Origin of the sequence: Georgenia phoenicis (assembly GCF_047302425.1) — a bacterium.
Taxonomy (GTDB): domain Bacteria; phylum Actinomycetota; class Actinomycetes; order Actinomycetales; family Actinomycetaceae; genus Oceanitalea.
This window is the reverse complement of record NZ_CP154855.1, coordinates 3500908-3613238: the sequence shown is the minus strand read 5'-3', so window position 1 is coordinate 3613238 and position 112331 is coordinate 3500908. Positions and strand designations below refer to the sequence as shown.

Below are 112331 nucleotides of genomic sequence, written 5' to 3'. Positions count from 1 at the left end.
TATCGACAGACGTCAATCGGTGGGGGACACTGGTGTCATGACGGTGATCCCGCAGACCCCCGAGCTCGAGACGGCGTGCTGCGCGCCGCTCATCCGCGAGCCCCTCGCGGACGGCCAGGCACGCGACCTCGCGGCGATGTTCAAGGCCCTGGCCGACCCTGCCCGGCTGCGCCTGCTCTCGATCATCGCCTCCCACGAGGGGGGTGAGGCATGCGTCTGCGACCTCACCGAGCCCGTGGACCTGTCCCAGCCGACCGTCTCCCACCACCTCAAGATCCTCACCGACGCCGGCCTCCTCACCCGCGACAAGCGCGGCAAATGGGCCTACTACGCCGTCGCCCCACAGGCCCTCGACACCCTGGGCGGCGTCCTGCGCATCCAGCACACCGGCAGCAACCCCGCCAGCTGCTGCTGAGGCAACGCGACTACGGGTCTCGCGGATTCGCGGCTAGATTCTCGGTGGCTTTTGCGTTGCTTCCCGCGTAGTGTTTCGGCATGAGATCCGATGTAGTCGCCGCGCACGCCGACGCCACCAGGCTCGACATCCACGAGCTGGTGCGGATCCTCAACGAGAACGTGGGCACCACCGTCGTCCAGGCGATGACCGGCACCAAGGACCGAGGCCAGCCCGCCCGGTGGGCGCGCCCCGACGGGCCCGAGCCCCGCCTCAAGACCGTGAACCAGCTCCGGTTGGGTTACCGCGTCTGGCACCTCCTCGAGCAGGCAGAGGGTCCCGACGTCGCCCTCGCGTGGCTGGTGGGTGCCAACCCGCGCCTCGGTGAGACGACCCCCATCTCGGCGGTACGTGACCTCAAGAGCGCCGAGGTCATCGGCGCCGCCCTCGCGTTCATCGACGGATCCCCCGCGGCGTGAGCGCCGCTCCACGCTCCCGGGTCTGCCCCCGCACCGGGCTGCACCTCGTGCCGGCCCGCGGACAGAACGGCCGGCGCGTCGCCCAGGAGCGCTACACCCGCTCCGGTGGCATCCTCGCCGTGCGTGTCAACGAGCACGTGGGACCGCTGCCCGCGGAGCTGCCCGACCGGCGCGGGCGCTTCGACACCATCGGGCGCACCGTCTACTTTGCCGAGCGGGCCACCACCGCGTTCGCCGAGGTCCTCCAGGACTTCCGCGCCGCCCGAGTCACCCTGCAGGCCGACGCCGACGCCATCGGCATGAGTGTGGAGGAGTACATCACCGCGGTCCGCGACCAGGCCGCGGCCAACGGCCGCGAACGCCCGTGGGCGCAGTGTGAACTGGCAGATGAGCCGCTGCCTGCACCGCGTGGCCATGCCCGCCGAGGGCTGGTGGGTCCAGATCGACCACAAGGCCACACTCAACCGCCTGGGCCTGGACCTCGCCGAGCCGCTCCGGCAGGCCGGGGTCCCGCTGCTCACCCTCAGCGGCACCACCGGTGAGAACCGTGCCGTCACCACGCTCCTGGCCCAGTACGTCCGCGGGCAGAGCCTCTTCGACGGCTCCCTCCCGCTCGGCATCCAGTTCACTTCCAAGACCGGCTACGGCACCTGCTGGGCCTGGTGGGACCGGCGAGCCGACGACGTGCTCACGCCCGGAGAGAACGACCCCAAGACGCTTGAGGACCTCAACGTCGACGGCGACGCCTTCCGGGCCGTCAGCACCGACTGGCAGCTCGAGGTGCTCCCCGGGAAGCCTCACTACCTGCGCGCCGAGCCGCGCGCGAACTGCGTCCGTCGCCTCAGAGCATCGACAGGCTCGCCCCATGCCAAGACACTGGAGAGGCGCTACCCCAACTTTAGGAGGCGGGCGTGAATGGCTCCCGGACCGTGATCGACCTCTCCAGCGCCGCAGCGGTGGACCGATCCATCACCGGCAGCAAGGCCGGTGTCCTCGCCGAGCTCACCCAGGCCGGATTCCCGGTTCCCCAGGGATTCGTCGTGACGGTAGCTCCGGGATCCCGCGACGTGCAGGCGGCCGCCATTACCGATGCCGCCCAGAGGGCTGGGCCGGGGCCGTATGCGGTGCGGTCATCGGCAGCGGCGGAAGACCTTCCAGGAGCGTCCTACGCCGGGATGTACGAGTCGTATCTCGACGTGGAGCCAGACCGCCTGAGGGAGGCGATCCTCCGGTGTGCGGAATCGGCGACCACGCCACGGGTCAGCGCCTACCAGTCCCACCGGGCACCGGGTGACCGCGACGGCGATCCCGGCATGGCCGTACTGGTGCAGCAGATGGTCGCCGCCGCGGCCGCCGGAGTCGCGTTCACCGCCAACCCGGTCACTGGGAACCGCGAGGAGACGGTGGTCTCGGCGGTCCGTGGCCTCGGCGAACGGCTCGTGTCCGGAACCAGCATCGGGGAGGAGTGGATCGTTCGCGGCGGCGCGGCCATGGTCACCCACCCCAGCATCGACGGTGACGTCCTGGACCGCGCTCAAGCGGCGGCAGTGGCCGAGCTCGCCGGCCGGGCGGCGCGGCACCTCGGCGCTCCCCAGGACATCGAGTGGGCCATCGACCAGGACGGACACCTCTACCTGCTCCAGGCCAGGCCGATCACCGCGCTGCCCGCGCCGGTCACCTGGCAGGCGCCCGGCCCGGGGTACTGGATGCGGAACCTGCGGCTGGGGGAGTGGCTGCCCGAGGCGATGACCCCGCTGTTCGCCGACTGGCTCCTGGACCGCATCGAGGCCGGCTACCTGGACGGGCAACGAGCCACGCTCGGCGCAGTGGTCCCCTTCCCCTACGCCACCGTCAACGGCTGGTACTACAACGCGCTGCCGACCCCGACGCCGGGCCTGCTGGCCCGCCTCATCGTGGAAAGCCGGGGCCGGGCGCCGTGGCTGCTTTTCAACGCCCTCGGGCGGGTCTCGACCAACCCGGTAGGCGCCAGCCGCGCCCTCCTCGCCGACCTGGAGGAACGCTGGCGCAGCGACGTGCTCCCCGCCTACCGGCGGCTCGTCGACGCGGGCCAGCGACAGGTCGACACCGCGGATCCCACACGGCTGAGAAACATCGTGGACCACGTCAGCAGGATGGCGGGGGAGTACCTGTGGTCCCTCGCCATCGTCGGCGGGTCGGCCTGGAAGATGGAAAGTCGGCTGACCGTGATCAGCCGCACGCACGGCCTCATCCCCGGGACCATCGACAACACCCAAGTCCTGCTGACCGGCCTGCCCGGGACGCAAGCCACGGTCCCCGCTCACGCGGTGCAATCCCTGGACTGGTACCACTCCACCGCCGGCGAGCTCGGCACCTCCCACAGCCACACCAGCTATGACGCCAACCTCACCCGCGCCGCCACCCGAGTCGCAGCCGAGCAGGCCATCTCCACCTCGCTCCGCGACATGCCCCGACAACGGGTCACATTCGGCCGGCTGCTGCGGACCGTGCAGCGCTACACCACTGTCAGGGAGGAACAAGCCCGGGACCTCACCCTCGGCTGGCCCCTCCTTCGCCGCTGCGCTCACCGCCTTGGCGACCACCTCACCACCCGCGGCGTCATCGACCAGCGCACCCAGCTGTTCTTCCTCACCCTCGAGGAACTAACCTCCGCACTTGATGGCGACCCCACGCCACGCGCGGAAGCAGCGGACAGTCGCCGAGCCGCGTGGGAGAAGCAGCGCCGCTTGGTCGCTCCACTCACCCTGGGCCAGCCGCCCCGGTTCATCGGCGACCCGATCGCCCGCGCAGTCAACGCAGCCCGCACCCACACGCCCCCGGAGGCAGCCATCATCGGGCAACCCGCCAGCGCAGGACGAGCGACCGGCCCGGTCCGCATCATCACCGGTCCAGAGGACCTCGCCCACTTCACCACCGGGGACGTCCTCGTCGCCCGGAGCACCGCACCGGCCTGGACACCACTGTTCGCCAGAGCCGCCGCAGTGGTCACCGACGGCGGCACCCTCGCCGCTCACGCCTCGCTCGTCGCCCGCGAGTACGGCATCCCCGCCGTCGTCGGCACCGGCGACGCCACCGCCCGGCTGCACGACGGCCAACTCGTCACCGTCGACGGCGGAGCAGGCACCGTCGAATGGGCATGAACCACCACCACCGGACACAGACCCGCGCTACTGACCCCCACCCAACCCCGCAGTGAGCGGTCGCCGGCGCCCCTCCTTGCGGGGTGGGTCGCTCAGTGGCGAGAGAAGCGAAGAGCGACCCAGAGCCCGCACCTGCGGCAGATGTAGGCCGGCTCGCTGCCGAGTGCGTGGAGCGCCTTGCGTGGCCGCAGTCGGCCGCAGCACGAGCACCGCTGCAGGGTGTCATCGGCCATGTCGCGATGGTCCCACGGGCCGCGTGCTCTTCACAGGTAGCGGCAGACGTCCTCGGCGGAGCACGTCGCCGGATCGCCGCCGGCGGCGTCCGCGTGCAGCGCGGTGATCGTGATGCGGAGCTGCTCCAGCTCGGCCAGCTGCCGGTCGATCACCTCAAGCCGCGTGTCGAGTAGATCGGTGACGTGCCGGCAGGGGGCCTGCCCCCCATCGCGGATGGCCAGCACCTGGCCGATCTGGGCCAGGGTCAGCCCGGCGGCTCGCCCCCGGCTGATGAAATCCAGCCGGCCGAGCACCTCGGGGCCGTAGTCCCGGTACCCCGCCGGGGTCCGCTCCGGGTCGGGCAAGAGCCCGAACTCCTCGTAGTACCGCAGGGTCTTGGTCGACGTGCCCGACGCCTGAGCCACCTCACCGATCCGCATGCACTCATCCTGCCTTGACCTTCCAGTGCACTGGAAGGTCGATCCTGAGGGCGATGAAGGAGGAGCTCATGACGGCAACAGCTAAGCGCAGGCCGTATGACCTGGCAGTGATCGGGTCCGGAGGGGCGGCGTTCGCGGCCGCGATCCGCGCCACCACCCTGGGCAGACGGGTGGTGATGATCGAGCGCGGCACCATCGGCGGTACCTGCGTCAACACCGGGTGCGTGCCCTCCAAGGCGCTACTCGCGGCCGCCGAGGCCCGCCACGTCACGCTCGACGCCGCCCGGTTCCCCGGCCTGACGGCCCCCGACGCCCGGCCGGTGGACATGCCGGCCCTGGTCGCAGGTAAGGATCAGCTCGTCGGATCGCTGCGCGGCGAGAAGTACCTGGACCTGGCCGCCGCGTACGGTTGGGATCTCCTGCCCGGGGACGCCACGTTCGCCGGCACACCGACCGATCCGGCACTCCACGTCGCCGGCCATGACGGCACAGTGGAGGCCGTCCGCGCCGCGCACTACCTCATCGCCACCGGATCCACCCCCTGGGCACCGCCGGTCCCCGGCCTCCACGAGGTGGGTTACCTGACCTCGACCACCGCGATGGAGCTGGACCACGTCCCGGACTCGCTGCTGGTCATCGGGGGCGGGTACGTCGCCATGGAGCAGGCCCAGCTCTTCGCCCGGCTCGGCGCCCGGGTCACCATGCTCGTCCGCTCACGCCTGGCGTCCCACGAGGAACCCGAGGCCGCCACCGCCCTGGAGGAGATCTTCACCGAGGAGGGCATCGAGGTGGTCCGCGGTGCCGTGCCCACCGTCGCCCGCCGCGACCAGAGAACGGGCGAGGTCGTCGTCACCGCGACCACCGCCGCCGGCTCACAGGAGCTGCGGGCGGCCCAGCTGCTGGTCGCCACCGGGCGCCGCCCGGTCACCGTCACCCTCGGCCTGGACACCGTCGACGTGCGCACCGGCAAGCACGGCGACGTCATCGTCGACAACCACCTGCGCACTACAAACCCGCGCATCTGGGCCGCCGGAGACGTCACCGCCCACCCCCAGTTCGTGTACGTCGCCGCTGCCCACGGCACCCTCGCCACCGACAACGCCCTGACCGGCGCCGGCCGGGAGGTCGACTACCGCCACCTGCCCCGGGTCGTGTTCACCAGCCCCGCCCTGGCCGCCGTCGGGATGACCGACCGGCAGGCTAACGCCGCCGGGATCCGCTGCGACAGTCGCGTGCAGTCCCTCGCGCACGTCCCACGCGCGATCGTCAACCGCGACACCCGCGGACTCATCAAGATCGTCGCCGACGCCCACACCGGCCGCATCATCGGCATCACCGCCCTGGCCCAGGACGCCGGCGACCTCGCCGCAGCCGGCGTCTACATCCTGGAGGCCGGCATGACCATCGGCCAGGTCGCCAACCTCTGGAGCCCCTACCTGACCATGGCCGAAGGCCTCAAGCTCACCGCCCAAGCCTTCACCACCGACATCACCAAGCTCTCCTGCTGTGCAGCATGAACCAACCCGGCACGGCACCAACGGCATCTTCGCCATGATCCAGCTCGTGGACCTCGACTAGGCGCGCAGGCGCTCGGGCCCGTGTGGGAGTCGCTCGGCTTCCACCGGGTCGACGGCCACCTTTGCGTGCTCGACCCGACCAGGACCGCACTGGATGACGCGATGACGGCCTTGCGGCGCCGCCTCGGCCCTGCATGGAGTGCCACCGATCGGGCGGAGGCCCTGAGTACGAACGCCATAGGTCATTGAGTGCTGTATGGTCAGCGCATGCTGACTCTTGCTACGCGGTTGGACGTGATGAACCGGTTGGGCCGGGCGATGGCCGACCCGACCCGCTCCCGGATCCTCATGACGCTCCTCGAGGGCCCGAGCTACCCCGCGGTGCTCGCCCGCGACCTGGACCTGACCCGGTCGAACGTCTCGAACCACCTGACCTGCCTGCGGGACTGCGGCATCGTCGTGGCCAAGCCCGAAGGCCGTCAGACGCGGTATGAGATCGCCGACCCCCATCTGGCGGCGGCGATGACCGCGCTGGTCGAGGTCACCCTGGCCGTCGACGAGAACGCCCCGTGCGTGGACGCCGACTGCACGGTGCCCGGCTGCTGCCCCAGCGGGACCGGGGCATGAGCGCCACCACCCACGCACCCGTCGAAGAGCTCGAGAGTGACGAGGAGCACGAGGCCCCGTGGTGGGCTGACCGCGCCGTCATGATCCCCGCCGCCTCGGGCGCAGCGTTCGTCGCCGGGCTCGCCTGTGAGTGGTCCGGCGCCCCGACCGCAGCACTGGTCCTGTTCTGGGTCGGCCTGCTGCTCGGGGCCTCCACCTTCGTCCCCGGTGCGCTGCGCAAGCTCGCCACCGGCAAGCTCGGCATCGCGCTGCTGATGACGATGAGCGCCACCGGCGCCGTCATCCTGGGCCACGTGGAGGAGGCCGCGGCCCTGGCCTTCCTCTACTCCATCGCCGAGGCCCTCGAAGACCGGGCCATGGACCGCGCACGCGCCGGCCTGCGCGCACTGCTCAAGCTCGTGCCCCAGAACGCCACCGTCCTCACCGACGGCAAGACCCGCACCGTCCCGGTACGCGACCTGACCTCCGGGCAGGTCATGGTCATCCGGCCCGGTGAGCGCATCGCCACCGACGGCATCATCCGAACCGGACACAGCAGCCTGGACACCTCGGCCATCACCGGTGAGTCCATCCCCGTCGCGGCCGGCCCCGGTGACGAGGTGCCCGCCGGGGCGATCAACACCACCGGGGTCCTGCAGGTCGAGGCGACCGCGCCCGGCACCGACAACTCCCTGACCACGATCGTGAGCCTGGTCGAGCAGGCCCAGGCCGAAAAGGGGCAACGCGCCCGGCTCGCCGACCGCATCGCCCGCCCACTGGTGCCCGGCGTCCTGATCCTGGCCGTGCTGGTCGCCGTCATCGGCTCCCTCGCCGGTGACCCGCAGACCTGGATCTCCCGCGCCCTGGTCGTGCTCGTGGCCGCCTCCCCGTGTGCGCTGGCCATCGCGGTGCCCATCACCGTGGTCTCCGCGGTCGGCTCGGCGAGCAAGTTCGGCGTCATCATCAAGAGCGGGGCCATCTTCGAACGCTTCGGCGACATCGGGCACGTCGCCTTCGACAAGACCGGGACCCTGACCCTCAACCAGCCCACCGTCACCGCCGTCATCCCCACCACGGGCCTCACCGAGGAACAGGTCCTCGCGTGGGCCGCCGCGCTCGAGCAGCACAGCACCCACCCCCTCGCCGCCGCCATCACCCAAGCCGCCCCCACAACCTCCGTGGCCCGGGGCATCACCGAGGAAGCCGGTCACGGCATTCACGGCACCGTCGACGGCGTCGTGATCAGCGTCGGCAGCCCCCGCTGGGTCGACCCGGGCGACCTCGCCGACCGGGTCCGTCACCTGGAGGCCCAAGGGATGACCGTCGTCGTCGTACACCGCGACGGCGCGGTCGCCGGGGCGATCGGAGTGCGTGACGAGCTGCGTCCCGAGGTCCCCCAGGTCATCGCGACCCTGGCGGGCCAGGGCATCGGCGTCACGATGCTCACCGGGGACAATGAGCGCACCGCGCAGGCGCTGGCGGTGCAGGCGGGCATCCGCGACGTGCGCGCCCAGCTGCGCCCCGAAGGCAAGTCCGCCGTCGTGGACGAGCTCAGCGCCCACCGGCCCACCGCGATGATCGGCGACGGCATCAACGACGCCCCCGCCCTGGCCGCAGCCGACGTCGGGATCGCCATGGGAGCCACCGGCTCCGACGCCGCGATCGAGTCCGCCGACATTGCCCACACCGGCAAGGACCTGCGCCTGCTGCCCCAGGCCATCGCCCACGCTCGACGCGGGGGGCGCATCGTCAACCAGAACATCGTCCTGTCGCTGCTCATCATCGCCGCCCTGCCACCCCTGGCCATCACCGGCGTCCTGGGCCTGGCCGCCGTCGTCCTCATCCACGAGGTCGCCGAGGTGCTGGTCATCCTCAACGGCCTGCGCGCGGCACGCACCCACCGCACCACCGCCCCCGGACACTGATCCCCCCAAACCGCCGGCAAACCGCTCACTCGGCATCGGCGGCGGTCGGCCGCGCCCTGAAAGGCACCGATGGAACTGCTCACCCCGATCCTGCAGGCGATCGGCCTGTTCGTGGCCACGAACATCGACGACATCATCGTCCTGTCCCTCTTCTACGCCCGCGGCGCCGGCCAGCGGGGCACCACCCGCAAGATCCTCACCGGCCAGTACCTCGGCTTCGGCGGCATCCTGCTCGCCGCCGTGCTCGTCTCCCTGGGAGCCCGCACCTTCCTGCCCGAGGACGCCCTGCCCTACTTCGGGCTCATCCCCCTGGCCCTGGGCCTGTACGCGGCGTGGCAGGTGTGGCGCAACCGCGATGAGGACGATGACGACGACGAGGCCAAGGTCGGTGACCGCCAGGTCGGCACCCTGACCGTCGCGGCCGTGACCTTCGCCAACGGCGGGGACAACATCGGGGTCTACGTCCCCGTCTTCGCCACCGCCTCCACCACCGCGGTCATCGCCTACTGCGCCGTCTTCCTCGCCCTGGTGGGCCTCCTCGTGCTCACCGCACGGTACGTCGCCACCCGCCGGCCCATCGCCGAGGTGCTCGAACGCTGGGAGCACATCCTCTTCCCGCTCGTCCTCATCGGCCTCGGTGTCGTCATCCTCCTCGAGGGCGGTGCCTTCGGCCTATGAGAGCGCTGACGCTCGACGGATCGTTTGAAGGAGTGACCGTGAGCCCTCACGTGCAGGGAGTAGTAGCCGACGCGACCCACACAGGAACGGCGTCCCCATGACCACACGGAACCTCGCCTCAGCGAGGAGTGGAACCCGCGCTCGGGGCACCCTCCTCCTCACCCTCGTGCTGCTGGCGGCGGTAGACCTGGCGGTGAAGGCGTGGGCAGGTGGGGCACTGGCCGACGGTCACTCGGTGAACCTGGGGCCCATCGAGCTTCGGCTCGGTTTCAACGCCGGAATGGCCTTCAGTCTCGGCGCTCGTCTGCCAGCCGGTGTCGTGCTCGCCACCACTGGGCTCACAATCACCGCGGTGGCCGTTTTCGCCTGGCGTGCCACCCGCACCGCGACACGCTCAACGTGGCTCCCACTGGCCGTCATCCTGGCAGGGGCGGTGGCAAACCTGATCGACCGTGCCTCCGACGGCGTCGTGACCGACTACCTCCACACCGGCTGGTTCCCCACCTTCAACCTCGCTGACGTCTACATCACTGGTGGGGCCATAACCCTGATGGTGGCAGCCCTCACGAGCGGTGACAGGACCGAGAACCCGACGGCCGCAGAACTGTGACTCGAGCCGAGGAAACCCATGACCGCTGAGACCGCCGCCGCTGCGGCACTGACCCTGTTCCTGGCCGGCCTGGTGGCGGCGTTCGGTGCGCGCTCCTGGATCCACCGGCGCCGGACCGGCTCCACCGGCTTCCGCGGCCTCAGCGGCGCCCCCGGATCGGCCGAGTGGTGGGGCGGGATTTTCTTCGCCGCAGCCCTCGTGCTCGGCGCCGCGGGCCCCGCCCTGGCCCTTACCGGCGCCACTGCCCCCATCACCCTGCCCGCCGGCGTTCAGTGGGCGGGCCTGGCCGTGGCGATCGCCGGCTTCGTCGGCGTGCTGGCCGCCCAGGCGGGCATGGGCGCCTCGTGGCGCATCGGTGTGGACACCACCGAGCGCACCGGCCTGGTGACCTCCGGCATGTTCGCCGTGGTGCGCAACCCCATCTTCACCGCGATGCTCACCGCCCTGCTCGGACTGGCCCTCCTGGTCACCACGGCGGTGACCGTCGCGGCGCTGGTCTGCCTGCTCCTCGCCGTGGAGATTCAGGTCCGCCTCGTCGAAGAGCCTTACCTGCTGCGCACCCACGGCCCCGCCTACGCCCGCTACGCCCAGCGGGTCGGCCGGTTCCTGCCCGGTCTCGGCACCCTCGCCCCGCATCCCTCCCAAGCCGACGAATGACCCCGATCGCCTGAGAGCTGGTGACCCTTTATGGGTGGGGCAGCACCGATGACGACACCCCAGACCGGCGGCCCGCGCCTCACCACGCCGCGTAACGCGGTGGCCGTGGTGCCCGGGCAAGAAGGTACGGTACAGCCAACGCTGCACTATGAGACCTAGCGGCCGCACCACACCGGGCACCTTCGTGCCAGTGGAACGCATCGCGTGAAACACCACCCGCGAAGAACTCCGGATCGCGATCGTGACCTGGACCGAGCGCACCTACCACCACCGCAGACGGCAGGCCGCTCTCGGGCGGTTAACCCCCATCGAGTACGAGACCATCATGACCACGCCAGCCCCTCAGGCAGCGTGACCCAACCTGTCACCTTCCGTGCAGCAGTCCCGGGTTAGGTGAGCTGGAGGGTTGTGAGGCAGGTGGCGCCGTCGTCGGTGGTGGTGAAGTCGGTGGCACCGCTCCGTCCGTCGTGGCTGACCTCGATGGTGCCGTGGACGTCGCGGGGCAGCCAGAGGCCGACGAAGCCGTTGTCGAAGGTGGTCATCTCCTCCTCGAGGAGAACCTCACCGTCGTCGGTGGTGATGCGCACGTCGAGGTCCTGGTCGGTGAGCTCGCCCTGGCAGGTGGTGAGGCTGTGGTAGAAGCACTCGTGCGTCTGGTCGACGTAGGGGGCCACGGACAGGTAGAAGCGGTCCTGCGGCATGGCCAGGGCCAGCTCCTGCTGCCCGTCGGAGACGACGAGCTCGTCGGGGCGGATGGAGGCCATGAGGTCGGTGGGCCGGTCGGCACCGCCGAGCCGGTCGAGGTGGTCGATGATCTCGGTGACCTCCATCCCCGCCAGGCCGTGGGCGTCGAGGAACTCCGCCTGGGCGCCGGTGGCTGCGGGTGCGGTTTCCGTGGGGGGGTCGGTGTCCGCGGAGGAGCATCCAGCAAGGACGAGGGTGAGGGTCCCGATGAGTCCGGCGAGTCGTTTCACGTTCTGCTCCTGTGGTTGCCCGATGCCCGCGCGGGGCATCGGGACGGGATGAGGCGGGGGCTGGGCGGTCGCGGTGGGGCGGCTGGCTGGGTTAGAAGGCGTAGCCGTGGACGGTTTCGGTGAAGAGGTTGACCACGAAGTAGTTGATGAGTACGAGCACGAAGCCGGACAGGCCGAGGTAGGCGGCCTTGCGTCCGTCCCAGCCGCGGGTGGCGCGGGCGTGGAGGTAGGCGGCGTACACGACCCACACGACGAAGGTGCCGACCTCCTTGGGGTCCCAGTCCCAGGGGCGGCCCCAGGTTTGTTCGGCCCAGATCGCGCCGGCGATGAGGGTGAAGGTCCACAGCAGGAAGCCGACGGCGTTGAGCCGGTAGGCGTAGCGCTCGAGCTCACCGGAGCCCGGGAGCACGTCAGCCAGCCGGCCCCAGAACCCGCGGTCCACTGGCTCGGGGTCAGGGTCACCACCGGGGGGTGTGGGCCCGCTTGTCCCGGCGGGCGCCCCGGTGAGGGCGGCGGCGGGTTGCTTGTGGGTCGTCGGGGCGGTGCGCTCTCCGCGGTCCTTGACGAGCTGGACGAGTGACAGGGCGGCGGCCACGGCGAAGACGCCGATCGCCATGGTGGCCACCGAGACGTGGATGACGAGCCAGTAGTGGTCCAGCGCGGGGCGCACACCGTCGGCCTCCATGTAGAACACCGTCACCGCCAGCCCGAGGGCGAGGAGGGTCGGGGTGATGACCAGGGCACCGAGGTAGCGCAGGTCGCGCCAACGCTGGATGGCCAGGAAGGTGGTGACGGCGACGAGGGTGAACACGAGGGTGAACTCGTACATGTTCGCCCAGGGCACCCGGCCGGCGGCGATGCCGCGGGTGACGACGCCGAGGGCGTGCAGGGCCAGGCCGGCGGTTGTCGTGGTCATCGCGATGCGGGCGGCGCGGCGGGGTCGGCCGGCGGGGCCGCGGTCGCGCAGCGCGGACAGGTCGATGCCGAAGGCGATCATCGCGAGGGCATAGGCGGCCATCGCGCCGTAGATCACCAGCAGACTGAGCTGGCCCAGGTCGTTCACGTGTCCTCCTGTTGGGTGGGGGTGGTGGCCCGAACCGCGGTCATGACGCGCTCGAGCTCGCGCGGAAGGCCCGGGTCGTCGCCGCGGGCCAGGGCGGCGGCCTCGACGAGGGTGTGGCCGTCCTCGTCCTGGGTGGTCTTGACCCACAGCCGGCGGCGGGGGGCGAACAGTGAGGCGGACAGGCCGGCCATGGCCGCCAGGGCGGAGACCAGCAGGAGGGGGAGGGTGGGGTCGTAACGCAGGTCGATGGCCGCGAAGCGGGGCAGGGACTCGAAGGAGATGGTGCCCAGCCCGTCGGGGAGCTCGACCTCCTCACCGGGTGCGATGAGGATCTTGACCTCTTCGGCGCCGTCCATCACCTGGGTCATGTTGTCGGTGTCGAGCTGGTAGACGTTCTGCGGGATGCCCTGGTCCAGGCCGAGGTCACCGGTGTAGACCTCCAGGACGATGAGCGGTGCGTTGGGTTGGGGGTGCACCGAGCGCAGCCCGTCCTCTTCGGCGATGGCGGTGGGCAGCAGGTAGCCGGTGAAGCCGAGCTGGTCCAGGCCGGGGGAGACGTCGGGGACCTTGACCACACCGCGGGAGGTGTAGAAGTCGTCCTCGGGCAGGAAGGGCACGGGTTGGGAGAAGGCGACCTGACCCCGGGCGTCGCGGACGGTGAGGTGGGGGGCGAAGCCGTTGCCGGCGAGGTAGATGTTCGCACCGGCCGCGGTGATCGGGTAGTTCACCCGGATGGTGTCCTCATAGCGCCGCCCGTCCGGTTCGGTGACCACGACCCGGGCGGCGAAGTCACGGGCCTGCGCGTCGACGGTGAACCGGGAGGTCAGCTCGATCAGGCCGAAGGTGAAGGGGGCGAGGTCGTCGCCCGTGACCAGCGTCCCGGGGGTGAAGGTGTCGTAGTCGACGAGGGAGTTGGCGAAGGTGCGCCCTTCGACGACGACGGCCTGTCCGCGGTAGGCGATCATCTGCGCGGCGCCGAGCGCGACGAGCACCCCGACGAGGGACAGGTGGAAGACGATGTTGCCGCTCTCGCGCAGGTAGCCGCGTTCGGCGCTGATGCCCTCGGGGGTGACGGCGACCCGGAAGCGGCGACCCAGGGCACGGCGCACCGCGCGGGTGACGTCCTCGGGGGTGGCGGTGGTGGTGTGGCTGTCGCGCACGGGGAAGCGGGTCAGGCGGCGCGGGACACGGGAGGGTGCCGCGCGCAGCGCGGTGAGGTGTGCCTTGGTGCGCGGCAGGATGCAGCCGATGAGGGAGATGAACAGCAGCAGGTAGATCGCGGCGAACCACGGTGCGGCGTAAATGTCGAGCAGGCCCGCGCGCTCGAGCCAGGTGGCCAGCTCGGGCCGGTCGGCGCGCAGGGTGGCCACGCCGGCGGGGTCCTGGGGGATCTGCGGGATGAACGCGCCGGGCAGGGCGGCCAGCGCGAGCAGCATGAGCAGCAGCAGCGCCACCCGCATCGAGGTGAGCTGGCGCCACGCCCAGCGCAGCCAGCCGCGCACACCGATCCCGGCGGGGGCCGGTGGCTGGGGCGCCGTGCCCTGTGCCTCGTCCATGGTCCGCAGACCGGCGGGACGGCAGACCATCACACCGCCCTCACGGGACCATTGACTGGGGACATGCGCACACCCAGGGACGCTAACCCACAGCCCGGAAAGGCCGGGAATGCCGGTTAAGGTTCGGTTAAGACGCGCCGGTTGCTGCGTGGCGATGCGCGCCGGCTGGCCGCGGGGCGGGTCCTCAGCCGATGGCGGCGAGGAGCTCGTTGCAGGCCTGCTCGCAGGCCCGGCAGGCCTCGGCGCAGATCCGGCAGTGCTCGTGGTGGCCGGCATGGGCCGCGCACTCATCCCCGCAGGAGCGGCAGGCCTGGATGCAGGCCTGGAGCATGGCGCGGGTGAGGTTGGCGTCGTAGCCGGTGTGCCGGGACAGCACGCGTGCGGTGGTGTCGCAGATGTCGGCGCAGTCCAGGTTGGTGCGGATGCACTTGCGCAGCTCGTCGACCATGTCCTCGCTCAGACAGGCATCGGCGCAGGCGGTACAGGCCTGAGAGCAGGCCACCACGGTGTCCACCACCCTGGCGAGCAGGTCCCGGTCGAGGTTGATCTCGGCCGGGTAGGTGTTCATCATCTCGGCGGTTCTCATTGTCGTGCTCCTTCGTCAGTCGCTATCCCCGCGGACAGTCATGACGGGTGCGGGCTTACGACGCTAGGGGGGTCGCCGTGGGCCTGCAGCCGCAGGAACGGGTGATGACGATGAAGGTTTGATGAAGTCTTCCCGTCGAGCCGTTATCGAATCGTGATTCTGGGCCTGGGCGTGTGTAGCGTCGCTCTTGCTTCTCGTCCCCCTTCACGGGAAGCCCGCGTGCGGACGCCGAGCCCTGCCACCGCACCGTGGTCCTCGATCGTCCGTGGCAGGGACGGGGAACCCGATGTGGGCCTGCGTGCAGGTCCTTGGGGTGAAGCTCGATGCCTGAGCCGGGTGTGCTCCTACCCGAACCCGACAGCTGACCTCGTAGGCGCTTTGGAGAGGTTTACCCGTGACATCTAGCCCCACCCGTGGACGGCACCGCGCCGAGGGCCGTCCCGTCACCGTTTTCTCATCGCTGGGTCCGTGCCTGACGGGCCCGGCCGCGCGCCGCGCCGCGCTCGCCGCGGCCTCCTCCGGCCTGGTGCTGACCATGGCCACCACCACCGCCTCCGCGATGGAGCCGGTCCACCCCGACCCCCCAGTGGTCGACACCCAGGCAGCGGCGACCACCCAGGCCAGCGGCACCGAGGCGGCGGAGGTCACCCACACCGTCGCCGCCGGGGACACCGTGTGGAAGCTGGCGCAGCGCTACGACAGCACCATCTCGGCGATCATCGCGGCCAACGGCCTGAACGCGCAGGCGCTGATCCGGGTCGGTGAGGTGCTGACGATCCCGCAGGGGCAGGCGGCCGCATCGACCACGACGACGACCACGGCGGCGGCGGCGACCGGCATCGAGCGGGAGACCACCTCGGCGTCACGCTCGGCGACCCGCAGTGAGGCCCCGCCGGCCAACACGTCGGGCAACGCGGTGCTGGACATCGCCTACCGGTACATCGGCACCCCCTACGTGTGGGGCGGTGCGACCCCGGCGGGCTTCGACTGCTCGGGCTTCACCCAGTACGTCTACGCCCAGGCAGGCATCTCCATCCCGCGGTCCTCCGCGGCGCAGCGCAACGCGGGCACGCAGGTCTCCGCCTCGCAGGCCCAGCCCGGTGACCTGGTGTGGTGGCCCGGGCACGTGGGGATCTACGTGGGCGATGGACAGTACATCGCGGCCTTCAGCCCGGGTAACCCGCTGTCGGTACGCGACATCTACAAGCCCAACCCCACGTTCATCCGCGTGGGCTGAGCACGGCGCCACGAGTGGTGGTCCGCAGCCGGCACTGGCTGCGGACCACCACTCGTTTCTCCGCACCGGGCCCGACACATTCACCGTGCCGACAGTTCCCCGCCCCGAAGGCATCGTCTGGCTGACGGCTCTCGGCGCGGAAGCGGGAGAGGACGCTGACCTCCATCGGGAGCACCAGCGCCTGCGCACTACATCGATCCTTAATCGTCTCTCTACCGAAACCCTCCACCAGGTGGAGGACGCTTTGGGCCATGACGGCCGTCCCACACTCGACAGCAATCGACGCCACGTCGGCGCCACAACTTGACGTGGCAGGTGGGAAGCCCCGCAGGACGGTATGGACGGTCATCACCGGGACGGTCGGTGGCGTGGTCGGGCTGGCACCCCACCTCCTGCACCACGCGGGTCCTCTCGTGGGCACCGCCCTAGTGGCCGGTGCGGGCGGTACGGCCCTCTTCGGGGTCCTCGGGCTGGTCGCGTCGGTGCCGATGCTCGTCAAGCTCAAGCGTCGCTTCGCCAGCTGGTGGGCGCCTGCGATCGCGCTGGCGGTGTTCGGGGGCATGTTCGCACTGTCCTCGTTCGTCATCGGCCCCCAGATCAGTGCGTCGTTCGAGTCGGCGACGCCCGAGGTCACCGACTCCGTTGATCACGACGTTCACCACGAACCGTGAGGACGGGCAGCCCGGAGCCTGCCGTCGCTCCGGCTCGTGAGCTGTCCGACGACGCCGCACCAGGTGGCCCCTCTGCCTCAGCGCCGACCGGATCGGGCCCGGGGCGGAGGCCGTCCATCGGCATGCGCGCCATCGGTGTCGCCGGAGAGGTGATGCTGACGCTCGGGGTCCTGGCCGCCCTGTTCGTCGTGTGGCAGCTGTGGTGGACAGACGTCGTCGCCGGGCGGCAGCAGGAGGCGACGGTCGAGCAGTTTCGGACCAGCATCGGCGGCGCACCAGGGCGTGAGACACAATCCGACCTTTCCGTCGCGCCGGAGAACCCGACGCTGAGCGATCAGCCTCCACCGGCCGTGACGCCACCCGGTCCGACGGACGTCTTCGGCATCGTCTACGTGCCGAGGTGGGGCCAGGACTACGCGGTTCCCCTCGCCGAAGGGGTCGACGTGACCACCGTCTTGAACGACGGCAACATCGGGCACTACCCACAGACCGCGATGCCCGGCGGGGTCGGCAACTTCGCCACCGCTGCACACCGGCAGAGCTTCGGCGCTCCCTACCGCCACGTCGAGGAGCTCCGACCCGGGGACACCATCGTCGTGGAGACCGCAGAGGGTTGGTTCGTCTACCGCGTCACCGAGGACTACATCGTGACCCCGGACCGTGTCGATGTCCTCGCCCCCGTGCCGGGGCAGCCCGGGGTGGAACCGACCAGACGTCTCATCACGTTGACGACGTGCCACCCGCTCTACTCCGCCGCGCAGCGCTGGATCACCCACGGAGAGCTCACCGAGTGGTACCCCCGCGCGGGCGGGGCACCCACACGACTCATGGAGGCACCCTGATGTACCCCGCGATCTGGAGGACGCTGCCCGGGCCACACTGGCTCAAGGCGATCGAGGCGGTGCTTCTCGCCGTGGTTGCGGTGGCGGCGCTCTTCACCTGGATCTTCCCTTCCATCGTGGACGACATCGGGCTCTTCACCAACACGGTCGGGTGACCGCACCGGTGCCCGTGCCGCAGGACGCGTCGACAGCGAACCACTTAGCGGTCTTGCAGTCGTGATCGCCGACCACTCTCACAGGAGCGACGTGACCCCATCCCGCCTTGTCCCCCGCGGTGCTCCCGTGCTCGCCGCCACGGCCGTGATCGTTGGGCTGCCGAGCCCCGCGGCCGCCCACCAGGAGTGGTTCGTGAGCGATCCGGGCGCGTACCCGGTCGACCTCTCGGCGCTCTTGCGACCGGGAGTCCTGGTCGGCGTGACGGTCGCCGTGCTCGTGGCGGTCGTCTGGCGCGTGCTCGCCGCCCGGTTGCCGGTTCCCGAGCTGCGCGCTCTGTCGCCGACGCGCCACCTCGCACGGCTGGTCCCGTGGGTGCCGCGTCTCTTGGCCGCGCACCTGGGCGTCAGCCTCCTCGTGCTTGCCTTTGACCGCGCGATCCTCGACCCCGGCATTCACGTGCCGGATGGTGTTGGAGGCACTCTGCTGCTCGTGCCGCAAGCGGTCGTGGGTGTCCTCCTCGTGGCCGGCGTGCTCGTCCGTCCGGCGGCCGTCGCGATCGTGCTGGCCGGGCCACTTGTGGCCGTGCTCAACGGCCCGGAGGTCTTGGCAACGCTGGCCGTATTGGTCGGCATCGCGGTGTTCCTGTTCATCATTCCGCCGCGTCTGAGGGATGGCGGTCGGAGGGACATGGACGCTGCCGCGCTGCGCCGAGCGACCCTGGCACTCAAGCTCGGCGCTGGAGCGACGCTGATCTCCCTGGCAGTCGTGGAGAAGCTGGCCAACCCGGAGATGGCGAGAACGATGCTCGACCAGGTACCGGTTCTCAACCTCCTCGGTCCGTTCGGTGTAAGCCCGGACCTGTTCGCGTTGATCGCCGGAACGGTGGAGCTGCTGTTCGGACTCCTCGTCATCTCGGCTGCCTTGCCGCAGGTCGTCGCCGTCGTGGCCGCCATCCCGTTCACGGCGACCCTGGCCCTGTTCGGAGCGACCGAGCTTCTCGGCCACCTCCCGGTCTACGGCGTCCTGCTCGCCCTCCTCGTACTGGGGAGTCGCGAGGACACCTCGCGGACGCTCTCGGGTCTGCGCTCGAGCGGGGACTCAGAGATCCAGACGTCCCGGTCGTCAGACTGGCGGCACGGGCATTCCACCAGCAACCAGCACCTCGGAGAGGGGACACGGACGTGAGTAACAAGGAGCGGGCGCGGGAACGAGCGGCCCGGGTCGCTGCCATGCGCGCGGAGCAGAAGCGCAAGGACCGGCGGCGGAAGTACCTCATCGGCGGCGTGACCGCGGTGATCTGTCTCGGGCTCGTCGCCGCGGTAGCGATTCCGCTGGTGCGGGAGGCACGGCGGCCGGCGGAGGCTGCGATCCAGGGCGTGGAGGAGTTCGAGGACCTTTCCGCCGGTCACGTGACTGGCGCGGTGGAGTACGCGATGTCACCGCCGGCGGGTGGCGACCATGACGGTGTCTTGCAGAACTGCGGCGTGTACGACCAACCCGTGAGGAACGAGAACGCGGTGCATTCCCTCGAGCACGGCGCGGTATGGATCACCTACTCTCCGGACCTCGCGGGCGAGCAGGTCGCTGCCCTGGCGGACATGGTCCGGGAAGAGGAGTACGCCCTGCTCAGCCCGTACGAGGGCCTGGAGTCGCCGGTGCTGTTGAACGCGTGGGGTGTACAGCTCGCCGTGAGCGACGTCGAGGATCCCCGGGTGGAGGCGTTCATGCGCGAGTACATTCAGGGACCGCAGACGCCAGAGCCTGGTGCACCATGCGTCGGTGGCATCGGGACACCCGTCACCTGAGCGTGGCGCGGGGGGGCGGCTGCCCCACGTCGGCATGGGATTGACGTCCACGCGATGAACCGGCGCCCAGTCAGGGGGCCTCGCGACTCGTTCTGCGGTTGCAGCGGGTGGGGCAGGGGGCAGGCACGGTCGTGTCCCCGGGTGGTCGCCTGTTCTGGGATGGTGGCCGGCCAGCTCCCACCCTGCCGTTGGTCGACGCTCGTGCTGGCCGTCGTGGCTGGCCGGTGACGGATCTGGCGTTCGCGAACCGGTCCTGGTGGCTGATGCCTAAGGTCGGGATCGCTCTACTGATGCTCGCCCGGGGGTCAGACGAGGGTCTGGAAGTTGGCGACGAGGCCCTGCAGGTAGCCCGACACCCAGGTCCACAGCCCCGTGACCATCGCCAGTCCGAGCAAGACGAGCAGCCCGCCGCCGAGGCGTTGGAACGCGCGGCGGTGGCGGCGCAGGAAGCCCAGTGCCCGGGTCGAGCGGGACAGCAGCATCGCTCCGGCGATGAACGGGATGCCCAGCCCGAGACTGTAGGCGAGCACGAGGACCCCGCCGCGGGCGGGGTCGGCTTCGCTGAACGCGAGGCTGAGGACCGCGGCCAGGGTGGGGCCCATGCAGGGTGCCCAGCCCAGTCCGAAGACGACACCGAGCAGCGGCGCGCCCCACAGGCCCTGCCGGGGGGTCAGGTGCAGGCGCCGGTCACGTTGCATGAATGGGACGTAGCCCATGAACGCCAGGCCCATGAGCACGACGAGCGCGCCGAGGATGCGGGTGGTGAGGTCGAGCCAGGGGGCGAGCAGGATCCCGAGCCAGGCGAAGATGACCCCGAGCAGGACGAACACGGCGGTGAAGCCGGCAACGAACAGCAGTACCCCGGCCAGGAGCCGCCCGTCGCGGACCTTGGTCTGGGGCCCGCCGGCCAGGCGGCTGCCGGGGGTGGTGACTCCGGCCATGCCGGAGAGGTAGCCGACGTACCCGGGCAGCAGGGGCAGTACGCACGGGGAGGCGAAGGAGATGAAACCGGCGATCGCGGCCACGGGGAGCGCGGCGAGCATGGGGCCGGTGAGCACGGTGCTGGCGAAGAAGGAGCCGAGCTGATCCATCGCTCAGGCCTTCTCGGCGAGGGTGTCGTCGATGAGGCCGCGCAGCGTGGTGGGGTCGATCTGGCCCATGATGCGGGCCGCGACCCGTCCCTGGCGGTCCAGGACCACGGTGGTGGGCATCGCCTGGAGTGGCACGAGTCCTTGGAAGGCGGCGACGGCCGCGGCTCCCTGGTCGTGGATGGAGGGGTAGGGGACCTGGAAGGTGCGCTCGAAGGCCTGGGCGGTGGCGGCGTCGTCGCGTGGGTTGACCCCGAGCAGCTCCACCCCGTGGGGTGTGTAGTCCTCGTGGATGGCCCGCAGGTCCCCTGCTTCGGCGCGGCAGGGTGGGCAGGCGGCGTACCAGAAGTTGACCACCACGACCTCCCCGCGCCACTGGCCCAGGTCGACCTCCTCGCCGTCGTAGGTCTGGCCGACGAGGTCGATGGCGCCGTCGCGCTGCTGCGGCTCCCAGGTCGCCAGGGACCCGTCCCCGGCGACGTAGCCCGCGCCGGAGTCTTGTCCCGCGCCGGCCTGGCTGGTGGCGGCACAGCCGCTCAGGGCCACGACGGTGGCCAGGGCCGCCGCCGTGAGCACGCGCCTGAGGGGTGCCCGACGCCTGGGGGGTCTCACGTTTTGTCACCTTCTCCGGAGCCCACCCGGGCTCACTGATCGCTGCACTGGTCCGGCGACCATCGTCGCCGCCCTGGCCGCAACTTCCCCCTCCCCGGGAGGGCCGGGGCAGTTCTTAACCGAATCTTCACCGTCACCGGCGGCGGCCGCCGACGGATGCGGGCTGCCCGTCAAACCGCACGGATCCGCGCGTCACGTGGTGTTTCCCACTTGGTCAGCACCATAACCCGCTCGGTTGTCGATGCTACCCCTGGGGGGTATAAAGGGACGGTGCCGGCGTGGCACGCACCATCAACCAAGGGAGGCCATCATGGCTACCAGCACCTTTACCGTTACCGGCATGACCTGCGGCCACTGCGTCAGCTCCGTGGCCGAGGAGGTCGGCAAGATCACCGGCGTGCAGAACGTCGAGGTCGACCTGGTCGCCGGTGGGGAGTCGAGGGTCACGGTCATCAGCACGGGTGACGTGCCGGTGGATGAGGTCCGGGCGGCCGTGGACGAGGCCGGCTATGAGCTCACCGGGACGTCTGCGTGAGGAGCAGTGCACGGTTGACCGGGTTCGCCCTGGTCCTGGCGCTGGCGCTGGGCGCGGGCTACGGGCTGGGGTCGGTGCTCGGGCCGGATGAGCCCGACCGGGCCGCGGGCCCGGGTGTGGTGGAGCTGGAGGAGGTCGCCGACCACTGAGGTCGGCGGCCCAAGGGGATGGAGATGAGTCGATGAGTCAGCAGGTCATCGAGCTGGAGATCGGCGGGATGACGTGCTCCTCGTGCGCGGCCCGGGTGGAGAAGAAGCTCAACCGGATGCCCGGGGTCGAGGCGAGTGTGAACTTCGCGACTGAGCGGGCCAAGGTCGTCCTACCGCCGGGCTCCACCCTGGAGGAGGCGGTGGCCACGGTCGAGGCGACCGGGTACACCGCGCGGCTGCGCGAGCAGCCCGGCGCGGCCGCGGCCGAGGACAGTGCCCGGGACGCCGAGCCGGACGCCGTGGCCGAGCTGCGGCGGCGGGTGATCATCTGCGCGGTCCTGACGCTGCCGGTGCTGGCCTTCATGTTCCGGCCGCTGCAGTTCGACAACTGGCAGTGGCTCTCCTTGACCCTGGCGGCGCCGGTCGTGGTGTGGGGGGCGTGGCCCTTCCACCGTGCGGCGTGGGTCAACGCTCGGCACGGCGCCGCGACGATGGACACGCTGATCAGCGTCGGGGTGACCGCGGCCTTCGGCTGGTCCCTGTACGCCCTGTTCCTCGGCGGCGCCGGGCACCCGGACATGCGCATGGACTTCCACCTCATCCCCGAACGCGGTGGCGGCTCCAGCGAGATCTACCTCGAGGTCGCTGCGGCCGTGACGACGGCGATCTTGCTGGGCCGCTACTTCGAGGCCCGTGCCAAGCGCCAGTCCGGGGCCGCGCTGCGCGCGCTGCTGGAGATGGGCGCCAAGGACGTGGCCGTGGTCCGTGACGGCCGTGAGGTGCGGGTGGCGGTGGACCAGCTGGCGGTGGGCGAGGAGTTCATCGTGCGGCCGGGGGAGAAGATCGCCACCGACGGTGTCGTCGTCGAGGGCGCCTCCGCGGTCGATGCGTCCATGCTCACCGGTGAACCGGTCCCGGTCGAGGTCGGACCGGGTGACGGGGTGGTGGGGGCGACGGTCAACGCCGGGGGGCGGCTGCGGGTGCGCGCCACCCGGGTGGGCGCCGACACCCAGCTGGCGCAGATGGCGCGCCTGGTGGAGGAGGCGCAGACCGGCAAGGCCCCGGTCCAGCGGCTGGCCGACCGCATCTCCGCGGTCTTCGTCCCGATCGTCATCACCCTGGCGGTGGCGACGTTGGGCTTCTGGCTGGGCTACGGGGCGGGCGCCGAGCTGGCGTTCACCGCCGCGGTGGCCGTGCTCATCATCGCCTGCCCGTGCGCGCTGGGGCTGGCCACCCCGATGGGCCTGATGGTTGGCACCGGCCGCGGCGCCCAGCTCGGCATCCTCATCAAGGGCCCGGAGATCCTGGAGTCCACCCGCCGGGTGGACACCATCGTGCTGGACAAGACCGGCACCGTGACCACCGGGCAGATGCGCCTGGTGGACGTCGTCCCGGCCGCCGGCGGCGACGCGGACACGGTGCTGCGGCTGGCAGGGGCGCTGGAGGACGCCTCGGAGCACCCGATCGCCGCGGCGATCGCCGCCGGGGCGCGGGAGCGGCTCGGTGACCTGCCGGTCGTGGAGTCCTTCGCCAACACCCAGGGCCTGGGGGTGTCCGGGACCGTCGAGGGGCATGCCGTCATCGCCGGTCGGGTTCGGTGGCTGACCGAGCAGTCGGCCCAGCCGCTGCCCGCCGAGCTCGCCGCCGTCCTGGAGGAGGCCGAGGGCGCCGGGCGTACCGCGGTGGCCGTGGGCTGGGACGGGCGCATCGGAGGGATACTCATCGTGGCCGACACCCTCAAGCCCACCTCCGCCCAGGCCGTGGCCGAACTCAAGGGGCTGGGCCTGCGCCCGATCCTGCTCACCGGGGACAACACCCGCGCGGCCCGCCAGATCGCCGCCGAGGTGGGGATCGAGGAGGTGATCGCCGAGGTCATGCCCGAAGACAAGGTCCGCGTCGTACGAGAGCTGCAGGAATCCGGGCGGGTGGTGGCCATGGTCGGGGACGGCGTCAACGACGCCGCGGCCCTGGCCCAGTCCGACCTAGGCATCGCCATGGGGACTGGCACCGACGTGGCCATCGAGGCCTCGGACCTGACCCTGGTGCGGGGTGACTTGCGCGCCGCGGTGGACGCGGTACGCCTGTCGCGGCGCACCCTGTCGACCATCAAGGGCAACCTCTTCTGGGCCTTCGCCTACAACGTCGCCGCCATCCCGCTGGCGGTCGCCGCCCTGCTCAACCCCCTCATCGCCGGGGCCGCGATGGCGTTCTCCTCGGTGTTCGTGGTGACCAACAGTCTGCGGCTGCGCGGCTTCCGTGCCGTGTCCATCGACCCGGCCACCCCCGCGGGCCGCGGCGTGCAGGCCGCGGCCGACGAGCCGGTCACTGCCACGGCCTAGAGCCCTTCCGTGCCGCTGGCACCACCCACCTATCATACCCCTACGGGGTATGATAGGGATGTTGGGACATTCCAAGGTTGAGAAGTGGTGGCGGAGATGGTGAACGGGTATACCTCGCAGAAGGATGACCACCTGGTGCGGTTGCGTCGCATCGAGGGGCAGGTCCGCGGGATCGCCAAGATGGTGGAAGAGGAGAAGTACTGCATCGACATCCTCACCCAGGTCTCGGCCGCCTCCCGGGCGCTACAGTCCTTCGCGCTGGGGCTGCTCGATGAGCACATGGCCCACTGCCTGGTGGAGGCCGCCCGGGTGGGCGGTGAGGAGGAAGCGACGAAGCTGAAGGAGGCCTCCGACGCCATCGCCCGGCTGGTGCGTAGCTGACCCTACCGGGCCGCTTCGTGCCGCCCGCGGGCCAGTGCTCGTGGCTGCGGCTGGTCCGTCTTGGCGCGTGGTGAAGACTCGATGAAGATTCGCTGTGCGGTCCTCCCAGCGCTTGGTCCCGGCCGGGTACGCGTGGTTAGCCTCGCGTAGCCCCCACACCGTGGGCACGCCACACCGACCTGGGGCCAGTGGCTCCCGGTCGACCGACTCAGCAGATGGAGATCTTCTGTGACACTCAGGACCCGACTCGCGGCCGTAGCCGGTGGGATCGCGCTGACCCTCTCCCTTGCCGCGTGCGGTAACGGGGAGGAGACCACACCGGAGGAGCCGGCTGCGGGCACCGCCGCGGAGGAGACGACCGACAGCTCACAGACGCAGGCCGAGGACGTGCACAACGACGCGGACACGATGTTCGCCCAGATGATGATCGTCCACCACGAGGGCGCCATTGAGATGGCCGACCTGGCCGTGGAGAAGGCGGACAGCGAGGAGGTGCGTTCCCTGGCGGAGCGGATCTCTGCCGCGCAGGGCCCGGAGATCGAGAAGATGACGTCCTGGCTCGAGGCCTGGGGGGAGGAGACCTCCCCGATGGGTGGCATGGAGGGCATGGACCACGGCGACATGGACATGGAGGGCATGAGCCAGGAGGAGGCCATGGCCGAGCTGGAGTCCCTGTCTGACGCCGAGTTCGACCAGCGGTTCCTGGAGCTGATGATCGCTCACCACCGTGGCGCGGTGGACATGGCCCAGGAGGAGCTCGACGGCGGGGAGAACCCCGAGGCGCTGGACCTGGCGCAGAAGATCATTGATGACCAGCAGGCCGAGATCAGCGAGATGGAGGAGCTCCTCCAGGGCCTGTGACATGGATCGCCGGCGGGCGAGCCACCCACACTCCCCCCTAGGCTCGCCCGCCGGCTCATGTCGCGTCTCGAAAGGACCACACCTCTGTGCGCGCACGCCTGGCCCCACCAGTTCTGTCGGCGGTGACGCTGGGCGGGCTCTTCGCCGGGTGCACGGTCCCGGGCAGCGCCACCGGTCGATGACACCGCCACCGTGAACCTGCAGCCGCCGGTGGGCCATGGCGGGGAGAACCCCGAGGCGCTGGAGCTGGCGCAGAAGGTCATCGATGACCAGCAGGCCGAGATCAGCGAGATGGAGCAGCTGTTGGAGACGCTCTGAGGGACGCGTAGAAGGGGGCCGGAAGTGTAAGCCCGGCTAGGCGCGAACCTCCGGCGCCAGGAACCGACCCCGAGGAGATGGCATGGGTTGGCACGACATGGGTTCGTGGGGCATGGGCTGGGGCTGGCTGTTCTTCGTCTTGCTCCTGGTCGGTGTCGTCGTGCTGGTGGTGGTGCTGATCCGGCTCCTGGCGGGGGGTGAGCGCGGTGAGCAGCGTTCCCCGCGGCGACCTGGGGGGCGCAGCCGCGCGCTGGAGGTCCTCGATGAGCGGTACGCCCGGGGAGAGATCGACGCCACGGAGTACGACGAGCGGCGCCGGCGCCTCGAGGGCCTCGAGGGCTGAGCGGTGGAGCCGATCACCCGCCGCGAGGCACTCCGGCTCGGGGCGCTCGGGGCGCTGGGTGTGGTCGTCGGCGGGGTGGGCCTGTCCCGCACTGGCTTTCCCTGGGCCGACCGTCCGGCCACGCTGCGCGCACCGGCAGGCGAGCCGGTGGTGTTGACCGAGCCTGAGGTGGTGCGGAGCCAGGGCGGGCTCCTGCGCGTGGAGCTCGTCGCTGCCCCACGGGAGACGACCGTTGCCGGGCGCCCCGCCCGGGTGCTGGCCTACAACGGCACCGTCCCGGGGCAGACCTGGCGGGTGCGTGCCGGGGACCGCCTCGAGGTGCTGCTGCGCAACGAGCTCGATACGCCGACCAACCTGCACACCCACGGCCTCGTGGTCTCCCCGCGGGACAACGGGGACAACCCCTTCATCAGCGTCGACCCGGGGCAGAGCTGCGAGTACCGCTTCGAGCTGCCTGAGGATCACCCGACCGGGGTGTTCTGGTACCACCCTCACCGCCACGGCACGGTGGCCGACCAGATCTTCGGCGGCCTGTACGGCGCCCTGATCGTCGAGGGCGATGAGGTGCCGGCCGGCCGGGAGCGGGTCCTCATCGTCTCGGACATCACGCTGGATCGCGACGGCGAGCTCGCCCCGGTGTCGGCGCCGGAGGTGATGATGGGCCGAGAAGGGGACCTTGTCCTGGTCAACGGTCAGCTCCGGCCACAGCTCACCGCCCGCCCGGGAGAACGGGAACGCTGGCGAGTGGTCAACGCGTGTACCTCCCGCTACCTGCGCCTCGCCCTGGCCGGGCAGAGTCTGGCGCTGCTGGGCATCGACGGCGGCCACGAACCCGCCCCCCGGCAGGTCGAGCAGGTCCTGCTGGCTCCGGGCAACCGCGCGGACCTGCTGGTGACCACCCGCGCCGGTACCAGCGAGCTGCGCTCACTCGGGTACGACCGCGGCGGGATGGGCATGATGATGGGCGGCGAGGACCTGTCCGGGCCCACCACCCTGGCCACCCTGGTCGTCTCCGGGGACCAGGGTGGCGCCCCCGGACCGGTGCCCGAGCGACCTGCAGACCCGGACCTGCGCGACCGCCCGCTCAATGAGCGGCGGGAGATCGCCTTCACCATGACCATGGGCGGGGCGATGATGGGTCCCGGCCGGACGGGGACCATGATGGACCTGGGCTTCGACGGCCGCCCCTTCGACGCCGACCGGGTCGACCAGCAGGTCGCCGCCGGGTCGGTGGAGGAGTGGACCATCACCAACCCCACGCCGATGGATCACCCCTTCCACCTGCACGTGTGGCCCATGCAGCTCATCGAGGACAACGGCCAACCGGTTGCGCAGCCCACGTGGCGCGACGTCATCAACGTTCCCGCCAATGGCCGGGTCCGGACGCTGGTGGACTTCACCCACCACCGAGGGCGCAGCGTCTACCACTGCCATATCCTCGACCACGAAGACGCCGGGATGATGGCAGTCATCGACACCCGCTGACCCGCGCGGCGGCCATCGTCGCTTCGCCCGAGACCACCCCCTTCCTCGGGACAGAACGGGACATGCGGCTAGCTAGTAGACGATTGAGGACCACAGCCCTGAATGGACAGGAGAGTGTTTCCCGATGGCAGAGCACGAACACATGAACGAGAACGAGAACCACGACAGCCGTTCGCGCAACATGGATATGAAGATGTACCTGCGGTTCGCCGCGATGCTCCTGACGGCCATGGTCGTCATGTACTGGGTGATGTTCGTCGGTTCGTGGGAGTGGGGCCACGTGCGCTTCAGCCAGAGCCGCATCTTCATGGCGGTGACGATGGGCGGCGCGATGGGGTTGGTCATGCTCGCGTGGATGCTCAACATGTACAAGAACGCCAAGGCGAACGTCATCGTCGTCGTGGTCAGCCTCGGGCTGCTGGCGGGCGGGACCGCGCTGGACCGCAGCCAGGCCACGGTGGACGACTCCGCGTTCATGCGCGCGATGATTCCCCACCACTCCCTGGCCATCACGCGGTCGGAGCGAGCCGGGATCGAGGACGTCCGGGTGTGTGAGCTCGCCGTGGAGATCAGCGAGGCTCAGCGGCGCGAGATCTTTGAGATGGACTGGCTCATCGAGGACATCGCGGAGAACGGGGTGGCCGCGACGCCGGCGGAAGCCCAGGCGCGCCCGGTGCCGGCCTTCGAGGAGCCTGCAGAGCGTCAGTGCGCCACGGACTGAGGACATGTCCATGACCCATCCCTTGCCCACCTGACCCAGTGGCCGGGGACTCCGGGGTGCATGCCGGTCCCCAGCGTGTCGTAGGCCTGAGAGGCGGTGCCGTCGTCCAGCAGGTAGGGGGTGGCGCCGTAGCGCTGCATGTCGGGGCGGATCTGGTCGGCGGTGTTCATGACGATCGGCAGGACCGTGATGCCGGCCTCGGGGAAACCCGGCTCCTTCTCGATCTCGGCCATCTGCACGAGGCGCAGCCGGCGCCCTCGTTGAAGTAGCGGACGGCATCTATAGGGGCACGGCTGCCACAAGCTCGACCTCATCGGCAGTCACCGATGCTGGTGCTGACCACTGGCCAAGCGACATCCGCGTGCACTGCGTGCACCACAGGGGCACTGGCACCGACGGGCATCCCGGGTGCGGGGCCAGTTCGCGCGGGACCTTGGTGAAACCTTCATCGAACGGCGATCCACAGTCCACACCGGAAACCCAGAGTGGTCCTTGGCCTTTTCCACTGCCAAGTCCAGGAGAAATGACGTGCTTGATCGTTCACGTGTCCACCGCCGTGCTCTGCCCTTGACCGTGCTCGCCGTGACGGCCGCACTGACGCTGGCTGCCTGCGGGCAGAGCACCCCTGGCTCAGAAACCTCTGAGCCTTCCACCACCGCACCGTCGCCGCAGGATCCGGCGGAAACCGAGGATGCCACACAGACAGAGGGGGCGGGTGCGGTCACCGGTACCGTGTGGGTCGCCAACGAGGACGGCAACTCCCTGACCGCCATCGATGCAGCCACCGGTGAGGTGGTGAGCACCATCACCGGGATCGAGAGCCCGCACAACCTCCAGGTGAGTCCTGACGGGACCAACGTCTGGGCGGTCAGCGGCCACTCCAACGCGCTCGTCGCACTGGACACGGCCACCTACGAGCTGGCCGGGACCGCACCCACCGGACCCAGCCCCGCGCATGTCGTGCTCAGCCCGGACGGCCAGCGGGTGTACGTCACCAACGCCGGGCAGGACACCCTCAGCGTCTTCGCCGCCGACCCGCTCGAGCCCGACGCCACCATCGACCTCGGCGCCGGACCTCACGGACTGCGGCCCACCCCGGACGGTGCCGCGCTCGTCGTCGCCAACACCACCGCCGGGACCATCGACATCATCGACACGGCCACCGACGAGGTCACCGCGACGATCCCGGTCGGGGACTCCCCGGTGCAGGTCGCCGTCGACGAGCGTTACGCCTACGTCAGCCTCGCCGGCTCCAGCACCGTGGCCAAGGTCGACCTGGCCGAGCAGGAGGTCATCGGATCGGTGCCGGTCTCCGCGCCGCCGGTCCAGCTGTACCTCACCGCAGACGGCACCCGCCTGCTCTCCGCCGACCAGGGCACCGAGGACGCCCCGGGCGACACCCTCTCCGTCATCGACCCCGAGTCCATGACCATCGAAGCCACCATCCCCACCGGCGCCGGACCGCACGGCGTGGTCATCGAGCCGAGTGACCAGCGAGCCTGGGTCACCAACCTCTACGACGACACGGTCTCCGTGGTGGACCTGACCACCAATGAAACGATCGCCACGGTGCCCGTCGGCGACAAGCCCAACGGCATCAGCTACAGCACCCAGCCGCCCGCGGCCGGACCCGCCGCCAACGAGGTCACCGTTCCCGACTACGCCACCGAAACAGAGGGCGGCCACGAGGGGCACTGACCGGGTGCCCCGACCCTCCGCCTTCATCGCGGTCGGCGTACCCGTCCGCCTATCGGAGCCCGTCCAGGTGTCCCGATAGGCGGACGCCGACCAACGACGCCGGCCAGCACGCACCGGTCCGGTGTGGCCCTGTCGGGGTAGCCGAGCACTCATCGTCCCCGCGCCCTACTCGGCGCGGCGTCTACGGTGGGTCGTCGACGGCGCGGCCGTCGGTCGGTTCTGACAGGCGAAGTGCCCGGACCAGGGGAATCTTGGCTTTGGCGGTCCACGACAGGCTGTTGCCTGCGATGGGCATACGTCGGGGCAGGGCGCGAGCACCCGGACATTGCGGCCGATTACGCCCGTTACCTTCTACGTAGCCCACGACGTTGCGTGAGCTGCTCCAACAGCGTGAGCAGGCCGCCGGTCAGATCGTGGAGATGCTCGATGCCCACTCTTTCCGCGGTGCTGACCTCGATGCCCGGCATCGGCGTCAGGATCGGAGCCCGCATCGCCTGCGGCCGTGTTGAGCGGGTTCTCGGCAGCGTTGATGCGGGTGTATCTCTGGACGCCTGGGGTGACCCGGGCGACGGGATCCGTCCGGTGCCCGCCGGTATGGGCATCGCCCGGGACCTGGTTCGTGCTCGGTAGTGGGGCTCTCCCTGGTCGTTGAGGAGCTGGCCGCCAGGCGCGACGAGGCCGGTGCGTCGCCGGTGATGAGATCATGGCTGGGGTGAGTCAGGGTCCGGCGAGCATAGGCGCGGAGCGCGCGCGTACTGCCTCGCGCCTGCGTGTCCTGGAGGTGCTCCGCAACTCACCGGCGGGGTGCCATGTGCAGCAGGTCGCCGAGCGCACCGGTCTGCATCCCAACACGGTGCGTTTCCATCTGGAACGACTTGAGAGCGATGGGCTGGTCTCGCGCCATGTGCGGCGCAGCGGGGAACCTGGGCGCCCGCCGCTCGCCTATGTCGCCAACCCGGTTCCCAATGCCGAGCAGGGGCGGCGGGACTTCGGCCGGCTCGCTGAGGTGCTGGCCCAGCTCGTCACCCGAGCGAACCAGGATCCAGCCGCCGTGGCGGTGGAGGCCGGGCGGTCCTGGGGCTTGTCGCGCGCAGAGGCATCAGAAGCCGCGACGAACGGTGCTGGGATCGCCGAGCTGACCGCCACCCTGGACGAGCTCGGTTTCGCTCCCGAGGTCTGCGCCGACGATGACGATGGGCACCCCATCATTCTGCAGCGCCACTGTCCGTTCCTGGAGGTCGCTCAGACCCATCAAGACGTCGTCTGCTCGGTACACCTGGGCTTGATGCGCGGGATCCTGGAGAAGCTGAGCGTGCCTGTCAGCGCGGCGCGTCTCATCCCTTTCGCCCGTCCGGCTGGCTGCGAGGCCCATTTGACCGTCGGTGGTGCAGCGCACCCCACTGTGTGACCTGGTGCCTCGTGGTCGGCGGGCGCCGTGGTCAAGGTGCCGGTGCTGCCTGAGGGGGGTGGGAGGCGACCAGCTCAGTGTCCGCGCCGAGGGCGCCGAGCTTCGCGGCCCCTCCCGGGGAGCCGATCGGCTCGCTGTGGCCTGGTAGGGCCTGGTCGAAGAAGCGGATGTTGTCGGCCAGGAACGGTTCGAACTTCCCGGGCAGGTCGTCCTCGTAGTAGATCGCCTCGACCGGGCAGACCGGCTCACAGGCGCCGCAGTCCACGCACTCATCGGGCTGGATGTACAAGGACCGTTCGCCCTCGTAGATGCAGTCCACCGGACACTCCTCGACACAGGCCCGGTCCAGCACGTCGATACACGGGGCGGCGATCACGTAGGTCACGGATTCTCCTTGTCGGCCGGGGGAGGCGGCCTGCACATCCCTCCGAGTAGATACTAGTACGACTTGGAGAAACGCGGTTCGGCCGATGGTGCCAAGCTCGGCCCGGCGCGGCCGGAAGATGCGGAGCGGAAGTGGTCATTGGACTGGCGTCACCCGGCAGCCTGCCCACATGAGGATCCCGAGCTGTTCTTTTCCCGTTGGTGATGCCCGGCCCGCGCTGGCACGGGTCGAGGAGGCGAAGGTGGCGTGCCGGCAGTGCCCTGTCATCGACGCCTGCCTGAGCCGGGCGCTGGAGACGCGTCAGGACCGGCGGGCGGGGAGAGGGCGGTCCGAGAGGGAACGACGCAATGTCCGGCGACGCGTTGCACGCATGCGCCGGGGTCGCCGGCGACCCGGCCTTGGGCGGTTCGGGCAGGTCCGTGCGGGCGCACTGCCCTTGCATTCTTCACAGCGATGCTGGTGAATACTGGTATGAGTCAGCCGGAGCGGGACGCCAGCCATGATCGCGGCAGCGGTCCAGTACCGTCGGCGGCGCATCACCACCACGCGGACCTGTGGTCGGGGCTCGCCGCACGGGAGGCCGCCCTGGTCAACGCGGTCGCGGCCGGGCACGACCACGAGCAGCCGCGCCGCGCGCTGGTGGATTTCCTGCGCGGGGAGGTCTTTGCGCACCTGCAGACCGAGGAGCTGGTGCTGTACAACGTCGCGCGCGGCGTTGGCGCACATGCCCTGGTGGCCGCACTCGAGCTGGACCACAAGTCGCTGCTCAGCCTGGTCGAGCACATCGATCAGGCCGCTACGGGTCTGGATGCCGCCCTGTCGGCCCGGGCACTGGTGATGCTCTTCGTCTTGCGGATGGAGAAGGAAGAGACGGTGCTCCTGCCGGTGCTGGTCGAGGCCGGCGTCGACGTCGCTGGCCTGCTTGAGGGCCGGTCAGAGATGCTGGGCACCGACCAGGACCGATAGGTCCGGGCGGCGCAGACGCGCACGCCGTCGCACGGCAGCCCTCCCCAGCATCGGACTCTCTCGGCGGCGTAGGGATCAGGCGCCCACCGGCGCCGGTGGGGCTGACACGACGTCGGCCGGGGTGGGCCCGGCGGGCGGCTGTGGTGGCCGCGCGAGGGAGGGGGATGGGTGCCCGCGGGCCCGGAGAACGGCATCTCGGAGGTGGTCACCGCACGCGACGATCAGACGCACCTCGCCGCGTTCGCGGTCCGGGTCTACCGCAGCGGCGACGGCGGCCAGACCTGGCTTCCGGTGCCCGCCGAGTGACCGGGTAGACGCTCGAGCCGACCAGCGGGCCCGTCCACGGTGCGCCAGTCTGCTGTGCCTTCACCGTCTCGGCGCCCTCCGTGGCGCGGCCCTTCACGGAGAGCTCGGCGCGGGCGACGGTCCGTCCGACGGTGAGAGTGCCCGGACCAGGGGGGTCTTGCCCAAGGCGGTCCGGGGGAGGGCGTTGACCTGCTGGACGCGCAGCGTGAGGGCGGTGACGCCCATCCGCGCCAGTGACTCCCGGAGAACGGCCGTGATCCGGGCCGTGTCGACGTTCAGCGCACTGGTCACCAGCACGCGGAGTAGGCCCTCCGGTTCCTGGAGGACCTGCCAGCCGGTGACCGGCAGGGTGTCGAAGGCTTCGTGCAGGACGTTGGGGTGGACCCGGACCGCGGCCCGGGCTCCGGGGAGCATGAGAACCTCCTCTTGGCGGCCCTCGATGCCCGCCAGGGTCCGGAACGGCCGTGCGCACGGGCAGCTAGCGGGGTCGAGGACCACCCGGTCGCTGAGCTCGTACCGGATGAGGGGCAGGGTCCGGGAGAAGAGCACGGTGACCAGCAGTCTCGATCCGGTGGTGCCCGCGGGGACCGGTGCACCGGTGTCGTCGACGACCTCGCAGATCACCAGGTCCTCGTAGAGGTGGCGACGGTGGAACTGGCACGGGGAGGCAATCCCGGCGGTCTCTGTGGCGGCATAGACGTCGAAGGGCTCAGTCCCCCACGCGGCGGCCAAGGTGCGCGCCGTGGTCGCGGTGAGCACTTCGGAGGCGGACATGACGGCCTGCGGATGGATGTGCAGCCGGCCAGCGGCCTGCTCGGCCGCCAGCTCGCGCAGGGCGGAGGCGTACCCGACGAGCAGGCGGGGAGCGAAGGCGTTGAGCGCCGTGACGGTGTCGGCTATGGGTGCGCCCGCGTCGGCCCGCAGCGTGGGCACCAGCCGTGAGTGAAGAGAGGCGCCGACGACCGCGGACTGATGGGTCGGTGCCCGGGAGCTCACCACCGCCATCCGCAGCGGGTCACCGATCCCCAGGTGCACTCCGGCCCAGTCGTTCGCGCGGGCGTATGACGCCAGGACGGCGGACCACTCGGCGCGGTCCCACACGAACACGCCGCGCCGCCCGGTGGTGCCGGCCGTCGCCGCGGCCCACCAGCGTCCGCGCCACGGCCTTCCCGGATCACCGCCGTGGTCCGTCAGATCGCGCAGGTGATCCTCGATCTCGGCAATGTGCAGCCCGGGGACGGTGACCGCGTCATCGAAGGCCTCCATCAGGTCGGCCTTGGTGACCGGGGGCAGCTCGGCCAGCGGCGCGTTCAGGAAGCCCGCGTGGTGTCGCCGGTAGAACGGTGAGCGCCCATACGCGTGTCGTCTCAAGGACTTCAGCGCCTGTCGCTGGTGAGCGGCCAATCGCTCCGGGGTCCACCCGTCCCGCCCGCGCCACGCCCCGCGAGAGACCAGCGTCCTGGCCAACAGTGGGACGTCCATCCCGTCAGGCTGGCACCGCAAGCAATCGGCTCAGGTGAACACCTTGTCAATCTTCGATGAAGCTCCACGCGCGAGCGGCCCGGCACCCTAGGAAAGTACCGCCGCGGACGGGAAAGAACTTCGTGCCACCCGGCGGTCCCCCGGCGGTGGTCATCAGTCCAGGCGCGAGGTGGCCTCCTTGAGGAGCTCGGCAGGCTCGAGCCACATCGAGGGGTACTCGCCCTGCCAGACCTGGTTGCCCTCGGCGTCGATGAGGACGAACCCGTGTCCGGGGACCCCGGGGTGCATGCCGGTCCCCAGGGTGCCGTAGGCCTGCGAGACGGTGCCGTCGTCCAGCAGGTAGGGGGTGGTGGCGCCGTAGCGCTGCATGTCGGGGCGGATCTGTTCTGCGGTGTTCATGACGATGGGCAGGACGGTGATGCCGGCCTCGGCGAAGCCCGGCTCCTTCTCGATCTCGGCCATCTGCACGGTGCACGAGGCACAGCCGGCGCCCTCGTTGAAGTACAGGATGACCGGCTCCCCGCGGAGCTCGGACAGGGTCACGGTGGTCCCGGCCGTGGTGGGCAGGGTGAAGTCCGGGGCGCGGCGCGTCTCCTCCGAGCTCGCCGTTCCGGAGGTGGCCAGGGCGTAGACGGCGGCCGCGACCACCACCAGGAGCGCGCAGACCCCCAGGATCCGCCGGCGGCGGGCCTTGCTTGCGGCTGCTTGGGCCCGGGCCTTCTCCTCGGCGTGCTTCTGGCGGACCCGGTCCTTGGCGCTGGGGTGGAGGGTGGAGCTGGTCATCGGGGTAGTCCTTCGGTGTCGTGGCTCGCGTGGCAGGCGGGCGTCTCGGCGGGGGTCTCCGCATCGGGAGTGGCCGGGTGGGTCCGGGTGCGTCGGTCGCGCAGGGTGAAGAGCACGAACACGCCCGCCAGGGCGAGCAGGCCCGCGCCGAGGAGGGGCTCGGGCACGGGGCTGAGCCAGTCCTGCAGCCGGCTCAGCGTGGTGGCGAGCCAGTCACCGATCGTGCTTTGCACCGCCCCGCCGCCGGTCATCTCGGCGTTGCCGGCCAGGGTGATGACCCAGATGCCCATGACGGCGAAGGCGATCGCGACGGCGAGGTTGACGGTGTTGGTGACCAGGGTGCGTGCACCGAGGCGGATCTTGATGAGCCGTGCTTGGAAGAGGCGGCGGTCCCCGAGGCGGGCCTTGTCCCAGATCAGGGCCATGACGAAGAGGGGGAAGACCATCCCGAAGACGAACGCCAGGCCCAGGGCCACGCCCCCGGCGGCGGACCCGGAGAGCACCGACAGGGTCATGACGCCGGCCAGGACGGGGGCGCAGCAGCTGGAGGCGATCCCGGAGAAGACACCGAGGGCGAAGAAGCTGGCGCCGTCCCCGCGGCTGGTGTCCGGGGCACGCAGGAAGCGGGGCAGGGACCACATGGTGCCCGAGAGGGACAGCCCGGCCAGCGCGATCATCAGCAGGCCCCCGGCCCAGTAGAGCTGGGTGTGGTACTGGTTGATGGCCCCGGACAGCATGCTGACGCCCAGGGTGATGGGGACCAGCACCAGGGCCAGGCCGGCGGCGAAGACGAACGTCAGGGGCAGGATCCGCCACCGGCGGTTCTTCACCGCCCCGGCCAGGTAGCTGGGGGCGAGGAAGACGATGCAGCACGGTGCGAACAGGGCCACGCCGCCGGCGAAGAAGGCGGCCAGCACGCTGCCGGTGGTCAGGAGCTCACTTCCCACGGCCCGGGTCCCTTCTCACGCCGCGGCCGCGCGCAGCTGGAGCAGCTTCTCCAGCCGCCGCCGGGGGAGGCGTCCGCTGCTGAAGAACTCCCCCTCGACCAGGACGAGCGGCGCCATGGGCGGGCGGTGGCGGGCGATCAGGTCCCGCCCCTCGGCCGAGTCGCGGTCGACCATCCGCACGGTCAACGCGAACCTCGCGCTGAGCTCGGCAAGAGCCGCAGCGGCGTCCTCACAGTAGTGGCACGCAGGCGCCTGAACCACGGTCACCTTGGTCGGGCTCTCTTGTGCTGTCACGAAATCCTCTTTCTCAGCGGGTGTCGGATCACCACCGAAAGCATCGACCGTCTGACCATGCCAATCGATCGACCTCTCATGAAGAACCTATGAAGATCAGTCACCGAGTGGCCCGGATCGGGAATGAAAGGCCACCCCGCCCCCTTGCACCCAACAGAGATACCCTGTAGGGGTATGAATGTAGAGTGTCGACGAGGGGAAGCTATGAGTACGCCAGAGCACCATCACGGGCACGAGGGGACCAAGCCAGGTGGAGGCGGTCGCGCCGACCACCACACCGCCCACCACGATGGTCACGGGAGTCAGACCACCCACGGGCAGGCGATGCCGACGAAGACCGGGCAGGTCACCGACCCACTGACCGCCGCAGGTCACCACGGGCAAGATGCGTCCCACTCCGGTCACGACCACTCCCATGCCGGCCACGAGGGACATGACGCCCATGGCGGCCACGGGGGACATGGGGATCATGTGGCGATGTTCCGGCGCCTGTTCTGGATCATGCTGGCCCTGGCGGTTCCCACCGTGCTGCTCAACGGCATGTTCGCCGACTTCCTGGGCTACACCCTGCCCGACGTACCAGGTGTCGAGTGGGTCTCCCCGGTCCTCGGGACCGTGATCTACATCTGGGGTGGGCGCCCCTTCCTCACCGGCGCCGTCGAGGAGCTGCGCACCCGTAAGCCAGGGATGATGCTCCTGATCGCGATGGCGATCACCGCCGCGTTCATCGCCTCGCTCGGCGCCAGCTTGGGGATCTTCTCCCACGAGGTGGACTTCTGGTGGGAGATGGCCCTGCTGGTGGTCATCATGCTGCTGGGGCACTGGCTGGAGATGCGCTCCTTGGCCCAGACCACCTCCGCGCTGGACTCCCTGGCCGCGCTCCTGCCCGACGAGGCCGAGCGGGTGGAGGGCGATCAGGTCGTCACCGTCGCCCCGGCAGACCTTCGCCTCGGTGATGTCGTCATCGTCCGTCCGGGCGGCCGGGTGCCGGCCGACGGTGAGGTCGTCGACGGCGGCGCCGACGTGGATGAGTCGATGATCACCGGTGAGTCCAAGCCGGTGCTGCGCAGCGTCGGAGACCACGTCGTGGCCGGTACCGTGGCCACCGACAACGCGCTACGGGTGCGGGTGTCGGCGGTTGGCGAGGACACCGCGCTGGCCGGTATCCAGCGGCTGGTCGCCGAGGCTCAGGCCTCCACCAGCCGGGCCCAGCTCCTGGCGGACAAGGCCGCCGGCTGGCTGTTCTGGTACGCGGTGATCGCCGCGGTCATCACCACGGTCGTGTGGGTGTGGCTGGGGGTGCCCGAGAGTGCGCTCGTGCGGGCCATCACCGTCTTGGTCATCGCCTGCCCCCACGCCCTGGGCCTGGCCATCCCGCTGGTCGTGTCCATCTCCACCGAGCGCGCCGCCCGCGGCGGAGTGCTGATCAAGGACCGCGCCGCGATGGAGCGCATGCGCGTGGTGGACACCGTGCTCTTCGACAAGACCGGCACGCTGACCAAGGGTGAGCCCGCGCTCACCGACATCACCACCACCGATGGGTATGAGGCCGGCGACCTGCTGCGGCTGGCGGCGGCCGCCGAGGCCGAGAGCGAGCACCCGCTGGCGCGCGCCATCGTGGCGGCGGCCGAGGACCGGGGACTGCAGGTGCCGCCGGCCACCGACTTCCGTGCCGCGACCGCGGTGGGGGTGCGCGCCACCGTCGAGGGCCACGAGGTCCAGGTTGGTGGCCCGGCCCTGCTCACCCAGCACTCCGCTGAGCCGTTGCGGGCAAGCACACCGTGGTCGGAGGCCGGGGCTACCGTCCTGCACGTCCTGATCGACGGGAAGGTGGCCGGGGCCGTGGCACTGGCCGATGAGATCCGTGAGGAGTCCCGCCAGGCGGTCGAGGCACTGCACCAGCTGGGCATCCGGGTCGTGATGATCACCGGTGACGCCGAGCCGGTGGCCCGTACGGTGGCCGCCGACCTGGGCATCGACCAGGTCTTCGCCCAGGTCCGGCCGGAGGACAAGAGCGACAAGGTCCTTGAGCTGCAGCACCAGGGCCGCACCGTGGCCATGGTCGGGGACGGCGTCAACGACGCCCCGGCGTTGGCCCAGGCCGACGTGGGGATAGCCATCGGCGCCGGCACCGACGTGGCCATCGGCTCGGCCGGGGTCATCCTGGTATCGGACGACCCCCGCTCGGTGCTCTCGGTGATCCAGCTCTCGCGCGCGAGCTACCGGAAGATGAAGCAGAACCTGTGGTGGGCCGCGGGCTACAACATCGCCGCCGTCCCCCTGGCCGCCGGGGTGTTGGCACCGATCGGGTTCATCCTGCCGATGTCGGTGGGGGCCATCCTGATGTCCCTGTCCACCATCGTGGTGGCGCTCAACGCCCAGCTGCTGCGCCGCCTGGACCTCAGCCCCGAGGCCAGCACCGCCGCCGCGCACGGCGCCCCCAAGGTGCCCTCCGCCGGTGACGCAGAGGCCGCTGGGCGACGTGAGGACATGGCCCCAGCGCACCGCCACTGACTCAACCGCGCGGCCTCCACAATCATCGGGCCGTCCGGTGCCAGGCACCCGACCCGCAGATCCCGCGGTGTGACGCCGGCACCGACCTACCACAGGTCGGTGCCGGCGTCGCGCGCATGCGTCCAGCGCACCGTCACCGCGCCATGCACATTCCCGTTCACCACCTGACCTGGCCCCTGCCCCGGTTAGGTCGCCCCGATGGCGAGGTCACCGGACCGTGGGGGGCACGGTTTGCGGGCGGCGAAGCGTAGAACAAGACCGCGCAGCGTGTACTGCACGGTGACGGCCTGGAGGCCGGCCTGCGCCAGGACGGGCTCCAGTGTTCCGCGCTCGATGAGTCGGTGTGGGGAACGGTCGACCAGGTGCACCAGCGATGCCACGCGGGAGGCGACCAAGTCGTATCCCAGGAACATCCCCCCGGGCCGCAGGACGCGAGACGCCTCGCTGACCGCGCCTTCCCAGTCGATCACGTGGTGGAGCATGAGGAAGCTCGTCACCGCGTCGAAGGAACCATCCCCGTACGGCAGTCGTGTGGCATCGGCCTGGCGCGTCACGACGTGCGGAAGATCCTTCAAACGCTGCCGGGCGCCACGGACCATGAGGGGGTCCAGGTCGGTCACGGTGAGACGTATCTGCCGGTTGGTGCGACCGAGGTGCGCGGCGATGGCACCACTGCCGCCGCCGATCTCGAGTACGTCACCCGCCAGAGGGAACCCCTGCGTGCTCCACGGCAGGATCCGCCGTGACAAGCACCGCCACGGGCCGCTGCGGCAGAGCAAGGCTTCAAGAACGGACATCGTCGGCACGATGGCGACCTCTCCCGTGGGCTCGACGATCACGCGACACAACGGCGGGCGGATGGATCACAGCGGGCAGACACGGCAATCGGAGGCACCGAGACCAAAGTAGGAGGCGAGAAAGGGTCGATGTGGGCCATGGTGAGGTAGACCAGCGTGCCACTTGCCGGGGATCCACGACACAGGAGACGTGCTGAACCATGACTAGCGCAACTGCTTCCCCCACCACCTGGCGCCGCCGCAGCGAGCAGGGCCCGGACGACGCCACGATCGCGCGGATCGACGCCTGGTGGCGGGCCGCGAACTACCTGTCGGTGGGGCAGATCTACCTGCTGGACAACCCGCTGCTACACGAGCCCTTGCACCCGGACCACATCAAGCCGCGGCTGCTGGGCCACTGGGGCACCACCCCGGGCCTCAACTTCATCTCCGCCCACGCCAACCGGGTGATCCAGGAGCGTGAGCAGTCCGCGATCTACATCGCCGGCCCCGGTCACGGCGGTCCCGGTCCCGTGGCCAACGGCTACCTCGAGGGCACCTACTCCGAGATCTACTCCGACGTCACCCAGGACAGCGAGGGCATGCGCCGGCTGTTTCGCCAGTTCTCCTTCCCCGGCGGCATCCCCTCCCACGTCGCGCCCGAGGTGCCCGGCTCCATCCACGAGGGCGGGGAGCTGGGCTACGCGCTGTCCCACGCCTACGGCGCGGCCTTCGACAACCCCGACCTGCTCGTCCTCGCCGTCGTCGGCGACGGCGAGGCCGAGACCGGACCGCTGGCCGCGAGCTGGCACGCGAACAAGTTCGTCAACCCGAAGACCGACGGCGTCGTGCTGCCGATCCTGCACCTCAACGGCTACAAGATCGCCAACCCCACCGTGCTGGCCCGCATCGACGAGGACGAGCTCACCGACCTCATGCGCGGCTACGGGCATCGCCCGTACGTGTTCATCGCCGGTTTCGACGACGAGGATCCTCTCTCGATCCACGCCCGGTTCGCCGCCCTGCTGGACGAGGTGCTCGACGAGATCGCCGCCATCAAGGAGCAGGCCGCCGGGCTGGACGCCGAGGCGGTCGAGCGTCCCCGCTGGCCGATGCTCGTGCTGCGCACCCCCAAGGGCTGGACCGGCCCGAAGGAGGTCGACGGGCAGCGCACGGAGGGCTCCTGGCGCTCCCACCAGGTGCCGCTGGCCAGCGCCCGCGACACCCCCGAGCACCTGGCCACCCTCGAGCAGTGGCTGCGCAGCTACCGCCCCGAGGAGCTGTTCGATGACAGAGGCCGACTGGTCGAGGACGTCGCCGCGCTGGCCCCCGAGGGCCACCTGCGGCTCAGTGACAACCCCCACACCAACGGAGGCCTGCTGCTGCGCGACCTGCGCATGCCGGACGTGCGCGACTACGCCGTCGACGTCACCGTCCCCGGCGCCTCGATCACCGAGTCCACCCGCGAGCTGGGCAGGTGGCTCACCGAGGTCATGCGGCTCAACCCGGACAACTTCCGGCTCTTCGGGCCGGACGAGGTCGCCTCCAACCGGCTCCAGGCCGTCTACGACGTCACCGCCAAGCAGTGGAACGCCGACCTGCGGGACACCGACCGCGCAGAGAACCTCGCCCGCGCCGGCCAGGTGGTGGAGATCCTCTCCGAGCACCAGTGCCAGGGCTGGCTCGAGGGCTACCTCCTCACCGGCCGCCACGGGATGTTCACCTCCTACGAGGCCTTCATCCACATCGTCGACTCGATGGTCAACCAGCACCTCAAGTGGCTCAAGGTCACCGGCGAGCTGCCCTGGCGACGCCCCATCGCCTCGCTGAACTACCTGCTCAGCTCGCACGTGTGGCGCCAGGACCACAACGGCTTCTCCCACCAGGACCCCGGGTTCATCGACCACGTCGTCAACAAGGGCGCCGACCTCGTGCGCGTCTACCTGCCCCCGGACACCAACACCCTCCTGGCGACCTACGACCACGTGCTGCGCACCCGCCAGTACGTCAACGTCGTGGTCGCCGGCAAGCAGCCCGGGCCGGACTTCCTCACCATGGATCAGGCGCTGGACCACTGCCACCGCGGCCTGGGCATCTGGGACTGGGCCGGCACCGAGGAGGCCGGCAGCGAACCGGACGTCGTGCTCGTGTGCGCCGGGGACATCCCCACCCTGGAGGTGCTCGCCGCCGCCGACCTCCTGCGCCGCCACCTGCCGGAGCTGCGGGTGCGGGTGGTCAACGTCGTGGACCTCATGCGGCTGCAGGACCCCAAGGAACACCCGCACGGACTGCCCGACTCGGAGTTCGACGCGATCTTCACCACGAGCAAGAAGGTGATCTTCGCCTACCACGGCTACCCCTGGCTCATCCACCGGCTCACCTACCGCCGCACCAACCACGCCAACCTCCACGTGCGCGGCTACAAGGAGAAGGGCACGACGACCACGCCCTTCGACATGGTCATGCTCAACGACCTGGACCGCTACCACCTCGTCATGGACGTCATCGACCGGGTGCCGGGCCTCGGGGCCCGGTACGCCGGCCTGCGCCAACGGATGTCCGACGCCCGCCTGGCCGCCCGCCGCTACACCCGCGAGCACGGCGTGGACATCCCCGAGGTCGCCGAGTGGCAGTGGCCCGACGTCGGGGAGACCGGGACCCTCGCCGGCGGCCCCCAGTACGACACCGGCGGTGACAACGAGTAGGCGGCTGCGCCCCCGCGCCCACAGCCGTGCGAGGGTCGGCCCCATCCGACACGCGCGCCGCCACCTCCTCACCAGAGATCTCCACCATCTGGCAGACGTCGCCACGGTTCGCGTACTCCACGCCACCGGCATAAACACCCGGGAGACCGGCTGCGCCCTCAACGCACGGTGATGTGCCGCTGGGTCAGTGGCTTCACCAAAGCGCAATAGAACCCAGACCCGGCCTTGAGGTCAGCGTCAGAGAATGAGGGAAGGCCCCGGGACTGTGCGGCTTCCTCTACCGCACCGTGCGGCATTATTGAGAAGGAGTGACGGTGAACCACAGCGGCAGCGGTCATCTCAAGGGAATGGTCCTGCTCATGGGTGGACTGTTCCTCGCCCTGCGAGTCTTTGGTGTACCGGCAGGGGACGCGCTCCTATACGCGGCCGTGCTCGCCTGCCCGGTGATGATGGTCATGATGATGTTCGGTGGCCATGGCGGGCACGGAGATCGGCGCGGCTCACAGGAAGCGCCTCCCCTGGACGATGTACTCCCGCACGGCCACACTGACCGTGGACACAGGCACTGACTGGTGCAGTCCTCGCGCTGATGGGCAGCGTGCACGCCAGACGCGGCCGCCGAGGGCTGCGGGTGCCTGCTGAGGCTGCGGGTGGTGTGAGTGTGGCCGTGACGTCGTTCGCGCGGTCACCCGGAAACGCGCCAGCCCCGGCCATCTCGCGTATGGGTCTGCCGTGGGTGATGGCCGCTGCCGGCGGGGTGTTGACCAACCTGGCCTTTCCCGATCGTGGGTGGTGGCCGCTGGCCTACGTGGGCGTCGCGCTGCTGCTGCTCGCGTTGCGCCGCACGCGGATGGTGCAGGCCGGGGCAACCGGACTGGTGTGGGGTATGGCGTTCTTCCTCCCGCACGTGTACTGGGTCGTGCACGCGACCGGTTCAGTCCTGCCATGGATTGCGTTGAGCATGCTGCAGGCGCTGTACATCGCGGGCTTCGCCGCCGCGTGGGCGGTGGCCCGGCGGGCAGTGTGGGTGGAGTCTCGCCCGGTAGTTCAGGCGTGCCTGGCGACCGTCATCTGGGTCGCCGTCGAGCAGCTGCGCGCCTCGTGGCCGTTTGGTGGCTTCCCGTGGGGGATGCTGGCCTTCTCCCAGACCGACGCCCCGCTGGTGCGGCTGGCTCCCTACGGTGGGGAGGTCCTCGTCTCAGCCGGGGTGGTGTTCATCGGCGCGCTGCTGACGTGGGTGTGGGCGGGCCGGTCCCGAGCTGTCGTGGCGGTGGGTGCCGCCGGCGCGGGGCTGGTCCTGGCTCTGGTGCCGTGGCTGCTGCCGCTGGATGACCAGGCGGAGGTGGGGACTCTTCGGGTGGGCGCCGTCCAGGGCAATGTGCCCCAGCGGGGGGCCGAGTGGGCGGTGCAGGCCCGGGAGGTCACGGCGAACCACACCCGGGGCACGCGCAGGCTGGTCGAGGACGTGGGGGACGAGCTGGACCTGGTGCTGTGGCCGGAGAGTGCCGCGGACATCGACCCGCGCACCGACGCCGGGCAGGCGGCACTGGTCGACGCGGCCGCCAGAGCGGCGGGCGCCCCGGTGCTGCTCGGCACGCAGCGGTTTCCCGCCGGTCAGGACGTCCGTTACAACGAGTTGGTGCTGTGGCAGGAAGGGGGGGCGGTTGGCGGCGCCTACGCCAAGCAGCACCCGGTTCCCTTCGGGGAGTACATGCCCTACCGGGACCTTTTCCGGCGGATCACCCCGCTGGTGGACCGGGTTTCGACGGACATGGCCGCGGGGCAGGGCCCGGGGCTCATGCCCATCCCGATCGAGCGGCTCTCCCGTGAGGTCGATGCGGCGGTGGGGATCTGCTTCGAGGTCGCCTACGCCGGACTGATCCGTGAGGGCGTGGTGGGGGGTGGGGAGCTCATCATCATCCCGACGAACAACGCCTCCTTCGGGTACTCCCAGGAGTCGACCCAGCAGCTGGCGATGTCACGCTTTCGTGCGGTGGAGCACGGGCGGGCGACGGTCCAGGTCTCCACGGTCGGTGTCAGCGGCATCATCCTGCCCGATGGGAGCGTTGTTGAGCGCACGGGGCTGTTCACGGCGGAGGAGATAGCTGCGACGCTCCCGCTGCGCACGTCCCTGACCCCGGCTGCCCGGCTCGGCGCCGTGCCGGCCGGAGCCGTCTGGGTCCTGGCAACGGTGGGGGTGGCTGCCGGCGCGCTGAGCCGTCGTGGCCGGGGCCACCGCGCCGGGGGTCTTGGCAGTCGGCGCCCAGCGATCGTCACCGAGGCTCACGCGGGGGAGGGCCGGACGGCGCCCGTCAGCGTCGTCACCGGACAGTGAGGCGGGGTCGTTGCGGGCGGTGGCGACTGACGGCTGCCTGCGCGTGGTGCTGTCGTGCGGTTGTGGGGACTCGCCTGTGTGCGTGAGCGTGAGGCGCTACGGGAGCTCGCTGATGTCCACCACGCCCTGGTCCTGCTATAGCCAGACCAGGGGCGTGGTGGTCAGCTCGGCATCGGTGTGGATCTCCAGTGCAGCCTTGGGTGAGCTGTCACCGTGAAACTACGCGGCGACAGGGAGACCTGCCCAACACCTCGTCCATCTGGACCAAGGCCGCCGGCAAGTTCCAGCAGAAGCCGACCGCGACGGCTTCCCCGGGTCCCCCGGCACTGGAGCTCTGGCGATGCTACGGGCTCAACGCAGCCAGCCGTTACCGACCTTGCCGGCCCACCAGCGCCCCAGCCCCCAGGTATCACCGGCCAGGGTGAGTGCCGAGATGATCACCAGTGCGGCCTCAACCCAGTGAGACGTGGTGATCGGGTTGGTTCCGCCGACCAGTGGCGGAAACTGCGACAGCCACATGAGCCCCAGGAGCAGGGTGCCGGTGACGGCGGCGATCTTCAGGCCCACCCCGAGCATGAGGGCGAGACCAAGGCCGGCCAGCCCGATCATGAACAGCCAGTCCCCGAAGGGATTGAGGAACAGCGGCTGGAAGATGCCGGCGAGGGGGTCCTCGATCCCGCTGAGGTACCCCTGAGCGGGGGTGCCCCCACGGATCCACGCCCCCTCCGGTGGGGTGGAGAACCCCAATCCGAAGAGTTTGTCGATGAAAGCCCAGAGAAATATCCAGCCGATCAGCAACCGGCCGGCGGCGAGGGCCGCCCGGGCACCGGCACGGGTGACGATGTCCTCGGCGAACATCGGTTTGGTCCCCGGGGCTCGGCTGCGTGTGTGCGTCGACATTGTCCTCTTCCCTCCAGCCTGGAGCGCAGGAAATTGGCGTCCCCACGCTCGAATTACCTGTGTGTCCAGGGTTTCACCCAGTGCCAACACCGGACAAGGCTTACCGGTCATACTTGACCAAAACTTCAACGTCCCCGACGTTATGCGGGCGGCTTGTTTCCTTGGGCGCCTAAGTCGGGAGGCGGCCCTCACACAGGACAACAAAACCTTGGTTGTGAAGTTTCGATGAAAATAATTCTCTCTGGCGAATGTCCACGCACCCTGCCTGTACCCCCTGGGGGTAGAGTCGGGGTGTCGTTCACGGTGAGGGACCGCCCACGTGACGGGCGGAAGATCGCCGTTCCAGGTAGGGATGAGGGAGCAGGAGGAACGTGATGGAGCACGGTCGGGAGGATCATGGCGGCGGGTGTTGTGGCGGCGGGGGCCATGAGCACACGCACGATCACCACGGCGTCGTCGCCGGCCCGGGTGACGAGCTGGTGACCTGCGCGGTGACGGGCACCGCGCAGGTGAAGTCCCAGGCGGAGGCGAGCGGGCTCATCCGGGACTTCGAGGGCGAGCGCTACTACTTCTGCTGCGCGCACTGCGCCGAGCTGTTCGACGCCAACCCTCACGCGTACACCACCGCAGCCTGAGCGGTCCTCACCGGCATCTGCGACGGAGGTCCACCTTGGGGTCTGAACCGCCCCGGGTTTAGTGGCGGCTCGGTTCTCTGGTTTCGGCCGTCGTGGTGACGGGGTTCTGACGGTAGTGGTTGGCCTCGTGCTCGGCGGGTGGAATGTCACCGAGCTCGGAGTGCAGGCGGCTGTTGTTGAACCAGTCGACGTACTCCAGGGTGGCGATCTCGACGTCCTCGAGGTTGCGCCAGGGGCCGCGGCGGCGGATGAGCTCGGTCTTGAACAGGCCGATGGTGGACTCGGCCAGGGCGTTGTCGTAGGCGTCACCCACGGTCCCGATCGAGGGCTGGACACCGAGCTCGGCGAGCCGCTCGGTGAAGGCGATGGAGGTGTACTGCGAGCCGGCGTCGTTGTGGTGAATGAGCCCGGCAAGGTCGGTGACCCCGGCGCGCCCGCGGGACCAGGCCGCCATGTTCACCGTGTCGGTGACCAGGTCGGCGCGCATCGTGGTGGAGGCTTTCCAGCCCACGATCATCCGGGAGAACACGTCGATGGTGAACGCGACGTAGACGAACCCGGCCCAGGTCGCGACGTAGGTGAAGTCCGCGACCCACAGCTGGTTCGGTGCACTTGCGGTGAAGTCGCGGTTGACCAGGTCACCGGCCCGTATCCCGTCCTTCGCCGGGATCGTGGTGCGCCGCGTCCTGCCGCGGACCGCGCCCTGCAGGCCGGCGTTACGCATCAGGCGTTCGACCGTGCAGCGCGCCACCGGCCGGCCGATCCGGTTCAGGTGCTTCCACATCTTCCGCGCGCCGTAGACCCCGTAGTTGGCCGCGTGCTCGGCACTGATGACCTCACCGAGCTCGGCGTCGGCCACCGCCCGGGCCGAGGGTGAGCGCTTCTTCGCGGCGTAGTAGGTGCTCGGGGCGACCTGCAACTGGGTGCAGATCGGCTCGACCCCGAACTCCTCCTTGTGCTCGTCGATGTACTTCACGATCACCGATGTGGGCGGTCGAGCTCCGCCGCGAAGAAAGCCGAGGCGCTCTTGAGGATCGCGTTCGCCCGCCGCAGCTCGCGATTCTCCCGTTCCAGCTCGGCCAACCGCTGGGCATCACTGGTCGTGGTGCCCGGCCGGTCCCCGGCATCGACCTCAGCCTGGGCAACCCAGCCACGCAGCGTCTCGGGGTTGATCCCGAGCTGCTCTCCCACCCGCCGACACGCCCCCACACGTGACTCGGGATCCTTCTTCGCTTCGAGCACCAGCCGCACGGCCCGCTCACGCAGCTCGTCGGGGTACTTCCTCGGTGCGCTCATAGCTCTCATCCTCCGTGGACTGAGAGCCTCCATGGAACCCGGGGCGGTTCAGTCGTCATCATCGTCCGGGAGCACGACCCGAACCCCCCTGTCTGTGGTCGTGGTCCTGTTCGGTGCCACCGGTGACCTGGCCCACCGCATGGTGATGCCGGCCCTGGTGGAGCTGCACGAGCGCGGTTTGCTGCCGCAACGGTGGCGCTTGATCGGCTGTGCCACAGACCGGGGGGATGACGAGGCCTTCCGGGCCCGGCTGAGGGACTCCCTCCTGGGCAGCGAGCTGGGTATGCCCGAGGACTGGGAGGAGGTGTGCCGGCGGGTCCGTTACGCGGGTGGGGGGTTCACCGATGCCGATCCCGGTGCACTACCCGAGGTTCTCGCCCGGGCGCGGCGTGAGCTGGCGGCCGAGGGCGGCGGTGAGCCGTTGGTCGTGCACTTTCTGGCGGTGCCACCGGCGGCGTATCCGGTGATCACCCGGGGGTTGGGACGCCATGGCCTGGCGGCGGGTGCCCGGGTGGTGTTCGAGAAACCCTACGGCAGGTCGCTGGCGGACTTTGAGTCGCTGGACGCGCTGGTGAAGAGGGTGCTCACCGAGGAGCAGGTCTTCCGCATCGACCATTTCCTCGGCAAGCAGGCAGTGCAGGCGATCTACGCGTTGCGCTTCGCGAACCGGCTGTTCGGTTCGCAATGGGACGCCGACGGGATCGAGCAGGTGCAGATCGATGTGCCCGAGGACCTCGACGTCGCCCAGCGGGCCGTGTTCTACGACGCCACCGGCGCGGCCCTGGACATGTTGGTCACCCACCTGTTCCACGTGGCCAGCCAGGTGGCGATGGAGCCGCCGGTGGACGTGGAGGACCCGGAGTCGATCGTGGCCGCGCGGGATGCGGTCATCGGGGCGTTCCGGCCACTGGACCCGGTCAGGGACGTCGTGTTGGGGCAGTTCGAGGGCTATACCGATATCGCCGGGGTGGCGGCTGGTTCCCGGCAGGACACGTTTGTCGCTGCCCGGCTGTGGATCGACACCGAGCGGTGGCGGGGCGTCCCGTTCGTGCTGCGCACCGGCAAGCGTATGGCTCGTAAGGCCCAGCGAATCACCCTGATCATGCGCCCGCCGCAGGGTCCGTTGGGCGCGGCGGTCACTGGGCGCAACACGATCGAGATCGACTTCAGTGGTCCCGGGGCCTTTGCTGTCGGTGTCACCGTCAACACCCCGGGACCGGACCGGGGGTTGAGTTTCGCGCACACCGAGCTCGATTTGGCCGAGGTGCCCGGCGGGGAGCCGGTCTCTGCCTATGCCTCCTTGCTCCTCGATGTCCTGGTCGGGGACCGTTCGCTGTTCACCACCTCCCATTGCCTGCGGGCGGCCTTCACCGCCTTCGCGCCGGTGCAGGGCGCCCAGCGCCCATCCCCGTTGCCTTATCCGGTCGGCTCGTGGGGGCCGCAGGAGGCTGAGCGTCTCACGGCCCCGCACGGGTGGATGCTCGAGCGCCGGGCACGCTGACCGTTGAGGCGACACGCGCCATCGCGCAGCGGTGGCGCACGCGGCTCGGGCACCGGGGTGGTGTTGGTGGTGATCGAGCCCGTCCGCTGCCCGGCCACACAACGCCCCAGCTATTCACATGCTCCGGACAACCGGGGCACTACCACGCCCGGGACCCCGCAGAAGTGCCGGGTGGTGCCGGCCGGGAGGAGGGTTTCGTGCTCCCCGACTCGCAGACGGATGTGCGGGTTGGCCGCGCACGGCTCGGCGGCGACGGTGAGGTGGGTGTCATCGAGGACGATGCGGAGGCGTTGGCCGCGGTGCTGGACGCGGAAGCGTAGGGCGGGTAGTCCGGCCGGTAGTGCGGGGTCCAGGACAACGGTGGAGTCCTCGGTGCGCAGGCCGGCGAAGGAGCGGATGACGATGTCGATGGTGCCGGCCATGGCGCCCAGGTGGATGCCCTCTTGGGTGGTGCCACCCTGGGTGTCGTCCAGGTCAGCGGCCAGGGCCTCCCGGAAGGTGGCCCACCCGCGGGCGGGGTCCAGGCGGGCCAGCACCGAGGCGTGCACGACTCGGCTGAGGGTGGAGCCGTGCGCGGTGCGCGCGAGGTAGTAGTCCACGGTCCGTGTCAGCGTCTGGCGGGTGGTGGGGTAGCCGAGGCGCTCGAGCATGCTCAGCAGCCCGTCGGGTCCCAGCAGGTAGATGAGCATGAGGACGTCGGCCTGTTTGGCGAGCTTGTACCGGTTGGTCGCGTCGCCTTCGGCCTCCAGGATCAGGTCCAGGCGCCCGATGTTGCCGTAGGTGCGTCGGTAGTGGTCCCAGTCCAGCTCGGCGAGGTCGTCATAGCCGGCGAACTGGGCGATGAGGCCGTCGGGCAGGAACGGCACGGTCAGGCGGCGGCTGAGGTGCTCCCAGGTGGCGGGCTCCTCGGGAGCGACGCCGAGGCGGGCGTGCAGGTCGTCGCACTCATGACCTGCCACGGCGCGAAGGACGTCCCGTGCCCGCCGGCATACCCACGCGGCCAGGACGTTGGTGTAGGCGTTGTCGAGCAGGCCTTGGCCCGGGGCGTCGGGGTAGCCGTCGTGGTACTCATCGGGCCCCATCACACCGCTGATGTGGAAGCGGTCGGTATCGGGGTCGTGCGTGGCCAGGGCGGTGAAGAACCGGGCGACCTCGATGATCAGGTCCGCGCCGCGCCGGGCGAGCCAGCCGAGGTCGCCGGTGGCCTGGTAGTACTCCCAGGCGTTGTAGGCGATGGCGAGGCCGACGTGGCGCTGGCGGTGGGAGTTGTCCGGCATCCACCGTCCGGAGCGGGTGTTGAACAGCATCTCGGGGGTTTCCTCCCGCCCGTCGCTGCCGGACTGCCAGGGGAACATCGCCCCGGACAGGCCCGCCTGTGTGGCGGCGCGGCGGGCGGTGTCCAGGCGACGCCAGCGGTAGTCCAGCAGTCCGCGGCTGACCTGTGGCAGGTGGGTGGTGAGCACCGGCAGGACGAACAGCTCGTCCCAGAACACGTGCCCGCGGTAGCCCTCTCCGTGCAGGCCGCGGGCGGGCACGCCGGCGTCCAGCTCGGCGGTGTGGGGGGACAGGGTCTGCAGCAGGTGGAAGACGTGCAGGTTGAGCACGAGCCGGGTCTGGGTGTCGGCTGTCAGCTCTATTGCGAAGCGGTCCCACAGCCGTTCCCACGCCGCCACGTGCCCGGTGAGGAGGCCGTCGAAGCCTCGCGGGGCGTCGGCCAGCTCGCCCAGGGCCGCCAGCCGGGGCGAGGCGATCGCCGCGTCCCTGGACGTGTACATGGCGACAACCTTGTCGATGGTGACCGGCTCACCATCCGTGACCGGTACCTCGAGCACCAGGGAGTGGAGCTCCTTGTCGGACTCGACGTCAGCGTCCGGGGTGAGTCCGTTGACGGTGGTCCGGGTCGCCGTGGCGATGCGGACCTGGCTCTGGACGGTCTCCACCTCCACCACAAGGGTGCCCGGCCCGGGGTTCTCGGCGCCGGTGGTGCGCAGGTGACGGTCGGCCAGCGCGGCGTACTCGGCGACATTGGCGTTGACCACTCCCGCGTCGATGCCGGAACGCACCCGCACGATCCCGCTCCAGCCGTCGGGGACCACGGTCGTCTCCAGCGCCGCCAGGTGCGGGCGGGTCATGGAGACCAGGCGCCGCTGCCGCAGCCGCAGCCGCCGCCCGGCCGGGTCGGTGAGCACCGCGGTGCGGGTGAGCACACCGCGGCGCAGGTCCAGCTCACGCCGCTCCCCGGACACGCTGAGGCCGCCGGCGGACCACCACGGTTGCGGGTCCTCGGCGGCGAGGTCGAGGACCAGCCAGTTGGGGGCGTTGACCAGGTGCTCGTCCTCCACCTGTCGGCCATGGACCTGCGAGGCGAGCCGGTTGTAGACACCGGCCAGGTAGGTGCCGGGATAGTGCACCCCGTCGGCGGCCCGCTCCGGGGCCGCGCCCCGGGTGCCGAGGTAGCCGTTACCCAGGGTGGTCAGCGCCTCACGGTGACCCTCGTGGGCGGGGTCGAAGCCCTCGTAGGTGAGCGTCCACGGGTCGGCGCGCAGCGCACCCAGGTCCAGCTGGGCGACGTCCTGGACCACCAGGTGGGCACCGGCGGCCTCCAGCTCGGCCCGCTGCCCGGCCCGGGCCACGCCCGCGACCAGGCCGAACCCCCCGGCGCGGGCCGCCCGGACACCGGCGACGGCGTCCTCCACCACCGCGACCCGGGCCGGGTCCACGCCCAGCTCGGCGGCCGCGGTGAGGAACGTCGCCGGGTCGGGCTTGCCGGGCAGGCCCAGCTCGGCGGCACGCTCCCCGTCCACGACCACGTCGAACGCCCCCTCCAGGCCAACGGCCCCCAGCAACGCGCCGGTGTTGCGGCTGGCGGTGACCAGCGCGACCGGCACCCCACCGGCCCGCAGCCGGTCGACCAGGTCCACGGTGCCGGGAAAGGCCTTGGTGCCGTACGTGGTGAGCAGGTCCAGGTAGAGGTCGTTCTTCCGGGCGGCCAGCCCGTGCACCGTCCAGGACCCGGCCGGATCCTGCGGTGTTCCTGCCGGCAGGTCGATGCCGCGGGCGGTGAGGAAGTCGGCCACCCCGTCCTGGCGGGAACGCCCATCGACGTAGCGGCGGTAGTCGCCCACCTCGTCGAACGGGGCGTGAGCGCCGGGTCCGCCAGCACGTGGGTCGGTGAGCACCTCCTCGAAGAGGCGCCGCCACGCCTGGGCGTGCAGGGTGGCGGTGTCGGTCACCACCCCGTCCAGGTCGAAGATCACCGCCTCCTGCGGGGGGACCGCCCCGGTGGGGGCCAGCGCCGCCGGGGACGGGCTGGGGTGGGTCGTCGGGTGTGTCACGGTTCTCCTTCGGTCGGCGAGCCCGGTGCGGTGGCCAACTGGTGACTACCGGATGCGGCCGGGGTCAGGCCCGGGACGACGCCCCCTTCTGTCGGGGCCGGTGGTCTGCGCGGGGGCGGTGCGGCGTGGTGGTCGCAGGCTGATCCACATGGCGACCAGCACGGCAAGGAGCCCGGCGGCGGTCCACCCACCCGGGCGTTCACCGAGCAGGACAGCAGCCAAGGCGATACCCAGGACGGGGGTGAGGAAGGTCCAGGTGGTCAGGGTGTCCAGGCGGCTGCGGCGGGCCTCGGCGAACCACGCCACCGTCGTCGCCGCGGTGCCCACCAGCGCCAGGAACGCCAGTGACAGGACGAAGCGGGGGGTCCAGGTGATCACCGGTGCGCCCTCCACGGCCGCGGCAAGGACGGCCAGGGCCACCCCGCCGAGGAGCAGGTGCCAGCCGGTGGCCGTAACCAGGTCCAGCCCGCCCAGGCGGCGGGAGAGCAGGGTGCCGGCGGTCACGGCCACCGCCGAGACCAGCGACAGCGCGGCGCCGCTGCCCCCGCCGCCGGGCCCGGCGACCAGGACGAGGCCGGCGAAGCCGACCACCAGGGCCGCCACCGTCCGGGGGGAGAGCCGCTCACCGTAGAGCAACCAGGCGGGCAGCAGGATCAACAGGGGTTGGGCGTTGGCCAGCACCGCGGCGGTGCCGGTCGCACCGCCGGCGACCCCGGCGAACATGGTGGCGAAGGCGAGCGTGACGTTGACCAGACCCAGGACCGCGATCAGTGCCCAGGCACGTGCGCCGCGGGGGGCCGGGCGCTGCTGGGAGGCTCCCAGGGCGAGCAGGGCGGCGCCGGCCACGCCGGCACGCAGCGCGGCGTACCACAGCAGCGGGGCGTCACGCAGGCCCCACTGGATCACGACGAAGCACGCCCCCCAGGCCGCGGTGATCCACAGCATCCGCAACGGCCGCGGTCGCCGGACCACCGCTGCGGCCGGCGAAGCGGCCGCAGCGGTGGTGGCGACAGGGACGTCCACGCCGAGCCCGTCAGCGGGTCCCGGCTGGGGCCGGTGAGGTCGGCTCAGGAAGAGCGTGCTGGGGTGCGCCGGGGACCTGTTGGGCGGGCAGCTTGAGCCGCTTGAGCAGCAGGGCGTTGAGCGTGACGATGACCGTGGAACCGGACATCGTCAGCGCCGCGATCTCCGGGCGCAGCATCAGACCGAAGGCGGGGTAGAACACCCCCGCCGCGATGGGCAGCGCGATGGCGTTGTACCCGACCGCCCAGCCCAGGTTCTGCCGCTCCTTGCGTACCGTGCCCCGGCCGATGCGCAGCGCGACGGAGACGTCCAGCGGGTCGGAGCGCATCAGGACGATGTCCGCGGTCTCGATCGCCACGTCCGTCCCGGCCCCGATCGCGATGCCGATGTCGGCCTGGGCGAGGGCCGGGGCGTCGTTGACGCCGTCCCCGACCATCGCCACCGTCTTGCCGGCCTGCTGCAGCTCGGTGACTTTCTGGGCCTTGTCCCCGGGCAGGACCTCGGCGATGACCGTGTCGATACCGAGCTGCTCGGCGATGCGCCGGGCGGTGGCCTCGTTGTCGCCGGTGAGCATGGCGACCTCGATCCCGGACTCGTGCAGGGCCGCGACCGCCGCCGCGGCCGTGTCCCGGGCCGCGTCGGCGAGCGCGATGACACCCACCGCGCGCCCGTCCACGGCGACCAGCACCGCGGTGCGCCCGGAGGCGGCCAGCTCGTCGCGCCGCTCGGCCAGGTCACCGAGGTCGACGTTCTCCGCGGTCATGAGGCGCAGGTTGCCGACCAGGACCCGGCGGCCGTCCACCGTGGCGGTGGCGCCGTGCCCCGGAACGTTGAGGAACTCACTCACCCGCAGCACCGGCACGCCGCGCGCAGCGGCATGGCTGTCGATGGCCCGGGCCAGCGGGTGCTCAGACTCACGTTCGACGGCGGCGACCAGGGCCAGCATCTGCTGCTCGCTCATGCCGGCCGCGATGACGTCGGTGACCTCCGGTTCGCCCTTGGTCAGCGTGCCGGTCTTGTCCATCACCACCGTGTCGATCTTCGCCGTGCCCTCCAGGGCCGTGGCGTTCTTGAACAGCACGCCCCGCTGGGCACCCAACCCGGTGCCGACCATGATCGCCATCGGAGTGGCCAGACCCAGGGCGTCGGGGCAGGTGATGACCACCACGGTGATCGCGAACAACATCGCCATCGGCACCCCGGCACCGGCGAGCATCCACACGGTGAACGTCAGGGTGCCGCCGATGAGGGCGACGAACACCAGCCAGAACGCGGCCCGGTCGGCCAGGCGCTGACCGGGGGCCTTGGAGTTCTGTGCTTCTTGGACCATCTTCACGATCTGCGCCAGCGCGGTGTCCGCCCCGACCTTCGTCGCCCGGGCCCGCAAGGTGCCGGTGGTGTTGATCGACGCGCCGATCACCTGCGCGCCGGGTGCCTTCTCCACCGGCATGGACTCCCCGGTGACCATCGACTCATCGACCTCGGACTCCCCCTCCTCCACGACCGCGTCGGTGGGGATCTTCGACCCCGGCCGCACCAGCAGCAGGTCACCAACGACGACCTCGGCCGTGGGCACCTCCACCGGCTGGCCCTCCCGGATCACCACGGCCTGGGAGGGGGCCAGCTGCAGCAGCGTGCGCACCGCATCGTTCGCCCCGCCCCGGGCCCGCATCTCCAGCCAGTGCCCCAGGAGCACGAACGTGGTCAGCACGGTGACCGCCTCGTAGAAGACCTCACCACCGCCGGTGAGGGTGACAACCAGGCTGTAGAGCCACCCCGCGCCCACGGCGACCGCCACCAGGACCATCATGTCCAGCGTCTTGGCCCGCAGTGCCCGATAGGCGCCGTCGAAGAAGATCCACGCCGAGTAGAAGACCACCGGCAGCGACAGGATGAGGGTGAAGACGTCGTCGCGCAGCCCGAACGCCAGCGGCGGGTCCAGTCCCAGGACCTCACGCCCGAGCGGGGACCAGATCGTGATGGGGATCGACAGGACCAGCGCGACCAGGAACCTGTTGCGCATGTCGCGGGTCATGTCCTCCATCGACGCGCCGCCGTGGTGCCCGCCGTGGCCCATCACCGCCTGCGCGGAGCGGTCCCCCTCCTCACCGTCCCCGTGACCCGCGTGCGAGTCGTTCCCGGCGGGCGGCTGGTGCCCGACGTGGCTGCCGTGCTCACCATGTCCCTCATGGGCGTCGTGCCCAGCGTGCGCATCGTGGGTGTCGCTGGGGGCCGGTTCGGCCATCGGGTGGCACACATGATCTGGCACGGACTGCCCGGCGCAGTGGTAGCCGCAGTCGTTGACCCAGCCCACCAGCTGGGCCACCGACGTGGTGTCCGGGTCGTAGGTGACCGTCGCGCTCTGGGAGGCGGCGCTGGCCTCGACGGCGAGCACACCGGGGCGACCCAGCAGCGTCTTTTCGATGACGGGCTCGGAGGTGGCCCAGTGCAGGCCACCGACCTCCAAGACCGTGGTGCGCGTGGTGGTCATGATCGCCTCTTTCCCGGCCGCACGGCCGTCATGGGATGTTGGGGAGCCCGGCACCGGCTGGTGTCAGTCGGTGGTCACGGGGACAGGGTGGGGGAGGAACTCGCGGCGCATCCCGAGGACCTCGTCGGTCAGCGCCACCGACGTCGCACCGTCGGTGACGGTCTGTGTCAGGGCGCGGATCGCGTCGATGGTCTCGGGGATGACGATGGCCTCGTTGTTGACCTGGTAGGTCAGGTAGGCCTCCTCACCCTCCACGGTCAGGACGTCTTCCCACACGGCGACCTCCCACATGTCCGCGCGGGGCCGACCCAGGTCGCCCATCAGCTCGACGGTGGTGTTCAACGCGGTCAGGCCGTCGGACATGCGGATAAACGCGATCCGAGGTGCGGCCCGCAGGGCGTCCAGGACCTCTTCCCGGCTGGCCGGGCGGGTCAGCTGCAGCGTCCAGAAGTGGTTGTGGGTCTGGGTGTGGGCCGCCTTGGCGGCCATGGTGACCACGTCCAGCTCCGGGCGCACGGTGCGGGCGTCGGGGCCCTGGTGGGAGGGGATGGCGCCCTCGGGGACCACGGTGTTCATGATCCCGCGCTGATGGGACTGGGCCGGGTCGGTGGCCCGCCTGATCAGCACCCCACGCGCACGGGCGAGCAGGCCGGCATCGTGCAGGGCGCCGAGCACGCGCACGATGCTGGTGGTGTTGCACGAGACCACCCGGGTGGCCTCCCGGCCCAGTGCGGTGGCGTAGTTTGCCTGGGCGACGAAGGAGTGCCCGGTGGTGGCATGGGACTCCCCGCCCTGGAACACGGCCTTGACCCCGGCCGCGCGGTAGATCTCCAGGTTGGTGGCGGCGACCTTCTTGGGAGTGGTGTCCACCACCACGTCGGCCTGGGCCAGCAGCTCAGCCAGGCCGCCGGACACCGGCACCCCGGCCAGTGTCATCGCCTCACCGGCTTCATCGGTGGCGGCGAAGACCGCGATGCCCCGCTCGGTCGCGGTGCGCACGCGCCAGTCCGTGGCCACGTCCGCCACTCCCACCAGGTCCATGTCGGGCATGGCCCGCACCGCGTCGGCCACTCGTTTACCGATCACGCCGTACCCATTGATGGCTACCTTCACGTTCATCTCAGCTCTCCTTCGTGTCGTTGTTGTCATCAGCGCGTTCGATGGACCCCCGGTCAGGACGCGCACTCGCTGCACACCGGCTGGCCGGCGTCGTGGTAGGCCAGCTGGCTGTGGTGGTGGACGAGGAAGCACCGGGCGCAGAGGAACTCGTCCTGCTGTCGTGGCACGACCGTCACGGCCAGCTCCTCACCGGACAGGTCCGCGCCGGGCAGCTCGTACTGCTCGGCCAGCTCGGCCTCGTCGGCCTCCTCCTGGTGCGTCGGCGCCGCCGCGACCAGCGCGCTCAGCGGCGTCGTGTCGGGCACCTCCTCCTCGCGGGGCCGTGGGGCGTCGTAGTCGATGGCCACCGATCTCCTCCTTCAGCTGCGGACCAGGCGGGCGATGGCGTCGGAGGCTTCCTTGAGCTTGGTCTCCTGCTGCAGCTCGTCGGCCTGTGCGGCGTGGAGCAGGCAGTGGGCCATGTGCTCCTCGAGCAACGCCAGGGCCACGCTCTGCAGTGCCCGGGAGGCTGCCGAGACCTGGGTGAGGATGTCGATGCAGTACTTCTCGTCCTCGACCATGCGGGCGATACCGCGGACCTGGCCCTCGATCCGGCGCAGCCGGACGAGCAGGGCCTGGGTGTGCTGGTCGGTGGTCATGTTGATCGCCTCCAGGGATCCCGGTGGGCCACCGGCGCGGGGCCGGTGCCCACCGGGATGTGTGGGTTAGGGAGCCACCGAGGTGGCGTATCGGGCCGGGTCTGCGCGGAACGTCTGCGCGCAGTGGGTGGAGCAGAAGTGGTAGGTCTGGCCCTCGTGCTCGGCGCTGTCGGCGGCCGATGCCGGGTCGATGCTCATCCCGCACACGGGGTCGGTGACCCGTGCAGAGCTGTGGGACATGGTGTTCTCCGTTCCTTGTTCGTCGTCGTGCCCGACCTCCACCACCGGGTCGGTGGCGGGGGCGTGGGTGACCTCGGGGACGGGCCGAGGGGTGAAGGCGCGCAGCCGGTTGGCGTTGGCGACCACGGACAGGGAGGACAGTGCCATCGCGGCCGCGGCGATCATCGGGCTGAGCATCAGGCCGAGCGCGGGGTAGAGCACCCCGGCGGCGATCGGGATCCCGATCGCGTTGTACATCCACGCGAAGACCAGGTTCTGGCGGATGTTGCGCATCGTGGCCCGGGACAGGTCCACCGCGGTGACCAGCCCGGACAGTGCCCCGGAGATCAAGGTGATGTCGGAGGACTCGATCGCCACGTCGGTGCCGGTGCCGATCGCCGAGCCGACGTCGGCCTGGGCCAGGGCCGGGGCGTCGTTGATGCCGTCCCCGACCATGCCCACCACGCGGCCCTCGCCCTGCAGGCGCTTGACCTCGGCGGCCTTGTGCTCGGGCATGACCTCGGCCACCACCCGGGTGATGCCGACCTGGCGGGCGATGGCCGCGGCGGTGGCGCGGTTGTCCCCGGTCATCATCACCACGTCGATGCCGCGCTTCTGCAAGGCGGCGATGGCGGCCACCGACCCGTCCTTGAGCGTGTCGGCCACGCCGATCACCCCGGCGAAGCGCCCGTCCACGACGGCGAACATCGGGGTCTTGCCGTCCGCGGCCAGCCGGTCCGCGGCGTCGGTCTGCGGTTGCACCCCGACACTGCCCAGCAGGCGCCGGTTACCGACGAGGACCTCCCGGCCCTCCACCAGGGCACGCACGCCCTGCCCGGTGAGCGAGTCGAACGCGGCCACCTCCGGTAGCTGCAGGCCGCGGTCCTGGGCGCCGGCGACGATGGCGCTGGCCAGCGGGTGCTCGGAGGAGCGTTCCACCGCCGCGACGAGGGTGAGCAGCTCGACGTCGCTGAAGCCCTCGGCGGGCAGCACGTCGGTCAGGGCCGGGGCGCCCTTGGTGATCGTGCCGGTCTTGTCCAGCACCACGGTGTCGAGCTTGTGCGCGGTCTCCAGCGCCTCGGCCGACCGGATGAGGATGCCCGAAGTGGCACCCTTGCCGGTACCCACGGTGATGGACAGCGGCGTGGCCAGCCCCAGCGCGCAGGGGCAGGCGATGATGAGCACGGAGACCGCGGCGACCAGCGCGAAGATGAGCGCCGGCGGGGGACCCACGAGAGCCCAGACCACGAACGCCCAGATCGCGATGAGGATCACCGCGGGCACGAAGTAGCTGGAGACCTTGTCCACCAGGCGCTGGATCGGGGCCTTGGAGCCCTGCGCCTGGCGCACCAGGGTGATGATCTGGGCCAGCATCGTGTCCGCACCGACTTTGGTGGCGGTGTACCGGAAGGAACCGGTCTGGTTGATGGTGGCGCCGATGACCTCATCACCTGGGGACTTCGTCACCGGGATCGGTTCCCCGGTGACCATCGACTCATCCACCGTGGAGGTGCCCTCCACCACCTGCCCGTCCACCGGTAGCTTCTCCCCGGGGCGGACCACGACCACGTCGCCAGCGGCGACCTCGTCGATGGGGATCTCCAGCTCCTGCCCGGCGCGTACCACCCGGGCGGTGCGCGGCTGCAGACCGATCAAGGTCCGGATCGCTTCACCGGTGCCGGCCTTGGCCTTGGTCTCCAACAGCCGGCCCAGCAGGATGAGGGTGATGATGACACCGACGGCCTCGTAGTACACCTCCCGGGTCTCCACCGGGAGCAGCCCCGGGGCGAACGTCACCACCAGGCTGTAGCCGTAGGCGGCGATCGTGCCGAGGGTGATCAGGGAGTTCATGTCCGCGGTGCGGTGGGACAGGGCCAGCCACCCGGTCTTGTGGATGGGCCAGCCGGTGTAGAACATCACCGGGGTGATCAGTGCCAGCTGCACCCAGGGGTTCATCAGGAAGTCCGGGACCCACGCAGCGGAGAAGAACTCCACCGCCATGACCGCCAGCACCACCGGCAGGCTCAGGGCGGCCCCCAGCAGCACCCGCCGGCGCAGGTCGGTGATCTCTGCGGCCCTCTCCTGCTCCTCAGCGTCCTCCTCCGGCGCCACGGGCGGTGAGACCGCCACCGGTGGCGGGGAGTCCAGTCCGGTGGAACCGGTGCGCGAGACCGTGTCGGTGCTGGGTGGGTCGCCGACCTCGAGGGCGCCGTGCAGCATCCCCATCCCGCAGGTGAACTCGTACCGCCCTTCGGGGAGTGCCGGAACGTCCAGGACTGTGCTGCCGAAGGCCGGAACGGCCACGTCCACGTCGAGCGCCGGGATGGTGAATCGCTCAGAGCACGCCCCGTTCTCCTGACGGACCAGGACCAGCTGTGCCGGTACACCGGGGGCCAGTCGAAGGACCTGCGGGTGGTAGCCGCCACGGATCTTCACCTCGGCGACCTGCACACCGTCCACCAGCTCCCCGTGCCCGACCGCGCCGCTCGGCGTGCCGTTGTGGTGCTGGTCGCGAGTGGCCACCTCGCCGTGGTCACGGCCGGGCCTTTCGGCCACGGCGACCGCCGTGCCCCCGCCAGCGGACTCAGTCCCCGACTCGCCGACGACCCGCACCCTGCCCTGGAGCATGTTCATCCCGCAGGCGAAGCCGTACTCCCCGGCGGAGGTGGGGGTGAACTCCACCGCGGTGACGGTGTTGGCCGGCAGGCCCTGGTTGATCTTGAAGTCCGGGAACATCACCCGGGAGGAGCAGTCCCCGCTTTCTTGTCGGTCGAACAGCAACCGCACCGGCATCCCGGCTTGGACCTCGATGAGGTCGGGGCTGTAGCCGCCCCTGACGGTTACCGTCACTTCCTGCACGCCGTCGGCGACTTCGGCACGGCGGGACTTCTTCGGGCCGAAGAAGTACCACACCAGCAACGCGGTCAGTACGACGCCGCCGGCTATCACTGACCAGTCGAGCACACTCATGACTCACACCTCCGTAGATGCTGCTGACGCGACAGCCGGGGCGGACAGGGAGAACCCGGCGTCCTCGACCGCGGCACGAACGGCCTGCGGCGGGAGGACAGGGCTGGCGGTGAGCGCCAGACGCGACTCACCATCTCTGACCAGGTCTAGCGCGACGGTCCTCAGACCGGCCAGCTGACGCACCCGCTCCAGGAGCCGCGCCAGGCACACCTCGCAGGTCAGGCCCCACACCCGATACACCTTCGTCTTCACAGTCCCGCACCTCCTATACCCCTGCTGGGTATGGGTTCTAGGTAATCACCGGGATGTGTCTATTCCGCTGCAGGGATGATGAAGAATTCATGAAGACCGGGGAGCGATACACCGTCAGGGAGATCGCCACTGTTTGAGGTCTCCCAGCGCTGGGCGAGACTCCTGCGTTTCGTTCGGAAGCGTGCGCTCACTGTCTTCAGCAAATCTTCATCCAACGGCGCACGCCTTCTTCGTGAACGTTGGTCATTGTGGTGTGTTAATGGCGCCGCCGGCTGATCTGGCCGATGCGTCACGGAGGATTGGGGAGAGCGTGCGTCCGGTGTTGTTCACGATCCTCGGGATCGATGTCCAGAGCTACGGGGTGAGCAAGGCGGCCGCTGCCCTGGTGGCAGCGTGGCTGCTGGGTCGGGCCTTCGAGCGGCGGGGTCTGAAGAAGGATTCCGCCCACGCGCTGGTGCTGTGGGCCACGGTATGGGGGTTCGTCGGCGCGAAGGTGTACTACCTGCTCGAGCAGTACCCGGCCATCACCATGCACGACCTGGGCGGGATGGGGTTCACCTGGTACGGAGGCTTGGTGGGGGGCGTCATTGCGGCCATGGTCGTCATCCGACGCCACCAGCTACCGGTCGACGTTGTCGCTGGTTCGGTTGCCGTACCCTTGACGGTGGCCTACGGCATCGGCCGGCTGGGCTGCTTCGTCAGTGGTGATGGGACCTACGGGCGTCCCACCGATCTGCCGTGGGGGATGGCATTCCCCTCGGGTGTGGTCGCGACCGATGTGCCCGTCCACCCCACCCCGCTGTATGAAGCGCTCCTCGCGGCTGTGATCGCCGCCGTCCTGGTGGCCCTTGTCCGGCGGTGGGCGCCATTGGCCCTCTTCGGGGCATATCTGGGCCTGTCGGGCCTGTCGCGTTTCCTGGTGGAGTTCCTGCGGATCAACGATCCGGTCGTCCTTGGCCTGACCCAGCCCCAGCTGTGGGCGCTGCTCAGCATCGCCGTCGGCATCGTCCTGATCGTTCGCAACGGTACTCATCAGCGGTCTGCAGACCCCGTGGCCCTCGAGCCGGGCGTGCCTGAACCCGTCAGGTGATCGGACCGGGAAAGGGAGGACTCGTCATGGACATCGACGTTTGGATACTGCTTCTGACGATCTGCCTGGTCTTCATTGCCCTGGGCGTGTGGGCCATCAGGGCTCTCTTTCCCGGCGTCGAGGCACGGGACGAGACTCGATCGGCCCCAGAGCTGGTAGAGCAGACAGCTGCCAAGGGGACCACCCCGTCAGGTTGAGCGGGGCTGCGTCCGGGGCGTGGCGTCGACGGGCAGCTCGACGGTGAAGACAGCGCCGTGGCTGGGGCCGGCGCTGGCCACGGCCACGGTGCCGCCGTGGCCGTGCACGATGGAGTGGACGATGGCGAGCCCGATGCCCGAGCCGCCGTGGGCGCGGTCCCGGGCCGCGTCGGCGCGGTAGAAGCGCTCGAAGAGGTGCGGCAGGTGCTCGGAGGCGATTCCGGTGCCGGTGTCCCGCACGGACAGCTGCAGCGTGGAGCCTGCCCGCTTGACTCCGACTACCACCCGGCCGCCCCGCGGGGTGTGTCGCACCGCGTTGTCCAGCAGGTTGGTCAGGACCTGGCCGAGCCGGTCGGGGTCGGCCGTGAGGACCGTCTCGCGGGCCTCGTGCGCGGCCTCGACCGACAGGTCGACACCCTTGTCGGCGAACCTGGCGCCGGCCTGCGCGGCGGCGTCATCGACGAGCGCGCCCACCGGCACGGCTTGCCAGTGCATGCTCAGGCGTCCCTCCCCGGCCGCGGTGACCAGGGCGATGTCCTGGGCGAGGCGGGCGAGGCGCGCGACCTGCTCGCGGAGCATCCCCAGGGTTGGTTCGTCGGCCTTGACGACGTCGTCGAGGATGCCCTCGAGGTAGCCGTCGAGCGTGGCCACCGGGGTGCGCATCTCGTGGGCCAGGTCGCTCAGCATGCGGGTGCGGGTCTGCTCGATCTCTCCGAGGTCGGCGGCCATGGTGTTGAACGCGCCCGCGAGGTCGTCGAATTCAGCGCCCATGTGGACCGCCGGGACGCGGGCAGCGTAGTCGCCGCTGGCGACCTGGGCGGCCGCCTGGCGCACGCCCTCCAGGGACCTGGCGATGCGCCGGGTGAGGAAGACGCTGACGACCACTGAGGTCAGGAGGGCGGCCAGCAGCGCCAAGGACAGCGACAACCTCCACGCGCTGGTGAAGGCCTCCTCGGCGTGGGCGACGACCGACGAGTCGGAGGGCTGGGCCATGAGCATGTGGTCGTGGAAGATCTCCGGGCCGATGGCGGAGGCGACCGCCCACGCGGTGCCGGCTGCGACGAGGATGACTGCGACGATCGCGGCGAGGAGTCGGGCGCCGAGCCCCCACCGGCGGCGCGGTGCGGTGCTCACTCCCCGGTGCCCATCCGGTAGCCCACGCCGCGCACCGTCCTGATGAACTTGGGCGCGGAGGCGTCATCTCCAAGCTTGCGTCGCAGGTGGGCGATGTGGACGTCGACGAGGTGTTCATCGCCCACCCAGCCGGGTCCCCACACCGTCTCGATGAGCTGGCGGCGGGAGAAGGCCATGTTCGGGCGGTTCGCCAGGGCCGCGAGGACGTCGAACTCGGTGCGCGTCAGCGCCACGGGCTCCCCGTCGATGAACGCTTCCCGGCCCAGGAGATCGATGGTCAGTGGCCCGAACGACGCGCCGGCGCCGTGCGGGCCGGTGTCCTGGCGTGGGCGGCGCAGCATGGCGCGCACCCGGGCGACGAGCTCACGAGGGCTGAAGGGTTTGGTGAGGTAGTCATCGGCGCCGACCGAGAGCCCGATGAGTTTGTCGACTTCCTCCACGCGGGCGGTGAGCATGATGATGTAGCAGTCGGAGAACGTGCGCACGGTGCGGCAGACCTCGATGCCGTCGGCGCCGGGAAGGCCCAGGTCGAGGACGATCACGCCCGGGTGCCACTGGCGGGCCCGCTGGATCGCGTCGCTGCCGTCTCCGGTCATTTGGACCTCGAAGCCATTACCTTCGAGGTAGTTGGCGACGAGTCGCGCCAGCGGGGCTTCGTCGTCGACGACGAGCACGCGGGGCAGGTTCTGGTCAGTAGGTTCCGCAGTCATGTCCTTCATTCTTACGCGTCTGGGCGGTGGTGCCCGGGAGCGAGCTGTGTCGCGGGGCTGACCTGGACCGAGGCGCGCTCCAGGTGGGGGACCTGGGCTCGCAGCTGGTCCTTGACGGCGTGCGCGACGGCGTGACCGCCCCCGAGGGGGAGGTCGGGGTCCACCGAGATCTTGATTTCGGCTTCCAGGCGGTGACCGGTCCACCGGGCGCGCGCCGTGTCCACCGAGGTGACTCCCTGCACTCGTGCGGCGGTGGTCTCGATGAGGTCCAGGGTGTGCGGCTCGATGCCGTCCATGAGCCGGCGCACGACGGTGCGCATGGAGCCGATGAGCACCGCGACGATGATGGCGGCGATGACCAGGCCGATGACCGGGTCAACCCAGGGCAGACCGACCCAGGCCCCGATGACCCCGATGACGACGGCCAGTGAGGTCAGGGCGTCGGTGCGGGCGTGCTGCCCCTCGGCGATGAGGGCGGCCGACCCGATCCGGCGGCCGGCGCGGATGCGGTAGATCGCCACGACCTCGTTACCGGCCGCCCCGATGAGGGCGGCCGCCAGGACCCAGCCCAGGTGGGTCATGTCCCGTTGGTTGCTCAGGGCGCGGATGGACTCCCACACGATCAGCGCGGCGGACAGCGCGATGACGGCACCGATGAGCAGGCCCACCAGGTCCTCCGCCCGGCGGAAGCCGTAGCTGTAGCGCCGGGTCGCAGAGCGCCGGCCCAGCCGGAAGGCGATGATCAGGGGGATCGTCGTGGCCAGGTGCCCGAGGTTGTGCAGGGTGTCGGCGAGCAGCGCCACCGATCCACTGAGCCAGACGATGACGATCTGCAGCACGGCGGTGGCGCCCATGCCGGCCAGGCTGATCCACGCCGCCCGGATTCCGATCGCGCTGGTCTCCTCGGCGGTCTGGATCGCCTCGCTGTGGTCGTGGCTGTGCGGCACCAAGGCGTGCTTGACCCGCGCCCACACTCCCGTCCTCTCGTGGGAGTGATCGTGGTCGTGCCCGTCCTCGTGGGGGTGGAGGTGGTCGTGGCCGCCACCGTGGGGATGGGAGTGGTCGTGCCCGTGAGGGTGGGGGTGCATGTCCCCGTGACCGGAGTCGTCATGCCCATGCGGGTAGGCCTGTCCACCATGGGGGTGCATCTGTCGCGCCAAGTCCATACCCTCAAACTATCTGCTCATCTATGCAGATAGCAAGCCGGGTCGGTAGGGTAGGTGTGTGCACGATGAGCTGGTACGCCCCGTTCCCGACGACGAGCATGCGCAGATCGCCGCTGACACCTTCCGCATGCTCTCTGACCCGACGCGGGTGAAGATCTTGTGGGCGGTCTTCCAGAGCGAGGCAAACGTCAACTCCCTGGCGGAGACTGTGGGGGCCGCACCGGCCGCGGTGAGCCAGCACCTGGCCAAGCTGCGGCTAGCCGGCCTGGTCCGGACACGACGCGAGGGCACCTTCATCTACTACTCGGCCACCGACGCCCACGTCCACCGCCTGCTGGCCGAGTCCCTATCCCACGCCGAACATGTCACCGGCGCCGCCGCCGGGGCCGACTCCCACAGCTACCGAGCGCAGGCAGCGGCCAGCTCAGTGTCCGGATAGGCATGCCTTTCCACGACCGACGCGTCGGGCGAGCACGCCCGAATGCGCCGTCAGGTCAGGAGGGTTGGAACGCCCAGTGCCAGGGTTCGCGCGGGGTGTCCTCGACGAACCCAAACCGTGCGGCGTTTGTGCGCATCCAGGCTTGCGCCGAGGCGTCCAGGTCGAGATCCACCGCCATTCCCCAGCCGTGCTGGCTGGTGCCCGGCTTGGCGCCCAGGCCGCCCTGCGAGTACAGGCCCTTGCGCCGGACGACGTCGACTTGCACGTCGTAGGAGCGGTAGGAGTCGGTGACGCGGATGGTCACGCCGTCGGCCGCCGCTGCGGACAGGAGCTTCTCGAACGACTGGGCGGCTGGTGCCCACAGTCTGTGGCCGGTGTCGCCCACCGGTTCGAGAGCGTCACGCGGGATGCGGCCGTTGCCGTACGCGGCGAGATCGACCGGCACGCCGTCGGCGTTGACCCGGACCCCGGAGCGTCCGAGGGGCGAGGCTCCTGGGGCCACAGTCGGGGCGGTGTCAGCGACGGCGCTGGCGAGGACCTCGGAGAATGCGGTGGCAGAGCCTGCGGGTGGCTGCACGCGGGGGGCCGAGAGCGAGCCGAGGGTCGCCTCGATCTGCGCCATGCGATGAGAGATGGCCAGGATCCCGTCCACCGATACTCCTTTCGTCGTCCACTGCGTCCTATCGGCCTGTCTTCGCCTCTCGTTAGCGAGAACCGCCGCCCTCCACTCTCACCTCGTGGACATGTGATGTGCGCGCACCGGCGACGTCCCGCTTGAACTGACCTGGTGGATGCGGTTGTTGGAGCGCGCGGGAGCTGGCTCGGCTAGGTGCGGTGCCGTTGGAACAACACGCCTGAAGCCTCCAAATCCCAGCGGACCCCGAAGTGGCGGCGGCCATACACTGAGAACCGTCAGGGTTTCCGCGTTCGAGTCACGATGGCGGGGCCCTTCTCTGCGGCAATTGGCGCAGCGAGTCAGGAGCGCGGGGCGCCGGTGATCTCCGCGCGGCAGCGCGGGGAGGGAGTGTCCACCGCGCCACGGGGCTTCTTCACCTACGGTGCGGAGCCGTTCAACAGCTTCATCGACCTCTGGAACCAGCCGCGCCAGACTGTGGGCGGTTGTGCCAAGGACGCTGCCTACCGCTCGCCGAAAGCCAGCGGTAGGTAGCTATATGCATCTCCGCATGCAGTACTTGAGCGGTCATCATGACCGCTCACCTGCCCCCGCTGGCGGGGTGCGATGCCGCCCAAGGCTGCTCATCCTCACTGCGAGTGTAAGAAGTCTGTAAGCCCATGCGCTCACACAGGAGGTCCAGGGTGGGCACTGGTCGAACGAGCCCGGTGCCCAGGTGTTGAGGGGCGACAGACCGTGGTGATTCATGAAGGTTCAATGAAGAGACCAGGTGCTTGTCGCTTCGCGGACCAAACTGAACGTAGCGTGGTCCTCAGACCGAATGGTCCCTGAGATCTTGCCCGGCCTTCTGCGGCCGTGCTGTATCCGCAGAAGGAGCCTCCTTGAGCGTGCCTCACGTGCCACCGCAGGGATTGCGGCCTACTCGCCGTGAATTGCGCCAGGCGACCGGAGGAGCGGACGCCCTTGAGCGGGTGATCGCCGCAGGGGTGGTGAAGCATCCGCGCAGGCGGGACCTGCGCAGTGGTCCCCACGCGGTCCGGGCGCAACCCGTCAGCTCCCAACCGTCACAGCAGATCCGTAGGAAAGACCTGCGCACTAGTCCCCGATCTCGTGGGCGGCGACGTGCGCTCACACTTGTCTCGGCTTTCGGGGCCGTGGCGCTCCTGGCTGCTCCGGTGAGCGTGTCATCCCCCCAGGCCGAGGTCATGTCCGTCCCCGTTGTCGTGCCCGCGGAGACAAGTGCCTTGGAGGCCCTTCTCGGTGCAGCAGAGCGTTTCGAGTTGGAGTCGGCCAGCGCCACTTCGGCAATCCTTGACCGGCCCGCCGAAAGAGAGATGGCGTCAGCGATCCGAGCCTCTCGTGCCGCGGAACGGTCACAGCTTGCAGTGGACGGCAGCGCTAGCGCCAATGGCATGGCCGCGGCGCTAGTGCCTGCACGCCAAAAGGTCGTCATGCCCTTGGCCGAAGGCAGTTACCGGATCACCTCGAGGTACGGCACGCGGCAGAACCCGTTCGGCGGAGCCGCGCAGTTCCATTACGGCGTCGACCTGGCAGCCCCCCTGGACACCCCTATCCACGCCGTGGCCGACGGCGTCGTGACCTATGTCGGGGAGGGGCGCGCCGGGAGGTCGAGCATGCTCATCATCATCGAGCACGAGATCGAGGATCAGACGGTCTACACCTGGTACAACCACATGTACGCCTCTGGCCTGTACGTCGAGCCAGGGCAAGCCGTGGAAGCCGGCCAGGTGATCGCCGGGGTGGGAAGTAACGGGAACTCCACCGGCCCGCACCTGCATCTTGAGGTCCACACCGACGACCAGCTCACCACGGTGAACCCGCTCAACTGGCTTCAAGAACACGAAGCTGTAGACGTCGGCGAGCTCTAGCCCGCCCAGCCCGGATGGAACGAGCCTCAAGACCAGTCTGGCTCGAACTCCAACCGGACCCCGGAACCGGGCCTCCGGGCCGGTCCGCGTCGCCACGCCGGTGGTCCCATCAGTTCGCTGTAGCCGGCGTCGACGCCGCGCACGACGGTTCAGGTGATGTGGCGCAACCTCCACGTCGGTGACCCATGCGATGTCGGTGGCTGCTGGGACCCTCCGGACATGAACGACAGCGACGTCAGACACACCCTGCAGGTCCCATCACGGGACGGTGAGCTCTACTGGGCGGTCACCGACGGCCCAAACTGGACGGCGACCATTCGTGTGCCGGAAGGCGTTCAGGAACTGCAGCGGAATGTGCGCCGGGGTGACGTCACTCTCCACTGCACCACGCACGTCGGTGGCGGCGGCGGCCGTCTCCTCGTGGTCGCCGGGCGAGAGCGCGTGCACCACTTCCGCCACGGACGCGGCGCCGTCTACGCCCTGCGTGCCACCGTCGCGAGTGACAGGTACACCCGCCTGGACATCCAGAACCGTCTTCAAGCCTGGCTCACGTTGCAGGACTTGGAGTCTCGGCGTGAACTGAGCCTCGATAGCTACAGCCGTGTCGACGTGTGGGTGCAGGACACCCGGCAGGTGCTCGAGGTCCAGCTCAGCGACCTCACCGAGACCGCGTGGGAGGACAGGCATGTGCGCTACTCCCACCTCGCGGCAAGGTGTGGTGGCTCAACGGGACTGCGACCCGTGCAGTCCTCGTCCGGCAAGTTGAGGAGGACGGTTACGCGGTTCTCGTGCGTCGCCACGGCCAGGGTGTCGGGCTCGGCGTGGAGGACTGCACCGGCCAGCGGCACTGGGCGCCGCTGCGGAACTGGGTGATGTAGTCCGACGGCCCGCAACAAGCCGTGATCGATGAGGCGGTCGCCCGTCCGGAGGTGAAACGGGCCGAGGACGCCGAGGAGACCAGTCGGGCCGAGGAAGAACGGGCTAGGCGAGCCGAGGAGGAACGGGCTGCCCTGGCGCTCACAGCCGCGAAGCGAGCGAGGGCGGCCGACGCGGGCTGGCGGACCTGGGAGGCACCCCAGGCTGAGGACGTACCACTGCGCGGGGCCGATGAGTGATCGCGCCTCTACGGCGACTTCGAGGCCTACCTGGGCCGGCGATCGTCGGCCCGGCGTCGCGGGTCCTTGGTTTGTTGCTCTCGGTGGTCGGCTGAGCTAAGAGGTGGTGCCATCGTCTTGCCCGTTGTGCTGGCGCGGCGACGTGCGCGTGCGGCGCGCTTCAGTAGCGCCCCGAGCGAAGCTGCGACCTGTCCGCCGGAGCGAACGAGTGGTTCCACGCGAGATTCCACGCGAGGGCCGATTCCGCGAGTGTTCCACGGGCCTCTGACCCACCGTGGACGACGATTGCCAACTGGCGGCGACCGCCCGGGCTGAGCCCCGGACAAGGCCAGGATCGTTGATATGCTGCGGTTCGGCAGGTCAGCCACGCATGAACGGCTGACAGACCAGAGGATTCCGCGGAGCGCCAAATACTGCGAACCCCTCCGAGAAGGTCGGGGGTTCGAATCCCCCTAGCTCCACCCCGAGAAGGCCGCTGATCCGCACGAAAGTGCGGTCAGCGGCCTTCTGCGTGCTCGAGGCAGCAGCCGACGTTAGAAGGAACTCGCTCGCAGCCACAGGCGCGGCGGGACCTTCGTCCCGTAAGGTCGACGACGGCTCACGAGCCGCAACGACGCATCGATGACACGACACGCGAGGTGCTGCACAGCCACTTCTGACACGGCACGGTCGACCGCGTGTCCCCGTCATCCACCGTCAGGAGCACCTCTTGTCCTCCCGTGCCCAGGGCACCTCGCGCGCCGCGATCGGCATGATCGCCGTGGCCGCCGCGGCGGCCTTTCTCGCCACCTTCAACGAGACCTTCCTCAACGTCGCGCTCACGCCGATCATGCTCGACTCCGGCGTCGACGTGCCCGTCGTGCAGTGGCTCGCCACCGGCTACCTGCTCGTCGCCGCCGTCTTCGTGCCGGTCGCCAACGTGCTGTACCACCGCTTCCGCACCCGGCCGCTGTTCGTCGCCGCCGTCGCGCTCCTCGTCATCGGCTCCGTCGTCGGCGCCCTGGCCCCGAGCTTCGGCGTCCTGCTCGCCGGCCGCCTCCTTCAGGCGGCGGGCACCGGCCTCCTCACCCCGATCGGCATGAACATCACCCTGGCGGTGGCCCCGCGCGAGAAGCTCGGCCTCGCCATGGGCATCATGGCGGCGATGACGACGCTCGGCCCCTCGCTGGCGATCGTCGTCTCCGGTGCGCTGCTCGCCGTCGTCCCGTGGACCACCCTGCTGTGGGTCTTCGGCGCGATGTCGTTCGCCGTCCTCGTCGCGGGCGCGGTGCTCCTGCGCAACGTCGCCGAGCTCGGTCGCCCCGTGCTCGACGTTCTGTCCTTCCTCCTCGTCGCCGTCGGCCTCGTCGGCCTGCTCTACGGAATCTCGACCGCCTTCGAGGGATCGGCGCCCGTCGCCGCGGCCGCCGCGGTGGTCGGCGTCCTCGCGCTCGTGGCCTTCGTCGTGCGCCAGAACCGCATCGAGCACCCGCTGCTCAACCTGCGGCCCTTCCGCAGCACGCCCTTCGTCCTGGGCGTCTCCATGACGATGCTCGGCCTGTTCTTCGTCTTCGCGATGAACGTCGTCATCCCGATCTTCCTCCAGTCGGCCAAGGGCCAGGACCCGCTGGGCGCCTCGCTCACGCTGGCACCGGGCATCCTTCTCACCGTCGTCCTCGGCCCGATCGTCGGCCGGCTCTTCGACCGGCACGGCGGCCGTCTCATGATCCCGGCCGGCTTCGCGATCATGGCCGTCTTCGCCGCCCTCGTCGGCGTCGTCGCAGGCCACGACTCGGTGCTGCTCCTGGCCGCGCTCTACGTGCCCGCCGTCCTCGCGACGGCGCTCGTCATCGGCCCCTCGCAGACCTTCGCGCTGTCCAGCCTCGACCGGGAGAGCAGCCCGCACGGCGTCACCGTCGTCGCGACGAGCTTCCAGGTCGCCGGGTGCCTGGGCACCTCCCTCGCCATCGGCGTCTACAACGCCGTGACCACCCGCGGCCTCGACGGCGGTGCGGAGCTGCTCGGGGCCTCGACCTCCGGCTTCCGTGGGGCGGCCGCGCTTGTGGCGCTCGCCTCCGTCGTCGGCGTCGTCCTCGCCGTCGCCGCGGGCCGCGCCGCCCGGACGGCCCGTGCCGCCCGCGCCGCCGCGGAGGCCCGCGAGCCGGGTCACGCCGTCGTCGACCTCATGAAGACGGACGTGTACGCGCTGAGCAGGGGTCGCCGAGTGGCGACCCGCCCGCTTCGTCGTCGCCCCTGGTGGGGTCTGGTGCCCCCGCCGCGTGCGGTCCTACGCTCGAAGCCCCGAACGAGGAGGGCCGAGCGGTGGACGACGCACCGAGGCTGCTGTCAGGAGGGAACCCGCAGATCCCGAAGGGAGAGGGTGAGGAGCCCGTGAGGGCGTACCTCGCCGCCATGCCCGGTTGGAAGCGTGCGGTGGGTGAGCAGCTGGACCGGATCATCACCGAGACCGTGCCCGGCGTGAGCAAGGCCGTGAAGTGGAACCAGCCGCTCTACGGCACGGAGCCCGGCAGCTGGTTCCTCACCTTCCGCTGCTTCGACCGGTACGTGAAGGTGACGTTCTACCGGGGCACGTCCCTCGACCCGGTCCCGGCCGAGGAGTCCAAGCACCCCGAGCAGCGCCACCACCACATCCACGAGGGTGAGTCGCCGGAGGGCGACCGGACCTTCGCGGCGTGGGTGCGCCAGGCGAGCAAGCTGCCCGGCGAGAAGCTCTGACCTCACACCGACGCGCCCCGGAGGGCGACCGCAGCGTCAGCGTCGGACGCCACGAGGTGGGCGTTGATGTGCGCACCGGCCATCGCGCCAGCCGCGGCCGAGGCCCCCACCTGCGCCATCGGGTCGGTGACGTTCCCGGCCACCCACACCCCCGACACCTCGGCCGTGCCCGCCATGCCCGAGACGACGCGCCGCCCCGTCCCACCTGGCAGGTCCTCGACCGGCAGGGCGAGCGACTCCAGGCCGTCGAGGCGCGGCAGGAGGGTCGTCCCCACGGCCAGGACACGTCGGCCCACCATCTCCCCACCGGCAAGAACGACACCGGCGATAGTCCCATCGGTGTCCGCGATCACCTCGGTGACGGGCTCCTCGACGACGCGGACGGCCAGCGCCTCGAGCCGGGCGCGAGCCTCGCGGTCGAGCTCGGTCCCGCGGGTGAAGTAGACGAGGTCGTCGGTGAGCTGGCGGAAGAGCAGCGCCTGGTGCACCGACGCCGGCCCGATCGCGAGCACCCCGATCGGCTCGTCGCGCACCTCCCAGCCGTGGCAGTAGGGGCAGTGGACGACGCCGCGTCCCCAGTGCTCCGCCAGCCCGGGGATGTCCGGAAGGACGTCGCGCGTGCCGGTCGCGACGAGGAGGCGGCGCGCCGTCAGCTCCCGGCCGTCCGTGAGCGTGACGGCGAACCGCAGGTCGCCGTCGGGTGACGGCGCAGCAGGTGCCGCCGTCGCGACCGTGCCGGTGACGACGGAGCCGCCGTAGCGGCGCACCTCGTCCCGGCCACGACGGTAGAGCTCCGTCGGCGGCGTGCCGTCGTGGCCCAGCAGCCCGTGGACCGCCGCGGCGGGCGCGTTGCGGGGGCTCCCGGCATCAACGACGACGACGGAGCGGCGCGAGCGGGCGAGCATGAGCGCCCCGTTCAGCCCGGCGGCACCGCCGCCGATGACGACGGCGTCCACGGTGGTGCTCGGGAGGGTGTCGGCGGACATGGCGGTTCTCCTTCGGTGGGCCCCGGCTGGGCCCTCGGCACGACGGTAGGCACCCGTTGCGTCACGGGCATAGCATCATGCGTATGACGCAAGAGATCGGTGCCGTCGAGAGCCTCGTGCGCAAGCGCGTGCGCGCCCTGCGCCTCGCACACGGCTGGTCCCTCGACGAGCTGGCACGGAGAGCCACCCTCAGTGCGTCCACGCTGTCGCGCATCGAGAGCGGTCAGCGCCGTCTCGCCCTGGACCAGCTCGTCGCGCTGGCCCGCGCCCTCGACACGACCATCGACCAGCTCGTGGCCAGCGACGTCGAGGATGTCGTCGTCAGCCCGGTCGTCGACGCCCACGGCTGGCGGCGCTGGCCCGTGCGCGCCCAGCCGGGGCTCAGCGTCGTGCGGCAACGGCTCACCACACCGCCGGACCCCGCCCGGATGCGCGCCCACGCCGGCCAGGAGTGGCTCGTCGTCCTGTCCGGCACCGCCGTCCTCCTGCTCGGGGAGCGGCGCTACCGGCTCGAGCCGGACCAGGCGGCGGAGTTCCCGACGATGCTGCCTCACTCGATCGGCGCCGAGCGTGGCCCCGTCGAGCTCCTGGCGATCTTCGACCGCGACGCCCGCCGCGACCACCAGCGCGCCGCCGCCGACCGCGCCGCGACGCCCCACTGAGGCGCAGGTCACCTGCGGGGGCGGGCGGCTCCGCGCCGGTCTACTCTCCCGGGACATGACCGACGACGGGACCTCCACGCGGCGAGGCGCGACGCGCCGCCCCGCACAGACCACCGACCGCGGCGAGGGACCCGGCCAGCGGGTGCGCCGCGCGATCCGCAACGCCGCCTCCGAGCCGGCCTTCGGCATCCACCCCGGCCTCGTGCCCGGCATCAGCGTCGAGCAGACCGGGGTGCGTTTCCCCACGCGTCGCAGCGTCTTCGTCGTCGCCCTCCTCGTCACGCTCGCCGTGCTCACCTGGGCGATCGTCGCCCCCGACCACCTCAACGAGGTCGGCACGAGCATGCAGAGCTGGGTCGTGGCACGCTTCGGCTGGCTGTTCAACGCGACCGTCGTCGCCACCGTCGTCTTCATGCTCGTCGTCGGCTTCGGGCCCACCGGCCGCATCCGCCTCGGTGCGGACGACAGCACGCCCGAGTACTCGACGACGTCGTGGATCTCCATGCTCTTCGCCGCCGGCCTGGGCATCGGGCTCATCTTCTACGGGCCCCTCGAGCCGCTGAGCCACTTCCTCACCCCGCCGCCGTGGACCGACGCGCAGGCCGCCACCCAGGACGCCGTCCTCCCGGCGATGACCGACGCCTTCCTCCACCAGGCGAGCTTCGCGTGGTGCATCTACGCGCTCGTCGGCGGAGCGCTGGCCTACGCCGCCTACCGCCGCGGCCGCCTGCCGCTCATCTCCTCGCTCTTCGAGCCGGTCTTCCCCGACGGCAACAACCGCGTCCTCGGCAAGGTCATCGACATCTTCGCCGTCCTCGTCACGCTCTTCGGCACCGCGACCTCCCTCGGCATCGGCGCCCTGCAGATCCGCACCGGCACCTCGATCGTCACCGGGCAGGAGCTCGGCAACACCTTCGTCGTCGTCGTCATCAGCGTCCTCACGGTCGTCTTCACCTTCTCCGCCGTCGCCGGCATCAAGAAGGGGATCCGGCTGCTGTCCAACGCGAACATGACCCTCGTCGTCGCGCTCGCCCTCTTCGCGCTCGTCGCCGGGCCGACCGTCTTCCTCCTCGACCTCTTCCCGGCCGCGCTCATCTCCTTCGTCGGCAACCTGCCGGACATGCTCACCGTCTTCGCCAGCCAGGGGCAGACCGAGCAGGACTACCTCACCGCGTGGACGACGCTCTACTGGGCGTGGTGGATCTCGTGGTCGCCCTTCGTCGGGATGTTCATCGCCAAAATCTCCAAGGGCCGCTCGCTGCGCCAGTTCGTCACCGTCGTCGTCTTCGTCCCCTCGGCGATCTCCCTCGCGTGGTTCACGATCTTCGGCGGCAACGCGATGTGGATGGACCTCAACGGGCAGGACATGACCGTCGAGGGAGCAGGGGAGAACGTCATGTTCGACCTCCTCGCCAACCTCCCGCTCAGCCCGGTCGCGTGGATCGTCTGCCTCGTCGCGATCATCATCTTCTTCGTCACGGCGGCGGACTCGGCGAGCAACGTCATGGGCTCGATGTCCCAGTCGGGGCGGCCGGTGCCGTCCAAGGCGGTGACGATCGTGTGGGCCGCGGCGCTCGGTCTCATCGCCATGTTCCTGCTGCTCGCGGGCGGCCGCAACGCGCTGTCGGGCCTGCAGTCGATCATGGTGACCTGCGCGCTGCCCTTCGTCGTCATCCTCGTCGGGATCATGGTGTCCTGGGCGCTGGACCTGCGCCACGACCCGCTGATGATCCGCCGCCGCTACGCCTACGCCGCCATCCGCCAGGGCGTGCGGCGCGGCATCGACGAGCACGGCGACGACTTCGTCTTCGGCACTGACTTCGTCGAGGAGGAGGGCGCCGGCGCCGACTTCGAGAGCGACAACCCCGCCCTCACCCAGTGGTACACCGACACCGCCCTCCAGGAGGTCGAGGAGGAGCTTCCCGACGGCGTCACCGAGCGCCGCCGCGACGACGACGACGACGCAACCTAGCCGCCGTCGTCGCCGTCCCGCCGCGCGTGCCCGGACCGCCCGTGACAGCCTGGACGGACACGTCCGTACAGCTTGGGGGCAGGCGAGACCGGACCGCGCGGGAGCACCCGTGTGCCGCGGCTCGGACCCCGGAAGGGAACGACGATGACCGACGAGCGCGAGGAGCTCACCACCCGCCAGGGACACCCGGTGGCCAACAACCAGCAGGCGAGGACGGTGGGCTCCCGGGGCCCGGCGACGCTCGAGAACTACCAGTTCCTCGAGAAGATCTCCCACTTCGACCGGGAGCGGATCCCCGAGCGCGTGGTGCACGCCCGCGGCAAGGTGGCCTTCGGCTACTTCGAGGCCACCGGGCAGTGGGGCGACGAGCCGATCGCGAGGTACACGCGCGCCAAGCTCTTCCAGGAGGCCGGCAAGCGCACGCCGCTGGCCATCCGCTTCTCCACCGTCATCGGTGGCCGCGACTCCTCGGAGACCTCCCGCGACCCGCGCGGCTTCGCGATCAAGTTCTACACCGAGGACGGCAACTGGGACCTCGTCGGCAACAACCTCGGGATCTTCTTCATCCGTGACGCCATCAAGTTCCCCGACGTCATCCACTCCCTCAAGCCGGACCCGGTGACCTTCCGGCAGGACCCGGCCCGCATCTTCGACTTCATGTCCCAAACGCCCGAGTCGATGCACATGATCGTCAACCTCTTCTCCCCACGCGGGATCCCGGCGACCTACCGCCACCAGCAGGGTTTCGGCGTCAACACCTACCGCTGGGTCAACGCCCAGGGGGAGAGCTTCCTCGTCAAGTACCACTGGATGCCGCACCAGGGCGTGCGCTCCCTCACGGAGGAGGACGCCGCCGCGATCCAGGCCCACGACACCGGGCACGCGTCGCACGACCTGCACCAGGCCATCGACCGCGGCGACTACCCCAAGTGGGACCTGCTCGTGCAGCTCATGCCGGACGGTGAGCACCCCGAGCTGAATTTCGACCCGCTCGACGACACCAAGGTGTGGCCCGAGAACGAGTTCCCGCCGCGCAAGGTCGGCACGATGGTGCTCGACGAGAACATCACCGACCACCACACCCAGAACGAGCAGATCGCCTTCGGCACCGGCGTCCTCGTCGACGGCCTGGAGTTCTCCGACGACAAGATGCTCGTCGGGCGGACCTTCTCGTACTCCGACACCCAGCGCTACCGGGTGGGCTCGAACTACCTGCAGCTCCCGGTCAACGCGCCCCGGGTGCCGGTGCGCACCAACCAGCGCGACGGGCAGATGGCCTTCCACCAGGACCCCACGGGCAACCCACACGTCAACTACGAGCCCTCCCACGACGGCGGGCTGCGCGAGTCGACCATCCACGCGCGGGAGGAGGAGGTCGGCCCCGAGATCCACGGCCGCCTCACCCGTGCGCAGCTGGAGCGCACCAACGACTACGAGCAGCCGGGCCAGCGCTTCCAGCTCATGGAGGAGTGGGAGCAGGACGACCTCGTGAAGAACTTCGTCGACAACATCGGCCAGGCCTCCCGCGGGGTCCAGGAGCGCATGGTGTGGCACCTCTTCATGTGCGACGACGAGCTGGGCCGGCGCGTCGGCGAGGGGCTCGGCATCACCGCCGACGACGTCCGCCACCTCGAGCCGCTGCCGCACCAGCGGCTGACCGAGGAGGAGCTCGAGCGGGCCCGCAACCTCGGCAACAACGGCCCGCGTGACGTCACCGGGCTGCAGATGACGCACACGGTGCCGAACGAGCGGGGGCTGCCGACCGAGGCGGCGTAGCGGTCATCGGGCCCGGGGTGCGTCGTGCGCCCCGGGCCCGATGCGTGGCTCGCTCAGTCCCGGACGGGGGCGACGGCCGCCGGAGGCGTCTCGCAGGAGGGCGCCCCCAGCAGGGCCCCGACCGCGGCCGCGAAGGGGGCCCACTCGTCCTGCATCCGCGCCAGGCGCTCGCGTCCGGCGTGGGTGATCTCGAAGACCTTGCGGCCCGGCCCGCCCTGCCCCTCTCGCCACACCGAGGTGACCGCTCCCTCGGTCTCGAGGCGGTTGAGGACGGGGTAGAGGGTGCCGCCCTTGACGGGGCCGATGCCGGCCTGCTGCAGGTGCTGGGCCACGGCGTACCCGTGCGCGCTGCCCTGGGCCAGCGTTGCCAGCACGCAGGTCGACAGCAGGCCGCGCTGCCACTCCCGGAACAGCTCGGCCTCGCTCATGAGGCCGCCCCCGCCTCGTGGCGGTCGCGCAGGTGCCGGCGCCAGGCGAGCACGGCGACGACGACGAAGAAGATCACCGCGGCCGTCCGCCACAGCACGTGCCCGGTCTCTGCGCCGTCCCACAGGAGCACGGGGGTCAGCACGACCCACGTCGCGGCAACCAGCGTGGCGGCCCAGGCCGCGAAGCGTCGTCGGGCGCGGTGCGGCTGGGGTGAGCCGTCCATCAGCTGCAGGGCGTACACCTGCGGCGATCCGAGCACGTCCTGCGGGTGCGCCGTGGCGCTCTCCTGCCAGACGGTGCGCGCCTCGGTCACGTAGTCCGCGGCGGCAGCGCGGGTGAGGTAGTAGCGGCCGCGGAGCAGCTCGCCGAGCTGCGTGAACCACGCCTCCGCGGGGACGTCCTGAGTGGTCGGCCGAGGGGTGGGCGTGGGGATGGCCCACCCGATGACGAACAGGACCCCGTAGACGAGCGCGGGCACGAGGGTGGGCACCTGGCCCAGCGGCGGGCGGTCCTGGAGGACGACGGCGACGGCGGTTCCGGCACCGAGGACGGCGAGGGTTGTCGCCACGAGCGACCAGCTGCGCCGCAACCGGCCGGCGCTGCGCGCCAGCACCGCACCCACCGCGGCGCCGAGAGCGACGCTGCCGGCGACGAGCAGGACGACCTGCCAGGGTGAGGTCTCCACGTACCAGCCGTGGGTGAGCATGAGCACGACCGCCAGCACGCCGCCGGTGAAGCCCACCGCCAGGAGCATCCCCTGGAGCTGCTCCGCGGGCGCGATGCCGTCCATGTCGACGGTCGCGCGCTCCTCCTCCGAGATCCGCTCGGCGGCCACCTCGGCGGCGTAGGACTCGGCGTCACCGAAGAGCTCCTCCGCCGGGAGGCCGGACTCGGCGCAGGCCTGCTGCGCCTCGGCCAGTACCTGGTCGATGAGTGGCCGAGTGGCGGCGGGGTGGGAGACCGCCAGGCGCCAGCGCACTGCGTCCCCCCACCGCTGGTCGTCGGCCGTGGCCCAGTCGCTGTCGGTGCGTGTCATGGCTCCTTGTCCCTCCCGCGGCCGAGGCCGCGTCCGTGACGCCACGGGCGGCGTCGTGCACTGATCGTGCCATCGACTAGTCGAAAACGCAACTAGTTGGGACGGTGACCACGGGGACGGCGAGCCGCGCCCCGACGCCGCGTTCGCCGAGGCCGCGGGTGGTGACGGGCTGCGTGCCGTCGGGCACTGGCTCGCCGCCGCCATCGGCCCGCCTAGGCCCGGCGCCGCTGCGGCCGTGCGTCAGCGGGAGGCGTCGTGGTCGCCGGACGCGGCCTTCTCCTCCGCGACGGACGGCAGCAGCTGCTCGGGCAGCTCCGCGACGGGGACGAGGACCATGTCGTCGATCTTCCAGTCGAGCTCGACGACGGCGCGGCGGGCCTCGTCGAGCTCGTCAAGCGTCGGGGTGTGCCCCTCGACGGGCACGACGAAGGACTCGACGTGGAAGACGTGGCCCTGGTCGCGGACCCGGGAGCGTGCCGTGGCCACCCAGGGCACGGTCTTGAGGCGGTCGTCGATCTGCCCCACGAGCGGGTGCGGGTCGTGGCCGTCGTAGGTCTCGGCGCGCGCGTCCATGAGGGCGCTGATCGCGGCGCGCATGTTCGTCACGCCGTCGTACAGGATGCTGCCCGAGATGAAGAGGGCCGCGACGGCGTCGGCCCACCACAGGCCCAGGCCGATACCGATGATGCCGAGGATCGCGCCGACCGCCGTCATCCAGTCCGCCTTGTTCATGTCGGCGTCGGCGTACAGGACGCGGTCGTGCAGGCTCTTGGCGAGCGGCATCTTCGCCCGGCCCAGCAGCACGGGCGGGACGGCGGTGTAGGCGAGCACCGCGATCATCAGCCAGCCCGACCACACGACCTGCCCGCCGATCTCCATCAGCCCGACCGGTGGGTGCTCGGCCTTGACGAGGCTCGACCCGGAGTCGAAGACGAGGAAGGCGCCCATGGCGAGCAGCGCCGTCGCCGCCACGAGGTGCCCGATGCCCACGGCCCGGTGGTAGCCGTAGGGGTGCTCGGGCGTGGGCCGCTTGCGCGTGCGGCGCACCGCGACGAGGAAGGCGATCGGCGGGATGAAGGACAGCAGGTCCTCCGCCCACGCCGCCTTCATCGCCTGGGAGCTGCCCATCGCGAAGTAGACGGCGGTCACCGCGGTGACGAGGAAGGCGATCGTCACCCACGCCAGGCGGACCGCGCGGCGCAGGTGGGCCTCCTGCTCCTCCGGGAGCTCGGTCTGACCGAAGGTCGTCCTCACAGGTCCGCCTCCAGGAGGAAGCCCTCGAGCTCGACGAGGAAGGCGTTCTCCCCCATCGGGGTGGCCATGACGTGGAGCTCCTTGGCGCCGTCTGGACCGGTCGTCTCGGTGTACCGGTAGGTGAGGGCCGCCTTGTCCGCCCACGGGGACTGCGCGGTCAGCCCGCCGATGACGAGGTCGAGCTCGCCGCGCTCGAGCTGGCCGATGAGCTCCTCCTCGCCGCCCGCGGCCCACTGGACCTCGGCGTCGATCGTGGCGGCGAAGCCCCCGACGAGCTCCACCTCGGTGCCGGCGGGCTCGCCGTCCGGCCCGTCCGGCAGGTCGGTCCACGGTGGGCTGGGGGAGACGCCCACGCGCAGGATCCCGCCGCTCACCCGGTCGAGCGTGCCGTCCGGGTCGGTCGGGATCGTGGTCGAACAGGCGGTCACTGTCAGCAGGAGTGCTGCGCCGCCGGCGATCGTCTTTCTCACGTCGACAGTCAACCCCGTTCCGGTGGGTCCGCAACCGACGGCGGCGGGCGTCAGAGCGGCGGGTGCTCCTCCTGGGCGCGGTCCAGCCGCTCGTCCATCCCGATGCCCACGAGGTCGTAGTGGTCGGGCTCCTGGCCGGCGCGCTCGCGGATCCGCCAGCGCATGAGGCAGAGCATGGCGAAGTCCGTGTCGGAGAAGCCCGGCCCCTCCTCGTGGACGCCGATCCCGCGCGTCACCCACCCGAGCGCTCGGCGGTCGTCGCCGTGGTCGGCCCACACGTCGGCCATGTACTCGTAGGTGGCGGCGTCGCTCGGGCGGCTCCTGCGCAGCTCGGTGTCCAGCGCGAGCGCCTCCTCGCTGTCCCCGCGCTCGAGGAGCAGCGCCATGAGGTGGGAGCGCGGGTCGAGCTCGCTGAAGCCCTCCGCCCGGGCCGCCCGCCGGTAGACGGCCTCGGCGGCCTCCGGGTCCCCGGCCAGCTCGAGCTGCTCCCCGGCCGCGGTGAGGAGCTCGCGCGGGGAGAGCTCGTCGCGGGGGTGGGGCGCGTCGCCCCACTCGATGAGCTGCTCGGCGATGCTCCGGTGGTCGCGGGTGGCGAACTCGAGCTCGTCGACGGCGTCCTCGGTGATCGGTGAGCGCATGGCCCCGAGTCTAGGGAGCGCAACGCCGCCACAGCATCGTGTGGGTTTCGGCTTCGTGGAGAACTCGAAACCCGCACGATCCGCGAGCGGCCCTGGACGACGGCCCGGGGAGCCGCTCAGCCCGCCGTGCGCGTCCGCTCGAGCACCCCGCGGACGAAGGCGGCCTGCCCGGCGTGCTCGAGGCAGTCGTCGACGACGCTCACCAGGCGCACACCGAGGGTGACCGGCGGGTCCCAGCTCTCGTCGACCACCCGGTCGAGGTCCTCGTCGCGCAGCCCGCGGATGAACTCGAGGGTGCGCTCGTGGACGGCGTCGTAGTAGGCGAGGACGAGCTCGGGCCCGAAGCCGCGCACCTGCCCGACCTCCTCGGCACTGTGCCCGTAGCCGATGCCGGTGACGGGCAGGTCGAAGCGCCCCTCCCACCCCTCGGCGGTCCACAGCTCCTCCCGGCCGGCGACGTCGGCGACGTGGTCGTCCTGCACCCGGGTGAGGTGCCACAGGAGCCAGCCGATCGAGTTGGCCTCCGGGTCCAGGCGCTCGGCGAGCACCTCGGCGGTCAGCCCCTCCCCGGCGCGGTGGACGGCCTCCTGCACGCGCGAGTACGCGTCGAGGAGCAGGTCGGTAGCGGCACTCATGACGTTCCTCCCAGCAGGCCTTGCTCGGTGAGCCAGTCGGTGGCGATGGTCGCGGAGTCGAGCTGCTCCCCGACGCTGCGCGCGTTGAGCGCGATGAGCTCCTCGGTGGTGAGCGCGGCACTCACCGGGTCGAGCAGCGGCGCGAGCTCCTCGGCGAGGTCCGCGGCCACGAGCGGCACGACGTTCTGCGCGAGGATCATGCTCTCCGGGTCCTCGAGGGTGACGAAGTCGCCCGAGGCGAGGTCCGGGTCGGCGGTGTAGATGTCGCCCATCGTGATCGTGCCGTCGCGGATCGCGTCCTTGGTCAGCGGGCCGCCGCTGTCCCCGATCGCGACGAAGCCGACCTCGACGCCGTAGAACTCGCGCAGGCCCTCGGGCCCGTAGGGGCGGCTCTCCAGCTCGGCGTTGCCGCCGATGGTGATCTCACCGTCGAAGTCGGCGAGGTCGGCGAGGCTCGTGATGCCGTTCTCCGCGGAGAACTCGGCGCTCACGTTGTAGGAGTCGGCGTCCTGCGCCTCGGCGTACTCGAGGACCGCCAGGCCCTCGGGCAGCACCTCGGGCAGGGCGGCGGCGACGTCCTCCGAGCTCCGCGCCTGCGTCTCGGCGTCGTAGAACTGGAGGAGGTTGCCGGTGTACTCGGGCAGCACGTCGACCTCCCCGCCCTCGAGGGCCTGGAGGTAGACGTCGCGCTGGCCGATCTGGAACTGGCGGGTGACCTCCCGACCGGCGTCCTCGAGCACCTGGGCGTAGATCTCGGCGACGATCTCGTTGGAGTAGTAGGCCTGCGAGCCGACGACGACGGCACCTGGGTCAGCCGTCGTCGTCCCCTCGTCCGAGGGCTCGGCGAGCGGGTCGTCAGAGCCGCAGGCGGCGAGCGTGAGCGCGGCTGTCGCGAGCAGCGCCAAGCGGGTGGTCCTCATGGGTGTCCTTCCGTCGACGTGCCGAGCCTGCCCTGTCCGCCCGCCGCGCGCACCGCGAACAGGGCGAGAACCGCGAAGACCGCGTCGACGACGACGGCGAGGGCGACGATCGCGATCGCCCCGCCGAGCATCTCGTCGTAGCGGCGCAGCGAGATCCCGCGCTGGACGTAGATCCCCAGCCCGCCGAGCCCGACGTAGGCGGCGAGCACCGCCGTCGCCACGACCTGGAGCGCGGCGCTGCGCAGTCCGCCGACGAGGAGCGGCAGGCCGAGCGGCGCCTCGACCCGCACGAGCACCTGCCACGGCGTCATCCCCATCGCCCGCGCGGACTCGGTGACCGCGCCGTCGACGTTCTCCACGCCCGCGTAGGTGCCGGCGAGGACGGAGGGGACGGCGAGGACGACGAAGACGACCGTCGCCGCGATCTCGGCGTCCCCGACGCCGACGAGGAGGGTGAGGACGGTGAGCAGGCCGAGGGACGGCAGTGCGCGGCCCGCGCCGGCCAGCGCGACCGCGAGCTGCCGTCCCCGCCCGGTGTGGCCGACGACGTAGCCGAGCGGGATCGCGACGAGCGCGGAGACGGCGAGGGCGAGGAGCGTGTAGAGGAGGTGCTGGCCCGCCCGGTCGAGGAGGGTCGTGCCGGTCCACTGCTCGGGTGCGGTGAGCCACGCCCACGCGTCGGCGAAGAGCCTCATCCCGCGCCGCCCGCGGTGAGCTGGAGGCGGCGGGTGGCGCGGGAGGCGCGCCGGCTCGTCCACGGCAGGAGGAGGCGCCCGAGGAGGACGAGGAGGAGGTCGAAGAGGAGGGCGATGAGGACGGTCGCGACGATGCCGGTGACGATCTCCGCGACGATCCCGCGCTGCAGGCCGTCCATGAAGAGGTAGCCGAGGCTGCGGATCCCGACGAGCACACCGACGGTCACGAGGCTCACCGTGCTCACCGCGACCACGCGCAGCCCGGCGAGCAGCACCGGGCCGGCGAGCGGCAGCTCCACCGCCCAGAAGCGGCCCCACGGCGAGTAGCCCAGCGCCGTCGCCGAGGAGCGGACGGCCGGGTCGACGGCGTCGAGCGCCTCGGTGACCGAGCGGGTCATGAGGGCGACGGCGTAGATCGTCAGCGCGATGACGACGTTGACCTCGGAGAGGAAGCTGATGCCCACGAGCGGGGGGACGAGGACGAACAGGGCGAGGGAGGGGATCGTGTAGAGGAGTCCGACGGACGCGAGGACCGGGCCGCGGGCGCGGCGCAGTCGCCAGGCGAGGACGCCCGGCGGGAGCGCGAGGACGAGGCCGAGGACGATGGGGACGACGCTGAGGCGCGCGTGCTGGACGGCGAGCTCGGCGACGAGCCCGGTGTTGGCGAGGAACCAGTCCATCAGTGGTCCAGCACCCCGGCGGGTCGGCCGTCGGCGTCGACGGCGATGCGCCGCCCGTCCCGCTCGACGACGGTGAGCCGCCGGCGTCCGCGGTCCGCGCCGATGAAGCTCGCGACGAAGTCGGAGGCCGGCGCCGCGAGGATCTCCGCGGGCGTGCCCTGCTGGGCGATCCGCCCGCCCCGCTCGAGGATGACGACCCGGTCGCCGAGCCGGAAGGCCTCGTCGATGTCGTGCGTGACGAAGACGACCGTCTTGGCGAGCTCGCGCTGCAGCCGCAGCAGCTCGTCCTGCAGCTCGGTGCGCACGATGGGGTCGACGGCCCCGAAGGGCTCGTCCATGAGGAGGATGTTCGGGTCGGTGGCCAGCGCCCGGGCCACCCCGACGCGCTGCTGCTGCCCGCCGGAGAGCTGGCGCGGGTAGCGGTGGGCGAGCTCGCGGTCCAGGCCCACGGTGTCCATGAGCTCCAGGCCGCGCTCGCGGGCCTGCGCCCGGGGCGTCTTGTTGAGGCGCAGCACGGTGATGACGTTGTCGAGGACCCGGCGGTGGGGGAGCAGCCCGGCGCTCTGCATGACGTAGCCGATGCCGCGGCGCAGCTGGACGGGGTCGCGCTCGCGGACGTCGGTGCCGTCGATCTCCACCGTGCCGGCGGTGGGGTCGACCATCCGGTTGATCATCCGCAGGATCGTCGTCTTGCCCGAGCCGGAGGATCCGACGAGGACGGTCGTGCGGCGGGCCGGGATGACGAGGTCGAGTCCGGAGACCGCGGCGGTGTCCCCGAAGCGCTTGGTCACCGAGCGGAACTCGATCATGGGGCTCCTCGGCCGGCTGCGTGGGACATGGGTCCGAGCGTAGAACGCGGGAGTCGGTCGGGCCGGGCGGTTGCGCCGCACGATCGCGGCGCGATCTCGGGGCGCGTCCCGCGGGCCGGGCGTAGGGTCGCAGACGCCACCGGAGCCCGCCGAGAGGGGAGCGAGATGTCCGAGAGTTACGACGTCGTCGTCATCGGGGCCGGGCCGGTCGGGGAGAACGTCGCCGACCGCGCGGTCCAGGGCGGGCTCACCGCCGTTGTCGTCGAGGACCGCCTCGTGGGCGGGGAGTGCTCGTACTGGGCGTGCATCCCGTCCAAGGCGCTGCTGCGGCCGGGGGAGGCGCGACGGGCCGCGCGCGACGTCGACGGCGCCCGGCAGGCCGTGACCGGTGACCTCGACGTGGGAGCGGTGCTCGCCCGCCGCAGCTCCTTCACGAGCGACTGGGACGACGCCGGCCAGCTGGAGTGGCTCGAGTCCGCCGGCATCGACCTCGTCCGCGGGCGCGGGCGGGTGAGCGGGGAACGGCAGGTCACCGTGACGACGCCCGACGGCGGGGAGCGGGTCCTCACCGCGCGGCACGCCGTCGCCGTGTGCACCGGCTCGCGGCCCGTCGTGCCCGACATCCCCGGCCTGCGAGATGCCCAGCCGTGGACCAACCGCGAGGCGCTCGAGACGGACCACGTGCCCGAGAGCCTGCTCGTCATCGGCGGGGGCGTCGTCGCGTCCGAGCTGGCCGGCGGCTTCGCCGACCTCGGTGCCCGCGTGACGATGCTCGTGCGCAGCGAGCTGCTCTCGGGCTACGAGCCCTTCGCGGGGGAGATGGTGGGCGCGGCCCTCGAGGAGCGCGGCGTCGAGATCCGCCGCGGCGTCTCGGCCGGCTCCGTGCGCGTCGTCGGCGACGAGCGGGAGGTCGAGTGCGACGACGGCTCCACCCTGCGCGTCGCCCAGATCCTCGTTGCCACCGGCCGCGAGCCGCAGCCGGACCTCGGCCTGGAGTCGGTGGGCCTCGAGGGCGGCTGGCTGCCCGTCGACGAGACCCTGCGCGTGCTCGACGGCGAGGGCGAGCCGGTCGAGTGGCTCTACGCCGTCGGCGACGCCAACCACCGCAGCCCGGTCACCCACCAGGGCAAGTACCAGGCCCGCGCCGCGGGGGACGTCATCGTGGCCCGGGCGCAGGGCCGACCCGTCGACGACGCCGCGTGGGGCGTGCACGCCGCGACCGCCGACCACCTTGCCCCGACGCAGGTCGTCTTCACCGACCCGCAGGTCGCCTCGGTGGGGATGACCGCCGCGGCGGCCGAGGACGCCGGGCTGGACGTGCGCGTCGTCGACCACGACCTCGGGGCGGTGTCCGGCGCAGCGATCCACGCCGACGGCTACACCGGGCGGGTGCGGATGGTCGTCGACGAGGAGCGCAAGGTCATCGTCGGGATGACCTTCGTCGGCCCGGGCGTCGCCGAGCTGCTCCACTCGGCGAGCATCGCCGTCGCCGGTGAGGTGCCGCTGGACAGGCTGTGGCACGCGGTGCCGGCCTTCCCCACGATGAGCGAGGTCTGGCTGCGCCTCCTCGAGTCCTACGGCCGCCCCTGACCGCCTCCTCCCACCGAGCGCGGAGTTGTCCCTCGCCCCTTCGCCGGGCGCGGCGGTCGTGCGTGCCGGGCGCCGGTGTGGGCATGATCAGGGCGACACGGATGAAGGAGTGGTGAGCGGTGACAGAGCCGGACTGGGTGGAGCACGCGGTGATCTGGCACCTGTACCCGTTGGGCTTCCTCGGTGCCGAGGCCACCCGCGCCGAGCACGCCGGGGAGGTCACCCACCGCCTGCCGGCGCTCGTCCCGTGGCTCGACCACGCCGTCGAGCTCGGTGCCTCCGCGATCCTCCTCGGCCCCGTCTTCGACTCCCTCACCCACGGCTACGACACCACCGACCACCTGCGCGTGGACCCCCGCCTCGGCGACGAGCAGGACCTCGTCAAGCTCTTCGAGGCCGCCCACGCGCGCGGCCTGCGCGTCCTGCTCGACGGCGTCTTCAACCACGTCGGCCAGGACTTCGCGATGTTCCGGCGGGCGCTCGCGGAGGGACCGGGGTCCGACGCCGCCCGCTGGTTCCGCCTCCACTGGCCCGACCCTGACGCACCCGACGGCGGCGGCACCCCTACCCACGACGACTTCGAGGGCCATTCCGCCCTCGTCGCGCTCAACCACGCCGAGCCCGCCGTCGCCGAGTACGTCGAGCACGTGCTGACGTACTGGCTCGACCGCGGCGCCGACGGCTGGCGCCTCGACGCCGCCTACGCCGTCCCGCCGTCGTTCTGGCGGCCGGTGCTCGGGCGGGTGCGCGAGCGCCACCCGGACGCGTACGTCGTCGGCGAGGTCATCCACGGCGACTACGCGGGGATCGTCGCGGAGTCCGGGATGGACGCGGTCACCCAGTACGAGCTGTGGAAGGCGGTGTGGAGCTCCCTCAACGACCGCAACGCCTGGGAGCTCGAGCACGCGCTGCGCCGCCATGCGGACTTCGCCCGGGCCTCCGTCCCGCAGACCTTCGTCGGCAACCACGACGTCACCCGGATCGCCAGCCGCCTCACCGACCCGCGGCACCTCGACCACGCCCTCGCCGTCCTGTTCACCGTCCCCGGCACCCCCTCGGTCTACGCCGGCGACGAGCACGGCTTCACCGGCGTCAAGGAGGACCGCGCCGGCGGCGACGACGCCGTGCGTCCCCCCTTCCCCGCCTCGCCCGCGGATCTCAGCCCGCTCGGCCGGCCCGTGTTCGAGCGCCACCAGGAGCTCATCGGCCTGCGCCGCCGCCACCCGTGGCTGCACCGCGCCGAGCTCGAGGTGCTCCACGTGAGCGACCCGCTCCTCGTCTACGCCGTGCGCAGCGGGGACGAGGCGCTCGTCGTCCTCCTCAGCACCGACGACGACGCCGTGCGCTGGGGCCTGCCCGCGGGCGTCCCGGCCGCCGGGGACGGTCCCGCCGCCGTGCTCGCCGGCACCGGCGCCATGGACGACGGCGGCCGCACTGTCGTCCTGCCCCCGCACGGCTGGGCCGTGGTGGGCTCCTGAACAACGTGCTGGATCCGGACTCCCAGGGAGTCCAGATCCTTCACGCTGAGTCACGGGCTCCCACCCAGCGGTCCCCGGGCAGCAGTACCGTCCCGCCATGACGACGATCTGGCACCTGGCCGAGCCCGCCGAGTGGGCGGCGGCGCAGGCAGCCGGCAGCTACCGGGGCTCCACGCGGGGCACCTCCCTCGAGCAGGTGGGGTACGTCCACTGCTCCTCCCCGCAGCAGCTGCCGGCCGTGGTCGCTGCCGTGTACGCCGACATGACCGCGGACCTCGTCGTCCTCGAGCTCGACCGCGACCTGCTGAAGGCCGCGGGCTCGCCGGTCCGCGACGGCCCGGAGACCCAGGCGATCCCGGCTCGGAGCCCTACCCGCACGTGTACGGGCCAGTGCCGGTGTCCGCTGTGACTCGCGTGCTGCCGGCGCGGGTGGAGCGCGGCCGGCTGTGCACCGAGGGCTCCTGAACAACGTGCTGGATCCGGACTCCCACGGAGTCCGAATCCTTCACGCTGATCGAGCGGCTCAGCCGACCCAGGTGCGGACGAAGGCGTTCGAGAACTTGCGCTGCGGGTCGTGCTGTCGCACGACGTCGAGGAAGTCGGCCCGCCGCGGGTAGAGCGAGCGCACCCGCTCGGGGTCGGCTCGGAACTGCTTGCCCCAGTGCGGCCGCCCGCCGAGCACGCCGAGCGCCGCGTCGATGACCGGCAGCACCGCACCCACCCGCTCGGCGTCCCGGACGAGGGTGAAGTGGACCGCGACGCAGGGCTGGTTGAACATCGGGCTGAGCCAGGCGGTGTCCGCCGCCACCGAGCGCACCTCGCACACCTGCACCAGCCCGGCGAGCGGCTCCGCCAGCTCGGCCAGGGCGCGCAGCGCCAGCCGGGCACTGTGCCGCGGCACGAGGTACTCGCACTGGATCTCCGCACCCGCGCTCGGCAGCTGGTCGGCGCGAAAGTGCGGCAGCCGGTCGCTCGCCGCGCCGGGGACGCCCTGCTGCGCGGTCGCGTTGCCGGGGTCGATCCCGGGGATCGGGTGTGCCTCCTCGGTGAAGGCCGGCGCACCGAGGACGTCGGCGGGCGCCGGGCCCTGCGCCGTCGTCCGCTTGACCCACACGCTCTCGAACTCTGCCGAGCGCAGCGTGGTGAAGCAGCTGACGGAGTAGCCGAGGCCGCTCACGTCGTCGAAGGCGTCCGCGAGCGCCGCGAAGCCGACCGGCCCGTAGACCGTCTGGGTCACCTCGAAGGCCGGGACGGTCTCCAGCGTCACCGCGTGGACGATCCCGAGTGCGCCGAGGGAGACGGTCGCGGCGTCGAAGGTGTCGCCGTCGACGTCGCGGTCCAGCGTCCGCAGGGCCCCGTCCGCGGCGACGAGCTCAAGGCGCGTCACGTCGGCCGCGAGCACCTGGTTGTCCACGCCGGAGCCGTGCGTCGCCGTCGCCACCGCGCCCGCGACGGCGATGTGCGGCAGCGAGGCGAAGTTGCGCAGCGTACGGCCGCGCTCCTCGAGGAAGAGCGCGAGGTCGGCGTACCGGGTGGCGGCGGACACGCGGACCCGGCCGGTGAGCGGGTCGAGCTCCGGCTCGGGACCGCTCGGCTCCTCCGCGCCGCGCAGCCGCGGGTGGCGGTAGGCGAGCCGCTCGAGGCTGACGAGCAACCCGTCGGAGTCGGCGAGGTCGTTGAAGGTGTGCCGGGTGCCCAGCGCCCGCACGTGCGCGGCGCCCGCGACGGCGTCGGCCGCCTCCTCCAGGGAGGCGGGCAGCACGAGCGCACCCCGGTAGACGTGGTTTCCCGCCCAGTTCATCGTCGTGGCCACGCCTGAGCCTCCCACGCCCGGCTCAGGCCGCGCGCTCGAGCTCGAGCAGCAGCTCCTTGGCGGCCAGGCCGCCGAGGTACCCGCCCACGCCGCCGTCGCTGCGCAGCACCCGGTGGCAGGGCACGACGATCGGCAGCGGGTTGGTCGCGCAGGCCGAGCCGACCGCGCGCACCGCCCGGGGGTTACCCACGTGGCCGGCCACCTCGGTGTAGCTCTCCGTCTGCCCGTAGTCGATCGTCCGGAGGTACTCGAGGACCGTGCGCCGGAAGCCGCGGGAGAGCACGAGGTCGACGTCGAGCTCGAAGCGGGTCCGGGCGCGGGCGAAGTACTCCTCCAGCTGGCGGGCGGCCTCGTCGAGCAGCCCGGGGGCGTGCAGGACGCGCGGCCCTACCCGCTGGGCGAGTTCGGCCACGACCCGGTCGTGGTCCTCGTGGTCGTAGGCGACCCGCACGAGCCCGCGCGGGGTGGCGGCGAGCAGCAGCGGGCCGACGGGGGAGTCGACGGTGCGGTAGGCGACGTCGAGGATCCCCTCGCGGGCGGCGTCGTCGGCCAGTCGCGTGTGCAGCCGCTCGAGCACGGCGGGCTCGGCGGGTGGAAACAGCTCGCTCATCGGCGGTCTCCTCGGCTCGGGGCGCCGTAACGACGGCGCAGGGTGGTCATGCCGTCCGCGGCGGCGCGGCGGGCGGCGTCGGTGGCGCCGCCGACGATCGCGGCGACCTCGGCGTAGGGCAGCCCGGCGAGGTAGTGGTACGCCAGTACCAGGCGTTGCTTCTCCGGCAGCGCGGCGACGGCGGACCACACCTCGGCGGCGTCCGTCCCGCTCCCCGGTGCGGGCCGCTCGGGCAGGGAGGGGACGGGGACGGGCCGGCGGGCCCGGGCGCGCAGCTGGTCGACGGCCTTGCGGTGGGCGATCGTCACGAGCCAGGCCTCCAGGTTCGCCCCCGCCGCCAGGTCCGGGTAGGCGCGCAGGGCGGCGAGGAAGGTCTCGGACCACGCGTCCTCGGCGTCGTCGGGGCCGACGACGGCGCGGCACACGCGCAGCACCGTCGCGCCGTGGCGGGCGACGAGCTCCTCGAAGGGCGGGTTGGTCATCATCACCCCGTAGACGCTGCGGGCGGGCGGAACGTGAGATCAGATCCAGGAGGGCAGCCACATGCGGGCGCGCCACATGTCGTAGGACACGGTCTGGCCCGTCCACACCGGCCAGAACCACACGAGCGCGGCGACCGCCGTGACGCACACGACGGCGAGCAGCACGTGACCCAGCCGGGTGCTGGGAGCCGGCTCCGCGCCGTCGTCGTCCTCCTCGACGGTGAGCCACGCGTCGTCGGGCCCGGCGGCGTCGTCGTCGGGAAGCTGGCCGGGCCGGCGGGCGGGACCGTGCAGCGGCGGGAGCAGCCCGCCCACCCAGGCGACGGCGAGGACGAGGGCGAGGGCGACGTAGGGGGCCAGGGCGATGGCGTAGAAGGTGAAGATCGTGCGGTGGGCATAGGCGAACCACGGGAGGTAGACGGCGGCGTAGCCGGCGAGGGCCACCCAGGCGCGCCAGTCGCGGCGGGCGATCGCCATCCACAGGACCGCGACGAGGGCGACGAGCCCGAGCCACCACACGACCGGGTTGCCCACCGAGGAGATCGCCTGGACGCAGCGGTCGGCGCCGCAGTCGGCCGCGACGGGGCTCTCCCAGTAGAAGGACGTGGGCCGCCACTGGAGGATCCAGCCGACGGGGTGGGCCTCGTAGGTGTGCTCGGAGTCCAGCCCGTTGTGGAAGTCCCAGGCGCGCAGGTGGTACTCCCACAGCGAGTTGAGCGCGTCCGGCAGCCATGCGCGCTCCACCGTGCCGGTCGCGGCGACCTGGTCCGCGGCCCACGTGCGCAGGTAGGCACCGGGGCTGGCGAACCACGAGGCCCAGCCGGCGACGTAGGTGACCGCCGCGACGGGCACGAGGGCGAGGAACGCCGGCACCCCGCCGCGGAAGACGCCCGCGCCGAACCACAGCCGCGCGCCAACGGCCCGGCGCGCGCACAGGTCCCACACGACGACGAGGATGCCGAGGACCGCGAGCGCGTAGATCGCCGACCACTTGACCCCGCCGCCCAGGCCGAGGAGCACGCCGGCGAGGACGAGCCACCAGCGCATGCCGGTGCGCGGTCCCCACGGGTCGGTGAGCCGCCCGTCCCTGCGGGAGGCGAGGTCCGCGGCGGCGGCGCGGGCCAGGCGGCGGCGCGACTGCTCCCTGTCGAGGAGCACGGCGGCCAGCGCGGCGATGACGAAGAGGCCGAGGAAGACGTCGAGCAGGCCGATGCGGGAGCCGGTGAGGTGCAGGCCGTCCACCGCGAGGAGCAGCCCGGCGGCGCAGCCGAGGAGCGTGGAGCCGGTGAGCCGGCGGGTGAGGCGCGTCAGGATGAGGACGGTCAGCGCCCCGGCGACCGCGGCGGAGAAGCGCCACCCCGCCCCGTTGTCCGCGCCGAACAGCCGCAGCCCGATGGCGATGAGCCACTTGCCCAGCGGCGGGTGGACGACGTAGTCCGGGTCGGAGCTGAGGTCGGAGAAGTCGCCCTCCCGGAAGCGGGCGTTGATCTCGTCGTTCTCCCCCTCCCACTCGCCCTCGTAGCCGAGCGTGAGCAGCGAGTAGGCCTGCTTGACGTAGTAGGTCTCGTCGAAGATGAGCCGGGTCGGGTGGCCCAGGTTGACCAGGCGGAGCACCGCGGCGATCGCGGTGACGACGAGCGGGCCGAGCCAGCCCCACAGCCGGTCGGTCGGGCCGGGGCGGAGCAGGCGCGAGACGAGGTCCGCCTCGATCTCCGTGACGCTGCGGTGGTCGGTGCGCTCGGGCGCCGCCTCGGTCGTGCCGGCCGGGCCCGGGCGGTCGGTGTCCTCATGCGCCGCTGTCACGGGGGTGAGTGTAGGTCTCGCCGGTGGGCCACACTGGGCGGATGACCGAGCCGGCCGAGGGGCACGAGACTGACGACGCCGTGACGGACGACGACGGCGGGACCACCGCCGTCGGCGGCTCGCCCTGGCGCGGGGAGGGCGGGCAGATCGTCCTCGCCGCCACCCCGATCGGCGACGCCGGTGACGCGCCGCCGCGGCTCGTGCGGGCGCTGGCGGAGGCGGACGTCGTCGCCGCGGAGGACACCCGCCGCATGCTCGCGCTGGCCAAGCGCCTGGGCGTGTGGGTGGGCGGTGAGATGCTCAGCTTCCACGAGCACAACGAGCGTGAGCGGGCCCCGCGCCTGGTGGAGGAGGCGCGTGCCGGGCGACGGGTGCTCGTCGTGTCCGACGCCGGCATGCCGTCGGTGTCCGACCCCGGCTACCGGCTCGTCGACGCCGCCGTCGCGGCGGACGTGCCGGTGAGCGTGCTGCCCGGGCCCAGCGCGGTCCTCACGGCGCTCGCGGTGTCCGGGCTGGCGACCGACCGCTTCAGCTTCGAGGGCTTCGCGCCGCGCCGGGCGGGGGAGCGTGACCGGGTGTTCGGGGCGCTCGCGGACGAGCGCCGCACGATGGTGCTCTTCGACTCCCCGCACCGGGTGGGGGAGACCCTCGCGGCGATGGCCCAGGCCTTCGGGCCCGAGCGCCGGGCCGCCGTGTGCCGGGAGCTGACGAAAACATTCGAGGAGGTGCGCCGCGGGACGCTCGCCGAGCTGGCCGACTGGGCGGCCGACGGTGTGCGCGGCGAGGTGACGGTCGTCGTCGCCGGTGCCGAGCGGCGCGAGGCCCGGCTGGAGGACCACGTCGCCGAGGTGGTCTCCCGGGCCGCCGCGGGTGAGCGGCTCAAGGACGCCGCGGCCGCCGTCGCCGCCGAGACGGGCCTGAGCAAGCGCGAGCTCTACCAGGCCGCCCTCGACTCCCGCTGACCGCGGGCCCACCCCGTCCCCGGGGTCCCGCCGACAGTACAGATACCGCCGACAGCACGGTTAGCGCCGACAGCACACTTACCGCCGACAGCACAGTTAGCGCCGACAGCACAGTTAGCGCCGACAGCACAGTTAGCGCCGACAGCCGGATTCCTCCAGCGGCCTCAGCGCACGACGACGACGGGAACCTTCGCCTCGCGGATGCAGGTCGTCGCCGTCGAGCCGAGGAGCATGTCCGCGATCTTCGACCGGCCCTTGGAACCCACGACCATGACGTCCGCCCCGGCCGCGGCGGACACCAGGGCCTTTCCCGGGCGGCCGAACACCGTGTGGGCGTGCACCGTGACACCGGGGTGGTCCGCCGCTGCCGCCTCCGCGCGCCGGCGCGTCTCGGCGAGCGTCGCGTCCTGCATCTCGACGATCGACGGCGTCGTCCCGAAGGGGGCGTCGGCCGGTCGCACCGCCGTCGGGATGCCCCACGCGCGCACGACGTGCAGATCGGTGCCGCGGCGGGCCGCCTCACCGGCCGCGTACCGCAGCGCCTGTCCCGCACAGGCCGAGCCGTCGTCACCCACCAGGACCCCGCCGTCGAGCTCCACGGCCGTGTGGATGCCGGCCATGGTCCAGCTGTGGCGCGCGCCGTCGTCGGCCATGTGTGAAGTCTAGGACCGGGCCGAGCCGCCGTCACGGGGATCGACAGACATGGTTCGATGGGCTCGTCCGACCGTGTGAGGAGGCCCCATGTCCGAGCGTCGTGCCCTGCTCGTCGTCGACGTCCAGCCCACCTTCTGCGAGGGTGGCGCGCTCCCGGTGGACGGTGGCAACGCCGTCGCCCAGGCGGTGGCCGAGTACGTCGTGGCCCACCGCGAGCGCTACGCGCTGGTCGTCACCACCCAGGACTGGCACATCGATCCCGGTCGCCACTTCGCCACCCCGCCCGAGGAACCCGACTACGTCGTCACCTGGCCGCCGCACGGCGTGGCCGGGACGGCGGAGGCCGAGCTGCACCCGGCGCTCGCGGACCTCGCCCCCGACGCCTCGGTCAAGAAGGGCCAGTACGCCGCCGCCTACTCCGGCTTCGAGGGCACCGACGGCGAGGGGCGCACCCTCGCGCAGCTTCTCGACGGCGTGGACGCGGTCGACGTCGTCGGGCTCGCCGAGTCGCACTGCGTCAAGGAGACCGCGCTCGACGCCGTGCGGGCCGGCATGTCCGCGCGGGTGCTCAGCGACCTCACCGCCCCGGTGAGCCCCGAGCAGGGCGAGCTGGCACGGGCCCAGCTGCGCGAGGCGGGCGTGGAGATCGTCCCCTCGCGCTGAGCCGGCGCCGGAGAATCCGGCTGTCGGCGGCAACTGTGCTCTCGGCGGTAAGTGTGCTGTCGGCGGTAAGTGTGCTTTCGGCGGTGAGTGTGCTGTCGGCGGTAAGTGTGCTGTCGGCGGGAGGTGGGCGCGCGGTGGGAGGGGCTCGGCGGAGCCCGGCGCGGTGGCAACTAGGCTGCTCCCATGACGAGCATCCTCTCGGCGGTGGCCTGGCCCTACGCGTCCGGACCCCGGCACATCGGGCACGTAGCCGGCTTCGGCGTTCCCTCCGACGTCTTCTCCCGCTACATGCGCATGGCGGGCCACGACGTCCTCATGGTCTCCGGCACCGACGAGCACGGCACCCCGATCCTCGTCGCGGCCGACGCCGCCGGGGTCTCCGCCCGGGAGCTCGCCGACCGCAACAACCGCCTCATCGTCGAGGACCTCGTTGCGCTCGGCCTGTCCTACGACCTGTTCACGCGCACGACGACGCGCAACCACTACGCCGTCGTCCAGGAGATGTTCCGGGCGGTCCACGAGAACGGCTACATGGTCGAGCAGACGACCCAGAGCGCGATCTCCCCGTCCACGGGCCGCACCCTGCCCGACCGCTACATCGAGGGCACCTGCCCGATCTGCGGCTACACCGGCGCGCGCGGCGACCAGTGCGACAGCTGCGGCAACCAGCTCGACCCCACCGACCTCATCGACCCGCGCTCGCGGATCAACGGCGAGACGCCGCAGTTCGTCCAGACCCAGCACTTCTTCCTCGACCTGCCGGCGCTCGCCGAGGCGCTGGGGGAGTGGCTCGACGGCCGCGAGGCCTCGGGCACGTGGCGCCCCAACGTCATCCGCTTCTCCAAGAACATCCTCGCCGAGATCCGCCCGCGCGCGATGACCCGCGACATCGACTGGGGCATCCCGGTGCCGCTCGACGGGTGGCGCGACCAGCCGACCAAGCGCCTCTACGTGTGGTTCGACGCCGTCATCGGCTACCTGTCTGCGTCGATCGAGTGGGCCCGCCGCAGCGGCGACCCCGACGCGTGGCGGCGCTGGTGGAACGACCCGGACGCCCTGTCCTACTACTTCATGGGCAAGGACAACATCGTCTTCCACTCCCAGATCTGGCCCGCCGAGCTCCTCGCCCACAACGGCGAGGGCGCGCGCGGCGGCCTGCCGGGGGAGTACGGCGTCCTCAACCTCCCCACCGAGGTCGTCTCCAGCGAGTTCCTCACGATGGAGGGCAAGAAGTTCTCCTCCTCGCGCGGCGTCGTCATCTTCGTGCGCGACGTCCTCGAGCGGTACCAGCCCGACGCGCTGCGCTACTTCATCTCGGTCGCCGGCCCGGAGAACCAGGACAGCGACTTCACCTGGGCCGAGTTCGTGCGCCGCACCAACGGCGAGCTCGTCGCCGGGTGGGGCAACCTCGTCAACCGCACCGCCTCGATGATCCACAAGAACATCGGCCAGGTGCCGCCGGCCGGTGAACTCACCGAGGCGGACCGCGTGCTCCTCGACCAGGTCGAGGCCGGCTTCGCCACCGTCGGTGACCTCATCTCCCGCCACCGCCAGCGCGCCGCGATCTCCGAGGTCATGCGCCTGGTCGGTGAGGCGAACAAGTACATCACCGACATGGAGCCCTACAAGCTCAAGGACGAGTCCCAGCAGGAGCGCCGGGCCACGATCCTCCACGTCGCCGCGCAGGCGGTGAGCGACCTCAACGTCATGCTCAGCCCCTTCCTCCCGCACAGCGCCAACACCGTCGACGCCGCGATCGGCGGCACCGGCGACGTCGCCCCGCTCCCGCGCATGGAGGAGGTCGAGGACCTCGACGGCGGACCGGGCTACCCCGTCATCACCGGTGACTACACCGGTGTCCCGGCCTGGGGCCGGCGCCCGGTCCGGGTCGGCGAGCCGGTCGCCAAGCCGGCGCCGATCTTCACCAAGCTCGACGAGTCCGTCGTCGAGGAGGAGCTCGCCCGCCTCGGCGGCGACGCGCAGTGAGCCCCCGCGAGCGCGGCTGGCCGCCGCTGCCCGAGGCGCTGCCCGCCGCCGTCGTCGACAACCACACCCACTTCCCGGTGGGCGCCGAGGAGGACCCGGGCGTCCGCGACGGGACCGAGCCGCTGAGCCTGCCCGAGCAGCTCGAGCGGGCCGCGTCCGTGGGCGTCGCCCGCATGGTCCAGGTGGGCTGCGACCTCGACACCCTCGCCGGCAGCGTCGCGCTCGCCGAGCAGCACCCGCAGATCGTCACGGCACTGGCCATCCACCCCAACGAGGCGCCGCTCCACGCGGGCGTGCGCGAGGTGGCCCCGGACGGGCTCGACCCCGCGGTCGCGCCCCGGCACGAGACGTCGCTGGACGACGCCGTCGCCCGGGTCGCCGAGCTCGCCCGCCACGAGCGGGTGCGGGCGATCGGGGAGACGGGGCTCGACTTCTTCCGCGGCGGGGAGCGGGCGCGAGAGGTGCAGCGCGCCGCGTTCCGTCAGCACATCGCCCTCGCCAAGGAGCTCGGCCTGGCGCTGCAGATCCACGACCGCGAGGCCCACGAGGACGTCGTCGAGGTCCTCCTCGCCGACGGCGCCCCCGAGCGCACCGTCTTCCACTGCTTCTCCGGGGACGTCACCCTGGCCCGCACCTGCGCGGAGCAGGGCTGGTACGTCTCCGTCGCCGGGCCGGTGACCTTCAAGGCCAACGACACCCTGCGCGAGGCGGTGCGTGAGATGCCTCTCGCGCTGCTCCTCGTCGAGACCGACGCGCCCTACCTCACGCCCGCCCCGTACCGCGGACGCCCCAACGGGCCCTACGTCATGCCGCTCACGGTGCGGCGCCTCGCGGAGGAGACCGGCACCGAGCTGGCCACCCTGTGCCGCCGGCTGACGGCGAACACCGAGGCCGTCTACGGCACCTGGTAGCGACTCGCGCTCGTCACTCCAGTCACACCAGTCACAGGGGTATCAATCCGCACCAGGGTGCGGATCTCCTGCCCTTTCGCATCAGGTCACGAATCGGTTACGGTCTACCGCAGGTCAGTCACCACCCGGTTCGGCCGGGTGCCCTCCCTCCAGACAGGACCATGCTGTGTCAGATGCCGTCAGGCGCGCGCGCCACCGCGATGTCGGGGCCTCCCGTGCCCGCACCGCCGCCCGCCGCGGGGTGCACGCTCTCGTCCTCACCGTCATCGCCGGCGGGACCGTCGCCTTCGCCGGCACCACCGTGCCCGAGCCGACCGTCCCCGACGCGACCGTGAGCGCCGAGGCCGCCGGTGAACTCAGCGCCGTCGAGCGCGCCCGCTTCATCGCCTCCCGCTTCGAGTCCCGCTCCCCGCTCGAGGGGATCGCCGTCGAGCTCGTCGTGGACGGGCAGGCGCAGCAGCTGACGACGCAGGCCGCGACCGTCGCCGAGCTCCTCACCGAGGCCGGCGTCCTCGTCGACGAGGACGACGTCGTCTCCGCCCCGCTGTCCTCCTCGCTCACCGCGGGCGCCACCGTCGAGGTCACCACCGTCGACGTCGTCGACCAGCACGTGACGGACACCGACGAGCACGCGATCGTCGAGGAGGAGGACGACTCCCTCCCGCGCGGCGAGCGCGAGGTCGTCACCGAGGGCGTCGACGGCGTCACCGCCACGACGTACCGGGTCACCACCACCGGTGGCGAGGAGACCGCCCGCGAGGTCGTCGCCCGCGCCGTCGTCTCCGAGCGGGTCGACGAGGTCGTGCGCGTCGGCACCGCCGAGCCGGTCGTCGCCGCCCCCTCCACCCCGTCCGCGCCCTCCGCCTCCGTGCCCGCCGCACCGGTCCCCGCCGGCGGCAGCAAGGCGATCGCCGCCGAGATGGTCGCCGCGCGCGGCTGGGGCACCGACCAGTACAGCTGCCTCGAGACGCTGTGGCAGCGCGAGTCGGGCTGGAACCACCTCGCGCAGAACCCGAGCTCGGGTGCCTACGGCATCCCGCAGTCGCTGCCCGGATCGAAGATGGCCTCCGCGGGCGCCGACTGGCGCACCAACCCCGCCACCCAGATCACCTGGGGCCTGGGCTACATCAGCGACCGCTACGGCACGCCCTGCGCGGCCCTGGGCCACAGCAACTCCCGCGGCTGGTACTGAGCGTTACCACGCGGTGAGTGAGGTCACGTAGACCGCCACGTAACGATTGGATTACAGTCGCCTGCGGACCTTCGTGGTCCCGTGTCGACCTGACGCACCAGCCGGATCAGACCCCTCCCACGGCCCTCGTGCCGTGCCGGCCGCCTCCGGGCAGCCCCCCTGTCTGTGCCGGGACGCGCAACCCTAGGAAGTCCGTGCTCTCTCACGACGCCCCGCTCGACCCGAACCCCTCCGCCGCACCGCGGCGCCGCCGCCTCCGCACCGCCCTCGCGACGGTCGCCGGAGCCGCCCTCCTCACCGGCGGCGGCGTGGCCGTCGCCGCGGCCCACAAGACCGTCGAGCTCGACGTCGACGGCGTCGAGGAGACCGTGACGACCTTCGCCGGCTCCGTCGAGGGCGTCCTCGACGAGCACGGCGTCGACGTCGGTGAGCACGACGCCGTCGGGCCCGACCCGGACGCCGCGCTCGACGACGGCATGCTCGTCGTCGTCCGCACCGCCCGGCAGATCCGCGTCGACGTCGACGGCGAGCAGCGCGCCATGTGGACGACCGCGCAGACCACCGGCGAGGCGATCCAGTCCTTCGGTGAGGCCGGCCGCGAGATCAGCGTCGCCGCGTCCCGCTCCAGCGACGGCGGCCGCGAGGCCCTGGACATGCCGCTCGTCGACGGCGCCCCGGTCGACGTCGTCGCCGACGGGGAGACGCAGCGCGTCACCCCCGAGGGCGAGGCGCACCTCGACGAGGTCCTCGAGCTCGCGGGCGTCACCGTCGGCAAGCTCGACGACGTCGTCGTCGGCACTGGCGAGGACGGCGTCGTGCGGCTGACCGTCACCCGCGGCACCCACGCGCTGGCCACCGACGGCGAGGCCGTCCCCTTCGAGCGCACCGAGCGCGAGGACGACACGCTCTACGTCGGTGAGCGCCGGGTCGTGCAGGAGGGTGTCGAGGGCCGTCGCGTGCGCGCCAGCCTCGCCGTCCAGGTCGGTGGCGAGGAGCGCGTCTCCGAGGCGAGCAACTACGTCACGGTCGCCCAGCCGGTTCCCGAGATCGTCGCCGTCGGCACCAAGGAGCGCCCGGCCCCGCAGCCCGTCGCGCCGTCCGCCCCTGCCGCACCGTCCGCGCCCTCCGCCCCGTCCGGCGGCGACTCGTCCGGTGGCGGCGCCGTGTCCGGCGACGTGTGGGCCGCCCTGGCCCAGTGCGAGTCCGGCGGCAACCCCACGATCGTCAGCAGCAACGGGCTCTACCACGGCCTCTACCAGTTCTCGGTCGGCACCTGGCAGTCGGTCGGCGGCTCCGGGCTGCCCTCGCAGGCCTCCCCGGCCGAGCAGACCCAGCGTGCCCAGGCCCTCCAGGCCCGCTCCGGCTGGGGCCAGTGGCCCGCCTGCTCCGCGCAGCTCGGCCTGCGCTGACCTCCGCGCCCACAGCTCCCGCCCGCCCACGTGCCCGGCGGGAGCTGTGCTGTCGGCGCCCCGGCCGCCGGATAGGCTCGACGCCGTGACCCACGACCCCGCCCCCGCCGCGGCCGACCCCCTGCTCGGGCCCGCTGACGTCCGCGCGCTGTCCGGCGCGCTGGGGATCCGGCCGACCAAGACGCTGGGCCAGAACTTCGTCATCGACCCGGGCACGGTGCGCAAGATCGTCCGCACCGCAGGCGTCACGGCCGACGACGTCGTCGTCGAGGTGGGCCCCGGGCTCGGCTCCCTCACCCTCGCGCTCCTCGAGACGGGCGCGCGCGTCGTCGCGATCGAGATCGACCCCGTCCTCGCCGACGCCCTCCCGCGGACCGTCGCGGCCCGGCTGCCCGAGGCTGCCGAGCGGCTGCTCGTCGTGCGCTCGGACGCCATGGACGTCACCGAGCTGCCGGCCTTCCCCGGCGAGGGGCCCGCGCAGCCGGGCGCCCTCGTGGCGAACCTGCCCTACAACGTCGCCGTGCCGGTGCTGCTCACCCTCCTCGAGCGGCTCCCGAGCCTGCGCACGGGCCTGGTCATGGTGCAGGCTGAGGTCGCCGACCGGCTCGCCGCCCCGCCCGGGTCGCGCACCTACGGCGTCCCCTCGGCCAAGGCCGCCTGGTACGCGACCGCCCAGCGCTCCGCCACCATCGGGCGCACGGTGTTCTGGCCGGTTCCGAACGTCGACTCCGCGCTCGTGCGTCTCGAGCGGCGCGACCCGCCGTCGAGCACCGCGAGCCGCGAGGAGGTCTTCGCCGTTGTCGACGCCGCCTTCAGTCAGCGCCGCAAGACGCTGCGCTCCGCCCTCGCCGCCTGGGCGGGCTCGCCCGAGCAGGCCGCCGCCGCTGTCACCGCCGCGGGGCTGGACCCGACGCTGCGCGGCGAGCGCCTGGGCATCACCGACTTCGCGCGGATCGCCGAGCACCGCGCATGACCCCCACCGACGCGGTCTGCGTCCGCGCCCCCGGCAAGATCAACCTCGCGCTGCGCGTCGGCGCCCCGGACAGCGACGGCTACCACCCGCTGGCCACGGTCTTCCAGGCGGTCAGCCTCCACGAGGACGTCACCGCCTCGCCCGCCGAGGGGCTGAGCCTGAGCGTCGTGGGCCGCGACGCCGGCCGCGTCCCCACCGACGAGTCCAACCTCGCCCTGCGGGCCGCCCGGCTGCTCCAGGAGCACACCGGGATCACCGCCGGTGCGCACCTCCACATCGACAAGCAGGTTCCCGTCGCCGGCGGGATGGGCGGCGGCTCGGCCGACGCCGCCGCCGCGCTCCTCGCCTGCGACCAGCTGTGGGGCGCCGGCCTGGACCGCGAGCAGCTCGTCGACCTCGCGCGCCGGCTCGGGGCGGACGTGCCCTTCGCGCTCACCGGCCTCACCGCGATCGGCTCCGGGCGCGGCGACGTCCTCACCTCCGCCATGGTCGGCGGCAGCTACCACTGGGTGCTCGCCGTCCAGGAGGAGGGCCTGTCCACGCCCGAGGTCTTCGCCGCCTTCGACGACGACGGCGGCACGCACGCTCCCGCGCCGCACCTGGACGACGGGCTGCTCGCCGCCCTGCGCGGCGGGGACCCGCTCGAGCTGGCCCGGCACCTCGTCAACGACCTCGAGGAGGTCGCACTCGACATGCGCCCCGAGCTCGGCGACGTCATCGCCGCCGCCGACCGCGCGGGTGCGCTGGCCGCGGTCCTCTCCGGCTCCGGCCCCACCGTCGCCGCCCTCGCCCTGGACGAGAGGCACGCCCGCTCGGTGGCCGCCGTCGTCCGCGAGGCCGAGGTGGCCCGCGAGGTGCTCGTCGTCACCGGCCCCGCCCCCGGGGCCCGCGTCCTCGAGCAAGTGTCCGGCTCGTAGACCTCGCGGCCGGCCCGCGCTCGGGCAGGGGGCCAGTCCCCCCGGACGAGCGCACGCGAAAGTGACCGCCGCGCGCGCGACGACACCGGCGGTCGTCATTGTCGCCTGCGGTCGACCGCGTCCCCGCGCAGGTGTCCGCCTCCCAGACCCCGCGCGACCGGTGCGCCGGACGCAGGTAGGGTGGGCCGCGGCGTGCCGGGAAGTCTGGTCGGCGGGCGGTCGAGCGACCGCTCCTCTGCCCACCCGACCGACGGGACCCCATGACTGCCTCCCTCACCGCTGCCCTCCGCTCGCCCCGCGCCGGAGCCCTGCTCCTGCTCGTCGCGGCCGTCCTCGGGCTGGTCGCCGCGAACTCCCCGCTCGGCCCCTCGCTCAGCGAGCTCCAGAGCACGTACCTCTCGGTCCCCGGGACCGCGATCAGCCTGAGCATCGGCCACTGGATCAGCGACGGGCTGCTCGCGATCTTCTTCTTCGTCGTCGCCATCGAGCTGCGCCACGAGCTCACCGCCGGTGAGCTCAACAGCCCCTCCAAGGCCATGCGGCCCGCCATCGCCGCGGTCGGCGGCGTGCTCGTGCCGATCGGCGTCTTCCTCCTCGTCGCGGCCGGTTCCGGTCTCGAGGACGGCTGGCCCATCCCGACGGCCACCGACATCGCCTTCGCCCTGGGCATCCTCGCCGTCTTCGGCCGCGGCCTGCCCACCCGGCTGCGGGTGTTCCTCCTCGCGCTGGCGATCCTCGACGACATCATCGCGATCCTCATCATCGCCGTGTTCTTCACCACCGACCCGAGCCTCGGCCTCATCGCCGCGGCGGCCGCCGGCACGGTCGTCTTCGCCGTGCTCAGCCGCTTCCTCGGGGGCCGGGCGCGGGTCCTGGTCGGCGTCCTCATGGTCGTCGTCGCCCTCGTCACCTGGGGCCTCGTCGTCCTGTCCGGTGTCCACGCGACGATCGCCGGCGTGGCTCTCGGCCTCGTCATGGCGGCCCGGCCCGCCGACCGTGCGCGGCACGCGATCGAGCCCCTCTCCAACGGGGTCGTGCTCCCGGTGTTCGCCTTCTCCGCGGCGCTCGTCGTCATCCCGTCGGTGCCGCTCAGCGAGCTGTCTCCCGCGTTCTGGGGCATCGTCCTCGCGCTGCCGGTCGGCAAGATCGTCGGCATCATGGCCGGCGGCTGGCTGGGGGCGCGCTTCGTGCGCGCGGGCGGGACGACGCTCGGCGGGCAGGAGCTGCTCGCCGCGGGCGCGCTCGGCGGCATCGGCTTCACCGTCTCGCTCCTCATGAACGAGCTCGCCTACGCCGACAACCCGGCGGTCGCCGACGAGGGCACCCTTGCCGTGCTCGTCGGCTCGGGCATCTCGATGGTGATCGCCGCCGTCGTCGTCAGCCGCCTCGCCCGCCGCTACCGGAGGCGGGAGGCCGTCGCCGGGGCCTGAGGGCCCGTCCCGGGCACCTACCCTGGACGCGTGGCACATCTTCTCGGGGCCGAGGCCCTGCACCTGGAGTACCCGACCCGGGTCGTCTTCGACTCCGTCAGCCTCGGCGTCGACGAGGGCGACCGGATCGGCATCGTCGGCCGTAACGGCGACGGCAAGTCCAGCCTCCTCGGCATGCTCTCCGGGCGCATCGAGCCCGACGGCGGGCGCGTCACCCGCCGCGGCGGCGTGCGGATGGGCGTGCTCGACCAGAGCGACACCCTCGACCCGACGGTGTCCGTGGGCCACACGATCGTCGGGGACCGCCCGGAGCACGAGTGGGCCGGGGACGCGCGCGTGCGCGACGTCATCGACGGCCTCGTCTCCGACCTGCCCTGGGACGCCCCCGTCGGGACGCTGAGCGGCGGGCAGCGTCGCCGCGTCGCCCTCGCGCAGCTGCTCGTGGGGGACTGGGACGTCATCGCCCTCGACGAGCCGACCAACCACCTCGACGTCGAGGGCATCAGCTGGCTCGCCGCCCACCTCAAGCGGCGCTGGTCGGCCACCGCCGGCGGCCTGCTCGTCATCACCCACGACCGGTGGTTCCTCGACGAGGTCGCCACGACGACCTGGGAGGTCCACGACCGCATCGTCGAACCCTTCGAGGGCGGTTACGCGGCCTACGTCCTCCAGCGGGTGGAGCGCGACCGGCAGGCCGCCGTCGTCGAGGCCAAGCGGCAGAACCTCATGCGCAAGGAGCTCGCCTGGCTGCGCCGCGGCGCCCCCGCGCGCACGTCCAAGCCGAAGTTCCGCATCGACGCCGCCAACCAGCTCATCGAGGACGTGCCGCCGCTGCGCGACCGCACCGAGCTGTCCCGCCTCGCCACCGCCCGCCTCGGCAAGGACGTCGTCGACCTCCTCGACGTCTCGGTGTCCTTCGACGGCCGGGAGATCCTGCGCGACGTCGAGTGGCGCATCGCGCCCGGCGAGCGCACGGGCATCCTCGGGGCCAACGGTGCGGGCAAGTCGACGCTCCTGTCGCTCGTGGCCGGCACGCTCGAGCCGACCTCCGGGCGGGTCAAGCGCGGCAAGACCGTGCGCCTGGCGATGCTCGACCAGCAGTTCACCGAGCTCCAGGAGATCGCCGGCGACCGGGTCCGCGAGGTGCTGGCCCGCACGCGCACGAGCTACGTCGTCGACGGCAAGGAGATGACGCCGGCCCAGCTGCTCGAGCGGCTGGGCTTCGCCCGCGAGCATTTGTCGGCCCGGGTGGGCGAGCTGTCCGGCGGCCAGAAGCGGCGCCTGCAGCTGCTCCTCATCCTTCTGGCCGAGCCGAACGTCCTCATCCTCGACGAGCCGACCAACGACGTCGACACCGACATGCTCGCCGCGATGGAGGACCTCCTCGACTCCTGGCCCGGCACGCTCATCGTCGTCTCCCACGACCGCTACCTGCTCGAGCGGGTCACCGACCAGCAGTACGCCGTCATGGACGGGCGGCTGCGCCACGTGCCCGGGGGTGTGGACGAGTACCTCGAGCTGCGCCGCCGGGAGCAGGAGGCGCCGACGGCGGGCGCGGCGGCACCTGCGGCCGTGACCACTGGCCAGCCGAGCAGTGCCGAGCTGCGCGCCACACGTAAGGAGATGGCGGCCGCCGAGCGTCGGCTGGAGAAGCTCGCCGCCCAGGTCGAGCGCCTGCACGCCCAGATGGCCGCCCACGACCCGAACGACTACGGCGGGCTCAGCGCCCTGGGGGAGGAGCTGCGGGCCCTCGAGGCCCAGGTCGCCGAGCAGGAGGAGCGCTGGCTCGAGCTCTCCGAGCAGGTCGGGTAGCCGACCGGAAAAAGGCTGGGCGAGGCGCGCGCGCCGTCCTACTCTCGGACCGATTCCGGAAAGGGAGGCCGCCGATGACAGCCCTCGCCCACCTCGAGCAGACCCTCGACGGCCGGCTCCTGCGTCCCGACGCCGACGGCTTCGCCGCGCTCACCGCGCGGGAGTTCGCCGCTCGCGACACCCCGCCGACCGCCGTCGCGCAGGTGCGCACGACGGCGGAGGTCTCCACCGCCGTCAGGGCCGCCCGGGAAGCCGGCCTGCCCGTGGCCGTGCGCAGCGGCGGCCACAGCTACGCCCACCACAGTGCCGGTCCCGGCGCTCTGGTCCTCGACGTGCGCGGCGTGGACGCCGTGTCGATCGACCCCGGCGCGATGGTCGGGCACGCCGGGGGCGGGGTGAGCGCCGGCGCCTACAGCCGCGCAGCGGGGGAGCACGGGCTCGCGACGGGGTTCGGGGACACCGGGACCGTCGGCGTCGCGGGCATCGCCCTGGGCGGTGGGATCGGCTTCCTCAGCCGCCGCGACGGGCTGACGGTGGACAACGTCCTCGCCGCCGAGGTCGTCCTGGCCGATGGCAGCGTCGTCACCGCGGACGCGGACCACCACCCGGACCTCTTCTGGGCGCTGCGTGGCGGCGGCGGCAGCTTCGGCGTCGTCACCGGCCTCACCTTCCGCCTGCGGCCGACCGCCGTCGTCACGGGCGGGATGCTGGCCTTCGAGCCGAGCCCTGAGCGCCTGGCGGCCGCGGCCCAGGCCGTGCTCGACGCCCCCGACGGGCTCAGCGCCATGGTCAACGTGCTCGTCGCCCCGCCGGCGCCGTTCCTCCCCGAGGCCGTGCACGGCAGGCCCGTCATGCTCGTCCTCGTGTGCTGGTCCGGCGCCGAGGCGGACGCGGCCGCGGCGCTCCGGCCACTCCGGGCGCTGGGTGAGCCCCTGGTGGACGATGTCGGTCCACACTCCTACGTCGACATGCTCCACGGGCCACCCCCGTCCCCGCAGCCCTTGCACCCGGTGATGCGCACGGGCTTCACCGACCGTCTCGACGAGCAGTGGGCAGCCACCGCCCTCGAGGCGCTGGCCGGCGCGAGGACCTTCGCCGCCCTCAACATCCGGCCCATGGGCGGCGCCATCGCTCGGGTGCCGGCGGAGGCGACCGCCTTCGCCCACCGGAAGCGCGCCGTCATGGCCTCCGTCGCCGCGACCGTACCCGACGCCGCCTCCGTCCCGGTGGCCGAGGAGTGGGCCGACGCCACCGCGGGGGCGCTCGGGCTGCCTGGCGCGGGATACGTCAACTTCATGTCGGCGACCGGGGCGGAGGACGTCGCCGCGGCCTACCCCGGTGCGGTCCTCGAGCGGCTGCGCCGGGTGAAGCGGCACTACGACCCGGAGAACGTCTTCCGGTTCAACCACAACGTCGTACCGGCGGACGGCTAGGAGTCCAGCGGGAGCAGCAGACGGCGCAGCAGGCTGGTGAGCTGCTCCGCCTCGGCGGGCTCGAGCTCGGCCAGGAGCTCCTGCTCGGACCGGAGGAGGTCGGCCATGGCGGCGTCGACCGTCTCCTTGCCGCGCGGGGTGAGCCGGACGAGGACGACGCGGCGGTCGGTGGCCCCGACGGCGCGCACGACGTAGCCGTGGGCCACCATCCGGTCGATGCGGTTGGTCATCGTCCCCGAGGACACGAGCGTCTCGTTGAGCAGCCGCCCGGCCGTCAGCTCGTAGGGCTCACCGGCCCGGCGCAGCGCGGACAGGACGTCGAACTCCCAGCCCTCGAGGGCGTGGTCGATGAACACCCGGCGCCGCGCGAGGTCGAGGCGCCGGGAGAGGCGCGAGACCCGCGAGAACACGTGCAGCGGGCGAGGGTCGAGGTCCGGGCGCTCCCGTCCCCAGGCCGCGACGATGCGGTCGACCTCGTCCTGACGCTGGGGCATGCCCCGAGATTACTCGACATCAAGATAAATTGGCGGAGCCCCAAGGTCCCGCTCCGCCCCGACCTGCGCTCCCCACGCCCCGTCGACAGGTCCAGCCGCCCCGGCGAAAGATGGAGCAGCGCGCGGTGCGATCCTCCTGTCGCACGAGGCATGCCCCCGGCGAAAGTGCGGCAAATATCCGAAACGCCCGACCGCTATTCGACAGGTGGATACCTTGCGGGCACGTCCAACGAAGGACGTGACCGACGAGAGGAAGACGCATGACTGATCGATCTGTACGTGATACGCGTCGAGCAGTAACGAGTATCGCTGTCGCAGTAGCGCTCGTGGCGGGCTACTCACAGACGGCGAGCGCCGACGATAAGCCGGCGGCCGACCGGGCGGGATATGCCGTCGAGGCAAGCAGTGCCCGTGCCACCCTGGCGACACCCGTGAGTGGGATCGCCTCGTACAACGACAGGGAGGTCCTCGAGCTCCTTCTCGCGGGGACCGGGACCATCGCCGAGGACAGTCCGCGAATCGTGGACGTGCTCGGGTTCGCGCCCGACCGCGCGCGGATCAGCGACGCTGATCTTCGTGAGGTCGTGGATGCCTACAGCGCCTACAACCCCGACTTCCGGGCGGAGGTGCTCCCGGGTCTCACGTCCGGTGACCCGGACCTCGTGCAGGCCTCGCTCGGGGAGTTCTACGCGTCCGTCGTCGACTTCTTCAAGACCGACCCCGTGTTCGCGGAAGCTCGCACGGTGGCCGGCAAGAAGCCGGTGGTGAGCACGAACGCGACCGGGCAGGCCGTCCAGAACGTCAACTTCGTCGTCAACGTCAACGCCCTGCTCAACGTCAACGTGGCAGCGGTCGCGATTGCCGGTGCGGCCGTGTTCGCCGTTGCGTACGTGTGGACGCGCTACCTCGACGACCCGAACCGGACGTACGACGTCGACCAGGCGAACATGATCCGCGAAGTCACGCTCGCACTGTCCTGACAGAGACCATGACGAAACAGACTATCGCCGCGACGGTCTCGTTTCTCGTCTCAGCACTGGTGCTGGGTAGTGCCATCTTCGTGTCGCTACCCAGCACCGTGCTGTATCCGCGAGACGGAAGTCCATTCCGCGAGGTGCTCGTCACCGTCCTGCCCGAGAGCTGGCCGTTCTTCACCAAACCGCCGTCCGACCCCGAGATCATCGCCTACGCCGTCGAGGACGGGACCATCACGTCCGCGTCGAGCTTTCCGAACGCGCGGTCCGAGAACTGGTTCGGGATCAAGCGCGCTCAGCGGGCGCAGGGGCCGGAGATGGCGAACCTGTCCAACCCGGTCCCCGTCGAGCACTGGGTGCAGTGCGACGAGGAGCCGGACGAGGACTGCCTGGTCCGTGCGGCGCAGAGTGAGGCCTTCGAGATCGTGAACGACTACCCCGCCCAGACGCTGTGCGGGTCCGTCATCATCGCCGAGACGAAGCCGGTCGCGTTCCCGTACCAGGACCTGTACAACGGCTGGCGCCTCGACGTCCAGGCAGCCCACTTGGAGGTCACGTGCTGAGAGCTTGGAACGCTTCTGTCGAGCGCCAGGTCCGGGCGTACTCCGGCTGGCACCTGCCGCTGGCAGCAGGACGCACGATCATTGCCCTGGCCCAGATCTCGATCCTTCTCCTCACCCCGGCCTCGGCACTGTTCGTCCCCGTCGCCGGCGGGGAGGCAATGTCCACGTGCGACAGGACGCTTGTGTTCCTGTCCCCGTACTGCTGGTTCGACGGGGCCGAGCAGGCAGTGAGCATCGCCGTCGTCGTCGCCCTCGTCTGGGTCGCGAGCGGGTTCTTGCCCCAGGTGTCGGGATTCGTCCACGCCTGGCTGAGCTTCTCCTTCGCCCAGGCGATCTCGCTTCCCGATGGCGGCGACTACGTGGCCCAGGTGGTGACGATCTTCCTCGCGTTCGTCTCGCTCGGTCACAACCGGCTGTGGTACTGGCAGCGGCCGAGGGAGGAGACGTCGGTGACGAGCGTCCGCGCCGCGGTCGGCGTCGGTGCCATGTGGGCGGTGCGGCTGCAGATCGCGTGGATCTACCTCAACAGCGGCCTGTCCAAGATCTCCGTCGGTGAGTGGCAGGAGGGCTCGGCGATCTACTACGTGACGAGGATGGAGTGGTTCGGCAGTGCGGGGATCCTCGGTGACCTCGTCATGTGGGCCACCTCGCTTCCCGGTGTCGCCCTCGCGGTGACGTGGGGGACCATCGTCGGGGAGTGCGCGATCGCGGTCCTCATCCTCCTGCCTCGGCGGGTGCCGGCAGTCGCCTGGGCGATCAGCGCCGCGCTGCATCTTGGCATCGTCGTGGTGATCGGCCTGTTCAGCTTCGGGTTCATCATGATCGGAGCCGTTCTCGCGGCAGCCGCACCCGGTGTCGCCATCGTCCTGGACGACCTGCGCCGATGGAGAGTGCGGCGACGCGAGCATCGGCCCGAGCCGGAGCCGGGCTCAGAGCCGGAGCCGGGCTCGGAGCCGGTCGCCGAGCTCGAGAACGCGGGTTCGGTATGACGGACCGTCCGAGCATTGCTCGCCTCTCGGCCGCGGCTCTCCTGGCCGCCCTTCCCGCCGTGGCGATCGCGACGTCGTTCACCGCCTGGGGTGAGGTCGGCGAACTGGCCGTGCACTGGGACGCGCGCGGTCAGGTGGACGGCGTGGTCGACGCCTTCCCCGTCTACCTCCTCGCCCAGGTGGTGTCGGTGCTCGGCTTCCTGGTCGCCGTGCCGTTCGTCCGTCCGGCGGTGACGCCGCTCAGGAGGAGGGCTGCACTCCTGGCGTCGGGTTCCGCGTCAGGGGTGGCGATGGCGGTGTGGCTGGTCCCGGCGGGACTCACCAACGCCGCGGGAGACGCCCGCGGCGCCGAGCTCAACGCCTGGTTCGTGCCCCTTGTCGCGTTCCTCTTCTACGGGCTCCTGCTCAGGAGCGTCGTGCCGAGGCCGGCCGAGGCCGCAGCCGGGGACGAGTCGCGGCGGCCCCTACCGGCCGGCGCGCACCCCGCCTGGTCACGGCTGGTCGTCTCGGTGCCGATGGTCGGTGCGGCAGTCGTCGCCGCCGGCGCTCTCGGGATCGGCGTCGTCGCCGCGCTGGACGCGGGCACGGGTTGGGCGGTGGGCCTGGGGGTCGTGGCGGCCGCGGTCGTGGTGGCCGTCCTCAGCCTGGCGTTCGTCCGGGTCACGGTCGATCACCGGGGTCTGTCGGCGCGCCCCGCCGCTGTCGGACCGAGCCTGGTGTCCGTCCCGCTGGGCGACGTGCTCTCGGTACAGACAGTCGACGTGGCTGCCTCGGAGTGGGGCGGGTGGGGCGTGAGGCGTCGGCGCGGCGAGATCGCCCTGGTCCTCCGCAGTGGCCCCGGCATGAAGGTCGAGCGGCGCAACGGACGCGCGGCGACCGTCACCCTGAGCGACCCGGGGGAGCCCGCAGCGGTCCTGCGCCAGCTGCTCGACAGGGCTCGCTGAGCCCCCGTACACGCCGAGAGCCGGACCCCTCCCAGAGGGGTCCGGCTCTCGGCGTGTACGGGCGGTGAGTCTCAGCCGCGCAGGGCGTCGGCGAGCTTCATCCGGCCACCGGTGTGGAGGACGCCGCGGCGGTAGACGCGCGCCGCGATCCACACGAGCACCGGGATGGTCGCGAGCGCGATGCCGATGGCCAGGAGCATCTCCCAGGTCTCGACGCCACCGAAGGCGCTGCGCACCGGCATCATGAACGGCGCGAAGAATGGGATCTGCGACAGCACGCGGACCGCGGTGCCGTCCGGGTCCGAGGTGACCATGATGATCGCCAGGTAGAACGGCACGAACATGAGGAACATGAGCGGCGTGGTGACCGCGCCGATCTCCTCCTGACGCGAGATGAGCGCCGCGAAGCCGCCGAAGAGCACGGCGAAGAGGATGAAGCCGAGGACGAACCACACGAGCGCGAGGACCAGTGCCGTCCCGAGGTCGATCTGGAAGCCCTCGAGCAGCCCGGTGACCCAGGCCGGGATCGCCGCGGCCGCGCCCAGGGCGACGACCTGGGCGAGACCGACGACGCCGATGCCGAGGATCTTGCCGGCGAGCAGCTCGGAGGGGCGGATGGTCGCGAGGAGGATCTCGACGACGCGCGAGGTCTTCTCCTCGACGACGCCCATCGCGATGAGCGAGCCGGAGCCGATGAGCGCGAAGAGCAGCAGGGAGATCGAGATGAAGCCGACGAGGTAGCGGGGGCCGAAGTCGGCGCCCTCCTCCTCGGTCTCGACGCTCGCCACCTGCGGGCCGGCAGTCGCGAGGGCCTCGTTGAAGGCCTGCGGGTCCCCGCC

At 71.3% G+C, this 112331-nt stretch carries 109 protein-coding genes, 1 pseudogene, 1 riboswitch and 1 other annotated feature (1 of these 112 running past the window's edge); of the genes and pseudogenes, 64 read left to right on the top strand and 46 right to left on the bottom strand.

The window, feature by feature from the left end:
* Positions 1–37 precede the first annotated feature (37 nt).
* The 4 genes from AA0005_RS17055 to AA0005_RS17040 all read left to right on the top strand — a co-directional run bounded on the left by AA0005_RS17055 (position 38) and on the right by AA0005_RS17040 (position 4013).
* Positions 38–415 carry an ArsR/SmtB family transcription factor gene (locus AA0005_RS17055; protein ID WP_413451288.1) on the top strand — a complete coding sequence of 126 codons (378 nt, stop codon included), beginning with the start codon at positions 38–40 and terminating at the stop codon, positions 413–415.
* 80 nt (positions 416–495) lie between these two features.
* On the top strand, positions 496–873 hold the full coding sequence (locus tag AA0005_RS17050) for a hypothetical protein (RefSeq protein ID WP_413451287.1): 378 nt from the start codon (positions 496–498) through the stop codon (positions 871–873).
* 387 nt (positions 874–1260) lie between these two features.
* Positions 1261–1788, top strand: a complete 528-nt coding sequence (locus tag AA0005_RS17045) for a hypothetical protein (RefSeq protein ID WP_413451286.1) — start codon at positions 1261–1263, stop codon at positions 1786–1788.
* Positions 1789–1802: 14 nt separating this feature from the next.
* Positions 1803–4013, top strand: coding sequence for a PEP/pyruvate-binding domain-containing protein (locus tag AA0005_RS17040; RefSeq protein WP_413451285.1), 2211 nt, complete (start codon positions 1803–1805; stop codon positions 4011–4013).
* A gap of 263 nt (positions 4014–4276) precedes the next feature.
* Here AA0005_RS17040 and AA0005_RS17035 read toward each other — a convergent pair whose 3' ends face one another.
* Positions 4277–4666 carry a heavy metal-responsive transcriptional regulator gene (locus AA0005_RS17035; protein ID WP_110853475.1) on the bottom strand — a complete coding sequence of 130 codons (390 nt, stop codon included), beginning with the start codon at positions 4664–4666 and terminating at the stop codon, positions 4277–4279.
* Positions 4667–4734: 68 nt separating this feature from the next.
* On the opposite strand from AA0005_RS17035, the gene merA reads away from it, so the two are divergent.
* The 7 genes and pseudogenes from merA to AA0005_RS17000 all read left to right on the top strand — a co-directional run.
* Positions 4735–6183: a mercury(II) reductase gene (merA, locus tag AA0005_RS17030; protein ID WP_413451284.1), complete on the top strand. Its 1449-nt coding sequence runs from the start codon at positions 4735–4737 to the stop codon at positions 6181–6183.
* Positions 6184–6450: 267 nt separating this feature from the next.
* On the top strand, positions 6451–6810 hold the full coding sequence (gene cmtR, locus AA0005_RS17025) for a Cd(II)/Pb(II)-sensing metalloregulatory transcriptional regulator CmtR (protein ID WP_413451283.1): 360 nt from the start codon (positions 6451–6453) through the stop codon (positions 6808–6810).
* Positions 6807–8714 carry a heavy metal translocating P-type ATPase gene (locus AA0005_RS17020; protein WP_413451282.1) on the top strand — a complete coding sequence of 636 codons (1908 nt, stop codon included), beginning with the start codon at positions 6807–6809 and terminating at the stop codon, positions 8712–8714. Before cmtR ends, AA0005_RS17020 begins: the two co-directional genes overlap by 4 nt.
* 69 nt (positions 8715–8783) lie before the next feature.
* Positions 8784–9392 carry a cadmium resistance transporter gene (locus tag AA0005_RS17015; protein WP_110853473.1) on the top strand — a complete coding sequence of 203 codons (609 nt, stop codon included), beginning with the start codon at positions 8784–8786 and terminating at the stop codon, positions 9390–9392.
* A 97-nt stretch (positions 9393–9489) separates the two neighbouring features.
* The gene (lspA, locus tag AA0005_RS17010) at positions 9490–10002 is read left to right on the top strand and encodes a signal peptidase II (protein WP_110853472.1); all 513 of its coding nucleotides are present in this window, start codon (positions 9490–9492) and stop codon (positions 10000–10002) included.
* Positions 10003–10020: 18 nt separating this feature from the next.
* Positions 10021–10659 (top strand): methyltransferase family protein, encoded by a 639-nt coding sequence (locus AA0005_RS17005; protein ID WP_413451281.1) that lies wholly within the window; start codon positions 10021–10023, stop codon positions 10657–10659.
* Positions 10660–10873: 214 nt separating this feature from the next.
* A pseudogene (locus AA0005_RS17000) lies at positions 10874–11014 on the top strand (IS3 family transposase); the annotation flags it as partial.
* Between the two features lie 34 nt (positions 11015–11048).
* Here the strand turns inward: AA0005_RS17000 and AA0005_RS16995 are convergent.
* The 4 genes from AA0005_RS16995 to AA0005_RS16980 form a co-directional block, all read right to left on the bottom strand.
* Positions 11049–11633 carry a CueP family metal-binding protein gene (locus AA0005_RS16995; protein ID WP_413451280.1) on the bottom strand — a complete coding sequence of 195 codons (585 nt, stop codon included), beginning with the start codon at positions 11631–11633 and terminating at the stop codon, positions 11049–11051.
* A gap of 91 nt (positions 11634–11724) precedes the next feature.
* Positions 11725–12696 (bottom strand): c-type cytochrome biogenesis protein CcsB, encoded by a 972-nt coding sequence (gene ccsB / locus AA0005_RS16990; RefSeq protein WP_413451279.1) that lies wholly within the window; start codon positions 12694–12696, stop codon positions 11725–11727.
* Entirely contained in the window at positions 12693–14252 is a 1560-nt protein-coding gene (locus AA0005_RS16985) for a cytochrome c biogenesis protein ResB (RefSeq protein ID WP_413451278.1), read from the bottom strand. The genes ccsB and AA0005_RS16985 overlap by 4 nt, the downstream gene beginning before the upstream one ends.
* Positions 14253–14436: 184 nt before the next feature.
* On the bottom strand, positions 14437–14838 hold the full coding sequence (locus tag AA0005_RS16980; protein ID WP_413451277.1) for a four-helix bundle copper-binding protein: 402 nt from the start codon (positions 14836–14838) through the stop codon (positions 14437–14439).
* Positions 14839–15054: 216 nt separating this feature from the next.
* Positions 15055–15229, top strand: a riboswitch (cyclic di-AMP (ydaO/yuaA leader).
* 144 nt (positions 15230–15373) lie between these two features.
* Here AA0005_RS16980 and AA0005_RS16975 point away from each other — a divergent pair.
* From AA0005_RS16975 to AA0005_RS16950, 6 genes are all read left to right on the top strand, one after another.
* The gene (locus AA0005_RS16975) at positions 15374–16075 is read left to right on the top strand and encodes a C40 family peptidase (RefSeq protein ID WP_413451276.1); all 702 of its coding nucleotides are present in this window, start codon (positions 15374–15376) and stop codon (positions 16073–16075) included.
* A 251-nt stretch (positions 16076–16326) separates the two neighbouring features.
* Complete coding sequence (locus AA0005_RS16970; protein ID WP_413451275.1) at positions 16327–16746, top strand: hypothetical protein; 420 nt, start codon at positions 16327–16329, stop codon at positions 16744–16746.
* A 122-nt stretch (positions 16747–16868) separates the two neighbouring features.
* Positions 16869–17588 carry a class E sortase gene (locus AA0005_RS16965; protein WP_413451274.1) on the top strand — a complete coding sequence of 240 codons (720 nt, stop codon included), beginning with the start codon at positions 16869–16871 and terminating at the stop codon, positions 17586–17588.
* Positions 17588–17743, top strand: coding sequence for a hypothetical protein (locus tag AA0005_RS16960; RefSeq protein WP_413451273.1), 156 nt, complete (start codon positions 17588–17590; stop codon positions 17741–17743). Before AA0005_RS16965 ends, AA0005_RS16960 begins: the two co-directional genes overlap by 1 nt.
* A gap of 127 nt (positions 17744–17870) precedes the next feature.
* Complete coding sequence (locus AA0005_RS16955) at positions 17871–18929, top strand: hypothetical protein (RefSeq protein ID WP_413451272.1); 1059 nt, start codon at positions 17871–17873, stop codon at positions 18927–18929.
* On the top strand, positions 18926–19549 hold the full coding sequence (locus tag AA0005_RS16950; RefSeq protein ID WP_413451271.1) for a DUF3105 domain-containing protein: 624 nt from the start codon (positions 18926–18928) through the stop codon (positions 19547–19549). Before AA0005_RS16955 ends, AA0005_RS16950 begins: the two co-directional genes overlap by 4 nt.
* Positions 19550–19854: 305 nt before the next feature.
* Here AA0005_RS16950 and AA0005_RS16945 read toward each other — a convergent pair whose 3' ends face one another.
* Together AA0005_RS16945 and AA0005_RS16940 are read right to left on the bottom strand one after the other, a co-directional pair.
* Positions 19855–20640 carry a cytochrome c biogenesis CcdA family protein gene (locus AA0005_RS16945; RefSeq protein ID WP_413451270.1) on the bottom strand — a complete coding sequence of 262 codons (786 nt, stop codon included), beginning with the start codon at positions 20638–20640 and terminating at the stop codon, positions 19855–19857.
* A gap of 3 nt (positions 20641–20643) precedes the next feature.
* Positions 20644–21249 (bottom strand): TlpA family protein disulfide reductase, encoded by a 606-nt coding sequence (locus tag AA0005_RS16940; RefSeq protein ID WP_413451269.1) that lies wholly within the window; start codon positions 21247–21249, stop codon positions 20644–20646.
* Positions 21250–21559: 310 nt separating this feature from the next.
* Between AA0005_RS16940 and AA0005_RS16935 the strand changes: the two genes are divergently transcribed.
* The 9 genes from AA0005_RS16935 (at position 21560) to AA0005_RS16895 (ending at position 28381) form a co-directional block, all read left to right on the top strand.
* Entirely contained in the window at positions 21560–21784 is a 225-nt protein-coding gene (locus AA0005_RS16935; RefSeq protein ID WP_413451268.1) for a heavy-metal-associated domain-containing protein, read from the top strand.
* A 14-nt stretch (positions 21785–21798) separates the two neighbouring features.
* Positions 21799–21933, top strand: a complete 135-nt coding sequence (locus AA0005_RS16930; RefSeq protein WP_413451267.1) for a hypothetical protein — start codon at positions 21799–21801, stop codon at positions 21931–21933.
* A 32-nt stretch (positions 21934–21965) separates the two neighbouring features.
* Positions 21966–24272, top strand: a complete 2307-nt coding sequence (locus AA0005_RS16925; protein WP_413451266.1) for a heavy metal translocating P-type ATPase — start codon at positions 21966–21968, stop codon at positions 24270–24272.
* A gap of 96 nt (positions 24273–24368) precedes the next feature.
* Positions 24369–24653 (top strand): metal-sensitive transcriptional regulator, encoded by a 285-nt coding sequence (locus AA0005_RS16920; protein ID WP_413453120.1) that lies wholly within the window; start codon positions 24369–24371, stop codon positions 24651–24653.
* A gap of 228 nt (positions 24654–24881) precedes the next feature.
* The gene (locus AA0005_RS16915) at positions 24882–25514 is read left to right on the top strand and encodes a DUF305 domain-containing protein (RefSeq protein ID WP_413451265.1); all 633 of its coding nucleotides are present in this window, start codon (positions 24882–24884) and stop codon (positions 25512–25514) included.
* 192 nt (positions 25515–25706) lie between these two features.
* Positions 25707–25832, top strand: coding sequence for a hypothetical protein (locus AA0005_RS16910; protein ID WP_413451264.1), 126 nt, complete (start codon positions 25707–25709; stop codon positions 25830–25832).
* Positions 25833–25914: 82 nt separating this feature from the next.
* Positions 25915–26175, top strand: a complete 261-nt coding sequence (locus AA0005_RS16905) for an SHOCT domain-containing protein (RefSeq protein ID WP_413451263.1) — start codon at positions 25915–25917, stop codon at positions 26173–26175.
* A 3-nt stretch (positions 26176–26178) separates the two neighbouring features.
* Positions 26179–27660: a multicopper oxidase family protein gene (locus AA0005_RS16900; protein ID WP_413451262.1), complete on the top strand. Its 1482-nt coding sequence runs from the start codon at positions 26179–26181 to the stop codon at positions 27658–27660.
* Between the two features lie 142 nt (positions 27661–27802).
* On the top strand, positions 27803–28381 hold the full coding sequence (locus AA0005_RS16895) for a DUF305 domain-containing protein (RefSeq protein ID WP_413451261.1): 579 nt from the start codon (positions 27803–27805) through the stop codon (positions 28379–28381).
* Here AA0005_RS16895 and AA0005_RS16890 read toward each other — a convergent pair.
* Entirely contained in the window at positions 28363–28614 is a 252-nt protein-coding gene (locus AA0005_RS16890) for a hypothetical protein (protein ID WP_413451260.1), read from the bottom strand. The two genes, AA0005_RS16895 and AA0005_RS16890, sit on opposite strands and share 19 nt — an antisense overlap.
* Before the next feature lie 499 nt (positions 28615–29113).
* Between AA0005_RS16890 and AA0005_RS16885 the strand changes: the two genes are divergently transcribed.
* Together AA0005_RS16885 and AA0005_RS16880 are read left to right on the top strand one after the other, a co-directional pair.
* Positions 29114–30079 (top strand): beta-propeller fold lactonase family protein, encoded by a 966-nt coding sequence (locus AA0005_RS16885; RefSeq protein WP_413451259.1) that lies wholly within the window; start codon positions 29114–29116, stop codon positions 30077–30079.
* Between the two features lie 712 nt (positions 30080–30791).
* Positions 30792–31487: a helix-turn-helix transcriptional regulator gene (locus AA0005_RS16880; RefSeq protein ID WP_413451258.1), complete on the top strand. Its 696-nt coding sequence runs from the start codon at positions 30792–30794 to the stop codon at positions 31485–31487.
* 31 nt (positions 31488–31518) lie between these two features.
* On the opposite strand, the gene fdxA is transcribed toward AA0005_RS16880, so the two are convergent.
* Positions 31519–31872, bottom strand: coding sequence for a ferredoxin (fdxA, locus tag AA0005_RS16875; RefSeq protein WP_413451257.1), 354 nt, complete (start codon positions 31870–31872; stop codon positions 31519–31521).
* A gap of 85 nt (positions 31873–31957) precedes the next feature.
* Here fdxA and AA0005_RS16870 point away from each other — a divergent pair, with 85 nt between their 5' ends.
* From AA0005_RS16870 to AA0005_RS16860, 3 genes are all read left to right on the top strand, one after another.
* Positions 31958–32335 carry a WhiB family transcriptional regulator gene (locus tag AA0005_RS16870; RefSeq protein WP_413451256.1) on the top strand — a complete coding sequence of 126 codons (378 nt, stop codon included), beginning with the start codon at positions 31958–31960 and terminating at the stop codon, positions 32333–32335.
* An 8-nt stretch (positions 32336–32343) separates the two neighbouring features.
* The gene (locus tag AA0005_RS16865) at positions 32344–32838 is read left to right on the top strand and encodes a hemerythrin domain-containing protein (protein WP_413451255.1); all 495 of its coding nucleotides are present in this window, start codon (positions 32344–32346) and stop codon (positions 32836–32838) included.
* A gap of 168 nt (positions 32839–33006) precedes the next feature.
* On the top strand, positions 33007–33144 hold the full coding sequence (locus tag AA0005_RS16860; protein WP_413451254.1) for a hypothetical protein: 138 nt from the start codon (positions 33007–33009) through the stop codon (positions 33142–33144).
* Between the two features lie 93 nt (positions 33145–33237).
* Here AA0005_RS16860 and AA0005_RS16855 read toward each other — a convergent pair whose 3' ends face one another.
* The 4 genes from AA0005_RS16855 to AA0005_RS16840 form a co-directional block, all read right to left on the bottom strand.
* The gene (locus tag AA0005_RS16855; protein WP_413451253.1) at positions 33238–34626 is read right to left on the bottom strand and encodes a phenylacetate--CoA ligase family protein; all 1389 of its coding nucleotides are present in this window, start codon (positions 34624–34626) and stop codon (positions 33238–33240) included.
* Between the two features lie 153 nt (positions 34627–34779).
* Positions 34780–35409 carry a peroxiredoxin family protein gene (locus AA0005_RS16850; protein WP_413451252.1) on the bottom strand — a complete coding sequence of 210 codons (630 nt, stop codon included), beginning with the start codon at positions 35407–35409 and terminating at the stop codon, positions 34780–34782.
* Entirely contained in the window at positions 35406–36356 is a 951-nt protein-coding gene (locus tag AA0005_RS16845; RefSeq protein WP_413451251.1) for a cytochrome c biogenesis CcdA family protein, read from the bottom strand. The genes AA0005_RS16850 and AA0005_RS16845 overlap by 4 nt, the downstream gene beginning before the upstream one ends.
* Positions 36357–36371: 15 nt before the next feature.
* Positions 36372–36617 carry a glutaredoxin gene (locus tag AA0005_RS16840; RefSeq protein ID WP_413451250.1) on the bottom strand — a complete coding sequence of 82 codons (246 nt, stop codon included), beginning with the start codon at positions 36615–36617 and terminating at the stop codon, positions 36372–36374.
* A 237-nt stretch (positions 36618–36854) separates the two neighbouring features.
* Here AA0005_RS16840 and AA0005_RS16835 point away from each other — a divergent pair, with 237 nt between their 5' ends.
* Positions 36855–39164, top strand: a complete 2310-nt coding sequence (locus AA0005_RS16835; RefSeq protein WP_413451249.1) for a heavy metal translocating P-type ATPase — start codon at positions 36855–36857, stop codon at positions 39162–39164.
* A 185-nt stretch (positions 39165–39349) separates the two neighbouring features.
* Here the strand turns inward: AA0005_RS16835 and AA0005_RS16830 are convergent, their stop codons facing one another.
* The gene (locus tag AA0005_RS16830) at positions 39350–40003 is read right to left on the bottom strand and encodes a class I SAM-dependent methyltransferase (protein WP_413451248.1); all 654 of its coding nucleotides are present in this window, start codon (positions 40001–40003) and stop codon (positions 39350–39352) included.
* 158 nt (positions 40004–40161) lie between these two features.
* Here AA0005_RS16830 and AA0005_RS16825 point away from each other — a divergent pair, with 158 nt between their 5' ends.
* From AA0005_RS16825 to lnt, 3 genes are all read left to right on the top strand, one after another.
* Positions 40162–42645: a phosphoketolase gene (locus tag AA0005_RS16825; RefSeq protein ID WP_413451247.1), complete on the top strand. Its 2484-nt coding sequence runs from the start codon at positions 40162–40164 to the stop codon at positions 42643–42645.
* A 347-nt stretch (positions 42646–42992) separates the two neighbouring features.
* Positions 42993–43214 (top strand): DUF2933 domain-containing protein, encoded by a 222-nt coding sequence (locus tag AA0005_RS16820; RefSeq protein ID WP_413453119.1) that lies wholly within the window; start codon positions 42993–42995, stop codon positions 43212–43214.
* A 152-nt stretch (positions 43215–43366) separates the two neighbouring features.
* Positions 43367–44980, top strand: a complete 1614-nt coding sequence (lnt, locus tag AA0005_RS16815; protein ID WP_413451246.1) for an apolipoprotein N-acyltransferase — start codon at positions 43367–43369, stop codon at positions 44978–44980.
* A gap of 351 nt (positions 44981–45331) precedes the next feature.
* On the opposite strand, the gene AA0005_RS16810 is transcribed toward lnt, so the two are convergent.
* The gene (locus AA0005_RS16810; RefSeq protein WP_413451245.1) at positions 45332–45838 is read right to left on the bottom strand and encodes a DoxX family protein; all 507 of its coding nucleotides are present in this window, start codon (positions 45836–45838) and stop codon (positions 45332–45334) included.
* Between the two features lie 416 nt (positions 45839–46254).
* Between AA0005_RS16810 and AA0005_RS16805 the strand changes: the two genes are divergently transcribed.
* The gene (locus tag AA0005_RS16805; protein ID WP_413451244.1) at positions 46255–46515 is read left to right on the top strand and encodes a YHS domain-containing protein; all 261 of its coding nucleotides are present in this window, start codon (positions 46255–46257) and stop codon (positions 46513–46515) included.
* 58 nt (positions 46516–46573) lie between these two features.
* Here the strand turns inward: AA0005_RS16805 and AA0005_RS16800 are convergent.
* Positions 46574–47811, bottom strand: a protein-coding gene (locus tag AA0005_RS16800; protein ID WP_413451243.1) for an IS3 family transposase whose coding sequence is annotated in 2 segments (ribosomal slippage) — positions 46574–47532 and positions 47532–47811 — 1239 coding nt in all. Because the reading frame shifts where the segments join, the coding sequence is not laid out codon by codon here.
* Positions 47420–47533: a sequence feature (AL1L pseudoknot), on the bottom strand. Its footprint overlaps the gene before it by 114 nt.
* 100 nt (positions 47812–47911) lie before the next feature.
* On the opposite strand from AA0005_RS16800, the gene AA0005_RS16795 reads away from it, so the two are divergent.
* A complete protein-coding gene (locus tag AA0005_RS16795; RefSeq protein ID WP_413451242.1) occupies positions 47912–49312 on the top strand; it encodes a glucose-6-phosphate dehydrogenase in 1401 nt (466 codons plus the stop codon).
* 110 nt (positions 49313–49422) lie between these two features.
* Here AA0005_RS16795 and AA0005_RS16790 read toward each other — a convergent pair whose 3' ends face one another.
* From AA0005_RS16790 to AA0005_RS16760, 7 genes are all read right to left on the bottom strand, one after another.
* Positions 49423–52647, bottom strand: a complete 3225-nt coding sequence (locus AA0005_RS16790) for a beta-phosphoglucomutase family hydrolase (protein WP_413451241.1) — start codon at positions 52645–52647, stop codon at positions 49423–49425.
* Between the two features lie 45 nt (positions 52648–52692).
* Positions 52693–53592 carry a DMT family transporter gene (locus tag AA0005_RS16785; protein ID WP_413451240.1) on the bottom strand — a complete coding sequence of 300 codons (900 nt, stop codon included), beginning with the start codon at positions 53590–53592 and terminating at the stop codon, positions 52693–52695.
* Between the two features lie 88 nt (positions 53593–53680).
* Positions 53681–56161, bottom strand: coding sequence for a heavy metal translocating P-type ATPase (locus AA0005_RS16780; protein ID WP_413451239.1), 2481 nt, complete (start codon positions 56159–56161; stop codon positions 53681–53683).
* A 63-nt stretch (positions 56162–56224) separates the two neighbouring features.
* Entirely contained in the window at positions 56225–57280 is a 1056-nt protein-coding gene (locus AA0005_RS16775; RefSeq protein WP_413451238.1) for a type II glyceraldehyde-3-phosphate dehydrogenase, read from the bottom strand.
* Positions 57281–57333: 53 nt separating this feature from the next.
* A complete protein-coding gene (locus AA0005_RS16770; protein WP_413451237.1) occupies positions 57334–57627 on the bottom strand; it encodes a DUF4193 domain-containing protein in 294 nt (97 codons plus the stop codon).
* 12 nt (positions 57628–57639) lie between these two features.
* Complete coding sequence (locus AA0005_RS16765; RefSeq protein WP_413451236.1) at positions 57640–57918, bottom strand: metal-sensitive transcriptional regulator; 279 nt, start codon at positions 57916–57918, stop codon at positions 57640–57642.
* 66 nt (positions 57919–57984) lie between these two features.
* Positions 57985–61107, bottom strand: a complete 3123-nt coding sequence (locus AA0005_RS16760) for a heavy metal translocating P-type ATPase (protein ID WP_413451235.1) — start codon at positions 61105–61107, stop codon at positions 57985–57987.
* A gap of 571 nt (positions 61108–61678) precedes the next feature.
* Here AA0005_RS16760 and AA0005_RS16755 point away from each other — a divergent pair.
* The gene (locus AA0005_RS16755) at positions 61679–62449 is read left to right on the top strand and encodes a prolipoprotein diacylglyceryl transferase (RefSeq protein WP_413451234.1); all 771 of its coding nucleotides are present in this window, start codon (positions 61679–61681) and stop codon (positions 62447–62449) included.
* A 26-nt stretch (positions 62450–62475) separates the two neighbouring features.
* The gene (locus AA0005_RS16750) at positions 62476–62646 is read left to right on the top strand and encodes a hypothetical protein (protein WP_413451233.1); all 171 of its coding nucleotides are present in this window, start codon (positions 62476–62478) and stop codon (positions 62644–62646) included.
* On the opposite strand, the gene AA0005_RS16745 is transcribed toward AA0005_RS16750, so the two are convergent.
* From AA0005_RS16745 to AA0005_RS16735, 3 genes are read right to left on the bottom strand one after another with little or no spacing between them, the layout of a single operon-like run.
* Positions 62638–63780 carry a sensor histidine kinase gene (locus AA0005_RS16745; protein ID WP_413451232.1) on the bottom strand — a complete coding sequence of 381 codons (1143 nt, stop codon included), beginning with the start codon at positions 63778–63780 and terminating at the stop codon, positions 62638–62640. The genes AA0005_RS16750 and AA0005_RS16745 overlap by 9 nt on opposite strands.
* A complete protein-coding gene (locus tag AA0005_RS16740; protein WP_413453118.1) occupies positions 63777–64490 on the bottom strand; it encodes a response regulator in 714 nt (237 codons plus the stop codon). The genes AA0005_RS16745 and AA0005_RS16740 overlap by 4 nt, the downstream gene beginning before the upstream one ends.
* 11 nt (positions 64491–64501) lie before the next feature.
* The gene (locus tag AA0005_RS16735; RefSeq protein ID WP_413451231.1) at positions 64502–65437 is read right to left on the bottom strand and encodes a cation diffusion facilitator family transporter; all 936 of its coding nucleotides are present in this window, start codon (positions 65435–65437) and stop codon (positions 64502–64504) included.
* A gap of 277 nt (positions 65438–65714) precedes the next feature.
* On the opposite strand from AA0005_RS16735, the gene AA0005_RS16730 reads away from it, so the two are divergent.
* Positions 65715–66095, top strand: a complete 381-nt coding sequence (locus AA0005_RS16730) for an ArsR/SmtB family transcription factor (RefSeq protein WP_413451230.1) — start codon at positions 65715–65717, stop codon at positions 66093–66095.
* Between the two features lie 55 nt (positions 66096–66150).
* Here the strand turns inward: AA0005_RS16730 and AA0005_RS16725 are convergent, their stop codons facing one another.
* Positions 66151–66747 (bottom strand): D-alanyl-D-alanine carboxypeptidase family protein, encoded by a 597-nt coding sequence (locus tag AA0005_RS16725; protein WP_413451229.1) that lies wholly within the window; start codon positions 66745–66747, stop codon positions 66151–66153.
* A gap of 1157 nt (positions 66748–67904) precedes the next feature.
* On the opposite strand from AA0005_RS16725, the gene AA0005_RS16720 reads away from it, so the two are divergent.
* Entirely contained in the window at positions 67905–68618 is a 714-nt protein-coding gene (locus tag AA0005_RS16720) for a M23 family metallopeptidase (RefSeq protein WP_413451228.1), read from the top strand.
* A gap of 258 nt (positions 68619–68876) precedes the next feature.
* Here the strand turns inward: AA0005_RS16720 and AA0005_RS16715 are convergent, their stop codons facing one another.
* Complete coding sequence (locus AA0005_RS16715) at positions 68877–69305, bottom strand: hypothetical protein (RefSeq protein ID WP_413451227.1); 429 nt, start codon at positions 69303–69305, stop codon at positions 68877–68879.
* Positions 69306–70442: 1137 nt separating this feature from the next.
* On the opposite strand from AA0005_RS16715, the gene AA0005_RS16710 reads away from it, so the two are divergent.
* Both AA0005_RS16710 and AA0005_RS16705 read left to right on the top strand, forming a co-directional pair.
* Positions 70443–72107, top strand: a complete 1665-nt coding sequence (locus AA0005_RS16710; RefSeq protein WP_413451226.1) for an MFS transporter — start codon at positions 70443–70445, stop codon at positions 72105–72107.
* Entirely contained in the window at positions 72104–72448 is a 345-nt protein-coding gene (locus AA0005_RS16705) for a DUF1801 domain-containing protein (protein WP_413451225.1), read from the top strand. Before AA0005_RS16710 ends, AA0005_RS16705 begins: the two co-directional genes overlap by 4 nt.
* 2 nt (positions 72449–72450) lie before the next feature.
* Here the strand turns inward: AA0005_RS16705 and AA0005_RS16700 are convergent, their stop codons facing one another.
* Positions 72451–73434: an NAD(P)/FAD-dependent oxidoreductase gene (locus AA0005_RS16700; protein WP_413451224.1), complete on the bottom strand. Its 984-nt coding sequence runs from the start codon at positions 73432–73434 to the stop codon at positions 72451–72453.
* Between the two features lie 83 nt (positions 73435–73517).
* On the opposite strand from AA0005_RS16700, the gene AA0005_RS16695 reads away from it, so the two are divergent.
* From AA0005_RS16695 to AA0005_RS16685, 3 genes are all read left to right on the top strand, one after another.
* Complete coding sequence (locus AA0005_RS16695; protein WP_413451223.1) at positions 73518–74096, top strand: helix-turn-helix domain-containing protein; 579 nt, start codon at positions 73518–73520, stop codon at positions 74094–74096.
* Positions 74097–74151: 55 nt separating this feature from the next.
* The gene (locus AA0005_RS16690) at positions 74152–76068 is read left to right on the top strand and encodes a BCCT family transporter (RefSeq protein ID WP_413451222.1); all 1917 of its coding nucleotides are present in this window, start codon (positions 74152–74154) and stop codon (positions 76066–76068) included.
* A gap of 144 nt (positions 76069–76212) precedes the next feature.
* Positions 76213–77844 carry a catalase gene (locus tag AA0005_RS16685; protein ID WP_413451221.1) on the top strand — a complete coding sequence of 544 codons (1632 nt, stop codon included), beginning with the start codon at positions 76213–76215 and terminating at the stop codon, positions 77842–77844.
* A 53-nt stretch (positions 77845–77897) separates the two neighbouring features.
* On the opposite strand, the gene AA0005_RS16680 is transcribed toward AA0005_RS16685, so the two are convergent.
* From AA0005_RS16680 to AA0005_RS16635, 10 genes are all read right to left on the bottom strand, one after another.
* On the bottom strand, positions 77898–78272 hold the full coding sequence (locus tag AA0005_RS16680; RefSeq protein WP_413451220.1) for a PadR family transcriptional regulator: 375 nt from the start codon (positions 78270–78272) through the stop codon (positions 77898–77900).
* Complete coding sequence (locus tag AA0005_RS16675) at positions 78269–79309, bottom strand: hypothetical protein (protein ID WP_413451219.1); 1041 nt, start codon at positions 79307–79309, stop codon at positions 78269–78271. The genes AA0005_RS16680 and AA0005_RS16675 overlap by 4 nt, the downstream gene beginning before the upstream one ends.
* Before the next feature lie 240 nt (positions 79310–79549).
* Entirely contained in the window at positions 79550–80563 is a 1014-nt protein-coding gene (locus tag AA0005_RS16670; protein WP_413451218.1) for a cation diffusion facilitator family transporter, read from the bottom strand.
* Positions 80560–81033 (bottom strand): transporter substrate-binding domain-containing protein, encoded by a 474-nt coding sequence (locus AA0005_RS16665; protein ID WP_413451217.1) that lies wholly within the window; start codon positions 81031–81033, stop codon positions 80560–80562. Before AA0005_RS16665 ends, AA0005_RS16670 begins: the two co-directional genes overlap by 4 nt.
* Positions 81034–81083: 50 nt before the next feature.
* Positions 81084–81671 carry a tetratricopeptide repeat protein gene (locus AA0005_RS16660; protein WP_413451216.1) on the bottom strand — a complete coding sequence of 196 codons (588 nt, stop codon included), beginning with the start codon at positions 81669–81671 and terminating at the stop codon, positions 81084–81086.
* Positions 81672–81787: 116 nt separating this feature from the next.
* The gene (locus AA0005_RS16655) at positions 81788–82306 is read right to left on the bottom strand and encodes a mycothiol transferase (RefSeq protein ID WP_413451215.1); all 519 of its coding nucleotides are present in this window, start codon (positions 82304–82306) and stop codon (positions 81788–81790) included.
* Positions 82303–83226 (bottom strand): ABC transporter substrate-binding protein, encoded by a 924-nt coding sequence (locus tag AA0005_RS16650; RefSeq protein WP_413451214.1) that lies wholly within the window; start codon positions 83224–83226, stop codon positions 82303–82305. The genes AA0005_RS16655 and AA0005_RS16650 overlap by 4 nt, the downstream gene beginning before the upstream one ends.
* Positions 83223–83921 carry an ABC transporter permease gene (locus AA0005_RS16645; RefSeq protein WP_413451213.1) on the bottom strand — a complete coding sequence of 233 codons (699 nt, stop codon included), beginning with the start codon at positions 83919–83921 and terminating at the stop codon, positions 83223–83225. The genes AA0005_RS16650 and AA0005_RS16645 overlap by 4 nt, the downstream gene beginning before the upstream one ends.
* Positions 83918–84601 (bottom strand): ABC transporter permease, encoded by a 684-nt coding sequence (locus tag AA0005_RS16640; RefSeq protein WP_413451212.1) that lies wholly within the window; start codon positions 84599–84601, stop codon positions 83918–83920. Before AA0005_RS16640 ends, AA0005_RS16645 begins: the two co-directional genes overlap by 4 nt.
* The gene (locus AA0005_RS16635; RefSeq protein ID WP_413451211.1) at positions 84601–85410 is read right to left on the bottom strand and encodes an ABC transporter ATP-binding protein; all 810 of its coding nucleotides are present in this window, start codon (positions 85408–85410) and stop codon (positions 84601–84603) included. Before AA0005_RS16635 ends, AA0005_RS16640 begins: the two co-directional genes overlap by 1 nt.
* A 165-nt stretch (positions 85411–85575) precedes the next feature.
* On the opposite strand from AA0005_RS16635, the gene AA0005_RS16630 reads away from it, so the two are divergent.
* From AA0005_RS16630 to AA0005_RS16620, 3 genes are all read left to right on the top strand, one after another.
* On the top strand, positions 85576–87000 hold the full coding sequence (locus tag AA0005_RS16630; protein WP_413451210.1) for a dihydrolipoyl dehydrogenase family protein: 1425 nt from the start codon (positions 85576–85578) through the stop codon (positions 86998–87000).
* Positions 87001–87119: 119 nt separating this feature from the next.
* Positions 87120–88478, top strand: a complete 1359-nt coding sequence (locus tag AA0005_RS16625; RefSeq protein ID WP_413451209.1) for an alpha-amylase family protein — start codon at positions 87120–87122, stop codon at positions 88476–88478.
* Between the two features lie 97 nt (positions 88479–88575).
* Entirely contained in the window at positions 88576–88887 is a 312-nt protein-coding gene (locus AA0005_RS16620) for a DUF952 domain-containing protein (protein WP_413451208.1), read from the top strand.
* A 114-nt stretch (positions 88888–89001) separates the two neighbouring features.
* On the opposite strand, the gene AA0005_RS16615 is transcribed toward AA0005_RS16620, so the two are convergent.
* From AA0005_RS16615 to AA0005_RS16600, 4 genes are read right to left on the bottom strand one after another with little or no spacing between them, the layout of a single operon-like run.
* Positions 89002–90291, bottom strand: coding sequence for a D-arabinono-1,4-lactone oxidase (locus tag AA0005_RS16615; RefSeq protein ID WP_413451207.1), 1290 nt, complete (start codon positions 90289–90291; stop codon positions 89002–89004).
* A gap of 22 nt (positions 90292–90313) precedes the next feature.
* A complete protein-coding gene (locus AA0005_RS16610; RefSeq protein ID WP_413451206.1) occupies positions 90314–90901 on the bottom strand; it encodes a methylated-DNA--[protein]-cysteine S-methyltransferase in 588 nt (195 codons plus the stop codon).
* Positions 90898–91386 carry an RNA polymerase sigma factor gene (locus AA0005_RS16605; RefSeq protein ID WP_413453117.1) on the bottom strand — a complete coding sequence of 163 codons (489 nt, stop codon included), beginning with the start codon at positions 91384–91386 and terminating at the stop codon, positions 90898–90900. Before AA0005_RS16605 ends, AA0005_RS16610 begins: the two co-directional genes overlap by 4 nt.
* A 36-nt stretch (positions 91387–91422) precedes the next feature.
* Positions 91423–93186, bottom strand: a complete 1764-nt coding sequence (locus AA0005_RS16600; RefSeq protein ID WP_413451205.1) for a dolichyl-phosphate-mannose--protein mannosyltransferase — start codon at positions 93184–93186, stop codon at positions 91423–91425.
* A gap of 41 nt (positions 93187–93227) precedes the next feature.
* On the opposite strand from AA0005_RS16600, the gene rsmI reads away from it, so the two are divergent.
* Positions 93228–94148 (top strand): 16S rRNA (cytidine(1402)-2'-O)-methyltransferase, encoded by a 921-nt coding sequence (gene rsmI, locus AA0005_RS16595; protein ID WP_413451204.1) that lies wholly within the window; start codon positions 93228–93230, stop codon positions 94146–94148.
* 164 nt (positions 94149–94312) lie between these two features.
* Here the strand turns inward: rsmI and AA0005_RS16590 are convergent, their stop codons facing one another.
* A complete protein-coding gene (locus tag AA0005_RS16590) occupies positions 94313–94801 on the bottom strand; it encodes a universal stress protein (RefSeq protein WP_413451203.1) in 489 nt (162 codons plus the stop codon).
* 88 nt (positions 94802–94889) lie between these two features.
* Between AA0005_RS16590 and AA0005_RS16585 the strand changes: the two genes are divergently transcribed.
* The 10 genes from AA0005_RS16585 to AA0005_RS16540 all read left to right on the top strand — a co-directional run bounded on the left by AA0005_RS16585 (position 94890) and on the right by AA0005_RS16540 (position 107528).
* A complete protein-coding gene (locus AA0005_RS16585) occupies positions 94890–95465 on the top strand; it encodes an isochorismatase family protein (RefSeq protein ID WP_413451202.1) in 576 nt (191 codons plus the stop codon).
* Positions 95466–95648: 183 nt separating this feature from the next.
* Positions 95649–97451 (top strand): methionine--tRNA ligase, encoded by a 1803-nt coding sequence (gene metG, locus AA0005_RS16580; protein ID WP_413451201.1) that lies wholly within the window; start codon positions 95649–95651, stop codon positions 97449–97451.
* Positions 97448–98362: a TatD family hydrolase gene (locus AA0005_RS16575; protein ID WP_413451200.1), complete on the top strand. Its 915-nt coding sequence runs from the start codon at positions 97448–97450 to the stop codon at positions 98360–98362. The genes metG and AA0005_RS16575 overlap by 4 nt, the downstream gene beginning before the upstream one ends.
* Positions 98363–98528: 166 nt before the next feature.
* Entirely contained in the window at positions 98529–99554 is a 1026-nt protein-coding gene (locus tag AA0005_RS16570) for a G5 domain-containing protein (RefSeq protein ID WP_413451199.1), read from the top strand.
* A gap of 194 nt (positions 99555–99748) precedes the next feature.
* Positions 99749–100963, top strand: a complete 1215-nt coding sequence (locus tag AA0005_RS16565; RefSeq protein WP_413451198.1) for a transglycosylase family protein — start codon at positions 99749–99751, stop codon at positions 100961–100963.
* Positions 100964–101048: 85 nt separating this feature from the next.
* The gene (gene rsmA / locus AA0005_RS16560; RefSeq protein ID WP_413451197.1) at positions 101049–101936 is read left to right on the top strand and encodes a 16S rRNA (adenine(1518)-N(6)/adenine(1519)-N(6))-dimethyltransferase RsmA; all 888 of its coding nucleotides are present in this window, start codon (positions 101049–101051) and stop codon (positions 101934–101936) included.
* Positions 101933–102853: a 4-(cytidine 5'-diphospho)-2-C-methyl-D-erythritol kinase gene (locus tag AA0005_RS16555; protein WP_413451196.1), complete on the top strand. Its 921-nt coding sequence runs from the start codon at positions 101933–101935 to the stop codon at positions 102851–102853. The genes rsmA and AA0005_RS16555 overlap by 4 nt, the downstream gene beginning before the upstream one ends.
* Before the next feature lie 260 nt (positions 102854–103113).
* Positions 103114–104283 carry a Na+/H+ antiporter NhaA gene (locus tag AA0005_RS16550; protein ID WP_413451195.1) on the top strand — a complete coding sequence of 390 codons (1170 nt, stop codon included), beginning with the start codon at positions 103114–103116 and terminating at the stop codon, positions 104281–104283.
* 30 nt (positions 104284–104313) lie between these two features.
* Positions 104314–106095, top strand: coding sequence for an ABC-F family ATP-binding cassette domain-containing protein (locus AA0005_RS16545; RefSeq protein ID WP_413451194.1), 1782 nt, complete (start codon positions 104314–104316; stop codon positions 106093–106095).
* Between the two features lie 74 nt (positions 106096–106169).
* On the top strand, positions 106170–107528 hold the full coding sequence (locus AA0005_RS16540; protein WP_413451193.1) for an FAD-binding protein: 1359 nt from the start codon (positions 106170–106172) through the stop codon (positions 107526–107528).
* Here AA0005_RS16540 and AA0005_RS16535 read toward each other — a convergent pair.
* Entirely contained in the window at positions 107525–108022 is a 498-nt protein-coding gene (locus tag AA0005_RS16535) for a MarR family winged helix-turn-helix transcriptional regulator (protein WP_413451192.1), read from the bottom strand. The two genes, AA0005_RS16540 and AA0005_RS16535, sit on opposite strands and share 4 nt — an antisense overlap.
* Positions 108023–108282: 260 nt before the next feature.
* Between AA0005_RS16535 and AA0005_RS16530 the strand changes: the two genes are divergently transcribed.
* The 4 genes from AA0005_RS16530 to AA0005_RS16515 are packed head-to-tail and all read left to right on the top strand — an operon-like array spanning position 108283 to position 111492.
* Positions 108283–109002 carry a hypothetical protein gene (locus AA0005_RS16530; protein ID WP_413451191.1) on the top strand — a complete coding sequence of 240 codons (720 nt, stop codon included), beginning with the start codon at positions 108283–108285 and terminating at the stop codon, positions 109000–109002.
* 8 nt (positions 109003–109010) lie between these two features.
* Positions 109011–109559 carry an SdpA family antimicrobial peptide system protein gene (locus AA0005_RS16525; protein WP_413451190.1) on the top strand — a complete coding sequence of 183 codons (549 nt, stop codon included), beginning with the start codon at positions 109011–109013 and terminating at the stop codon, positions 109557–109559.
* The gene (locus tag AA0005_RS16520; protein WP_413451189.1) at positions 109553–110548 is read left to right on the top strand and encodes a sporulation-delaying protein SdpB family protein; all 996 of its coding nucleotides are present in this window, start codon (positions 109553–109555) and stop codon (positions 110546–110548) included. Before AA0005_RS16525 ends, AA0005_RS16520 begins: the two co-directional genes overlap by 7 nt.
* Complete coding sequence (locus AA0005_RS16515) at positions 110545–111492, top strand: hypothetical protein (protein ID WP_413451188.1); 948 nt, start codon at positions 110545–110547, stop codon at positions 111490–111492. The genes AA0005_RS16520 and AA0005_RS16515 overlap by 4 nt, the downstream gene beginning before the upstream one ends.
* 71 nt (positions 111493–111563) lie before the next feature.
* Here AA0005_RS16515 and AA0005_RS16510 read toward each other — a convergent pair whose 3' ends face one another.
* A protein-coding gene (locus AA0005_RS16510) for an ABC transporter permease (RefSeq protein WP_413451187.1) crosses the window boundary here: on the bottom strand, positions 111564–112331 show its 3' portion. The gene runs 456 nt beyond the window's last position; only the last 768 of its 1224 coding nucleotides appear in the window; its start codon lies off the right edge, out of view; the stop codon is at positions 111564–111566.

Excerpts from the sequence above, each read along its gene's own strand:
- AA0005_RS17055 (WP_413451288.1), top strand. The coding sequence starts at position 38 with ATGACGGTGATCCCGCAGACCCCCGAGCTCGAGACGGCGTGCTGCGCG.
- AA0005_RS17050 (WP_413451287.1), top strand. The coding sequence starts at position 496 with ATGAGATCCGATGTAGTCGCCGCGCACGCCGACGCCACCAGGCTCGAC.
- AA0005_RS17045 (WP_413451286.1), top strand. The coding sequence starts at position 1,261 with ATGAGCCGCTGCCTGCACCGCGTGGCCATGCCCGCCGAGGGCTGGTGG.
- AA0005_RS17035 (WP_110853475.1), bottom strand. The coding sequence starts at position 4,666 with ATGCGGATCGGTGAGGTGGCTCAGGCGTCGGGCACGTCGACCAAGACC.
- merA (WP_413451284.1), top strand. The coding sequence starts at position 4,735 with ATGACGGCAACAGCTAAGCGCAGGCCGTATGACCTGGCAGTGATCGGG.
- cmtR (WP_413451283.1), top strand. The coding sequence starts at position 6,451 with ATGCTGACTCTTGCTACGCGGTTGGACGTGATGAACCGGTTGGGCCGG.
- AA0005_RS17020 (WP_413451282.1), top strand. The coding sequence starts at position 6,807 with ATGAGCGCCACCACCCACGCACCCGTCGAAGAGCTCGAGAGTGACGAG.
- AA0005_RS17015 (WP_110853473.1), top strand. The coding sequence starts at position 8,784 with ATGGAACTGCTCACCCCGATCCTGCAGGCGATCGGCCTGTTCGTGGCC.
- lspA (WP_110853472.1), top strand. The coding sequence starts at position 9,490 with ATGACCACACGGAACCTCGCCTCAGCGAGGAGTGGAACCCGCGCTCGG.
- AA0005_RS17005 (WP_413451281.1), top strand. The coding sequence starts at position 10,021 with ATGACCGCTGAGACCGCCGCCGCTGCGGCACTGACCCTGTTCCTGGCC.
- AA0005_RS16985 (WP_413451278.1), bottom strand. The coding sequence starts at position 14,252 with ATGGACGAGGCACAGGGCACGGCGCCCCAGCCACCGGCCCCCGCCGGG.
- AA0005_RS16980 (WP_413451277.1), bottom strand. The coding sequence starts at position 14,838 with ATGAGAACCGCCGAGATGATGAACACCTACCCGGCCGAGATCAACCTC.
- AA0005_RS16975 (WP_413451276.1), top strand. The coding sequence starts at position 15,374 with ATGGCCACCACCACCGCCTCCGCGATGGAGCCGGTCCACCCCGACCCC.
- AA0005_RS16970 (WP_413451275.1), top strand. The coding sequence starts at position 16,327 with ATGACGGCCGTCCCACACTCGACAGCAATCGACGCCACGTCGGCGCCA.
- AA0005_RS16965 (WP_413451274.1), top strand. The coding sequence starts at position 16,869 with ATGCGCGCCATCGGTGTCGCCGGAGAGGTGATGCTGACGCTCGGGGTC.
- AA0005_RS16960 (WP_413451273.1), top strand. The coding sequence starts at position 17,588 with ATGTACCCCGCGATCTGGAGGACGCTGCCCGGGCCACACTGGCTCAAG.
- AA0005_RS16945 (WP_413451270.1), bottom strand. The coding sequence starts at position 20,640 with ATGGATCAGCTCGGCTCCTTCTTCGCCAGCACCGTGCTCACCGGCCCC.
- AA0005_RS16935 (WP_413451268.1), top strand. The coding sequence starts at position 21,560 with ATGGCTACCAGCACCTTTACCGTTACCGGCATGACCTGCGGCCACTGC.
- AA0005_RS16925 (WP_413451266.1), top strand. The coding sequence starts at position 21,966 with ATGAGTCAGCAGGTCATCGAGCTGGAGATCGGCGGGATGACGTGCTCC.
- AA0005_RS16920 (WP_413453120.1), top strand. The coding sequence starts at position 24,369 with ATGGTGAACGGGTATACCTCGCAGAAGGATGACCACCTGGTGCGGTTG.
- AA0005_RS16905 (WP_413451263.1), top strand. The coding sequence starts at position 25,915 with ATGGGTTGGCACGACATGGGTTCGTGGGGCATGGGCTGGGGCTGGCTG.
- AA0005_RS16895 (WP_413451261.1), top strand. The coding sequence starts at position 27,803 with ATGAACGAGAACGAGAACCACGACAGCCGTTCGCGCAACATGGATATG.
- AA0005_RS16890 (WP_413451260.1), bottom strand. The coding sequence starts at position 28,614 with ATGGCCGAGATCGAGAAGGAGCCGGGTTTCCCCGAGGCCGGCATCACG.
- AA0005_RS16870 (WP_413451256.1), top strand. The coding sequence starts at position 31,958 with ATGGTGCCAAGCTCGGCCCGGCGCGGCCGGAAGATGCGGAGCGGAAGT.
- AA0005_RS16865 (WP_413451255.1), top strand. The coding sequence starts at position 32,344 with ATGAGTCAGCCGGAGCGGGACGCCAGCCATGATCGCGGCAGCGGTCCA.
- AA0005_RS16855 (WP_413451253.1), bottom strand. The coding sequence starts at position 34,626 with ATGGACGTCCCACTGTTGGCCAGGACGCTGGTCTCTCGCGGGGCGTGG.
- AA0005_RS16850 (WP_413451252.1), bottom strand. The coding sequence starts at position 35,409 with ATGACCAGCTCCACCCTCCACCCCAGCGCCAAGGACCGGGTCCGCCAG.
- AA0005_RS16835 (WP_413451249.1), top strand. The coding sequence starts at position 36,855 with ATGAGTACGCCAGAGCACCATCACGGGCACGAGGGGACCAAGCCAGGT.
- AA0005_RS16825 (WP_413451247.1), top strand. The coding sequence starts at position 40,162 with ATGACTAGCGCAACTGCTTCCCCCACCACCTGGCGCCGCCGCAGCGAG.
- AA0005_RS16820 (WP_413453119.1), top strand. The coding sequence starts at position 42,993 with ATGGTCCTGCTCATGGGTGGACTGTTCCTCGCCCTGCGAGTCTTTGGT.
- lnt (WP_413451246.1), top strand. The coding sequence starts at position 43,367 with ATGGGTCTGCCGTGGGTGATGGCCGCTGCCGGCGGGGTGTTGACCAAC.
- AA0005_RS16810 (WP_413451245.1), bottom strand. The coding sequence starts at position 45,838 with ATGTTCGCCGAGGACATCGTCACCCGTGCCGGTGCCCGGGCGGCCCTC.
- AA0005_RS16805 (WP_413451244.1), top strand. The coding sequence starts at position 46,255 with ATGGAGCACGGTCGGGAGGATCATGGCGGCGGGTGTTGTGGCGGCGGG.
- AA0005_RS16785 (WP_413451240.1), bottom strand. The coding sequence starts at position 53,592 with ATGCTGTGGATCACCGCGGCCTGGGGGGCGTGCTTCGTCGTGATCCAG.
- AA0005_RS16780 (WP_413451239.1), bottom strand. The coding sequence starts at position 56,161 with ATGACCACCACGCGCACCACGGTCTTGGAGGTCGGTGGCCTGCACTGG.
- AA0005_RS16775 (WP_413451238.1), bottom strand. The coding sequence starts at position 57,280 with ATGAACGTGAAGGTAGCCATCAATGGGTACGGCGTGATCGGTAAACGA.
- AA0005_RS16765 (WP_413451236.1), bottom strand. The coding sequence starts at position 57,918 with ATGACCACCGACCAGCACACCCAGGCCCTGCTCGTCCGGCTGCGCCGG.
- AA0005_RS16760 (WP_413451235.1), bottom strand. The coding sequence starts at position 61,107 with ATGAGTGTGCTCGACTGGTCAGTGATAGCCGGCGGCGTCGTACTGACC.
- AA0005_RS16750 (WP_413451233.1), top strand. The coding sequence starts at position 62,476 with ATGGACATCGACGTTTGGATACTGCTTCTGACGATCTGCCTGGTCTTC.
- AA0005_RS16740 (WP_413453118.1), bottom strand. The coding sequence starts at position 64,490 with ATGACTGCGGAACCTACTGACCAGAACCTGCCCCGCGTGCTCGTCGTC.
- AA0005_RS16715 (WP_413451227.1), bottom strand. The coding sequence starts at position 69,305 with ATGCCTGTCCTCCCACGCGGTCTCGGTGAGGTCGCTGAGCTGGACCTC.
- AA0005_RS16700 (WP_413451224.1), bottom strand. The coding sequence starts at position 73,434 with ATGTCCGCCGACACCCTCCCGAGCACCACCGTGGACGCCGTCGTCATC.
- AA0005_RS16695 (WP_413451223.1), top strand. The coding sequence starts at position 73,518 with ATGACGCAAGAGATCGGTGCCGTCGAGAGCCTCGTGCGCAAGCGCGTG.
- AA0005_RS16690 (WP_413451222.1), top strand. The coding sequence starts at position 74,152 with ATGACCGACGACGGGACCTCCACGCGGCGAGGCGCGACGCGCCGCCCC.
- AA0005_RS16685 (WP_413451221.1), top strand. The coding sequence starts at position 76,213 with ATGACCGACGAGCGCGAGGAGCTCACCACCCGCCAGGGACACCCGGTG.
- AA0005_RS16680 (WP_413451220.1), bottom strand. The coding sequence starts at position 78,272 with ATGAGCGAGGCCGAGCTGTTCCGGGAGTGGCAGCGCGGCCTGCTGTCG.
- AA0005_RS16675 (WP_413451219.1), bottom strand. The coding sequence starts at position 79,309 with ATGACACGCACCGACAGCGACTGGGCCACGGCCGACGACCAGCGGTGG.
- AA0005_RS16660 (WP_413451216.1), bottom strand. The coding sequence starts at position 81,671 with ATGCGCTCACCGATCACCGAGGACGCCGTCGACGAGCTCGAGTTCGCC.
- AA0005_RS16655 (WP_413451215.1), bottom strand. The coding sequence starts at position 82,306 with ATGAGTGCCGCTACCGACCTGCTCCTCGACGCGTACTCGCGCGTGCAG.
- AA0005_RS16650 (WP_413451214.1), bottom strand. The coding sequence starts at position 83,226 with ATGAGGACCACCCGCTTGGCGCTGCTCGCGACAGCCGCGCTCACGCTC.
- AA0005_RS16645 (WP_413451213.1), bottom strand. The coding sequence starts at position 83,921 with ATGAGGCTCTTCGCCGACGCGTGGGCGTGGCTCACCGCACCCGAGCAG.
- AA0005_RS16640 (WP_413451212.1), bottom strand. The coding sequence starts at position 84,601 with ATGGACTGGTTCCTCGCCAACACCGGGCTCGTCGCCGAGCTCGCCGTC.
- AA0005_RS16635 (WP_413451211.1), bottom strand. The coding sequence starts at position 85,410 with ATGATCGAGTTCCGCTCGGTGACCAAGCGCTTCGGGGACACCGCCGCG.
- AA0005_RS16630 (WP_413451210.1), top strand. The coding sequence starts at position 85,576 with ATGTCCGAGAGTTACGACGTCGTCGTCATCGGGGCCGGGCCGGTCGGG.
- AA0005_RS16620 (WP_413451208.1), top strand. The coding sequence starts at position 88,576 with ATGACGACGATCTGGCACCTGGCCGAGCCCGCCGAGTGGGCGGCGGCG.
- AA0005_RS16610 (WP_413451206.1), bottom strand. The coding sequence starts at position 90,901 with ATGAGCGAGCTGTTTCCACCCGCCGAGCCCGCCGTGCTCGAGCGGCTG.
- AA0005_RS16605 (WP_413453117.1), bottom strand. The coding sequence starts at position 91,386 with ATGATGACCAACCCGCCCTTCGAGGAGCTCGTCGCCCGCCACGGCGCG.
- rsmI (WP_413451204.1), top strand. The coding sequence starts at position 93,228 with ATGACCGAGCCGGCCGAGGGGCACGAGACTGACGACGCCGTGACGGAC.
- AA0005_RS16590 (WP_413451203.1), bottom strand. The coding sequence starts at position 94,801 with ATGGCCGACGACGGCGCGCGCCACAGCTGGACCATGGCCGGCATCCAC.
- AA0005_RS16585 (WP_413451202.1), top strand. The coding sequence starts at position 94,890 with ATGTCCGAGCGTCGTGCCCTGCTCGTCGTCGACGTCCAGCCCACCTTC.
- metG (WP_413451201.1), top strand. The coding sequence starts at position 95,649 with ATGACGAGCATCCTCTCGGCGGTGGCCTGGCCCTACGCGTCCGGACCC.
- AA0005_RS16555 (WP_413451196.1), top strand. The coding sequence starts at position 101,933 with ATGACCCCCACCGACGCGGTCTGCGTCCGCGCCCCCGGCAAGATCAAC.
- AA0005_RS16550 (WP_413451195.1), top strand. The coding sequence starts at position 103,114 with ATGACTGCCTCCCTCACCGCTGCCCTCCGCTCGCCCCGCGCCGGAGCC.
- AA0005_RS16540 (WP_413451193.1), top strand. The coding sequence starts at position 106,170 with ATGACAGCCCTCGCCCACCTCGAGCAGACCCTCGACGGCCGGCTCCTG.
- AA0005_RS16535 (WP_413451192.1), bottom strand. The coding sequence starts at position 108,022 with ATGCCCCAGCGTCAGGACGAGGTCGACCGCATCGTCGCGGCCTGGGGA.
- AA0005_RS16530 (WP_413451191.1), top strand. The coding sequence starts at position 108,283 with ATGACTGATCGATCTGTACGTGATACGCGTCGAGCAGTAACGAGTATC.
- AA0005_RS16525 (WP_413451190.1), top strand. The coding sequence starts at position 109,011 with ATGACGAAACAGACTATCGCCGCGACGGTCTCGTTTCTCGTCTCAGCA.
- AA0005_RS16515 (WP_413451188.1), top strand. The coding sequence starts at position 110,545 with ATGACGGACCGTCCGAGCATTGCTCGCCTCTCGGCCGCGGCTCTCCTG.